Genomic DNA, 114,212 nt, shown 5'->3' with positions numbered 1-114,212 from the left:
GGGCATCCTTGAGGTTCACCCCCATGGAACGTAGCACCTTCGCAGCCACACCGGTGCCTTCACCAATCAATCCGAGGAGAATTTGTTCGGTACCGACAAAGTTGTGGCCGAGGCGGCGAGCCTCTTCCTGTGCCAGCATGATGACTTTAATGGCTTTTTCTGTAAACCGTTCAAACATGACCCTTCCCCTAATGGCTCCTGCGTGCTGGTAACACTCATCTTAACACGTCCACTTTGGCGTGTTTTTGTATGCCAATTTACAGCCCTCTTCCCAAAAGATGGAACAGACCCAGAACCGTCAAATCCACTCTTAAACAGGATCAACGTCCCTTGACGTACCCTATAGCTTAGATAAAGGGCTGTACTCCTACTGTAGATGTTGACTCATTTTTTTGCAGGTGTGGTTGCCCGTATTTTAATTGAGATTTTGGGGGCTAGCCTGCGGCAAAATTCCATTGATCGATTGGCCAGCCTCTTTAGTCTCAAAAGACGATAGACTACACTTGCTGATGCCCAAATTTTTCGCCAATGGCTAATTTTTCCCAGTTTCTTGCCGTTGAACCCTCGCAGCGTGCCCTGATTTTTGATATGGATGGGGTCATCTGCCATACCATGCCCTACCACCTTGAAGCTTGGCGGGTCTATGTCGATCGCACCCCTGAACTGCGGCAGCAGATCAATCTGGAACAGTTGCGGCAAATGGGGGGCAAACGCAATGCCGAACTCCTGCCAGAACTCTTGGGGCGATCGGTCACTGAAGCGGAAGTCGAACGCTGGGGCGCCGGCAAAGAGGCTGTCTTTCGGGAATTGCTGGCACCCAATTTGGAACTGTTGCCGGGGCTGTTGCCCTTTCTCAAAAGTGCTAAAGAAAAGGGCTATCGCTTGGGCCTAGGCACCTCGGCCTGTGCTGCCAATGTGGAATTGGTGCTCTCCTGTGAGGGGGTGGGCAACTTTTTCGATACGGTGGTGATGGAGCAGGATGTGCAGCGGGGCAAGCCCGATCCAGAATGCTATCTCCTAGTGGCGGAGCGGTTGCAGGTGTTGCCGCAGCATTGTCTTGTCTTTGAGGATGCCGTGGCAGGGGTGATGGCAGCGGTGCGGGCAGGGATGCTCTGCTGGGGAGTGTTAACAACGCAATCGGAAACGGCACTGCAAGCCGCAGGAGCAGAGGTCTGCATTGAGGACTTTACGGATCCACGCCTGCAATGGCTATTGTCCTAGGGCATTTTCGGCGATCATGGGTACTGGCGCGTTAGGAATCCACCACCTTGGGCGTTGATCTGCGCAGTTATGTCTATCTCGACTCGATTCAACCGCAACACGCGGCCTACTTGGGAACCGTGGCTCAAGGGTTTTTGCCTTTGCCGGGGGATTGCTCCCTCTGGGTGGAGATTTCACCGGGGATTGATGTCAATCGCCTTTTGGATATTGCCTTGAAGTCTGCGGTGGTGCGGCCGGGAGTTTTGTTTATCGAGCGACTCTACGGACTATTGGAGGTGCATTCGGGCAATCAGGGGGAAGTACGCGCAGCAGGGCAAGCAATTTTAGATGCCATTGGCGCTCGGGTACAGGATTGCTTGCGGCCACGGGTGATTTCGAGTCAGGTGATTCGCAATATTGATGCCCACCACACCCAACTAATTAACCGCTCGCGGCGGGGCAATATGATTTTGGCGGGGCAAACCCTCTATGTGTTTGAAGTAGAACCTGCCGCCTATGCTGCACTGGCCGCCAATGAAGCGGAAAAGGCAGCACTCATTAATATCTTGCAGATTTCAGCCGTGGGCAGTTTTGGCCGACTCTTTTTGGGGGGCGCGGAGCGGGATATTCTGGCAGCAGAACGGGCCGTCTTGGCAGCCATGGAACGCTTGCCGGGGCGTGATAGCCTTAGCGATCGCCGCGAGTAGCTTTGGCATATTTCTTTAGCTTCTGCTCTAGGGCAGCTAAGAAAGGACAAGGGTCACTGTCTTGCAGTTGATAAAACCCTCGCCAGTCAAAGCTCTGCCAGTTAAAGGGGGCTTGGTGGGCGGCGGCGAGCCACAGTAAACGCTTAGCACGGGTCATGGCCACGTAAAGCAGGCGGTATTCCTCAGTAACTTTGGCCTCTTTGGCTTTTTGATAGGCGGTTTGCCAGTCAGGAAGGGGTTGCTGATGGCCGTAGGCCCGCAGTTGCGATCGCACCACATCCGTAAAATCCACCTCTGGACTGAGGAACTTGGCATTGGCCGCCACCCAGCTCTCACCGGGGAGGGTTCTTGCCTCTAAGAAGGGAACAAAAACGGCATCCCAATCCAGACCCTTGGCGCGATGCATCGTCATAATCGTCACTTGCCCTGATCGCACCAAGCGGCTATGGAGGTCTTCCATCTCAACAGCGTCAAAGCGATCCGTCGCCACCAACTCCTGCCAACGGGGATGGATACGCTCCCACAGTTGCGTTGGTTCCTGCTGTGCCAAGTGGCAGATCAGGCGATCGCTGGTGGCCAATTCAGCGGCATCATAGCCCAATTCCTGAGCGCAGTACGTGATCAAAGGAAATAGAGATAGCTCTAGGCGGGCTTTGAGGAGACGTTGACAGTAGTGCCGTGCCTTGAGTACCGGTTCCTCGGCAGGGGGGTCTAAAGGACCAGGGTAGAGAAACACCTCTGGCTGGGCGGCTAAGCGATCCAAATTTTGGACAGAAATGCGTTTGCGCTCCTGAAGAACAGTCAGGGCTGCTTTGACCGCTTCGGGAGAATAGGGACAGTGGAGAAAATAAAGAATGTCCAGCAATTCCTTGGGCACCTGCGATCGCCGTTCAATGCCCGATACATCGAGAATCGGAATCCCCTGAGCGGCAAGGTCGGTATTAATGCTGAAGCTAGCGGGCGATCGCAACAGATCCGCGACAAATTCCCCTTGGCGGTTGGTACGCACCAGTACCGCAATTGAGGCCTCAGGATACTCTACTAAAACCTCAGAAATACGTGCTGCTAGCTCGCGCACGGTCTCGAAAACGGTTGCTGGTCGGGCAATTTCTACCCCTTCTCCCCAGGGGGGTGGGTTCGCCCCCGGTTGCGGATCTGTCGGTGAGACGGGCTGAATTGCTTGGGATCGAAAGGGCAGTTCTTGGCCTTTGAGGGCATGATTGACCCAGTTCACTAAAAAGTTGGCCGATCGAATGACCAATGGGGTGGATCGCCCCGCTTGGGTCATTTTATAGAAGGCCTGCTGCTGGGCACATTGGTCACAGAATTCATTAAAAAAGAGAGGGTCTGCCGCCGTAAATGTGGAGTTAATGGCTTGATTGGGATCCCCCACCCGCACAAAATTCACTTGCCCTGTGGTGTTGTCCTCGGCGAGAAGTCGCAGTAACCGCGATTGCAAGGGGGTCGAGTCCTGCGCCTCATCTTCAAAGACGGCATACACCCGCTGTTGCCATTCTTGGCGGCACTGGCGATCGCCCTCTAGGAGTTGTACCGCTGCCAAAATCATCTCATCATAGTCAATTTGCTCTCGCTGCGCTAAATGGTGCTGGTATAGTTCCAAAAGGTCGGCACCAATTTCTAAAAAGGGGTAGGGTTCTGCCGCGGCTGCACTTTGGGAGCGCAACTGCTGGGACAACTGCCGCAGATCATGGGGCGTCAACGCCATACTGCGGGCACTGCTAATAACGGTTTGTGCCAACTTCACCAAGATGTCAGTCAAAAGCGCACTTCTGCGACCATCGTGTTCAACGTCACTCAGGGGACTGGTATCGCAGCCTTGGATCAGTTGCTCGAGAATGTCGGGGTGCGATCGCGCCCATTCCTTAACACAGGTAACACACAGGCGTCGCTGCTCATGCTCACTCATTAAATTCTCGCCACTCCAACGCAGACCCGCTGTGGGGTGACTGGTGGCAATTTTCAAGGCCAAACTGTGGAGCGTCTGCACACTAAAACCATTGCGGGGCAAGCCCATTTCCCGCAGGTACTGGCGAATCCGCACCTTGATATTGGCCGCTGCCGAACGACTATAGGTGACTACGACCAGTTGCCGCTGCTGATGGAGTTTTTCGCGAGCGATGGCGATCGCGGCTCCTACGGCCATGCCATGGGATTTGCCTGCTCCGGGCACTGCCGATACCGCCAAGAGACCCCCTTGCCATTCACTAATTTCCCGTTGACCCGGACGCAACGTCCTTAGAAGGTGACTGGCATTGGCGGGGAGTGACAACACGTTCATAGGAGGACTGTGGGAGGGCTAAAGATTTGTTAAAAAAACCGGCTTCTACCCAATGAAGATCGAAAAATCGTATAATAGAATACAGAAAGTTAAAAGCAAGTTGTTTCCTAACGCAGACCACCTAAAGCTTGATAACGAGTCAATAGTATTCACCTAGAAGCCTTGATTTAATTATGCAAGTAATCTATCGCGGCGTTAAATACGAAACTTCTGAGCAGCACATTCCCCTTGTTGAATCGGGCGCCAAGGGTCTCTACCGGGGGGCGCAATGGGTAGGGCACAAAGCGGCTGAACCGGTTCCTCAACCCAATCATGTCCTCTGCTGGCGGGGGGTGACCTACCAAACGAACGGTACACCAGTTACCACAAGCGCTCCGACGACGAGTACTGCCCCTTCAGTACTTCCCCAGCGTAAGCGTGACTCCTTGGCCGAAGCCCATCGCCATGCAATTCTGAAAACTCTTGAGCGGCGGCTGCAAGTGGCTCGGAGTCAGGGCAATGAAGATCTCATCAGTCTGCTGGAAGAAGAGTGGCAGCAATTTGCCTAAGGTTGGATCACCGAAACCCAAACTGCGGTGCCGTTGCTAACAGCGGCACTTTTTTTATTTTCTATTGGTGATTGCCCCTTTCTTGGCGAAAAGCTGTTGCTTGGGCAAAGGCCGCCGCCGCCCGCTCGCGATCGCCCAAGGTTTCATAGGCACGCCCTAGTTGTTCGGCTGCAATCTCCCGCACATAGCCCAAGGGAAAAATCATCTGCTTGCTGTAGCCATTGGTGCGCCCCAGTTCAAGGCAATACTCAAAGTAGGCCGTTGCTCCCAAGGGGAATCCTAAAGCCATCAGCCAGCGCCCGGCCAAATCATTGAGGGGAGGATAGGTGGGAAACCACACCAGACTTTGCTGACAGAGGAGTTGCAATGTTTCGTGATCCCCCATAGCCAGCAGACGCCGCCCCAGTTGATTCAGAATTTCGGGCAGGGCGCCAGGGGCATTCTCAGGCAGTTGGCTGATGAGGAGATGGGGCAAAAGCCGCTCAAAAAGTTCTTGGTAGCAGTCATCCGCAGCCGTGGGGTTATTCACAGCGTGGTACATCTCCGCCAAGGCAAAGAGGAGATTCAAAGGCAGACCTTCACTAGCGCGGATGCGTTCCAAAATCGGGATGTTGCGATCGCGCATCTTGGCTTGAATTTGTGCGGGTTGATAGCCATAGTGGTCAATGCGCAGCGTTTCCAGAGTACCAATGGTCAGCGGTTCTGCGGCTGTCGAAACCAACTGCTCATGGAAGCGTCCCTGATAGCGCAGCGTCGGCAGGTTGCGAAAGAGTCGCACAATGGCAAAGTCAGAAAATTGCTGCCCCGTGCCGATTTCCCGCCGTAGGAGTTGGTAGGCAGTGAGGGTGCTGCCCTCCAGTTGTTGTCCGAGGGGCACAGGTGGCTCCTGTAAGCTCACGAGCACCTCATCGGCATCTATCACCAAAATCCAATCGCCCGTGGCCTGCTCTAGGGAGTAATTGCGGGCAGCGGCAAAATCATCCTGCCAAGGGAAGGTAAAGATGCGCTCTGTAAACTGGCGGGCGATCGCGATCGTCTCATCCGTTGACCCGGTATCTACCACAACGATCTCATCTACCCAAGGCTGAACACTGCCCAGACAGCGTGCCAAATGGGCTGCCTCATTTTTGACAATTAGACAGGCACAGACCCGCACCATCTACAGCAGCTTTTCAAATTGTTGGCGCAACTGATTCAGTTCACTTTCGGAGAACTCACTCTCAGCAGCGGGGGGCACGCGATTTTCTAGTTCCCAGTCGGTTTCTTCGACATTGCGTTCGGGAGGCGCCAAGAAGAGACGCTCAGCATCGTTTGTCGGCACAAATCCTTCGGGCACCAAGTGACAGGTGTAGCCTGAGGATTCGCAGAATTCTTCGATTTCCTTGGCATCAATGGGGACAACGCTGGGGGGATGAAAATCCTGTGCCTCTAAAAGCATGGCGTAGCGACTGGCATCGTCTTCGCTTTCAAACATCAGAATCAGGTTGCGATCGCCCAGTTGCAGAGAATGAATGCCCTCATTTTCAGTCCCCGGGTTGTAGAGCAACACGTAAACGCGCATGATGCCTCGCTAATGAAATCTCAACAGCGATTATAACGATTTTGGTTCCCCCTACCCGTAGGATTTTCTCCTTCAAAACTGTCAAAGGGGCAAAAATAGCTTGAGTTAGAACAATGTTTTTTCAGGTTCCCCTTTGATCCGCTGCTCTAGCCATGCTTGACGATAGGTGAGTTCTAATTCATTGCCAGTGCGGCGAAAAATTTGTGCCTGCTGCAAGAGAAACGCTTGAAAGAGCCGCTGAAAGGCAAGGGCAATGATCGCCACCACCAGACCAGAGGCAGTACTAATCAAGGCCTCACTAATCCCGAGACCCACGCCCATGGTGGCCGGTGTGCCAATATCCCCCAAGCGAATAGAACTGAGGGCACTAATCAGACCTAACACCGTTCCCAACAAACCCAGTAGAGGTGCCATCGTAATCGTTGCCTCTAAGACCTTTTCTCCCCGCCGCATGGCACTCAGCTCCTCATCAGCCGCAGCTTCTAGGGCTAGGCGAAAGATTTCTGGGTTGGTGTCAATCAATTGTAAAGGGGTATAAAGGAAGCGACCAATCGGTTGGTCACAGGCATTGGCTGCTAATTCAATGGCTTCTTGCCAATCGTGGCGAGCGGCATCCAGAATCTGCTCGGCCAGTTTCGTCTCTCCTTGGAGAACAATGCTCCAAAACCAAAGCCGCTCAAAAATGGTGCCTAAGGTCAAGATCGAGAGAATCAGTAGTGGCCACATGGCCAAGCCACCACGGTTAAAAATTTCAGCGATATTCACGATCGGTTCCCTGTCAGAGCATCCGACGTTTAGTATAGTCCAGCCAGTAGCCGCAATTGTTTACCAAATTCTAGCGAACCGTGGTGCCAAGGGTCTTGAACCGCTCTTTTCGATGCCCCGTCTAAATAGATGATTACGTTAATGGAGTGATACCTCGCATGAGTGTATCTTTACCCCTATCAGCGGCAACGGCATCAACGGCTATCGTGACCCGACCCCAAGTGATCGATCCCGATCGGCGGATTATTGAGCAGTGCCTTTCCGGACATCCAAATGGGTTTCGGGAACTCTATCAACGGCATCAGCAACGGGTGCGATCGCTCCTGTTTCAGTTGTGCGGTGCGGTTGCCCTTGACGATTTGGTGCAGGAGGTGTTCTTGCGGGCATGGAAGGGGCTAAAGGGTCTCAAGCATGAGGCAAAGTTTTCGACATGGCTCTACCGGATTGCTTGGAATGTGGCTTGCGACTATCGCCGTCAACTGGCAACGCGCAAATCGCGACATCAGCAATACCTGTCTCAAAGTGAGCCACTCACCCCTGGACTGGATCTACGGCAATTGCATTACGAAGATTTAGTTCAGCGCGGTTTAGCCACACTGCCCTTGGAGTACCGCAGTGTTTTGGTCATGCATGATCTCCAAGGCTTGCCCCAAAAGGAAATTGCTGAAATTCTGCGGATTCCGGTGGGTACAGTGAAATCCCGCCTCTTTCGTGCCCGAGGCACATTGCGGACTTACTTTACCGAAGCTGGAGTCAGCCTATGAAACGAGAACCCCCACCTGTGGAGGATACACCCTTGGTTAAGTTTTTACAAACCTATGCGGGGACGCCCCCGCCCCCCCACCCCCATTTGGAGCAGCGCATTGTCCAAGCGGCTCTGCATCAACACCAACTGAGTAAGCGACGCTGGCAAGTCGTGTCTCTTTTGGGGGCTGGCGCGATCGCCACCGCCACCAGTGTGTGGTTCCTCAAACCTTCAACTCAAGTGGCAAAGCAGACGTCCCCGGATGCAGTGGCTATCTTCATCACCACCAATTGGCAAGCAATGTTTCAGGACGCAGAACCCACCATCTTCGACTAAATTCTGTCCACCCTACTTTTACTCTTTGTTGAGTTTTGACAAGTTGAGTTTTGACAAAGGAGAACACAGCTATGTTGAAAAAATCTTTAGCCACGCTTCTTATATGTGGTAGCCTCAGCCCCCTACTGGCGATCGCTCCTCCGAGTGTCGCTGACCCCGGTTATGGCGGACCTCGCTGGGGAGCCAATCTGGACAACCTAAACCTCACACCTGAACAGCGGCAACGTTTGAAAGCCGTGCGGCAACAATACCAAGGCCAAATGGAACAAACCCGCAACCAACTGCGTACCGCCCGGGAAGAACTGCGGCAGATGATGAGTGGCAATGCCTCGGAGGATCAAATCCGCAGCAAGCACCAACAGGTGCGCCAACTGGAAAACCAACTCGCCTCTCTCCGCTTTGAAAGCATGCTGGCCATGCGGGGCATTCTCACACCGCAACAACGGCAAGCCTTGGCCGCCCAAATGCAGCAGCGGCGGCCGGGCAATCGCCCCATGAAACCCCAGCAGTAACCCATTAAACTTGGCAACGCTCTAAAGCTCTAAAGGAGTTCATGACTTCCCTAAGTGTGGGACAGCGGATCCTGCACTTTTTTGTTGCTCAGCAGATCTAAAATCTCTGTGGCGGCGCGATCGACCACGCCGGGAGTCCCCATCGCAGCTCGCATTTTGGCATAGCCTGCCTGCATGGCTAGGCGTTTTTCAGGATGATCCAATAGCGCAAGGGCAGCAGCGGTAATGTTGGCAACAGTGGCTCGTTCCTGCAGGAGTTCGGGGACGATGTCTCTATTCACGAGTAAATTGGGGGGAGAGACAAATTTGAGGTCAAACTTCAGGAAACGCCGATAAAGCCACAAACTCAGGGGATGAACGCGGTAGATCACGACTTGAGGCACATTCAACAGCGCGGTTTCTAAATTCACCGTGCCGGATTTGGCGATCGCCAGATCTGCGGCCGCTAGGACTTGCAGGGAGTCTTCCGCCAATGTGACGCGAATGGGATATTCCTTGAGAACTGCTTCAATGGCTGGGCGATACTGCCGCAGCGAAAGGGGTAACCAAAAGCGGGCTTCAGGATAGGCTTTCGCGATATTCGTGGCAGCCCCTAAAATTAGAGGCAAGAGGGATTTGATTTCCTGTTTGCGGGACAAGGGCAACAGGGCGATCGCCAGCTCATCGGCAGCAATGCCTAAACTTTGGCGTGCCACTTCACGACTGGGAGCGGCAGCAATGCGATCCAACAGGGGATGTCCCACCCAAACGACATTGGCACCATGACGGCGGTAATAGGTGGCTTCTTCTGGAAAAATGGCAAGCAGGCGATCGCTGAGGGCAACAATTTGCCGAGTGGCCTTCAAACTATGGGACCAGACCCACTCTTGGGGAGCGATGTAGTAAACCATGGGAATAGAAAAATGTTTGCGGATAAACCGCCCCATGGCGACATTGCCACCAATGTAGTCAATTAAAACCACTAAATCAGGGGGATGCTGCCGTAAATAGCGGCGAGCCTTGAGTTGGAGCGCGATCGTTGGCTTGATCAATGGCAGGGCTTCTAGTAGCCCCACGGAGCCAATTCCTCCGGTGTTAAAGAGTAGCTTTGCCCCCGCAGCAGCCATGCGATCGCCCCCAAGGGCAGAAATTTCTAGGGGAATCCCCCGCTCTGCTGCGAGGCGATAGAGTGCCTTGACCAACAGGGCGCCCTGCAAATCCCCAGAGACTTCGCCGGTGCTAATGAACAAATGCGCCATGCCTAGCCCCGCACTGCCGCCACTGGTTGACAGAGTTGATCGGCAAATTCCTGTTCGCTAGCGGCCATTTCCTGTACGGCGGTGGCCATAATCTCAGGGATCGATTGCCCCGCTGCATATTGAGCCAGCCATTGCTGAGCGGTGTTCCCCTGGCGCAGGATTTTCTTGATCGGTGCCAGAAAGCAGCTAAAGCCCTGTGCTTTGGCGATCGGCCAAACCTCTTCGTAGAGTTCGGCTATCCAAGCGGCTGCCGTTAGTTGCCGGCGATCGCGCCAATGGGTCAGCACGGCCTCTAGGCTGTTTTTTGCAGCAATCTGCTCGTTTTCATCGGCTAGTTGTGCCAGCATCTCGCCATCGCCCCAGCGGAGCGGGTCAAGGTCAGGGGTGTCGAGCAATTGTAGGAGTCGCGCTTCCAAGAGAGCCGTAATCGCCAGTAGGGCAATGGCATCCGTAACTAGATCACAAATTCGCAGTTCAAGGCGGTTGAGATCATAGGGTCGGCGATCGCCATTGGGGCGCACAGCACTCCAGAGATGCCGCACATTTTGCATCGTGCCCAGTTGAAGTTGTGCCTCTGTCCACTCAATGAAGTGGGCATGGCTGGTAAATAGGGGCACTTGGGGTGGGGTCTTCGGAAAGATTGCCCAACGGGTGGAGTGATAGCCCGTTACCTTGCCATCGAGAAACGGCGACGCAGCACTGAGAGCCAGAAACAGGGACGCCTCTAGCCGCACTAGCCGACAGGCACGGATCAACTCTTCTGGATCCCGCAGGCCAATGTTGATGTGGACACTAGCGGTGACAACCCTTGTGCCATAGGTTTGCTCAATGTAGGTGTGATAGGGGTTCTGGGGGTCAGAGCGATAAAAGCGTTGACTGTCCCCTAGACTCAGGGTGCTACCGGGGACAAGGGTTAAATCCCCTAGGGATTGCAAATAAGCGCGCAGCCGAAAGCGGGGGCGCAGCAGGTCACAGAAGGCTTGATCATAGAGATACACAGGGGGCGTTGTGAATTCAACATTGCGACTATCGGGTTCGCGCACAAACCCCGGCAAGTCCCTCACAATGCGATCCGACAGTCCCACAATCTCGCCCGTGGGCTTACCCGTGTAGAGTTCAACCTCAAAGCCCTTTGACAACATGGCATCCCTTTGGCTAACTTGGGTCAGCAAGCCCCCTCGCAGAGAGTGGGAGTTTTTAGCTACTTAGCCACAATACCATGCGCGCGTCCCTGCTGCACATATGAACATTCGTGAAACCCTTCCTGTGGCGATCAAAACTCGATCAGTTAACCTGTATTATCAATTACACAAATCACCCCTATAGTGAGAATCTCAAGATGTTTGGTCAGCGGCGAGTCGAAGCAGATGTCCGTGTCAGTCGCATTTTGGATCGCCTGGGAATCCGCTATCAAGTGGATGAGGATGGTGATTACCGCGTTGTCTTTGAGCTATCTAACGGTCGAACGCAACAGGCCTTTATTGACTCCAAAACCCAGCAGCTAGGAAGCTATGAAATTCGGGATGTCTGGTCTGTGGGCTACAGTTGCGAGGGCTTTCTTGACCAAGAGATAGCCAATTATCTGTTAATTGAAAATGCCAATAAGAAAATTGGCGCTTGGGAGTTGCGTCCCCTTGCTGACAATAGGTATATCGCTGTATTTTGTACGAAGGTTGCTGCTGACTGTGACCCCGAAGCCCTTTACACCAGTATCCGCGTGGTTCTTGAGGTGGCAGACGAACTTGAAAAAGTTCTTGAGGCGGGCGATCGCTTCTAGGTTAGTTTGCAGTGAGTCCCCTTAAAATCAGGGCTTGAGGCCAGTGGGGAGCTTCTGAATGCCCCGCCCCTAGGTAGGGATTCTCATTTGCATCTGAAATACTAGAAAATGCTCAAACCCGCTTCCTGAGAAACGCTAAGGGATTCAACGAAAGCATCAGGGTTGGAGGCAACTTGGCAGATCTCTCGGAAGCAAGACCCAAATGTTTCAATTCTTATAGCTAGTACAAAAAACTGTTAAATATTACAAAAGAATTTTTATTTTGCTTCCACTGCATATCCCAACTCACGACACTGGATAAAACATTAGCTGCGATCGCCCAAGGCGCATTGCTAGGTGTTCGCAGTGGAGTCAATTGTTCTAGGAAGCCCATCTATGTACTACGAACGCAAACTCTTTGCCCTCCTCCACGACCCCTACCTCAAGGCGTTGTACCGCAACAAAGCTCTCAAAGGCCCATGGCAACAGGTGTCTTGCCTGAATCAACATGCCCAGGATTTGCAAAATTGGTGGAATCATCACGGCGGTGTTACGGCAGACCATATTGCTTCGGCCAGCGATCGCCTGAGCTTTCAGCGCGGCATGAGCACCCCCCCAACAACCACTGCAAATATCACCCAAGTGGAAATTCGCCACCCGATTACTGGTGCCAAAAGTAATTTGAACTTTGCCTTTGCAGGGAGTCTCAGCGATGAGAATTTAGCTGAAATTGAGGCGCAGTCCATCTGGAGCGAGATTCGCCAAGAAACCGATGCTGAAAAGGTCTTCTGGTGGTTTTGGCGATTTTATGGCGAAGCCATTGCTGGCGATCGCGGCATCAAAGGCCAAGCAGTCTATGCCAAAGATATCTTGCTGTTACCCTCAGACACACGCATTCCCGACTGCCCCCTCGAAGCCCACACCTCGATTACCGCTGCCCTTGCCGGCACCCTCTTTCCCCGAAACGCCAGCAATGGGGATAAACCGCAGCACCCATGGCTGTTGATGTTTTCCTTTTCACCGGTGCAGGAATTCATTAAATCTTCACGCAAGCTGCTGGACTTTTGGTCAGGCTCCTATCTACTCCATTACCTAAGTGCCAAGGCCTGCTGGTTCCTTGCCGAACGCTATGGCCCTGATGTTGTGATTACCCCCAATCTCTACAACCAAACGATCATTGATGCGTTTCTGCTGCAAAAATACCCAGACTTTGAACCCTACTTTGAGGAATTTGGTATCCCCAAACCAGTTGAGGCACAAGGGCAGCCGTCCTCCAGCTTGGTGACAGCGGGTTTTCCCAACGTGATTACGGCACTCATTCCTGAACAAGACAAAGACACGATTGGCAAAGAGCTTCAAGACCATTTGCGGGAAACATGGCTCAACCTTGGCAAAAATGTGCGCGAAGCCATCAAAACCAAGGTACGGAGTGGCTATGAAGATTGTCACTGGATTGCTCACATTGAAGCGTGGATTGATACACAGTTTCCTGCGGCAGAGCAAGAGGAGCTAAAGAAAGAGTTTCTCAGTTGGCAGCAGGGAGGACGCTGGGAGTGGAATGCCCTTTGGCAAGCCCAACTGGAAAACTTTTGGGAAAGCTACTGGATCGCTTTGCCCCTTGGGGAGCCAACCCAACCTCTAACCTACCAGCGTGGAGCATCCACCTACTCAACCTACTCAATTTGGAAAACCGCCCAAAACATGTTAGCAAAAGCCGAGGCTCCCCTGCCCACTCAGGTTGAGGAAAACGTGTATGCCACGATTAACGTGGGTACATGGTGGCCATTGCTGCAACAGCGCCTTGGTGCGGCTCTCTCCGCTGTCAAAAACACTCGCAACTGGCAGTTTCCCGCTTCACCGGGTGAGCGCTCCTCGATTTCTGGGGCCTACAGTGCCCTGCACCCGAATTTGCTGTACCGCGATCCCTTTCGCGAGGGGCATGGCCTGCCGGCGAGTTCCCTGCGCCTGTTTTGGTATGTGATGAGCCAAGCCTTTCCGGGGCTATTTAATGGCAGTGAGCGCTTGAATGCGATTGAGGTCACCAAGCGAATGGCGTGGAAGCATGGCGGTGTCGCTGAGTCCTTGGGGGTTGCGTGCCCTGAGGAGGACTATGAAAACTTGGTGCGCTTTCCCAATGCCAGCAGTATCGCTGCCGCTCGCATTATGGTGAGGTATCCCAATCAGGTCAAGCGGTATTGGCGAGAATTGAACCATGAATTTACTGCCGATCTGGATTTACAGCCCTATCGCGATCGCTTTGGCAGCACCACTGGCCGCCCAACCCAGATTCCCCAAGTAGATGCCAAGCTAGGGGATTACAACGGTGTCATGTTCTCGGCCAAGTGGTTGGCAGAAGCCTTAGGTCTTGACAGTAAACAGGAGTTGGCCGAACTTCGGAGGGCGGTGAATCAGACACAAAAACGAGTGGGTTGGGGCGATCGCTCCCCTGCTGACTGGTGGTGTATTCTCTTGGCCGATGGCGACAGCATGGGCAACTACGTCCGCGGTCGCAACCTGAAGAAGTATCGTGAGTATGTTGCTACGAACATTATTCAAGACATTCAGCAAAGAAAGAGCTACATCAAAAACCCTGATGAGTGGCAAACACTGCTCAACCAGACCCCCAAACGCATGGGACCTGCCACCCATGTGGGACTCAACCGTGCCCTGCTAGATTTCTCGAATCGTCTGGTGCCCTACTTGGTGGAGCAACGTCACTGTGGCCGTGTGGTCTATAGCGGTGGCGATGATGTCATGGCCGTCTTGCCCCTAGAGGATGCCCTCTCGGTGATTCATCTCCTACGCCAAGCATGGTGCGGCGGTACGGATCCAGCCGGGGAGTTTGAACCCCACGGGGACTACTGGCAAACCGTTCAGGACAGTACAGCGGCTGAGGTCTTGGGCATGCGTCGCCTGTTTACGATGGGCAAAGGGGCAACAATGAGTATGGGTGTGGTCATTGCCTACAAGAGTGTTCCTCTGCCCACGGTTCTAGAAAACCTCTGGCAAGCCGAAAAGGAACGGGCGAAAAAACTCCCCGGCAAAGATGGCCTCTGTTTCCGGGTGCTCTACGGCTCCGGCAATGTCCTCGAAGCAGTGTTGAAAGGTGAACTGCTAGCGGCCTGGGGCAGATTACTTGAGCAAGCAAATGACGATGTGAGTCCGCTGCTGTACCGACTCGTGACAGAGTTGCCCCAACACTGTTGGTTGACCAAAGAGCGGGTCATTGAGAAGGCGATCGCCAGCATTGCCAATCGCCGTGAAAAAGACATCCCTTCAGAACTGATTGAGCAGCTTTGTCAGTGTTGCAATCAATGGGAAGACTGGGCGCTCCAGCATGAAGGTCAGCTAGGAACGGATCTGCAAGACCTGCTCAACCTGTTGCGGCTCATGGCCTTCTTCATTGATAAACGGTTTGTACCCCCAGGGAGTAATCAGGATGGCATCGATGAAAGCAGAGGGTTCTAAAACTCATTTGGGCAAAACTATTCTGCTTCAAGGATAACGAAAGACACATGAGGTTGATTATCATGACTGAATTAAGTTGGTATCGTCTAGATCCCCTAGATGTTCTCCTTTTTCGTGACTCCCGACCCTTTCAACCGGGAGAAGGCTCTTGGGCAAAAAGTCTCTTTCCGCCCTTGCCGATTACGGTCTTTCAAGCCTTACGCTCCCTGTGTGATCCCTACACACAAAATCTGGAGTTTCTTGGGCCTTTCCTCATTGATGCCAAAAACCAAGTCTGGGTAGACACGCCCAAGGATTTGGTATGCATTGGCAACAAAAGCAACGAGGAAGCCGACATCAATGATCGTGCCGACCTCAGTAAAGTCAAGGGCTTTGCCCGCACTCAACCCGCTGCCACCGACGACCCTGCTTGGAAAGATGTCCGCCATCCGTTGCCGGGAAAGTTACGCCCTATTGTGGAACCGACCCTCAGGGAGAATGAGCAAACCCAAGGCCGACCGGCTCCCCTGATGCGCTTGGATGCTCTTGTCCTCTATCTCCAAGGAAAGCTGGATCAGCTCAACGCCAAAGAGCACTTCCATGATTTGCCGTGGTCAACCCAAGTCCTCCCCCACATCAAAATGCAAACGACGAGTCGCACAGTGGAAGAGGAGGCTGGCTACTTTACCGAGGTGGCCAACCGATTGCATCCGGGCTGGGGCTTTGTGGCCGGCATCAGTGTTGCCAATCGAGAGGGAGTCGTGCGCATTGGGGGGGAGGGGCATCAGGCACAGGTGCATGCCCTAAAGAAACATCTCTTTGCAGACCTAGAGCGGTTTCAAGGCACCGGTCAGGAAACCCTAGCCTATGTACTGACTCCCGGCTTGGCGCCCGTGGTGGCTGACGTACCTGTTTATGGACTGTATCCCCATGATTGGCAAGAGCATCTGATTGGTGTGGTGGGCGATCGCCCCCTCCTAGCCGGTGGCCTCAGTACCTTCACCCGTCGCAACGGGCAGCTCCAATTGGGCTATTCCGCACAGCGTGCCTATGTCAGGCCGGGAACTATCTATCGCTTTGCTCAGCCTCCCTCTCCCCAGCCCCAACAACTCCTCGGCGGTGTAGCCCCCAAAGCTCGCACCACGTTTGAAAAACTTCACTACGGCCAATTGCTCTGGGGCACTGCATAACCACCCGAATACGAATGGATAAATAGGTGAGCACCGATACACGTTGACCTCAAAGAGACTGGATGATCAACAATGTTTAACCTTGCCTACCTCTACCTTCTCTCCCCCCTGCACACGGGTGGCACCACCCAAGAGGGCAACCTTCTCGGCATTGCGCGGGAGTCCCACACAGAGTTGCCCTACATTCCCTCCAGCACGATTCGGGGTCGCTTGCGTGCCAGTACCCCCCCCAAAGACCGCAACCGCCTTTGGGGCAACACCATTGAAGATGTCATGGGCGGCGAAAACACCAACCTTACCCAAGGGCAAGTGTGGGTCGGCGATGGTTCACTCCTGTGGGTACCAGTTCCCTCCCTCAGCCATGGCGTGATCTGGATTAGCTGCCCCATGCTGCTGCATCGTTGGCAACGCCTCACTGGTCAGTCCTCAGGAACAGTCGCTGCCTACAGCACCAGTTTAGACACCAGCAAACCTGTTTATCTCAAGGACGCGATTCTCAAAGGCGATCAGCTCAAGCCTTGGGAGGAATGGCAAAAGTGGATTCCGATCCGCGAGCAAACCCAAATTCTTCAAAAGGTCTTGGTTCTACCCGATCAGCACTGCAAAACCCTCATTGAAACCAGCCTGTGGCGACAGGTGAAGGTGAAACTCGATCAACATAAAACCGTTGAAGGCGGTTTTCGCTACGAGGAAGCCATTCCCCCCGATACATTGATGTACTTCCCGTGGGGGACGGTTGCCCAGCTCAATGGCGCCGCAGAAAAAGTGAAAAGCGATCTGCGGGATGTTTTCGATAGCCACCCAATTCTCCAAATTGGTGGTCAAGAAAGCCTTGGTCGCGGCTTTGTCCAACTTGTCCCTTGGGAGGTTAATTATGGCCTTTGATCCACGCACAATGGCACAGCCAGTCTATGAAGCCTTGAGTCAACTGCGGAATGATACAAAAGACGACACTCGGCTGCGGGAGCAAAAAAGCCAAGCCGTTGAACTCTACACCTACTTGGCCACTTGGGGACTGATGCGCCTAAAAGCGGAAGAAGCTGCTCTCAGTCAAGAGGGGAAGAAGGAGGTTGTCAAAGCTTTTTTCCGTGTCCTTGAGGAAACGGCGGATGTTCAAAATTTGGCCAATGGCAAAGGTTTAGAAACCCTGAAGAACCTTGATACAGAGTCCTACCTTGGCTTAACCGGCTTAGGGTTACAAATTGCCCGTGAATTTAGCTTCTGGACAACTGCCCTGTACGTTGGCATTGGAAATGCAGACTAGGAGGAGTACAACATGACAAATAACCCTGCATTACAGCGACCTCAAACGCATAAAGCAACACAGCGCCCCAACTCAGGAAACGCTGGCCATGGCAGTAGTGGTAAAGGTGGCAGAGGCAATAGTGGTGGTTCCCAAAAGGGCGGGAACACTCCACCCCGTCCTTCCCCATGGCTCGAACATCCCCTTGATCCAAATCCCAAGCCCGATCAAACTGCAGGGTTTGTCGAGTATCTGCGCTGGATGCGATCGCCCGCTAGCCCCGCCAAAGATGGTACGAAAGTGGAACTAGTGACAATGGCAGAGCAGCGTGGTAACTACAGCCAACGTTTGCAGGTCTTAACAGAGCGCACCCGCCAAATTGCCGGCAAAGACAATTGTTTTGAAGTCACCTGCCCATGGCGCATCCGTGTTGGTGGCCACCGTGGTCCTGAAAGTATCCTTCTGCCTGCCTTTGATAACCTAGGCATTCCCTATATTCCCTCCAGTACCTTACGAGGTGTTGCTCGTGCCCAAGCCATTCGGGAGGTGATGGCAAACGAAGGTGTACCTTGGGCTGAAGCAGACAAACTCGTCGGCCAGCGTTACTTTGGTTATCTCGACAGCAGGGACTCTAGCGAAAAAGCTGGCAAAATTATTTTCCTCGATGCCTACCCCTTGCCTGAAAAAGAGAACGGGGGACTAGCAGTGGACATGGCCAATAATCTCTGGTCATGGGATAATGGCAACCTCAAGTATGCTGCCAACCCAAACGTGTTCTTTTCCCTGCGAAGAGTTTCATTTCTTATTGGTATTAAACCTACCAATCATTGCTCTCCTCAAATGCTTAAACAGGTCAAGGAGTGGTTGATTCGCGGCCTGACCCAAGGAATTGGTTCGCAAGTGAATGCAGGCTACGGCATTTTAGTCGAATCCCTAAAACAGGTGGGGCGTGGTTTCTTTAGCGTTGATTTTACCGTTCAAGGCCAACTCATCCACGGTTGCCAAAAGTGTACGTCTACGTCATGGCAATGGAACGCTAGAAATCAAGCGTGGCAAATGCGCGGTCAACCAGAGGCCGAGGTGCGAGCCACAGCCTTTAAGTCCCTGCTGCGATACTGGTTTCGTGCCTTTGCGCGGGGGGTGTTGCCCACAGCAGAAGTCCAACGCCTTGAAGGAGTGATTTTTGGCGCAATTCAGCCGCAACCCAAACATGGCTACCTGCGGGTACGGGTGATTAATGGGAGGGTGACCCAACCTGAGGCACGCCCTAATCAGCAAGGTAAAAACGATCCCTGTGGAGAAGAACAGGGGACACTGGTATTAGACTTTTCTTCTGAAGTTCCTGATGACCACCAAAAATCTTCTGAAGTTCCTGATGACCACCAAAAAACCCTAGCAGAGCTGGCAAGCAACTTGACGTGGCTCATGTTTCACTTGGGTGGCATTGGTCAAGGGGCACGTCGCCCTTGCTACTCTCGTAAAACCCGTAACCAAGCACCCTGGTGGCGTGGTTCTAATCTGATTCCTGAAAACGATGGTCCCTTTTGGAAACTCCCCGGCAGTGCCAAGGAATTCAAAGAAATTTTTCAACAGCGACTTCGAAACTTTTACACAGCTTTAGGGCAGCTTGGTAATTGCTCAATCAACCCGACTCAACTATTATCCGTTGGCACCGTCACCCCTGGGCAGTGGGCAGAAGCAATTGATGCAAACTGCTGTATCGTCCTTTGCAGTGGTAATTCCAGCGGAGGAAAGCCCTACGGCCTTGCCCTTCTTCATGACCCTAGCCTTAAGGTGAATGGTAACTACGACAAAAACCTCTGTGGTTCCACTGGCAAACCCTCGCCAGTTTGGGTGGCTGACTTAGGGAACTATCAAGTCATCACGATTTTTGGGGTCACCCAAAATCCACGACTCAAGTTTCTGAACCACTTGAAGACGTCTAGAGGATATTTGCAACTATTTCCTTGAATAAATACCTAAGAAACCATGACCGACTACTACGACATTCTTGGCTTGCAGCCGGGTGCTTCCAAAGAGCAGATCAAAGCAGCCTATCGCCGCCTCTGCCAAGAGTGCCATCCTGATAAACTGCCTCCTGAGACCCCCAAAAAGGCGCGGCAAATCGTCGAGGAGCACTTCAAGCAAATCAACGAAGCCTATGCCTACCTCATGGAGCAGGGCGATCGCCCGCCCCCACCTACCCAACCAGCAACAGATGTTAGAACTGCCCGCTCCATTTTCGATCCCGCTCGTATGGAAGCCGTAGCTCGGAAACTGGAGACAGAGCGGCAGACCATTCAACGGCAGTATCAGCAATCAATCAATGCTATTGACCAACAACAGCGGCAAAAGCTAGCTTGCCACGGCCTCAGGATTGACGATTTGGATACAGTCGATCCAGCAACAAAATGGGGCAACGTTATTCAGGGGGGGGATTCTCTTGTTGGTTGGCCTATTGGTAGGGAGTGTAGGCGGTCTTTTGGGCTTTCTGGGATACCTGTGGGCTTTCTTCTGCTTTTGGGGAACCTTGGGGGCAATGCTGACAAAAACAGTGAGTCCCCGAAAATACAAAATTCTATGTGAGATTAAAAAGGAAACCGAAGCAGCAAAGGCCGCTGCTGCGCAGAAAAAAGAACGACGATTACAGGAGCAATCTAGTTACATTCGTCGTCACATTGACTATTTCAAAACTCTACCCTTGGAAATGCTTTCAGAATCCTTTGTTCAAAATTTAAGTGATGAAGATCAGTTTTTCCTGCTCTTGGCCATCAAAGAAAAAGAGGATGATAAGCAGTGGGCGCGCACAGTTGCAGCCGGTGTAGAGATTGCTGCAGCAGCGGGTGTGGTTCTACTGCTGTCGCAACTCTTTCTGGGTGAGCCATTCTAATCTGAGCGCAATCAAGAAAAACAGGAAGGGAGGAACGATCGCCCCCCCTATCGCAGGGGTTTTGCTGAAACGCATTCTACCCCTACCCTTAGAGAAATAAAATGTGATAGCATAACTAGTCTGGCATTATACCTAGTGTTTACCTATGCCCAAAGTGCTGGTTTCCGATCCCATTGAACAGGTGGGGCTTGATTTACTTGCCCAAGTGGCACAAGTCGATGTCAAACTTGGCCTCTCAGAGGCAGAACTGATCAAAATCATTCCCGAGTACGATGCCCTGATGATTCGATCGGGAACCAAGGTCACTAAGGCGGTCATTGAGGCCGCCAACCAACTGAAGATTATTGGTCGGGCGGGGGTTGGTGTAGATAACATCGATGTGCCTGCGGCCACCCGTAAAGGGATCATGGTGGTCAACTCCCCAGAGGGCAACACCATTGCTGCTGCGGAGCACACCTTGGCGATGATGCTCTCCCTTGCTCGGCATATTCCGGATGCGAATGCTGCGGTGAAAGCAGGTCAATGGGATCGCAAACGTTTTACGGGTGTAGAGATTTATAAGAAAACCTTGGGCATTATTGGCCTAGGAAAAATCGGCTCCCACGTGGCCACCGTTGCCCGTGCTATGGGCATGAAGCTTCTTGCTTACGATCCCTATCTATCTACGGAACGCGCCGAACAACTGGGCTGCCGTCTTGTGGAGTTGGATGTTCTCTTTGCTGAGTCCGACTTTATTACACTGCACCTGCCAAAAACTCCGGAAACCCAGCATCTGATTAACGCCAAAACCATTGCCAAGATGAAGCCCACAGCCCGCATCATTAACTGTGCGCGGGGCGGCATTATTGATGAGGCAGCGCTTGTGGAGGCGCTCAAGACAGGTAAGTTGGCGGGAGCTGCCCTCGATGTCTTTGAAACTGAACCCCTTGAGGCGGAGTCTCCGCTGCGTGCCTTGGGGATGGAAGCCATCTTGACTCCCCACTTGGGGGCTTCCACGGAAGAAGCACAGGTAAATGTGGCCATTGACGTTGCCGAACAGATTCGGGATGTGCTCCTAGGGTTGCCGGCGCGATCGGCGGTGAATATTCCCGGTCTGCGTCCCGATGTTCTTGAGAAATTGGCGCCCTACATGCAGTTGGCAGAAACCCTAGGTAACTTGGTGGGGCAGTTGGCGGGCGGTCGGGTCGAGTCTCTGGAAGTCCGTTTGCAAGGGGAACTAGCCACCAATGACAGTCAACCCATTGTGATTGCCGCTTTGAAGGGGCTACTCTCACCAGCGCTGCGGGAGCGGGTCAACTATGTAAATGCTGGGTTAGAGGCCAAAGAACGGGGAATTCGCGTTGTCGAAACCCGCGATGAATCGCAACGGGATTATGCGGGGTCGCTGACATTGATTGCCAAGAGTCCCTCGGAAACCCGCTCGGTGTCTGGTGCCTTGCTGGCTCACAGTGAATTGCGCATCACCAGCATTGATGACTTTCCCATTAGTGTGGCGCCAACCCGTTATATGTTGCTGACGCTGCACCGCGATATGCCCGGCATCATTGGTAAAATTGGCACCCAGTTGGGGAGCTTCAATGTCAACATTGCCAGTATGCAGGTGGGACGTAAGATGGTACGTGGCAATGCGGTGATGGTGATTAGCTTGGACGATCCCCTACCCGAAGGCCTCTTGGAGGAAATCTTGAAAGTCCCCGGTATTCGTGATGCCTATATCGTGAATCTGTAGGCACGGCTGTGGTACAACGTTGGTGGGAAATTACCGTCACTTGTCAAGCTGAAGCGGAAGAGCTGGTCTATTGGCGCCTTCAATCCTTTGGCTGTCAAGGTACAGCAACCCAGCAACAGCAGGGGCGGGTGTTGATCCAAGGCTATGTGCCGCAGCAGCAGGTGACACTACTGGACATTGCTGCCCTAGGGGTTTGGATTGAGCAAGATGTGGTGGCGCAGGGCTACCTCTCGCCAAAACTCCACTGGCAGTTGGTGAATGAACAGGATTGGGCCCATAGTTGGCAAGCCTATTGGCATCCAATACCGGTGGGCGATCGCCTGCTGATTTGTCCGGCTTGGGAAACCCCACCCCTCGGCAACACCCGCTTAGTGATCAAACTCGATCCTGGCATGGCCTTTGGCACCGGCACCCATGAAACCACCCAGCTTTGCCTTGAGGCTCTAGAGATGCAATTGGATCAAACCTTTGAGCCGCTGCCACCCACGGTGATGGCTGATATTGGCTGTGGTAGCGGCATTCTGGCGATCGCCAGCCTCTTGCTAGGGGCACAAAAAGCCTATGCTGTGGATACCTCGGATCTTGCGGTCACTGCCACCCAACGCAATGCAGAACTCAATGGCATCAGAGCCGACCAGTTGATTGTCAAGCAAGGGAGTTGGGAGCAAGTCCTCGAACTGGTGGATGGCCTTGTCTGCAACATTTTGGCACCGGTGATTATCGAGATTCTGCCCCACTTGCCGGCAATTGTGAAACCCAAAGGTTGGGGCATCTTTAGTGGCATTCTTTTGGATCAAGCGGATCGCGTAGCGGCGCAACTGGAACAACAGGGCTGGAGCCTAGGCAGTGTCTGGCGACGGCAGGAGTGGTGTTGTCTCAATGCTCGCTTTGAGCGTTTGCCAGATTAGAGAGAGCTAGCTTTTCACCTTAGCCGCCGGGCGCGCCAAAGAATACGAAGCCATTAGTTCTTGGTAGCAGGCTTCGAGGCGATCCAAGTTGTGACTGAGGCTATAGTGCTCAAGCACCCGTTTGCGGGCTTTGTCCCCCAGCAGGCGAATCATTTCCGGATGCTGATAAAAAATAGGCAAGAGCGTTTGCAACTGGGTTTTCACATACTGGGGATTCAAGACAATCCCTGCTCCAGTGAGCACTTCACCATCAGCACCGACATCGGTGGCCAAGCAGGCCAAGCCACAGGCCATTGCCTCTAGGAGCGACAGGGATAACCCCTCAATTTGCGAGGGCAAAATGAACACATCACAGCCGCGTAAAATTTGCAGCCGCTCTTGATCATTAACGATTGAGCCAAGCCAGAGAATATTTTGATCCGGACCATAGTTGGCCATCAAGGAGGGCATCAGGGCACCGCCACCCACCATTAGCAACTTACAATCCGCCGGCATTTCCGCTGCACACCAAGAGCGCAGCAGCGCTTCAACATTTTTTTCAATAGCCATCCGGCCTTGATAGATATAGAGGTAGCGTGCCTTAAAGTCCTCTTTGGCCGTAGAAGGTCCCGGTGTATATTTGCGCGTATCGACGCCATTGGGAATCACTCGCAGCGTCTCAGCACCGACCCCAAGACGAATTAGTAGTTCCTTTTGCGATTGGGAAAAGACAATCACGCGGTCATAGCGAGCCAAAAAGGGGGCATACAGTTGGTAAGTCATCAAGGCGGTGCCCGTCGTTAGGGTACGATACTTTTCGCTGTAGGCAGGATGAAATGTGGCGACTAGGGGGATGTTTAACTCTTCGCAGATGTCCGGCAGAAAGAAATCGAGGGGAGACAGAGTCAATGAGGCGTGGACAATATCGGGTTTGAGCTTCTTGAGGGATTCAACCAGAACTTTGTTGGCTCGCAGGGAGGGCAGGGTATAGACTTGCGATTTATAGAGGCAAGGGAGCGTCACATCTGGCATCTCCCCTTCGTTCTCAGCGTCCTGTTCATCCTCTTGGGCAAAATGCAGAAAGCTCACTTGGTACCCGCGATCCAATAGCCCATTGGTAATTTCACGACTATAGGTGACATTGCCGCAGGGGGGAGATTTTTTGCCAAGCCATGCGATGTGTAAAGCCACGATTATTGATTCCTTATTTATTACGTTATTTATAGAGCAGCGGTACCCACTTGATCAATGATCCGAATCGGACCGTTGACATCACCGCTGAGAAACTGCCGCAGGTAGGGATTATCGGTCGTGCGGGCTTCGGCATGGGTGCCCTGCCAACAAATGCGGCCTTGGTAGAGGAGAATCAGGCGATCGCCCGTGCGCTCAATTGTGCTGTTTTGATGAGTCACAACAACGTAAGCATGACCCGTCTTTTCCCGTAATTCGCGAATCAAATCCTCAATCACTGTTGAGGCAATGGGATCTAGCCCTGCCGTTGGCTCATCGTAAAGCAGGAGATAGGGATCATCATCGGGGTCTTCGGGATTATCCACAATGGCGCGGGCAAAGCTGACTCGCTTGCGCATCCCCCCAGACAACTGGGCTGGGTAGAGGTCTTCCATGCCAGAGAGGCCGACCATCGCCAGTTTTTCACTGACAATTTCGCGAATGCGGGCTTCGGGCAAACGGGTGTGCTGGTATAAATAAAAGCCGACATTCTCAGCAACCGTGAGGGAGTCAAAGAGGGCAGATTGCTGAAAGACCATGCTCATCCGCAACCGGCACAGGCCATCTTGGCGCAACCCTTGACGCCGTTCACCGGCCACATAAACTTCGCCCTTATCGGGAGCGAGTAACCCAGCAATAATGCGCAGAATTGTTGACTTGCCCGTGCCAGAGGGGCCGAGAATCACAAGGGCATCTTGGGGATAGATGACTAAATCCACATCATTGAGGACATGCTTATTGCCAAAGGATTTGCAGACACCGCGCAGCTCTACCAGTGGTTTGGCCATCTGAGGCATCCCCTAGCCAAAGGCTTCTAGTTGCAGGTCTTCGATCGCTTGCAGTCCCCGTGCATCCCCCAGCTTGAACAGCGCTGCTTTGGCATCTTCTTGGACACCCATATCACTGTCCCGCAGGGCAGCAATGAGTTGATCAATGGCTTGGGTGTAAAGAGGCCCAAGGGGAATTTTGCGACAGGCATGACCTAAGGCCCAAGCACAGTTACTACGCACAGCGGCGATCGCGTCCTGAGCCAAGGCAAGGGCAAGGGCAGGAATGGCAACCGTCGCCGCCTCTTCACTAGCTTCTGCCACCTGACCCAAGGAACTCGCTGCCCACAGACGCACGGCAGAAATATCCGTTTGCAGGGCACGAATCAAGGGATCAAGGGTGCGCCGATAAATTTCTGGCAAGGGAAAGCGGACGCCACAGTTACCCAGCGCCCAAACAATGCCTTTGCGGACATAGCCATTCCAGTCCTGCTCCAATTGCTGAATGAGGGCATCCACCGCTGCCAAACTGGGGTTACGGCCAAGGGCATAGGCGGCACTGACACGGACAAGGGGACAGGGTTCTTGCAGGAGATTGATGAGATAGGGTGTGGCGCGTTCATCCTGCAATTCGCAAAAGGCGCGAGCCGCCAACATCCGCTCCGTCACATCGGCGGAGGTCAGCAGGGGCAACATGGCTTCGGGATCGGGGCGATCGCTCTCCTCACTCGGCAGCGCCGCTAGTGCATCTTCTGAAGTGTCGAGAAGGGGGAAATCATTGTCATCCATACTGTTTAATCTACAGGATGCTTGGAATCCCGACTAGAGCGCACCGTTGACTTCGCCGCGAAAGCCATAGATTTGGCGACTGCCACCAAAGGCCACCAGTTGCACCACCCGCTCATCCCCCGGCTCAAAACGAATGGCGGTGCCAGCGGGAATATCTAAGCGCATTCCTCGTGCCTGTTCATGATCAAATTGGAGGGCTGGATTGACTTCGTAAAAGTGGTAGTGAGATGCCACCTGAATTGGGCGATCGCCCGTATTGGCCACCGTTAACGTCACCGTTGGCCGGCCAGCATTGAGTTCAATGGTTCCCTCTGCGGGGATAAGTTCACCAGGAATCATGGGCATCTCAGCCAATCTCTAAAGGTATCCCTATCCTAGGGGTAGAGGCGCACCCGCTGCCAGTGGTCTCCTTGGCGCCGATAGCACAGGCGATCGTGGAGGCGATTGGGTCGCCCTTGCCAAAATTCAATCAGCGTCGGTAGAACGCGATAGCCCCCCCAATGCTCTGGCCGGGGAACATTTTCACCGTAGCGGGCTTCCACTTCGGCAAGGCGGGCTTCCAAATCGGCGTAGGATTCTAAAACCTCACTCTGCTGGGATGCCCATGCCCCCCAACGGCTACCCAAAGGACGACTCTGGAAGTAGGCATCGGACTCCGCTGCACTAATTTGCTCAACAGTGCCTTCAATGCGCACCTGCCGTTCTAGCTCTGCCCACCAAAAGACAAGGGCGGCCTTGGGATGGGCGGCTAATTCTAGACCTTTGCGACTGCGATAGTTCGTGAAAAAGACAAACCCGCGATCGTCCACATCTTTGAGCAACACCACTCGCGCAGCGGGCATCCCATCTAAGCCAATGGTGGCCAGTGTCATCGCATTGGGTTCCGGTAATTCAGCGTTGACCGCATCCGTAAACCAGAGGCGAAACTGTTCGATCGCATCCTCAGCCGCCTCACTTTCGAGGAGACGTTGACGACGGTAATCACGGCGCAGATCAGCAATGCGGGTCATGGGGTTTCTTCGGACTCGTTGCTTGGGGTTTCTTCACTGATCCTAGAGGATTCCACGGGCGATCGCCGCCACAGGGCGCGGAAAAAATAGCTCAGCAGCAAAAAAATCAAACCAAACCCCATAAACAGGAGTACTCGCCACACCGGCGCAAGATGGATGAGATCAACGAAGAAAAGCCGCACCAAAGTAATGATCAGGGTGATTAAAGCCACCGTGCGCACCGCTGAGGTGTCCCGTCGCAACCCATAGATCAGCAGTCCAACGCCAAAGAGTCCCCAGACAAGGGTGGCTGCCCCGGTGCCAAAGGGCGCCAGTTCGTGCTGCATCCAGATCATCGTCACCCCATCGCCCAATATCCAGTAGAGGGGGCGGGTGGGTGGGGGCAAAAAACGGATACTGACTGTTGCGGCGCCAAGCACCACCAAATGGGAGAAAAAAGCGACATTCAACAGCGGGGGGCGATCGGCAGCGGTAAAGAGCAGTTGCCCAACAAAACCAAGGCCGAGTAGTCCCCACCAAAGATGGGCAATAACCCGCAGGGTACGCGAGGCATAGTGTTGGCTCAGATAATGCAAAATCAACCCCTCGATCGCCAGCGGTGCGAGGATAAAGCGATTGCTGTTGTAACGCACAACGATTCCAAAGGCAATTAGCACTAACCCCGTCAAGCTATAGACCCAACGCCAAGGCTGGGGAATGCGTCGCCACAGTACACTAGTCACTAGGTAAAGGCCGCCAAATAGGATCAAGACCCGACCCGTTAGCGTTGCCGACCAATCCCAGAGGAAGGCACTTAAGCCCAAAGCAATCAGCGGATTAAAGAGGGCGATCGTCTGACCATAGGACGGTGGGGAAGTCTCCTGAGGGCGATACAGCTCCCCTGCCCTGTCGTGATTGCGCCCCTGATACCAAGGGGGTAATACCGTAAAGCCCAGCCAAGTCAACGCCAGAATGGTCTGTAATGCCACGACCCGATCAAGCCGTTGAGCAGTAATAGACACCGTTAACATCAGCCATCCCAACCAAAAAGCTGACAGCAGCAGCGATCGCCAGCCCTTCACTGCGTAAATTGCCCAACTGCCCAAGAGAATTAAAAAGGTATAACTGGCCAAGGCCAAAGGACGACTCATCTCTGTGTTGTAGAGCAGCAAAGGGGTTGCTAAGCCGCCAACCACGCCAATCACTGCAAAAATGGCTCGATTTTGGCGCAACGAGATGAAAAATGCCCCTAGGGTCACTAACACCATCACCGGGAAGGCCACACCCCAAGGCATGACGGACAAAAACTGATAGGCCGCAAAGATCGTCAGGTAATAGGTCGCAAGGCCGCCCCCCTGCAAAAACTGGCTAAAGATGGCTCGCCGCTGCAACCGCCAGCCCAACCCCATCAGCCCCGTACCAATGACAAAGCCCATGGCCACAAGAACCGCATCGGTAATCCAGCCCAATTCAACGGCGTACCGAAAGAGGAAGCCAATCCCCAACAGCAGCAGGCCGATGCCGAGACGGTTGAGCCACAGTTCCCAATTTTGTAGCCAGTCAGCTTGGGAAGGCCTCACTGGGCGTAACGGTGGCACCGCTGGAGATTCAGGCGCTGGGGGTTGCGGTTCAGCAGCAGGGGCAGGAGCGATCGCCGTCGGTTCCTCAGGTGGCGTTGATGGTGTTGCAGGTTCTGGGACGCCAGAAGAGGAGAGGTCTTCACGGAGAATGGCTCTTTGCAGAATCTCGAGCGATCGCTGCAGGGCAGCCACAGCGGCTTCTAAGTTTTCAAGACGACGCCGCAAGTCATCCCTGTCTTCCATGGTTCGGCTCCCTACGGACTATATCCCCGTTTTATGCGCTAGAGGAGAGAGCCATTCCTTGGGCAATGCACTTTATGAAGTGGCTAGAGGCGCATCCCAACAGGGGTAAAACGGGAAACAAAATTGGGTGAGAAATCGTCCTATGGCACACAGAAAAGGTCACAAAAAGCAAATTTTCTCTTTTAGATAAATTTTTATTTTCGGTGATCTGAGTCACAGAAATCTTCAGAAATTAAAAACGATTTGTTAAAAGTTTATAAAATTTTCTTATTTTCTTTCGCCAACCGTAAATTCCGTTAATATGCCAGTCTGCGTAGGTTTCACCGCCTTCAGCGCTTTTTTATTCTTTTTCAAAATGTTTGTAATGAACAAAATGCCCCTGATGCTTGATTCTAGGCCTTCGTGGTAGGTTGAAACAGTTCCGCGATGAGAGCGAACACGGCACCAGTAGGGGTAGCCCCTGTGTGATGTTGGTGCCCTACTGTCCAGCCGTATGGATGCCCTTTTTAACGGACGCCTATGAAAAAAACGCTTTATGTGGGTCTGACAACAACCACCTTGGCTGTGTTGGGAATCCTTTCCAGTAGCCGTGCAACCACAACCACACCAGCCATAGAGTCAGGTTCAGCCCCCTCTTCCCCCGTCGTTGCCACAAAAGTCGGGGAACGCCAATCCACCGCCCCCACCACCACACGGGCGATCGCCAGTCTCCATCGTCACCAACAGCAAGGCCGCGAAGCCGTAACCGTCTATTTGCGGGGGATTCCCGTACTCACCTTCTTGGGTCAACGGGTAGCAGCTACAGAGGGCGTCAAAGTCGCTGCCGCCAACGGCGCCGGGATACCAGAGCAAACCACCCTCTCAGAAGCAGCCCAACAGGCAACCCTTCTCACCGCTCGCCTCAATCAGCTCCACGAACAGGGCTTTGATGCCAACCTTGTGCGCGTGGGTTGGGATGCCCAACAACAGAACTATCGCATCTACGCTGACAAAGAACCTCTCCTGACTCTGAACCATCAAGTCACGCTTCCCAATAGTTCACAACGCAATGATGAAAACGCCCTGCGCATTACTAACCTGATCCGCCGCCAACTGGGGAATGCCCCTGCCCTAACCAGCGTAGAGGGTAGCCCAAATACCGTTGTGGCCATGGGACCAATTCGGATGCAGTTGACGGGTATTGCCTCGTGGTATGGCCCCGGCTTCCATGGTGCCCGCACTGCCAATGGCGAGCGATTTGATCAGGATGCCCTGACGGCGGCTCATCGCACACTGCCCTTTGGGACACGGGTACGGGTGACCAATCTCCAGAATGGCCGCTCAGTAGTGGTGCGCATTAACGATCGCGGGCCTTTTACGGGGGGACGGGAAATTGACCTCTCGCGGGGCGCTGCGGCTGCCATTGGCCTCATTGGTGCCGGTGTCGGGCCTGTACGCATTGACGTTTTAGACTGATCCCCACCCCCCCAAGGGCAAAGTGGTAGAATGAACGACATGCTAGGGGTGTCTGCGGTCAGAGCAGGCTGAGAGCAAACCCTTAGAACCTGAACCAGATCATGCTGGCGCAGGGAAGCTGTCTAGAGAGGATTCTATCAATGGTGCGTAGCGAATGGATTGCTGCCCGTAAGGGGCACGACAATGTCACCCAAATGCATTATGCCCGCCAAGGGATTATCACCGAAGAAATGCACTATGTGGCACGGCGGGAAAACCTACCTGCGGAATTGATTCGCGATGAGGTCGCCCGTGGGCGGATGATTATTCCCGCCAATATCAATCACCCCAACCTCGAGCCGATGGCGATCGGGATTGCTGCCAAGTGCAAAGTCAATGCCAACATTGGTGCCTCTCCTAACTCCTCAAACCTCGAGGAAGAATTGGCCAAACTGCGTCTCGCAGTGAAGTATGGTGCCGATACGGTGATGGATCTCTCCACCGGGGGGGGTGACCTTGATGCCATTCGCACTGCCATTATTAATGCCTCACCCGTGCCCATTGGAACGGTGCCCGTCTATCAAGCCCTTGAAAGCGTCCACGGTAGCGTTGAGCGGCTTACCCCCGATGACTTTCTCCATGTCATTGAAAAGCACGCCCAGCAGGGGGTGGACTACATGACGATCCATGCGGGGATTCTCATTGAATATCTGCCCTTGGTGAAAAACCGCATCACGGGAATTGTGTCGCGCGGCGGCGGCATTCTCGCCAAGTGGATGCTGTATCACCACAAGCAAAATCCCCTCTACACCCACTTCCGCGACATTATTGAGATCTTCAAAAAATACGATGTTTCCTTCTCCTTAGGGGACTCGTTGCGGCCGGGGTGTCTCCATGATGCCTCTGATGAAGCTCAATTGGCGGAATTGAAAACCCTCGGTCAACTCACCCGCAAGGCTTGGGAACACGATGTCCAAGTGATGGTGGAAGGCCCCGGCCACGTGCCCATGGATCAAATTGAATTCAATGTGCGCAAGCAGATGGAAGAATGCTCTGAAGCTCCTTTCTATGTCCTTGGGCCCTTGGTCACGGATATTGCCCCCGGCTATGACCACATTACCAGTGCCATTGGCGCGGCGATGGCGGGTTGGTATGGCACGGCCATGCTTTGCTATGTGACCCCCAAAGAGCACCTTGGCTTACCCAATGCTGAAGATGTGCGCAATGGCTTGATTGCCTACAAAATTGCGGCTCACGCAGCGGATATTGCCCGTCATCGTCCGGGGGCGCGCGATCGCGATGATGAACTGTCGCGGGCACGGTATAACTTTGACTGGAACCGCCAATTTGAACTGGCTCTCGATCCGGATCGGGCACGGGAATACCACGACGAAACCCTACCGGCAGATATCTATAAAACGGCTGAGTTTTGCTCCATGTGCGGGCCGAAGTTCTGCCCCATGCAAACGAAGGTAGATGCCGACGCCCTTGCCGAACTGGAGAAATTCCTCGCCAAGGACAAAGATCAAGTGAGTGCCTCTGCCTAGGGCATGGCCATTGATTTCAAGGGGGGGTTGATTGCGATCGCCCTCCTTTTTGATGTCACCAATGGCTTCCATGATGCCGCCAATGCCATTGCAACGGTGGTGGCCACCCGTGCCCTTTCCCTGCGCTCGGCGCTCATCTTTGCTGCTGTCGCTAATTTTGGTGGTGCCTTCTTGAGTACGCGGGTGGCGCTAACAATTGAAGCCGGCATTCTCAACAGCAGTGCCTTGGGTGCCCATTGGTTTGGCGTCATTAGTGCCGCACTCCTCGGCGCGATGGGCTGGAATTTGCTCACTTGGTATTGGGGTTTACCCAGTAGTTCTTCCCATGCCCTCATTGGTGGCTTGGTGGGGGCAGCCCTCTTTCAAGTGTCACCCCAAATCATCTATTGGCAGGGGATTGTTGAGGCGGTGGTGATTCCCATGGTCGTGTCCCCCTTGGTGGCGATCGCCATTGGCCTGAGTTTCATGACGCTTGTCGAGAAATGGCGGCAATCCCAAGACATTCCCCCAGAGCACTGGCAACGGTTGCAGATTCTCTCCGGAACATTGATGGCCGTTGCCCACGGTGCCAACGATGCCCAGAAAACAATGGGGGTGATCACCCTTGCCCTTGTGAGTTGGGGACAACTGTCACCGGATGCGGGTGTGCCCTTCTGGGTGATGGCTGCCTGTGCCCTGGCGATCGCGATCGGTACCTATGGCGGCGGCGAACGCATTATCCGCACCACGGGGGAGAAAATTACACCCCTTGACCCTGTGAGTGGCTGCTTAGCGAATCTCAGTGCCGCCTTGACCGTGGGAGCCGCAAGTCTGGTGGGCTTTCCCGTCAGTACGACACAAGTCGTGGTGGGTGCGATTACGGGTGCTGGCTATCGCCATCAAGGGGAAGTGAACTGGCAAGTGTGGGCGCAAATTTTCATGGCATGGGTACTCACGTTTCCCGGTGCAGCCCTGCTGGCGATCGCGATCTCTTTTGGTCTATCCCAACTTTGAGTCAACCTCAGGAAACCTGTGTGGGCTGCATCTGTTGGGCATATTCACGAAAGCGTTCGAGATCTGCTTGCAATGTACTTTCAACTACGCGGCCAAGGAAAAGGCGATCCATCATTTGTCCCAAAATTCCCGGAATGGCATAGGAGACCGACAGCTTGACAATGGTGCTGTCTTGGCGATCGTAAAAGCGAATTGCACCCCGATTAGGCAGCCCATCCACGGACTCCCACTGAATCATTTGGTGCTTCACTTGGCGGCAAATGCGCGATCGCCAGCTAAAGTGCCAGTTGCCCGTGGCCAATGTCCAGCGCGATAGGGTAGGGTCTTCTTCAGTGATGACCACAGATTCAATCCACTTCATCCACAGGGGCATTTTCTCCAGATCCGACCACAGTGCCCAGACGCGATCGACATCGGCTGCCACTTCAATCTGAACCGTATGCTCTAACCAACTCATCCATGACCTCCTGCCAAAATCGCTTGGGCGGCTTGTCGTCCGGACATTGTCGCGCCCTCCATACTGTCAATGTAGTCCTGTTGCGTATAGCTGCCCGCCAAGTAAAAGTTAGGAACGGGTGTTTTTTGGGGCGGACGATAGGGATCCATGCCGGGGGCTTCGCGATAGAGGGACTGCGCTAATTTGACGACACTGTACCATGTCATGTTCAGATGGCGCGACGAGGGGAAAAGTTCATGGACTTGGCGCAGCACATGTTGGGCAATTTCTTCATTGCTGGCTTTGATGAAGGGATCACCGGGAGTAAGCACCACTTGCAGTAAGGAGCCTTGACCTTCGCGATAGTAGTCCGCTGGACTAGTGAGGGCCAGATCCGCAAAGCAGGAAAAGTCAGCATCGGCAGTGTAGAGCAGGTTATCAATACCCGTTGCCGCCACCTGTTTTTGCTTACTGGGGTCTTGCAGTTCCGTAACCCAGCCATCAAATCGCAGTTGTACCGTGGCCACAGGCACGGCCTCGAGCTTAAAGATGTTGTCAAAGGTCGGGTGCGATCGCCATGCTTCTGGAATCAGGCGTTGAATCCCCGGCACATCACAGGCACATAGATAGGCATCCGCTGTAACTGTTTCTAGTTCTTCGCCTAGGGGAATCACCAACCCTTCCACCTGCCAAGTGCTAGGATCCTCGCCGCGAAAGAGAATTTCCTTCACCCGTCGCCGCAGATGAATCTTAGCCCCCCGTGCTTCAATGTAGTTCACCAAGGGTTTGAGCAGGTATTCTGCCGGTGATCCCTTGAGCATATTGAGCCGTGAGGCAGTTGTTTTGGCGGCAAACATCATAAAGATCGTCAGCATACAGCGAGCGGACATGTGCTCGGTATCAATAAAGCCCAAGGCGTAGGAAATGGGATTCCAAAGGCGCTTGAGGCTATTTTCTGAACCGCCCTGCCGCCGAAACCACTCCGCAAAACTGACCTGATCTAAGGCGCGGATTTGGCGCATTGCCCCCTCGTAGTCCACCAGACCCCGCACCACAGGACTCGTGCCAAGGGCAATGGCATTAAAGAATTTATCGGCAGCAGAGAGTTGACTGGTGGTGAAGAAGGCCTTGAGACCGTTGAAGGGGGCACCCAAGGGAAAGCGAAAATCCAGTTCTCCCACCTGACCACCGCGATTAATAAAGGTGTGGGTATGTTCCTTGGGCAGTAGGTTGGCGATCGCCCCCACCTTGGTCATCAGTTCAAAGAGATTGGCGTAGTTGTAAAAGAAAACATGCAGCCCCATCTCAATGTGGTTTCCATCGGCATCTTGCCAACTGCTGACTTTGCCCCCCACAAAGGGACGGGATTCATAGATTTCAACACTGTGACCGGCATCCACCAAATCCACTGCGGCGGCTAAGCCGGCTAACCCTGCACCAACAATGACAACCCGCATCAGTGATCCCAGAAAACTTTACAGATTTTAACATTTTTCGCCCCTCGGACGGTTTCTCGCGCGTTAAGAAACTTGGCAGAGACCCTTGCCCCCCAGAACCCTCGTCTATGATCAAGGTAAGTTGAAGTTTTTGAATCGCTCACGCTCACGGTGTGCTTATGGCTACGCGTCGTGTCCTCGCCTTTCCTCTGTGGCAGTATTTGAACCAACGGCTATTTAGTCCGGGCTTTACCCTCAATCCCAAACGGTTCTGGCGGCAGTATTACGATGCTTACCTCGAACGCTGCTGGCAAAAGGACTGTGCCTCCAAGGAAGAACCCTCCTGTTAATCGTTCCACAGGTTCGCTAAAATGAGATAGCTCACTTTCCCGATCAAGATTAGGGACTTTTGGCTGTCGTCATTTTAGTTACTTTCACCTGCTGGAAAAAAGAACACTATGGTTGCTTCGCCCCCCTCTGCTGATGCTGCCCTGAAACGCTCAAAAATTGAGGCTCTCAAGGAACGGAGCCAACATCTGCGAGAACCCCTAGCCACAGAACTGCTAAAACCAACCAATCATTTTAGCGAAGCGGGGGTGCAGATCCTCAAGTTCCACGGCTCCTATCAGCAGGACAACCGCGATAACCGCGTCAAAGGGCAGGAAAAAGACTACCAGTTCATGCTGCGCACCCGCAGTCCAGGAGGGTATATTCCGCCGCAGCTCTATTTAACCTTGGATCGCTTGGCGGATGAGTATGGCAACCACACCCTGCGGGCAACAACGCGGCAAGGATTCCAGTTGCACGGCATTCTCAAGAAGAATCTGAAAGCAGCGATCGCCGCCATTGTCCGCAGCATGGGATCCACATTGGGCGCCTGCGGTGATTTGAACCGCAATGTCATGGCGCCACCCGCCCCCTTTCGCGATCGCCCGGAATATGCCCTTGCCTATGAGTATGCCCACCGCATTGCCGATCTGCTGACCCCACAAACCGGTGCCTACTACGAGATTTGGCTCGATGGTGAAAAGGTGATCTCCGCCGAAGAGCACCCCGATGTAAAGGCGGCACGGCAGCGCAATGGCAATGGCACGATCTTCGCCAATAACGAAGAGCCAATCTATGGCGATCACTATATGCCCCGCAAATTTAAGTGCTGTGTCACGGTGCCGGGGGATAACTCCGTAGATCTCTTCTCCCAAGATTTGACACTGGTGGTGATTACAGATGCCCAAGGCCATCTTGAGGGCTTCAATATCTATGCTGGTGGTGGTTTGGGGCGCACCCACAACAAAGAAGAAACCTTTGCCCGCATGGCTGATGAAATTGGCTTTGTCCGCGCGGCAGATGTCTATGAGGCGGTGAAGGCGATCGTGGCCACCCAGCGGGACTATGGCGATCGCTATAATCGGCGCCACGCCCGTTTGAAATACCTGATCCACGATTGGGGAGTCGAAAAATTCAAGGCCAAGGTGGAAGAATACTTTGGCAAGCCCCTCGAACCCTTTCGCCCGCTGCCGCCGTGGCGCTATCAGGACTTTTTGGGCTGGCACCCCCAAGGAGATGGCAAATTCTTCTATGGCCTCTCCATTGCCAATGGCCGCATCCTTGATCAGGGGAACTTCAAACTCAAGTCGGCCCTCAAGAAAATCGTCAAGGACTTTCAGCTCCCCCTGCGGGTCACGCCTCACCAAAATCTGCTCCTGTGTGATGTCTCTCCCGATCAACAGGATGCAATTCAGCACATCCTTGAGCAGCACGGGGTGCGTGATGTCAATGCCATTGATCCCCTCGAACGCTATAGCATGGCCTGCCCGGCGTTGCCTACCTGTGGCTTAGCCATTACTGAATCGGAACGGGCAATTCCGGGGGTACTGGAGCGGATTCGTCGCCTCATGGATCGGCTGGGACTCCAAGAGGAGCACTTTGTGATTCGGATGACGGGGTGCCCCAATGGCTGTGCCCGCCCCTACTTAGCGGAATTGGGCTTTGTTGGCATTGTCCCCGGCGCCTATCAGACTTGGTTGGGGGGGAGTCCCGATCAAACCCGCTTAGCGGAGGTCTATATTGAGCGGTTACCGATTGCCGAACTGGAAACAGCCCTAGAGCCATTGCTAGTTTTTTATCGCGATCGCCGACAGCAGGGAGAATCCTTTGGTGATTTTTGCCATCGGGTTGGTTTTGCGGCCTTGCGAGAATTTGCCGCGAATTACGTTCCCACAGCCACAACGAAGCGCTATCGTGTGGATGTGCGGGCTGATCAATACCAGCAACTCAAGGAATTAGCAGCAGCCAAGGGCATGTCTCTGGCGGCAGTGACCCGGGAAGCGATTCAGCGTTACCTTGAGCAATCTGGTCAGTAAGCTAAAACAATCAAGGATGGGAAGAGCGCTATCGGCTATAATGAGAAATCGCCAAATAGGGCGGCATAGCCAAGTGGTAAGGCAGAGGTCTGCAAAACCTTTATCCCCCGGTTCGAATCCGGGTGCCGCCTTTATACTTTCGTGGGTTATCTAGGTTGCTGCCCTAGCCAATCCAAGAGCCGATGGATGCCCCAGCAGTAGTCGGGATCGCCCCAGAGGCGTTGACACTTGCGATCGCTGGTAAAACCGACATGGCCGCCCTGTTCTGTCATCAGCAGGGTGAGGGCAGGATTGCTCTCGGCAATCGCTAGGAGTTCTGGCACCAGACAGGGATCAAATAGGGGATCATCGGCGGCATAGAGAATCCATACGGGTATTGTCAGTTGCGGCAACAGTGGCAAGGGACTACTGGCAGCGTAATACTCGGCCACACTGCCAAAGCCAAGGCGGTCAATGACGAGGGCGGCATCAAAACCGGCAATGGTGTCAATCTGGGCAACGGTGTTGAGATCAAACATCTGAGGATGAAGGCGATGCAGGTGGCGAGCCAAGTGTCGGAGTTGACGGCTGATGGCGCGTTCAAATTGCTGTCCCCAAAAAGTCGTGCCGAGGTGGGCAAGGGAGCGGTTGGAGTCAAGGTTGGGGCAAATCACAGCCGCCCCCCCAATCTCTTTTGTCCCTTGCTGTTGAGCATACCACGCCCCCCAAAGGGCTAACTGACCCCCCAAGGAATAGCCAACAAACCAGTAGGGAGGGGTATAGCCCAGTTCTTGACACTGTTGGGCGATCGCCACAAAGTCTTGGCCTTCGTAAAGCCCATCACTGGTCAACGCCGGAGAAAGTTCAGCACTGCGGCCATGGGCACGCCAGTCGAAAAGCACCACATCAAAGCGGCGGGCGATCGCCCAATGGGCAAGGGTATGCAAGTACCATTGATTCTTGAGATCACCCGTAATGCCGTAGGTGGCAATGATGGTTCCACGTGCTTGGCCAACCCGATACCCCTCACCGTACAGGGGCACGCCCTCCGCCCCATGGAAAACATGGCTGGTTTGCGGTTGCCAAGGGTAGAGGCACCCCCAGCGTTGGACATAGGCAGTAAAGACCGTGTGGATCACGCCAGAGTGCAGCGGCAGTGGTGGCCAATAGGATAGGGATTGCATAGAATTTAGTCATCCATCGTAAACAAAATAGGCAAGGTTGGGCGTTTTTGGTGATCATTGTGAGGCATGGGTGATGACACGGAGCGATGATCCGCAGAGGACAGACCCCTATACCATGGAAACCTGTCTGACAGATGTCCAAGCCAATCGCTTGCTGGATGAAGTCTTTGCCGCTGTGGAGGCCGACCTCAATGAGCCAGAATCCCTAGCAGCGGTCTTAGAACCGGAACCTTCCCTCCTTGTCCCTTTTGAAGCAACGACACCTCCTCCCCCTCCACCGCCGGCGGAACCTTCTCGCTGGCTGCACCGATCTCAACCGCAGCAGGCCTTTTCTTGGGGCGATCGCTTTTTGATGGGGGTTGGCATTGCCTCCTTTGTCCTAGGAGTTGGCCTCTGGATCAGCCTGAATCGCCAACCGGTCGCAGTTGCCCCTGAGGGTGCGGTGACCACAACCACCAGCCCTGCCGATATGGCCTTCGCTGAGTATCTGCAAACCTCCCTTCAACTCCTCAGTCAACAGGCCGCCACCCCAACCCCTTCGCCGCCGGCGATCGCCAGCAATTCGGTTCCCACCCCCTCAACCCCCACCCCGACGGTTGAACGCATTTACGTTCCCGTCTACCAAGCCCCCAGCGCGCCAACGGTGACCCTGCCCAATTTACCTACAGTCACAGCCCCTAGCCCTGCCCCCACACCCACCCCGCCATCCCCTGCACCCGCACCGCCGCAGCATACCTTGGTGGGCATCTTAGAACTGGGCGATCGCTCAGTGGCTCTTTTTCAAAGCAATGGCCAAACACTGCGCTTGAGTGTGGGCGATACAATTGGCAACGACGGCTGGCAACTGGTACAGATTCAAAATCAGCGGGCGGTGCTACGGCGTCAAGGGGAAGTGCGCTCCCTCACCGTTGGCCAAAGTTTTTAAAAAAAGGGGCACTCATGAGCTTTTTCCGCGACTTGAATGCATTCCTAGAGCAAAAACTCGAGGACTTTATTCGTGCCAATCCGCAGCTTGAACTCAATCTACTGCTCCTTGAGCTAGAGGATCAAGAACGGGAAACCCAAGAGCGATTACTGCGGTTGCAACAGGAAGTCAATACCTGCGAACAGCAAATTTTAGGCCTTGTTTCCGAGATTCGCCGCTGGCGCGATCGCATCCAAACGGCGATGGCAGCTCAACGCCCCGACCTTGTGGAATTGGCACAGCAACGGGAGGCCGAATTACGCCGACGCGGCGAGCAACTGTGGACTCAGCGCCTCAATGCCCTCAATCAAATTCCCGTTACCCAGCAGCTGCTGCAAAAGATTCGCGATCGCCGCCGGGAAGTCATGAACCGTGTGCCTAGTGCCAGTGCGCCGCCCCCACCGCCCCCACCACCACCGCGCATGACCAGTGACCTGAATGACCCAATTGAAGCTGAGTTTCGCCGCTTGGAACTGCAAACTGCCCTTGAGGAACTGAAGCGCTCAATGGAGCTATAGCGCAACAGACGTGGGACAATCGAGAACGCGGTTTTATCCAGATGTCCCATGGCGGTGATTCAGATTACATCCGACGACACTTGGCAAATTCAGGCCGATGGCCATCCCCTGCAGGGCACCCTCCAGGTACCGGGAGATAAATCCATTTCCCACCGTGCCCTGATGTTGGGGGCAATGGCAGAGGGCACTACCCATATTGAAGGCCTGCTCGTGGGTGAAGATACCTGTAGTACCGCCGCCTGTTTTCGTGCCCTTGGTGCCGAGATTTCAGATCTCAATGCCACAGCAGTCACGGTTCAAGGCTTGGGAATTGGCCATCTCCAAGAACCCGTGGATGTCCTGAATGCCGGCAATTCTGGTACAACGATGCGGTTGTTGTTGGGGGTATTGGCAGCGCAAACAGGTTGCTTTTTTACGATGACTGGGGATGCCTCATTGCGATCGCGCCCCATGGCACGGGTCGTCACACCCTTGATGCAGATGGGTGCCCAGATTTGGGGGCGTCAACACCACAGCCGTGCCCCCTTGGCCGTTTTGGGGCAGCCCTTAGAGCCAATCACCTACTCCAGTCCCATTGCCTCCGCTCAGGTGAAATCAGCGCTATTGCTCGCCGCCCTCCACACCGAAGGCACCACCATTATTCGCGAACCCCACCGCTCACGAGATCACAGTGAACGTATGCTTCAGGCCTTTGGTGCCTGTTTGAGCGTGGATGAGGCCACCTGTACGGTGAGTCTTGAAGGACCTGCGGTCTTAAAGGGTCAGAAGGTGATTGTGCCCGGCGACATCAGTTCAGCCGCCTTTTGGTTGGTGGCAGCCTCCATTACCCCTGATTCAGAATTAGTGCTGACCAATGTGGGAGTTAACCCCACCCGCACCGGCATTCTCGATGTGCTTTGGGCAATGGGAGCCGAGATTACCCTTGAAAATGAGCGGCTCGTCACAGGCGAACCAGTGGCAGATCTGCGGGTGCGATCGGCGAGGCTGCAGGGAACCCGTATTGGCGGTGAATTGATTCCTCGCTTGATTGATGAGATTCCGATTTTGGCTGTGGCTGCTGCCTTTGCTGAAGGGATCACCGAAATTCGCGATGCAGCAGAACTACGGGTGAAGGAGAGCGATCGCCTCAAGGCCGTGGCCACAGAATTGCAAAAAATGGGCGCTAAGGTCACTGAACTCAGTGATGGCCTCGATATTCAGGGGGGCGTACCCCTGCAAGGCACCCATGTGGAAACCTACGGCGATCATCGCATGGCCATGAGTCTGGCGATCGCTGCCCTCAATGCCACAGGAACCAGCCACATTCACAACGCCAGTGCGGCAGCCGTCTCCTATCCTGAATTTGTAACAATTCTGCAACAAATTGCTTGACAACACAAAAATCCCAGTAATTTTTGGGACAACTTCCCTCAACACCAAACGCTGTATGCTAGCATCAAATAAATTGTTTTGGTGTCACAATGCAGCTTCGCGTTGCGTTGAATTCTCTGTAGCCTTGTAATATTCAGGTGTTTACTTTCCTTGATAATTGTAAGACTACATGAGACCCAAAATGATACAGAACCAAAAAAATACGATAATATAGTTTCACTCCTGCTCTAGGGGCGCCCTTGCGCTCTATCTGGGACAGGGAAATTCCTCTCTAACTGACTTCTTTGTTTTTTCGTTCAAAAAAGGCTGTGTTTGTTCATCATGGCAACAATTCAAGATTTCATCCACGTTCAGGATCAATGGTCATTAGATGAGTTGGTGGAAATCGCCAACGAACTCTTACCCCAGCACCTCCCCCAGGAGGATTCCAAAAACCGTGTTTTGGAAGAGGTCAACCCGCGTCTGGTGCGCCATTACACCTCCTGCAAATTGATTGACCGTCCCGCTCGCATTGGCCGCGAAGGGCGCTACGGCTATCGCCACCTGGTGCAATTGCTGGTGGTGCGGCGGCTGTTGATGGAGGGCTATACCGCAGGTGCCATTTACAAGCTGGTGTATCGCATGAGCACCCCAGAACTGCGGGCACTCCTTGAGCAAGGGGTTCATCTGCAATTGAATCCACCCCCGATCAACCCAGCTTTGGCCTTTTTGCAACAGGTACAAGACCGCTCCGAGCATCGCTATGGGGAACCCATGCGCGTCAGTCCCAGTGTCAGCCGCCGCGAGGTACCGCCCCCGAGCCATTCACCGCAACCAGAATCTTGGAAGCGCATTGAGGTGGTGCCGGGCTTTGAGGTTCATATTCGCGATGACTTTAACTTTCCCCAGATCAATCGCGATCAGGAAGCCCTTGTGAAGCAACTGGTGCAATTGCTCTCTAGCTATACCCAGCGCTAACTGAGACTGACTATCCGGTGTCGCGGTCAGCCCGCTGGCGATCGCTATAATAGCGCCATGGAAGGATGCCTCAACGATACGGATATTTACACGCTGTGCCAAACCCTTGCCCTTGGCCAGCGCACCGGGGAACTCTACCTCGAAGATGATGCCGGTCAGACGTGGCTTCTCTTTTTGACTCATGGCCACTTAGTGTATATTGCCGATCGCCACAGCCACAGTTTAGAGCGGTTGCAGGATCTGCTCTATGGGCAGGGCATTCCTTGGCCGAGTCCCGATAGCTTCATCGAAAGCAAAGCTGGTGCCAGTTGGGTGGAATACGAATGCCTGTGGTGGCTCCTCGATCACTGCAAGCTCAATCAAATCCATAGCGTGTGGCGGGCGCTGCTGCGGGAGAGTCTCTTTGACGTTGTTAGCCTCAATCGCGCTTGGTTCAAGTTTTATAGTGCGAGTCCCCTCACCCCCCAATGGCACAATCTCTCCCTGACAATGCTGCTCAATGACAGCCTGAGTCATCTGCGGGAATGGAAAAAACTGCATCCAGAGTTGCGTTCCCTTGATCAATCCCTCGAACTGACGGATATTAAACCCACAGGCAACGATCCAGCGGATCAGTGGTTTCGCCAACTGGAACCCTTCGTGCGCGAGCGGATCACCTTGCGCCGTCTGAGTCGGCAACTGGGACGAGATGGCGTGACGGTGGGCAAACTCCTGCTGCCCTATCTCCATCAAGGGTACTTACAAGTCAGTTCTTGGGGAACCAATGGCCACACCCGTACCTTTCCCCCCCTCTCTTGGCGGCGATCGCCCCGGGTCGTGTGTGTGGATGATGCCGCCACCGTCCGTCAAGTGGTTGAATCCACCCTACAAGCCGCAGGGTATGAAGCCACGGCGATCGCCCACCCCTTAACGGCCTTGAGTCTCATTTTCCAACTCAACCCCGACCTGATTTTCCTCGATATTGCCATGCCCGAATTGGATGGCTACGAATTTTGCACCCTTCTGCGACACACCCCTCGCTTCCGTTATACGCCGATTATTATGCTGACTAGCCTCGTGGGTTGGAGCGATCGCCTGCGCGCCAAAGTGGCCGGTGCCACTGATTACCTCAGCAAGCCCTTTTCAACTCAAGAATTGTTAACAATTACGCACCATTACATTGGTGCAGCCCCACCTGTGACCTCCTTAACAGACGAGTCCTTTGGCGACGTGCTAGAACCAAAATCAGGCCTTGAGACGCCCCGTTAGCAGGTTAGCTATCATCAACCTGTCAACCTCTTAGGCTTTTAGAATATAAAGTAAACCCTTAATTCTACGTGTAACCCCCTATGAGTAAAGTCTTAGTTGTCGAAGATAGTCCACCCCAGCGGGAAATGATCAGCGAATTGCTGGCGAAAACAGGCTTTGAAGTAACCGTTGCCACCGATGGTGTCGAGGCAATGGAGCAATTGCAGCAGAGCACGCCCGATGTGGTTGTCCTCGACATTGTCATGCCCCGCATGAATGGGTATGAAGTCTGTCGCCAAATTAAGTCCGACCCCCGCACCCAATCCATTCCCGTGGTGATCTGTAGCTCCAAAGGTGAGGAGTTTGATCGCTATTGGGGCATGAAACAGGGGGCTGATGCGTACATTACGAAGCCCTTTGACCCCAAAGAACTGGTTGGCACCATTAAGCAACTCTTGCGAGGCTAAAAAAATGTTTAGTAGCTCAGACTTACTCGCAACCAATGCCCCCATCGAAAGTGGCAATATCGATGACCTCAGAACCCCAGAGGGGGATTTACATATCCTCTTTACCATCCCTAGCGGTGATACCCTAGCCCTACCGGCTATTGGGGTACGCGAAGTTGTGGCCGTGACTCCCGATCGCATTACGCCAGTGCCCAATACCTCCAATCTGCTACTGGGGATTTTGAACTTGCGGGGGCAGGTGATTTGGGTCGCGGATACCGGTAAGTTTCTTGGCGATGACACCCCCTTGAATACCGATCGCTCTGAGCTATCGATTATTGCCATTGAAGATGATGAGTTAATGGTAGGGCTAGCAGTTCATCAAGTCCGAGGCATGGAGTGGCTCAACAATGACACCATTAAGCCCGCGACCCATGTCAGCGATCAGATGGCTCCCTTTGTCCGTGGCGAATGGGTTTTTGATGCCGAGCAACAGGACATTGTTAAGCTTTTGGATCCCCTCGCCATTTTACGCAGTGCTCGTTGGGGACTCTAAACTAGAAAAAGTAGAATCTCAATGGACACTCGTGCTCAAGTGTCACCATGGAACTCATCAACACCAGTCACTTTAGGAAAATTAACACCCCCGTGCTATCTTTCCCAAGGATTGGCGCATACTTTGTAATTAAAGCTTCCTTGATGTAGTCCTTAAGAATTCTTTGCCCCTTGTCATCATCCATTCTGGGAGTAAGCCCATGGCATCCAGCAGCACCCAACACACCCAAGAATATCAAAAAGCGGTTGCCGCTTATGTGCAAGGCAACTATGAAGAGGCGGCCAAAATCACTGACCAATTGGTGGGCACCCGACCGGGCGATCCCAACCTACGGCTGCTGCGGGGGCACATTTACTGCTGTCAACAACGCTACAGCGAGGCTCAAGAGCAGTACCATGCGGTTCTCAATGCCACAACGGATCCAGAATTGATCAACTTGGCCAACGAGAGCCTTGCCAAGATTAAAGATTTGATTCCCGCTGCTGAACCTGCCAAGAACGGGGGCGAAGAATACCATACCACCCTGCAAGGAGATCACACCCAACTTCAGGGGGACAATACCTTTTTGCAAACCACGCCACCCATTGTGGAACCCCAAGCCGCAAACCCTTCAGAGGAATTGAGTCTTGATCACTTTGATGACTTTGGTAGCGATTTAGGGACAAGTAACCCCTTTGACGATCTTGAGGTGGGCGGCATTGAGGAAGAATTTGGCGCCAGTTTAGAACAGGGTGCCTTTAATCCCTTCGACGAAGAGGCGGCGGTTCAGGATCCCTTTGCCTTTTCGGCCAATTCTTTGGAGGAGCCAGTCGCGGACATTCCAGAAATTCCCATTGGCGAATCCGTGCAGCTCCTAGGTACAGAGTCCATCAGTGATGATGATGTCACAATGCTCATGGGAAGTTCTCCTTTGACCCCGTCCGAACCCGCCAGCCCTGTTTTTGATGGTGAGACATCAGAAAGTACTGCGGCTCCGTTGCAAGAAATGATGTCCCCCTCCCTCGAAACATTTGATGATCCCTTTGCTGCTGAAGTAGCCGTATCTGAAGAGACTCTCTTTGGCGGGCTTACAGAATCGGGAGAAGCCAACGCTTCTGAAGAGAGCCTTTTTCCCGGTCTTGAGGAATCCCCAGCGGCAAATATGTCGGCAGAAAGTCTCTTTGGCGATATTGAGGAAGCCCCAGCAGCCAGCATTTCTGAAGAGAGCCTCTTGCCAAATCTGACGGAATCCGTTGAGACCAATGTTCCTGAAGTCTCTACCTCTGCCGCTGGTATCAGTGATTTGTTGACCAATGAGGCGGCAGATGCCATTGAATTGTTGCCGCAGCCCGAATTCGGTTCTTCTGATGCAGCCGAGGAGGAAGACGATCTCTTTGGTGACTTCTCAGCTTCCCCTGAGGCTTTTGAAGCCCCAGATATTGTGGCAGAACCCCTGTCTCCTGAGGCCTTTGACCCCGCTACTTTTGAGGATGAGCAGACGATCGCCATGTCTGAGTTTCCCGCAGGTGAAACCGTTAGGGAGCCAGAGGCACCAGCGATCGCGCAAGGGGAAGCGAGCTCTGGTGGTGCTGAACCCTTTGAATCCATTGCCGACTTTGACCTAGAGGATCTCTCCTTTGGCAATGCAGATCTCTCCGGTGCGGGATTTGATGATGAAATGACCATTGCCAATCCTCAAGTACATGGCATGGGGGCTGTTGGCTCAGATGCCACCGTGATGGCCGATGCCGGCACCGAGACCTTTGCAGTTTTACCGGATGAATTTGATCTCAGCCAGCAAAGTCTTGAGGACTTGGCCGATTTTAGCCTCAGCCTGAGCCAAAGCACCGCTAGCCGCGCTGAAACCCCACCCCCTCCAGCAAGTCAGGATCTGTCAGCCTTTACCGAGCAAGTACCCGTTGCAGCACCAGCGGCTACTGCGCCAACACCTTCCCGTAGTCCTCGTCCTGTGGCTAGAACAGTCCCAGCAACCTCAACGGCCACGAGTTCCTTTGGCCAGCAAAACATTACCTCAGCCGTAACCAGCGGTGTCCTTTCCGCCTTGGCTGCGGGTGCCGTTAGTTTAGGCTTTAGTGCCCCCGGCCCTGCGCCTTTAGTGAGTGGTACTGCTGCTGGTCTCACCGCCGGGGTGGCCGTCTATGCCATGGGGCAGCGCAGTGTCAGCCGCATCAAGCGCTTCTGTACAGATTTGCAGGCACAGTGTAATGCCGTGATTGCCGGTGATATGACGGCGCGGGTGCCGGTCACCAGTAACGATGAACTGGGACTCTTGGCACAAAGCTTTAACCAAATGACGGATACCATCCAGCAAATTACTGCTGATGCCCAGAAAAAAGCAGAGGAAAACGAACGGCAGCGGGATGATTTACAGCGCCAAGTGATCCGACTCCTCGATGATGTGGAGGGTGCCGCCCGCGGTGACCTGACCGTACAAGCGGAAGTGACAGCGGACGTGCTCGGCGCAGTGGCCGACTCCTTTAACCTGACAATTCACAACCTGCGGACGATTGTGCAACAGGTGAAAATTGCCGCCCAGCAGGTGAGTCGCGGTGCCGCAGAAAACGAAACCTTTGCCCGTAGTCTCTCAGCAGATGCTCTGCGGCAAGCGGAGGAGCTAGCGGTCACCCTGAACTCGGTGCAGATGATGACCAATGCGATTCAGCGGGTGGCCGAAAGTGCCCAAGAAGCTAATGAGGTGGCACGCAATGCTTCAGAAACAGCCCTCCGTGGTGGTGAGGCGGTGGAACGCACAGTGGCGGGTATTTTGCAGATTCGGGAAACGGTGGCCGAGACTACCCGCAAGGTGAAGCGCCTAGCGGAATCTTCCCAAGAGATTGCCAAGATTGTCGGTGTGATCTCGTCGATCGCCAACCGCACGAACCTGTTGGCCTTGAACGCCAGTATTGAGGCCGCACGAGCTGGGGAAGCAGGTCGGGGTTTTGCGGTGGTCGCCGATGAGGTGCGGCAACTAGCAGACCGCGCAGCCAAAGCCTCGAAAGAAATTGAGCAGATTGTGTTGCAAATTCAAAGTGAAACCGGCGCGGTGATGACCGCCATGGAAGAAGGGACACAGCAGGTGATTGAGGGGACGAAGCGGGCTGAACAGGCCAAGCACTCCCTTGAGGACATCATCCAAGTGTCGTCGCAAATTGATACCCTTGTGCGCTCGATTACCAACGCTACGGTCGAGCAAACAGAATCGGCGCGAGCCATGGCTCAGGTGATGCAATCTATTGAGTTGACAGCGCAGGCCACCTCTCAGGAGGCACAGCGGGTGTCTGACTCGTTGCAAGGTCTAGTGAGTGTGGCGCGCAACTTGCAGGCATCGGTGGAACGGTTCCGCGTTGAAAATACTGAAGATCAAGCCTAAGCAATCCGGGAGGGGGCTATGCAAAGCGATCAACAAAAGCGCATTCTTGGCTACTTCATTGAGGAGGCGCAGGAACACCTGACCACCATTGAAGACAGTTTGATGAATCTCCAGCAGGTGGTCAATGACCCCGAGGCGATGAGTGAAATGTTTCGGGCAGCCCACTCCGTCAAAGGGGGAGCGGCTATGCTCGGACTCCATAGCATTCAACACACCGCCCACAAGCTGGAGGACTACTTCAAAATTCTGCGGGAACACCCCGTAACGGTAGATGAAACCCTAGAGCAACTCTTTTTGCAAGCCTTTGATGCGCTGCGGGAACTCCTCGATGAATTGCAAGGCCCCTTTGGTTTGACGGAGGAGACAGCAACGGCAACGCTGAATCGGGTGGAGCCAGTCTTCAATCAACTGCAAGCCCACTTGAGCCACCTGACCCAAGGAGCAGAGGTGGCGCCCCCTGTAGCTGCGCCTTCTCCCCCTGTGGCCGAACCCGTTAAGCCGCCGGTACAACCCGTTGTTGATTCCAGCTACCGCTTAGTCTTTCAAACGGAGGTGCCCGATCGCCTGCGGGCAATGTTACAACTCTTTAAGCAGCCCGATTCGCCCCAAGTGCGGCAAGAATTGGCGGCGGCCTGTTCTAATTTGGGTCAATTGGGGGAAACCTTTGCGCTGCCCCAGTGGGTTGAATTGCTGGCGATCGCCCAACAGGCGGTGAGTAACACAGCTCAGCCCCTCACGGCCTTGGCACCCGTGGTGATTAAAGAGATTATGGCGGCTCGCGACTTGGTGCTCAATGGTCAAGGCAGTGCGATTCGTCCCAGTGACAGTTTAGTGGCGCTTCAGCCCCCTGTGATTGAGGAAGCGCCGGCTGTTGTTCCAGAAGCGCCAGAGCCTGCGGTCTTAGAATCAGCTCCCGTCACCCTTGAGGAACCACTGCAACCCCTTGAAATGGCCTCTGAGGTTGCTCCGCTAGAGGTGAGGGTGCCCGAAGAAGAGATTTCCGAGCCAATGGAGCCAATGAGCAGCGGTGGCGATGGTGTCACTGTTTTTGGCGAGGAGAGTGGGACTGATTTCCAAGAATTGAGTGACATCTTTAGTGATGCCACAGCGCTGCCGACGGACTGGCTGGAGGACACCCTTGAGGAGGATTTGGCCAGTTTAGGGCTGGGGGATGAAGCGGCCTTTGATGAGGAGATTTCCGACTTTTTGAACATGACCGCTGCTGAGGAGTTGCCTGAGGCAGAACCCAGCCTTGATGCCATCCTCGATGAAATTGAAGAACTCTCGGGTGAGCTGGTCTCTGCGGAGGTGGAGGAAGCATCCCTCGATGACCTCACGCCGCCAGCGATCGCCGAAAGTATGGCTGAGGCCCTTGAGGCGCCCTTGACACTTGACCGTCCTCTTGAGGAGAGTGCAGCCGCAGAACCCGTCGAACTTGGTCTGGATGCATTCCTTGAACAATTCACCGAGGAAGCCCCCTCAGAGATGGCCGCTCTTGATGAGGCAGTTGCTTCCCTAGAAGACTTTTTGGGTGAGGTGGAAACCACTGAGGCTCCCGATCTGCTTCCCCTAGAAGAGGACTTTGAGATCCCTGCTCTCAGTGATGTTGCTGAGGATGTGGCTGAGTTCCTCGAAGAGGTGCCGGGTCTCAACGATGCCCTAGAAAACTTGGTCGTAGATAATGCGGCGGAAGAAGCCCTCGCGGAATTTATTGCCCCGCCAAGCCCTGATGATCCTTGGGCAGAAACGCCATCCGAGGCGACGGCGATCGCTGAGCCAAGTATGCCTGAAGTCACAGCGGCAAATATTGCTGAACCCGAAGCACTAGTGGAGGAGATTGTACCCGCTCCTGAAACTGCTAGCCTTGCCGAGCTAGAATCCCTCATGGAAGCCTCCCTAACCTCTCCTGAGGCTGCGACCGTTGCTGAATCTGAAGCCCTGGCCGAGGAATCTCTCGCCTCTCCTGAAGCTGCGGGCATGACGGAACCTGAAAGGTTGGTGGAGGACTCTATCCTCTCCCCTGAAGCAGCCAGCATGGCAGAACTGGAAGCACTGGTGAATGATGCCACTGTGCCTGCTAGCCCCGAAAGCGTCCTAGAGGAATTGGAGGGGTTGATTGAGCAAAGTGCAACGAGTACAACTCCAGCCGAGGCTGCCACATTCAATGAATTGGATCAGCTTTTAGAGACGGCGGCACCACCTACAGCGGCCTTTGAGGATCTCGAGCAACTCTTGGGGCAACCCACCCCAGCCCCTGCCACCGCTGATGATAGTTTTGCCGATTTAGAGAAATTAATTCCCCAACCCGCAGGGAGTAGTGCGAAGGCGGCCACCCCTCGCCGAGCCGGGGCAGGGCCAAAAGGTGGCTCCTTGGTGGAGCAAACCATGCGGGTACCTGTACGCCACCTCGATACCTTGAGTAACCTCGTTGGGGAGTTGGTGGTCAACCGCAATAGCCTCGAAGACACCCAAGAACGCCTGCGGCAGTTTCTTGATAACTTGCTCTACCAAGTCCAACAACTGGGGGATGTCAGCCAACAAATGCAAGACCTCTACGAGCGATCGCTCCTTGAGAGTTCACTGTTGGGCGTCACGACAGCACGGGCAGCCAATGGCCAAGGGGAACGGGGAACCCACGCCACAGGGGTCGAGTTTGATGCCTTGGAAATGGATCGCTTTACCGGCTTCCACACCCTCTCGCAGGAGGTGATTGAGCGAATTGTGCGGGTGCGGGAGGCCGCCGATGACATCCAATATGTCGTTGATGAAGTGGAGCAGGTGGCACGGCAGTTTCGTCAAGTCACTACCCAAGTTCAAGAGGGGTTGAGCCGCTCCCGAATGGTGCCCTTCCGTGAAATGTCTGTCCGCTTGCCGGGTGCCGTGCGCCGCGTTGCCAGTACCATTGGCAAACAGGTGGAACTGAAGATTGAAGGGGAAGATACCCTCATTGACAAGGGCATCCTCGAAAAGCTCTTTGACCCGATGACCCACCTGATTAATAACGCCGTCTATCACGGTATTGAACCCCCCGAAGAGCGGCGGCGATTGGGCAAACCTGAAAAAGGCTTGATTCGCGTGCGGGCGTTCTATCAGGGAAGTCAAGCGATTATCTCCGTCAGTGACGATGGGGCGGGGATTGACCCAGAACGGGTAAAACGCAAGGCGATCGAGAAGGGTCTCCTGAAGGAGGCGGATGCCCCCAACCTATCGCGCCAAGAGGTCTATGCCTTCCTCTTCCAGTCGGGATTTAGCACCAAAGATCAAGCCGATGCCCTTGCCGGTCGCGGTGTGGGGATGGATGTGGTGCGCAAAAATCTGGAGGACATTCGCGGCACGATTAACATTGACTCTACGGTGGGCAAAGGCACCACCTTTACGATCCGCTTGCCGCTGACGCTGAGTATTACCAAAGCCCTCTGCTGCATTGATAACCACTGCCGCATTGCCTTCCCCATTGACGGTGTGGAGGATATGCTGGATATTCCCCAAGAGCGCATCCAAAATCTAGAAGATGGTCAGCGTGTCCTCTCGTGGCACGATCGCCTGCTGCCGGTGCGTAAACTTGGGGACTTGCTCAAGTACAGCCGCAATATTAGCCGCAGCAATGTCTATGGCGGGAGCAGTCAAGACGATGGCATGGTCTCAATTGTTGTGCTGCGCAGCGGCGATGATCTCGTGGCCATGGAGGTGGATCAGGTCATCGGCGAACAGGAAATCGTGATTAAGCAGTTGTCTGGACCGGTGCCGAAGCCGGTGGGGGTAGCGGGAGTCACAGTTCAAGGGGATGGTCGCGCGATGGCGATCGCCGACGTGCTGGAAATTATTGACCTGTCCCTAGGACGCATGGATCGCGACTGGCGTGGCTTTGGTCACACCATGGATGTTGCGGAACCCGAGGAAGCCTCCGAACCCTTGGTGCTGATTATCGACGACTCGATTACGGTGCGGGAGTTGCTCTCAATGACCTTTACGCGGGCAGGCTACCGCGTCGAGCAGGCACGGGATGGTCAAGATGCGTGGGAAAAACTGCGCTCGGGCTTGCCCTGTGACTTGGTCTTCTGTGACATTGAGATGCCACGCATGGATGGCTTGGAGTTGCTCTCCCGCATTCAAAAGGATCCCAAACTCAACCATCTGCCGATCGCCATGCTGACCTCACGGGGCGCCGATCGCCACCGCAAGATGGCCGCACAACTGGGGGCACGGGGCTACTTTACGAAGCCCTATCTCGAGGAGCAATTACTGGATGCGGCGGCACGGCTCCTCAGGGGTGAAGTTCTGGTGCAGCAGGAGCCGACACCTACCCCATGAGTGAGCGATCGCCGGCCCTAGCAGACTTCCTTGCCCAACTCCCCTTTGAACTGGATGCCTTTCAAGAAGCGGCGATCGCTGCCCTTGATGCCGGTCGCTCTGTGGTGGTCTGTGCTCCTACGGGGTCAGGTAAAACCCTCATTGGTGAGTATGCAATTCATCGCGCCCTGACGCGGCAGCAGCGGGTTTTTTACACCACCCCCCTCAAGGCACTCTCAAACCAGAAGTGGCGTGACTTTCAGCAGCAGTTTGGCGCGGAGCAGGTCGGCCTCTTGACCGGGGATGTCTCGATTAACCGCGATGCCCCGATTCTGGTGATGACGACGGAAATTTTCCGCAATATGCTCTACGGCACCCCCATTGGCGAAGTGGGTACCTCCCTTGCGGGGGTTGAAGTGGTGGTGCTCGATGAATGCCACTACATGAACGATCGCCAGCGGGGCACCGTTTGGGAAGAATCGATCATCTACTGCCCCAAGGAAATTCAACTGGTGGCCCTCTCCGCCACGATCGCCAACGGCGAGCAACTCACCGACTGGATTCAATCCGTCCATGGGGATGCTGAACTGATCTACTCCGACTGGCGACCGATACCGCTGCACTTTTACTTTTGCAATGGCAAGGGACTCTTCCCCCTCTTGGACGGCCAACGCAAACGCCTCAACCCGAAGCTCCACGGCCAGCCCGAACTGCGGCGACGCGGCGGCAAGCGGGACTTTTTGAACATCCGCTACGTGGTCAGCCAACTGCAACAGCGGGAGATGCTGCCGGCCATTTACTTTATCTTTAGCCGGCGCGGCTGTGACCAAGCGGTTCAAGAGGTCCTGGGCATGAATCTCCTCACCAAGGCAGAACAGCAAGCACTAGCGGCGCGGGTCGAGGCCTTTTTGGCACAACATCAGGACATTGTTGCCCCGGAAATGATTGCCCCCCTCTACCAAGGGATTGCCGCTCACCATGCCGGGGTGCTACCCGTGGTGAAAACCCTTGTGGAAACCCTCTTTCAAGAAGGCCTAATCAAACTCGTCTTTGCTACGGAAACGCTGGCCGCAGGGATCAATATGCCTGCGCGCACCACCGTCATTTCCACCCTCTCGAAGCGCACCGACAGCGGTCATCGGCTCTTGACAGCCTCTGAATTTTTGCAAATGGCAGGACGAGCCGGCCGCCGCGGCATGGATACCGTGGGTCATGTGGTCACCTTGCAAACCCCCTTTGAGGGCGCCCATGAAGCGGCATTTTTGGCCACCGCCGCCCCCGATCCCCTCATTAGCCAATTTACCCCCAGCTATGGCATGGTCTTGAACCTGCTCCAACGCCACACCCTCGAAGAAGCGCGGGAATTGGTGGAGTGCAGTTTTGGGCAGTATTTGGCCACATTGCAACTGACCCCGCAGCGGCAGGCGATCGCCCAACTGGAAACGGAATTGCAAACCGTGCAACAACGCCTCACAGGCATTGATCGGCAGCAACTAGCACAGTATCAGAAGCTGCGGGAACGGCTGCGGCAGGATCAACGCCTCCTGAAAATCCTCGAACAGCAGGCGGAGCAGGAACGTGCCCAAGAACTCCTCCCCTTTATGATGGCAGTGCCGCCGGGGACATGGCTCCATATCAAATCCCCCCTGCGGGATCATCCCCCCTTAGCCGCCATCCTCTGTCAGCCCGTTGCTGGTTCCGGGCAGTTGCCCCACTGGCTGTGTCTTGCGGCCGATGGTCGCTTTCGGGTCGTTGACATTGATGATATTTTGGCTGTCTATCCCGATCGCCCCCCCTGTAGCAATCTCCCCCCGCCCCCAGAGGCAATGAAACTGCGTCTAGGGGAAAGTTATCCCTGCAATGAGGCGAATCACTACCTCGGTACCCTCCCGGATCTGCCACCTGTCTTAGCCGCGCCAGAAGTGGCTGCCCAAGCTGCTAAAATCGCTGACCTTGAGGCCAAACTCACGCAACTCCAAGCCAGTCTGCCGCAAAATGTCCATTCGCTGCTGCGCTTAGTTCGTCGCGAAGAACGGCTACAAACGGAACTGCGCGATCGCCAGCACAAGCTCCAGCAACAGTCCCAACGCCACTGGGAGCAATTTCTTGCCCTCATTGCTGCCCTGCAGGACTTTGGTGGCCTCAACGACCTAACCCCCACCCCCCTTGGGGAAATGGCCGCTGCCCTGCGGGGCGAAAATGAACTGTGGTTGGCCCTAGCCTTAGCCTCTGGCGAATTCGATGACTTGCCCCCCCATCTCTTGGCGGCAGCGATCGCAGCTCTAGTGACTGAAACCCCCCGTTCCGACTGTTGGTGCAACTACCCCATTGCCAGTGAGGTGGAAGAACGCTTGGCCGCCCTCAGCCCCATTCGCCGTCGGCTGTTTCAGGTGCAGCGTCGCCATCACATCATCTTTCCCCTCTGGTACGAGTGGGATCTCATTGGCTTGGTAGAGCAGTGGGCCTTGGGCACGCCGTGGAATGAATTGTGCACTGAAACCAATCTCGATGCCGGCGATATTGTGCGATTGCTGCGGCGCACCCTCGATTTTCTTTCCCAGATTCCCCATGCGCCCCACACCAGTCCCCAACTACGCCAAAGCGCCCAGCAGGCACGCTACCTCCTCGATCGCTTCCCCGTGAATGACTTGCTAGAAGAAGTCGAGCTAGAGGCAGCAACCGTATAGTTTGAATCGTCATAGGGAGTGGCTCAGGCGGGATTTGAACCTGCGACCTTGGGCTTATGAGTCCCCTGCTCTAACCACTGAGCTACTGAGCCGAAATTTTTGCATAATTCTCATTATAACGCGAATGTCCCAAAACTCAAGGCTCCGCCCGCAGATTCCAGTCGAGTTCGCCGTACAATAAAGGGTGGATCCATTAGAGGAAAGATAGGCGTTGAGCAAAGCAGAACGCACGGCGCTTGACAACAAGCTATCGCAGCGATTTATTCATCTCGATCCGGCAGGGTATTTCATTATCTACATTGACCCTGAGCAAGAACTGATCTGGATGAAACACTATCCCAATGACATCAATGAGAAGGGCTTAGCGGTGGATCCCGATACGGGGGAACCCATTCCCACCAAAGGGAAAGTAACGCGGGAACCCGATCTAGTACTCAGCGGTCGAACAGCCAAGGAGTTGTGTATTGAACTCTTTGAAAAGGATCGCCAACTGGTGACGATGTTTGACCATGCGGCCTATCTCGGTCGTGAATTGATGCGGGCACAGTTTTGTTTGGATGAAGGGCTTGAGTATATCCAAGATTAGACAACACTGGCGCTGGGGGGTAGGGGCAGTTCTTTTGATGCTCTGTGCCCTAGTGGGTACAGCCTTAGCAGCGATCGCCACCCCAGACTTGAGCGGTACCGTCGATGTTTTGCCCTTGAATGCCCAGTTGGGAGCGCAAATCTATCTACGGCGCTGTGGCAGTTGTCATCTCGCAGTCCCCCCGGAAACATTGCCCACTCAGGCATGGCAGGTACTGATTCAAGATACCAATCACTACGGCGCAACCCTCGAACCCATTCCCCGTCCAGAGTTGGTTCCCCTGTGGAACTATTTGCGCACCTATTCTCGACCCCTGCCCAACGATGCCCAAATTCCCTTTCGCGTCGGGCGATCGCCCTTCTTTCGTATCCTCCATCCCCGTGTTGCGGTGCCGCAGCCCGTCACCCTCGATGGTTGTGCCCAGTGTCATCCCAAGGCCACCCTCTTTAACTTTCGTGAGCTAAGTCCGCAGTGGCAGGATTCCCCCTAGAATGTTTAGGGATGGCGAATTTTCCACCGCCCCATGTTTTCTAGCGCCTCCAATCGCTATTCTCCGCGTGTCCAACGCATGATGATGCGCCGTCGCTGGCTACAGCAAGAGTGGTGGACGGTTGTGGCACTCCTCCTCTGGGGAATGTTGTTTCTCCGATATTGGTTGCAGGGGCGACTGGGGTTACTGATTCACCCCAACTACTTTGGACTGGCGATCGCCGCTGGGTTTCTTTTAGTTACTGTGAGTGGTTGGCAAGGGTGGCGGTTGTGGCGGGGGCGAGTGACACCTGTGCAGCATGTTGCGCTCTTACCGGCTCGTTGGACGCTCAGTATTCTGATTGTTGCGGCAGTGGTGGGGTTGGTGATTACGCCTCGTCCTTTCAATAGTGCCACCGCCATTCATCGCGGTCTCGAGGATGGCTTGACAGTGACCCGCAATAGTCCAGTGGCCTTTCGCCTCAATCAACGGCCTGAGGAGCGCACGCTCATTGACTGGATTCGCACCCTTGATGTCTATCCCGAACCCGATGCCTATAGGGGGTTGCCCGCTCGCGTTGAGGGATTTGCGGTCCATAGTCCCCAACTGCCAGAGACTTATCTCACGCTCACCCGTTTTGTCATTACCTGTTGTGCAGCGGATGCCTATCCTGTGGGACTGCCCGTGAAATTGGGGCGATCGCGCCAAGCCTATCCCCAGGATCAGTGGTTTCGCGTTGAAGGTCGGATGACCACAGAAACCCTCAACGACCGCCGCCAATTGGTATTGGTTGCTGAGACGATAACGCCGATTCCTGAGCCTGAAAATCCCTTTATGTACTAAGGCAATGCTGTTTCACTTGATTCACACTCCCTACTGGATTGTCTTGGGCATGGGGGTCTTGCTCTTTTTGACGGTGATCCTTGGCGATGTGGGCGCTGAAGAGGTCGACCTAGAGGGAGATGCCGATCCCTTGGAAGTGGAGGTCGATCTAGAGGAGGGCATCTCATTTCTGACAATTTTGCATTGGTTGGGGGTGGGGAGAGCGCCCCTCATTCTCTTGCTCGCCTTAGACTTTAGCCTTTTGGGCGTGCTGGGCTGGTTTTTTAATGTTCTCTTTTACACCCTGAGTGGCAGTTGGCCGGGGGTGGTGTGGTCTGGGGTGATTGCGATCGCGGCACTGCTGTTGGCGCTAACAATTGGGGGGCTGTGTTCACGGCCTTTGGGGCAAATTTTTGCGCAGTTTAGTGAAGATACCAGTCGCGATCGCCTGCTGGGGTGCAGTGGCCACGTCAGTTCTGCCCATATTCCCCGCAGTGGTACTGGTATTGGCCAAGTGAGTGTTTTGGATGCCAATCGCAATCGGCTGATTCTGCCGGCAGTGCTCCCCCCTTGGGCAACGGTCACCCCCCAGCATGGTCAGGAGATTTTAATTATCGATCGCCAAGAGAATGAGTACATCGTCGTGGCCAAAGACAGCTTGGATGAAGCCACATGGTTACGCCAGCAGCGGCAATCTCAGATTAAAGATAGCGAAGAGTCTTAGGGAATCCTTGATGGGCGGTGAGGGACTCGAACCCCCGACAGCCTCGGTGTAAACGAGATACTCTACCAACTGAGTTAACCGCCCAAGTTCCAGAATATCTATCATAGCAAAGGTATAGCCCATTTATAAAATAACGGTACACAAAGCGGATAGGAGCTTGTGCTACAGAAGTTTGAACCTTTCAAGCCCGTTCAATCTCCATGAAAAGCGCTGTACGTCAACATGGGTCAACTCTTGCGAAGAAAATCCGCTAGGATCAACGTGTTGAGACGTGCAAGGAATGCCCTATGGGAGCAGCAACGGCAGCCAGTGGTCAACGGTTACGGAATTTTGTGATTGCTGTTGTCGCCATTCTCATTAGTCTTGCCCTATTGGCGGGTCTGCGCAGTAGCAATCAACCCCTCACCCTCGCCGAGCAAGCCCGCCAAGCCACCCCTTGGGAGGAGGCTCAAGTCAATGGCAAGCCGACACTTTTGGAGTTTTACGCCAACTGGTGTAGCACCTGTCGTTCGATGGCCAAGGATTTGGGGGAATTAAAGGCGCAATATCGCGATCGCCTGAACTTCGTCATGCTGAATGTGGACAACACTAAGTGGCTACCGGAAATTGAGCAATTTAATGTGGATGGCATTCCCCATTTTGTCTTTCTGAATCGGCAATTGGAACCCCAAGCAGTGGCGATCGGCCTCCAACCCAAGGAAGTGATGGCCAAAAATCTTGAAGCCCTCAGCAATAACCTCCCCTTGCCCTACGGTCAACTGACGGGTGAAATGTCCCAACTCACGAGTTCCCTCGCCCGCCAACGCAGTGATGATCCCCGCAGTCATGGGGGCTAGGTTGTGGAACCCCAAGATGAGGTGCGTCAGGTTTATGAAGAGACGCAAACACGGATGGCAGAGCTTTACCGTGAGTATGAGCAGATCAAAGCCACCCAAGCACGGTTAAAAGGACGTAATCAGGCTGCCCTAGATCAAGAGCGCGATCGCCTGCAACAGGAACTGCGGCAACTAGAGGCGGAGTTTGGCCTCACACTGCTTTTTCATCTGGGGGAGGCGGCACGGGAACGCTGGCAGGACATTCTGGCTCAAGAAAACTTTTGGCAGTTTGTGCGCTTTGCCGGTTTGGGGTTTGTTCTTGGCATCTTGGTTAAGACCCTGACGGGTTAGACCCCTGCCTAAGGTTCAAGGCCGTTTGCCAAAGTCCGGGCCGCGAATTGGAAATCGGCATGGCACCAACGGTCTTCGCATAAAAGTCTTCTGAGGAAACCCAGCCAATCACGGCATAGGCATAGCCCGCTGCCTGCATCTGAGCCAAGGTTAACTGCAACAGCAGGCGACCAATCCCCCGCCCGCGATGGGGTTCGGCCACAGCCATTGGCCCAAAGAGTCCTAGGGCGGCTGCATCATAGCAGGCAAAGCCTAGAAGTTCGCCATTTTCAACTGCAATCAGTCCGCGGGGCGGTCTCTGGCTCAAGGCAAGAGCCACTTCACTGCGCCAACCGGCACTAAAGCGATCGCCCACCCACTGGACAATCCAGTCTACTTCTGACCCCAAAGGCTGGCGGTAGTGAATTCCCTGCTGCTGATGCGCCATGACGGCGGGCCAATCCACCGCTAGCTCGTAGAGCTTGACCAGCATATCGGTCATCTCGGCAGCCTATCGACTGAGACTCACAAGGGGACGTTGCAAGGCCTGCATCAACTCATCAAACTGATCCGGCGTGAGGGATTGGGCACCATCGGAGAGCGCTTTTGCTGGGTTGGGGTGTACCTCAATCATCAGCGCATCGGCGCCTGCGGCCACGGCGGCTTTGGCCATCGGCGGAACAAATTCTGCCCAGCCGGTGCCATGACTGGGGTCAATCATAATCGGCAGATGGGTGAGCTTGCGCAGCACCGGAATCGCTGCTAAATCCAAGGTATTGCGGGTATATTCACGGTCAAAGGTGCGAATGCCCCGTTCACAGAGAATCACATTGGGGTTCCCTGCCGCCAAAATGTACTCCGCCGCCATCAGCCATTCCTCGATGGTGGCAGACATCCCCCGTTTCAGGAGCACAGGTTTGGGCTGGGCACCCACCCGCTTGAGAAGCGAAAAGTTTTGCATATTACGGGCACCAATTTGCAGCACATCGGCTACTTCGGCAATTTTGTCTAGATCCGCTGCGTCCATGACTTCGGTAATGATGCCCAAGCCCGTTTTTTCTTTTGCTGCTGCCAACAGATCAAGGGCACTTTCACCATGGCCTTGGAAGGCATAGGGGGAGGTACGGGGTTTATAGGCGCCACCGCGGAGAAACTTGGCACCCGCCGCTTTCACCCGCTGAGCTGTTTCAAGGATCATCGCTTCATTTTCAACGGAGCAAGGCCCTGCCACCACCACCACATCATGACCTTCGCCGAAAATAACTTCGCCGTTGGGCGTTGGCACCACCACTTCACTGGGTTCACCGTGGCGATACTCGCGACTGGCTCGCTTGAAGGGCTGCTCAACTCGCAGAACGTGTTCAATCCAAGGGCTAATTTCTTGAATTCGCAGGGGATCGAGTTCCGCAGTTTCGCCGACAAGACCAATAACGACTTTGTGCTTGCCCACAATTTTTTCGGGGGTGAGTCCCCAAGTGCGCATCTCAGCGCTGACCCGCTCAATCTCTTCACCGGGGGTGCCACTTTTTAGAACGATAATCATCCGCTTGCTGATCCCAAATTTTCGGCTTAGGGTTTGATTGTATTGTGCCAAATTGGTTCCGTTCTGCCTATGCTGCATCGTTTCCGAGGCCTGCGGTGGATGATTTCGCTGGCGATCGCTACTGTGGTTGTGCTGTCCCTGTGGAGTGTGATGATTGGCTCTATCCCCAGTGGCGATCGCCCCCTTGATTTGAGTCAAGCGGTCTCCATTGATGATCCCCAATTTGATCCGCCAACGGACTCATCGCCCTCACCCCCGCTGCCAGAGAATACCCTGCTGCCTCTACAACGCAGTGATGGCGCCGCCTATGAACGCCTTTTTGCTCAAGTCCGCCAAGTTCATAAACAGTGTTTATTTACGCCCCCTTGGTACAGTGTCCCCATCGACCGCACCAATTTTGGCGATCGCTACCGTACCGATATGCGGGGTCAAGTGGTGACATACCCGCCCCTGATTGTTCTCCATGAAACCGTGGCCTCTGCCCAAGCCACCCTCAACTTTTTCCAAACCCCCCATCCCCGCGATGAAGATCAAGCCAGCTACCATGAATTGATCACCCTGCAGGGGTGGCTGCTGCACTTAGTGCCTTGGTCAAAGCGTGCTTATGGTGCGGGCAACTCTGTCTTTGGCAGGGAAACGGTGCAGACCAATCCTCGCCTTGCCCCTTCGGTGAACAATTTTGCCCTCCACTTTTCCTTGGAAACACCGCCCCAAGGTCGCCACGATCGTCCCCAGCACGCAGGCTATACCGATGCCCAATACCGCGCCTTGGCTTGGCTAGTGTCCCAAACCGGCATTGATCTCCAACGGGTAACCACCCATGCGGCGGTGGATCGCTCTGGGGAGCGCATGGATCCGCGTAGTTTTGACTGGGCAACGTTTAATCGCTATTGGCAGGCCTATCGCGATCGCCCCTGTGGGGATATCCCCAGCTAGAAGTAGCGATCCAAGAAGGTCTCTAGGGATTCAAAGGAAAGTTGGAAATAGGTTTGGGCACGGGCAATTTCACTGGCAGGACAGAGACTTTCATAGGCCAACAGCGTCCGCAGGGTTCCCAGACTGGCCTCAAGATCCCGATTCATCACTCCCAAAAACTGACGAGCGCCGTCAATCACGCCTAGGGGAACCGTCATGACAAAGGGGCGTTTATTGAAAAAGCGACCAAGGCGATCGGCAATCTCCTGGCGGGTTAAAACCTCTGGATGTGCCAAGCTAAAAATGGCCGGTTGGCTGGCTTGACTAGCCATGAGAATACAGCGGGCTAAATCCTCGGGACTGAGCAGTTGCAGGCGGTGCTGGGGATCTCCAAGGACAATGTAAACCCCCGTCTGCTGAAAGCGCTCCGCAAGGGGCAGCAAACTAGACATAAGGGTGGGACAGCGAAAAATGGTGTAGTTGAGGCCACTGCTGATGAGCACCTGCTCGACTTCGTACTTGGCCTTGAGAAAGGGGGACTGCTGGCGATCGCCCGTCACCGCCAAAGGAGAAATCAAGGTTACGTGGCGCACCCCCTGTTCCTGAGCCGCCTGAATCACATCCAACGTGGCACGGTAATCAATGGCCTGAATGGCACGGCTGAGTAACTGACTACCATGGCAGCAAATCACCGCCTCCACGCCCGCCATGGCAGCCTGAATATCGCGGGGCTGTTGCAGATCGCCAATGAAAATCTCGGCACCCCATTCCTTGAGGAGATCGTATTGGCTCGTTAGGCGCACAAAGGCTCGTACGGGTAGCCCCAACGTGATACAGCGGCGCACCACCCGCAAACCCAATTGTCCTGTGGCACCCGTGACCAGATACATGAAGCGGAACTATTAAGGGATTCTTGTCTCAGCGTGCCCTAGGCAGAGCCACAATGCAAGACTCTTGAAGGATATGCAGGGGGGAATGCGCTAACCTAAGGAATACCCTTGAGAATCTTCACAACAACTCTGCACCGCATGACCCTTGACTTTTCTGCTGCTCAGCACCTGAGCCATGAGCTGTTTGCTGCCCTGAAACCGACAGAGGCGCTTTTCGTTGAAATTGCCAGTGAATCTAGCCAGTTTATCCGCTTCAATCGGGCGCGGGTGCGGCAAATTGGCACCGTAGAAGATACGGTGGTGACCCTGCGGTTGCAATCGCAGCAACGGACGGCTAGCACCTCGTTTCCCTATACGGGAACGGCAGATCTAGCGGCTGCCCTAGATCACTTGGCGCAATTGCGTTCCGAAACCGTGCAACTTCCTCTGGATCCTTACCTTGTGCCACCAACGGATACCGGTTCCATTCAGGATACCTACCTTGGTCGCTTACCTGATCCTGAGGCCGTCGTAGAAACGATTCTGACACCTGTCCAGGGCCTTGATTTTGTCGGCATTTACAGTGGCGGCACGATCGCGCGTGGCAGCTTTAACTCCGCTGGACAGGAACACTGGTTTGCCACAGAAACCTTTTGCTTGGACTACTCCCTCTTTACGGCGGCGGGTAAGGCGGTGAAAAATAGCTACGCCAGTACCCATTGGGACACTGCCACTTATCAAGCCCAAATTGAGGGCGATCGCCAGCAACTAGCACGATTAGAACAGCCTCCCCGTCAGTTAGCAGCGGGACGCTATCGCACCTACTTTGCCCCAGCAGCGGTGGCTGAACTGGTGGGCATGCTCTCTTGGGGAGCAGTCAGTGAGGCGGCCTATCGTCAAGGCGGCAGTGCCCTCGCCAAATTACGGGAAGGGGCAACCCTCTCTCCCCTCTTTAGTTTGCAGGAGGACTTTACCACAGGAACGGTGCCCCGCTTTAATGCCGATGGCGATATTGCGCCCCCTTGCTTGTCTTTGATTGATCGCGGGAAATTGCAAACGTTACTCATTAGTCGGCGCACCGCTCAAGAATACAACCTCGTGGCCAATGGTGCCAACCGCCAAGAAACCCTGCGATCGCCCCTCCTCTTGCCGGGCACGCTACCAGAGCAGGAGGTGCTGGCTGCCCTCGATACGGGTCTCTATGTGGGCAATTTACACTACCTCAACTGGAGCGATCGCCCCAATGGCCGCATGACCGGCATGACCCGCTATGCCTGCTTTTGGGTAGAGCAGGGCAAAATTGTTGCACCCATTACAGACCTGCGCTTTGATGACAGTCTCTATGAGTTTTGGGGAGACAACCTCGAAGCCCTGACGGACACCCCCGTTTGGGTTGCCAACACCGACACCTATGAACGTCGTTCCCTTGGGGGTATGACTGTGCCGGGGATGCTGGTCAAGGCCTTTAACTTTACGCTCTAGGCTACTCGGCAGTGGCCAACTCGGTGCTGCCGCGCTGTTTGCGACGGGTGAGGGTATTAAAGAGCAACTGGCCAATGGCTCTGATGAGGTTGCCCTCCAGTTCTTGGAAGATCTTCATATTCATCCCAAAGGCGGCATTGGCCTCATCCACAATCTGCTGCGCCGTTGCTTCATCTACGGCCAGCTCATCCAAGCGTTGGCGATAGAGTTGCTTAAAGGCCTTTTCGTCACTAATGGCCTCAAAGCGATAAAACGCCGTACCTTCGCCATCTTGGAGATTCATGGCACGCTCAGCAATCCCCTTGAGGATTTGGCCGCCGGAAAGATCGCCAAGGTAACGGGTGTAGGAGTGCGCCACCAACAGTTCGGGGGCAGTATTGGCCACTTCGTGGATGCGGGCAACATAGGCTTGAGTCGCGGGCGAGGGGGTAATTTCTTCCCGCCAATTGGAACCAAAGTAGTAGGTGAGATCTCGCTCAAGGCTGTTTTTGCGGTTCAGCTCCGGAAAGTAAATCTTGCCCACAATGGGATGGTCCTTGAGCCGTTCCATCTCCTGTTCCATAGCACTGTAAACGTGATAGAGGCTGGCAACGAGTTTGCGGTAGGAGCTTTTTTCCACGGTGCCTTTGAGGAAGCAACGCACAAAGCCAACGTTCTCGGCCATGGTGTGAGCTTTTTTGGTGCCTTCGCGCAATTTCGTCGCTAGAGACGTCGTCATCACGAGATCCTTCTTAAAAATTTGCAACGTTTTGTTTCTAAAAGCGACCGTAAGTACAGTCTATTTCTCAGGCTAAGGGCAAATGACACCATTTTTCATTAAAAATCATTAAGGCGATCGCGGGCAGCAGCAAGGGCTTGGCGCACCTGATCAAACCCTGTGCCCCCATAGCTATTGCGGGCAGCCACCACCTGTCGCGGTGCAATGCGTTCATAAATATCCGCTGCAAAGGCGGGGTGTAGGGCTTGCCATTCTTCAAGGCTGAGGTCTTTGAGGAATTTCCCTTGAGCAAGACAGGTTTTCACCACCTGCCCCACCAAGTTATAGGCCTCACGGAAGGGCACCCCCTTACTGGCCAAGTAATCGGCGACATCCGTGGCATTGGCAAAATCACTCTCCACCGCCGCCGCCAAGCGTTGCGGTTGAAACACCACCCCCTCCGCCATCAGGATCGTCATTGCCTCTAGGCAGGCACGGACGGTATCCACAGCATCAAAAAGCGCCTCTTTATCCTCTTGCAAGTCTTTGTTGTAGGCCAAGGGCAGCCCCTTCATAATCACCAAGAGGGCTTGCAAATGGCCAAACACCCGTCCTGTTTTGCCCCGCACCAGCTCCGGCACATCGGGATTTTTCTTTTGGGGCATGATGCTAGAACCCGTGGCACAGGTGTCGGTGAGCTTGACAAAGGCAAATTCCTCAGAGGCCCACAGAATAATCTCCTCCGAGAGCCGCGATAGATGCACCATGATCAAGCTAGCGGCACAGAGAAATTCAATGGCAAAATCGCGATCGCTGACGGCATCGAGGCTATTGCGATAGGGTTCGCGAAAACCCAACAATGCTGCTGTGTAGTGGCGATCGATGGGAAACGTTGTGCCCGCCAGTGCCCCAGCTCCTAAGGGAGAGACATTCACCCGCTCACGAATTTGCCGCAGTCGCTCGCTGTCGCGCTCGGCCATTTCCACATAGGCCAGCAGATGGTGAGCCAAGCTCAGGGGTTGTGCCCGTTGCAGGTGAGTGTAGCCGGGAATCAAGGTTTCAATGTGGGACTCTGCGAGATCCAGAAGTGTGCGCTGCCACTGTCGCAGTTGTCGAAGAATATGGTCAATTTCTGAGCGCAGGTAAAGGCGAATATCGGTGCCCACCTGATCGTTGCGCGATCGCGCCGTATGCAGTTTCTTACCCACCTCCCCCACCAGTTCTGTGAGGCGGCGTTCAACGGCAAAGTGCACATCCTCCGCTTCAATACCGGGGGTAAACTGGCCATCTCGATATTCTTGGCGAATTTGCTCTAGGCCTTGAATCAGTGTTTCTGCTTCCTCAGGGGAAATAATCCCCGTTTTTGCCAGCATGCGGGCATGGGCCTGGGAGCCGGTGAGGTCGTATTCAATGAGGCGAATGTCAAAACCAATACTGGCATTAAAGCGGGCGATCGCCGGGTGGAGGGCTTGTTCAAAGCGCTGGCTCCAAGGCTGAGGTTGGGCAGTCACAGGCGATTCTCAGGGCTAAAAATTCAGGAGCTTGCCAAAGATCCAGCCAATGGCCAGACCAATGATCAGTGCCCACAGTTGACCCGAATCGACAAAGTTTGCCCACGCCTTAGAAACGTCTTCCCCCAACGTGTCTTTGAATTTTTGTGCCACGATAATTTGCGGCTCAATCGTCATTTGGCTGGCAATAAAGTAGTTCGGTGCAGTATTCATAGCCATTGGCGGAAACGCAACTCAAGTTTATCCTAGCGGAGGCGGGGGCGATCGCCAACCAGTATCGCAGCACTGAGAATTAGAAGACACATTTTGTGACCACTCAAGCAGAATACAGCGATCGCGCCCCTGTTGCTTGGCCTGATAAAGGGCGGCATCAGCAATGGCAAAAATCTCCGTTAAGGTGCCCTCACTTGCCTTGGCAGGAACAAAGCATAACCCAGCACTGACGGTTATGTAGGGATGGTGCGCCCTCTCCCCTTGGGGGATTTTCATCTCTCGAACATGATGGAGTATTCGTTCAACAATGTGTAGAGCCGTATCAGCAGAAACATGGGAGAGCACAAGGGCAAACTCCTCACCGCCGTAGCGAGCAATGATATCGTTGGAGCGCAGATGGGCTTTAAGGGTTTGAGCCACCTGTTGCAGCACGCGATCGCCCGCTAAGTGACCCCAACAATCGTTATAGGCCTTGAAATCATCAACATCAATTAACGCTAGTGTCAAGGCATGGCTTTGGACTTGTGCCTCCTGCCAAAGACGATTCAACGCTGCATCCAGAAAACGACGATTACCTAACCCCGTTAAGGGATCCCGTTCTGCAAGGATCTGTAAATGCTGTTTTTCTTGCTCTAGGGTTTGTTGGCGTTGTTGCAATTCCCTCACAAGGACGATTTGCTGAGCCAGTTCGGCCTGTAGTTGTTGCAACTGGGCAGCGAGTAACTGCTGATTGTGGCAAAAGCTAGGAACAATCCGCGTCAAAATCGCAGGTTCATCATCCAGATTGACGCCAATGCCTTCAATAACCCACTGATCCGTTTCAGGCTTGGGAATCGGAAAATGGGCAGCCAACATCTGGGCATTGCTTTGACAGAGCTTTAACCATGCCTCTACCTGATCTTGCGATTGTTGGAGCAGCGCTGCGAGGGATTTACCAATTAAGGCTTCTGCATCCTGTTGCCAAAAGAGCGAGGCACCATCGTTGATTGCTAGAATTTCACCGCTACTATTCACGATCGCGATCGGCTCAGGGAAAAGGCAAATATATTCAGCAAGTGTCCCCCTCATTTGTTTCGTTTGAGCCTATCAAAGGAATGGTTGTACTAATAAGAAATATTTCAGGAATACACCGAAAAATTAAAAGTTAGTTGTCAAAGTAAAATTTTTCTAATTGTTAGGCTATACTAAAAGATAGATAATTAGAGAGAAAAATTAATCCGAGGGGGATTGACAACTATAGTAATCAGGGAAAACAACGTAAAGAGGCTTTTCAAGAATCGTTGCTATTTCCTTCTCAATCATTGCCGAGCGGGAGCGGCCACGAATCACTGCCGATACACAGTGACGGGAAACCCCTAGCTTTTGGCCAATTTTGGCGCCATTCCAGCCCCGTTTTCGCAATTCTGCCTTAATGTCCTCAGGATGCATAGTGCTGTTATCAATCTGTGCCCAACAATTCAATGTTAATTGCGGGCAATAAGGTTGTCAAGCGACAACTTTTGACAAGGTAGTGGGGGTATTCATTGATGAGGTTGACATGTAAAGTTATTGAAAGACGCAGTGCCCTTTCCAAGGGTCTATTTAGGTTCCGCATGGTTAGTCCACTCTCTCGAAAACAACTCTCTAGGCTGCTACGCCAAAAACGGGGGATACGCAGTCAACGTACCTTTGCCGCCGAGCTGGGAATCTCCTATACCTGCTTGCAAAAATGGGAAAATATGGCCTCATTTCCAAATACTGAAAATCTATTAAAGTTGTGTCGTGTTTTTGGCTTTGAGGATTTAGAAAGTTTTATCGCCTACCTCAACCAAACGGATGTCACCAACCGCGAAGAAGAACAACTGGTGACTGAGATTCTTGCCAAATTGCGTCACTTACCTCCGGCGACAGCAGTTCGGGTGCTAGAAACAGCGTTAGGGTTGTTAAAGGCTGCTGCTAACAATGAAGGGGACATTTGAGTATTTTTTAGGTTCCAAAAGAATTATAGCAAATCTCTTGGGGGGCGATCGCCTGCCGCAGCTTGCCGCTTCTATGGCATCCTGAAAGGGAGAAGTTGCGCAATTTGGCCACTTACATCCTATGCAAACGCTGCCGAGTCCTGTTCAAGCTACTCCGACAGAAACCGCCATTGTCCGTCGCAAAACCCGTCCTGTGCCCGTTGGCTCTGTCATCATTGGGGGCGGTCATCCTGTGGCGGTGCAATCGATGATCAATGAAGACACGCTAGATATTGAAGGCTCAGTAGCCGCCATTCGTCGTCTCCATGAAATTGGCTGTGAAATTGTGCGGGTGACAGTGCCTAGCCTTGCCCATGCTAAAGCCATGGAAGAGATTCGCGATCGCCTCTACAAAACCTACAAACCTGTGCCCTTGGTTGCCGATGTCCACCACAACGGCATGAAAATTGCCCTCGAAGTCGCCAAGTATGTGGACAATGTACGCATCAATCCGGGGCTATACGTCTTTGAGAAACCCAAGCCCGATCGCACTGAATACACCCAAGCCGAGTTTGAGGAAATTGGTGCCAAAATTCGCGAAACCCTTGAGCCACTGGTGATCTCGCTGCGGGATCAGGGCAAATCCATGCGCATTGGCGTCAATCACGGTTCTCTTGCTGAGCGGATGCTCTTTACGTATGGGGACACCCCAGAAGGCATGGTGGAATCGGCTCTAGAATTTATCCGCATCTGCGAGTCTTTGAATTTCTACAATCTTGAAATTTCCCTCAAGGCCTCACGGGTACCCGTGATGATTGCCGCCAACCGCCTTATGGTCAAGCGCATGGACGAACTGGGCATGGACTACCCCCTCCACTTGGGAGTCACTGAAGCCGGCGATGGCGAGTATGGCCGCATCAAATCCACTGCTGGCATTGCCACCCTCCTTGCCGAAGGTATTGGCGATACGATTCGTGTCTCCCTCACCGAAGCCCCCGAAAAAGAAATTCCTGTCTGCTACGGCATTTTACAAGCCTTGGGTCTGCGGCGAACCATGGTGGAGTATGTGGCCTGTCCCTCCTGTGGGCGCACGCTCTTTAACCTTGAGGAAGTCCTGCACAAAGTCCGCGAAGCCACCAAACACCTCACGGGTCTGAATATTGCTGTCATGGGCTGCATTGTCAATGGGCCAGGGGAAATGGCCGACGCCGACTATGGCTATGTGGGCAAACAACCTGGCTACATCTCGCTCTATCGCGGTCGTGAGGAAGTGAAAAAGGTGCCGGAATCTGAAGGGGTGGCTGCCCTTGTGGAATTAATCAAAGCCGATGGCCGCTGGGTGGATCCCTAAACCATTAGACCTCTGTGAGGAGTGAAACCATGACCACGGAAACCATTTTTAGCCGCATCATTCGCCGCGAGATTCCAGCGGATATTGTTCACGAGGATGAGCTGTGTCTGGCCTTTCGTGACATCAACCCCCAAGCCCCCGTGCATATTCTGGTCATCCCCAAAAAGCCGATTCCCCAACTCAGCTTGGCAGAACCGGAAGATCACCGTGTGCTGGGGCACCTGCTGCTGACGGCGAAACGCATTGCTGAGGCAGAGGGTTTAACCAATGGCTATCGGATTGTCATTAACAATGGCCCCGATGGCGGTCAAACCGTCTATCATCTGCACCTGCACCTGTTGGGCGGGCGAGCCATGCAGTGGCCACCGGGTTGAAGTTGCGTAGCAGTCAATACACTTTTTTACAAAAGGTAATTAGCCGTGGGGAGCGATCGCTGAAACCTTGTAGCCTAGGATACAGTTTGCGCCAATAACGTCCTCTGAACCTATGGGGGATTATTGCTTATTACGAGACAGCAAGCCCCCACTGCTCAACAATTTGGACTCGGACGACCGAAATTTTTGGTGTATGGCTCAGGTTCCACCCCATGGGCGGAGATCTCAGCGGCGGGCAGCAGCAACAGTTGGCGATCGCCCGCGCCCTAATGGGCGAACCCAAGCTTCTCCTATTGGATGAACCCACCGAGGGAATTCAACCCTCGATTATCTTTGAGATTGAGGCGGCAGTTCGTCGCATTATTGCCGTCCGAGGCATTTCTGTCCTCCTAGTGGAGCAGCACCTCCACTTTGTCCGTGAGGCAGACTGGTACTATGCCATGCAAAAGGGGGCATTGTTGCCTCTGGCCCCACCCGTGATCTCAGTCAAGAGGTGATTCAGCGGTTCCTCGCGGTCTAACCTCTAAATCGGGCGATCGCCCCCATCCAAGGAACTCGGCTGCTCCACTAGCGTTACCCGTCGAGGTTGTGCCAGTTGCCGTAGCACCGGTTGCAGATTCCCCAGCGTGTGGTTGAGGCTATCGAGGAGCAGTTGCAGATTACCCGTATCGGCGAGGGCTTGCAGGGCTTGGTTGAGGGTTTCTAACAGTTGTAACCGCTGTTGCAGGGTGCGATCGCTCTCGGCCAAGAGTTGAGCAATGTACTGACTCTGTTGCCGCAGTTCTTGGGCAATGGCGGTCTGTTCCCGATTGACGTGCGCCAGTAGTTCCCCTTGGCTGTGCTGAATCTGGGTCACGAGGCGCTCAAACTGCTCAATGGACTGTTGCTGGCGCTCCTCCAGTGTGGCCACAAATTGCTGCCGATCCCTGACCACGGCACGGGCCAGTTGATTTAAGTTGTCCAAGAGTTGTTGCAGCCGTTCCTGCGTGGGCAGCTCCGTGCGAATTGTTTCCTGAATCACTTCTTGGAGAGTGTTGCGATCTACCCCTGCGGACGTATGCGTAACGGGGAGGCGAGGCAGCAGTTGATCGTTAATGTAGGTGTCAATTTGCAGCAGCAGCTTATTCTCCCAGCGTTCAACGATCACCATCGGAATCATCACCAGCACACTCAGCACTAAGGCCACGAGGGTCGTATCAAAGGCCACTGCTAGCCCCGTCGTTACACCGCCAATCCCCTCCTTGATTTGGTTCACGTCCTGAGCCGTCTCCAAAAAGCTGGAAAAGCCACTGACCGCTTGGCTAATGCCCACAACCGTACCAATAAAGCCCAGCAGGGGAATCGCCCACACGAGGACACGGGGAATTGTATAGGAGGCATCGGTGGCGGCTGCGGCACTGCCACTCTCTTCTGCGGCGGCTTCAACAGCAATCTCTCGCTGGCCACTGCTGAGAAACGCGCCTAAAACACGGGCACAGCGATTGGGCAGCAGCGTCCGCCGTTGGGCAAGGGTTTGCTGCAGTTGCAAAATATCCCGCATCGAGGTGAAGGGGTAGTTGGCGGGAATCCAGATTTGCCGCAGGCTGGGTGCTTGTTGAACGAGGGCGATCGCCTTCAAAATCGTAAACACCAAAACTGTCCACGCAAAAAAGACAGCCACGGGTTGCGTCCAGCCACGATTGAGGAGCAGTTGGCCAAGGTAGGTGCCCTGAAGGGGCAAAAAGAAAATGTAAAGGATCACCGTAGCAACGGCAGCGATCGCCAGCGCTAACCACAGCGGCACAGTCAGATCCCGGCGGGGTACCGCCACCGGTGTTAGGGAAGGGGCAGTTGTTGTCGAAACGGAAGAAGAAGCTGTCATGACAATACTCAGGGCGCAAACATTTTTCAATCTATCGTGAAGGCGCCTCAAATTTTGGCAACTGCTGCTGCTCCCTGCTGCCGATCGGGGAATGAACCAGCCCCGAAATCCACAGGGTACTGCCGTGAGAGGATTCGCACCAGTTCCCAGTCAATGAGTCTCCTACTACCACGGTCCTCTGCTCTCCTGAGGGATGGTATTCATGGACAGGCCACTCCAGACTTGGCGGACATCCTTGCTAGGATGGGGATGACTGGTCACGGAGACGGGAATCATGCCTGCACAGGTGGAGGAAAAGTCGATTGTTCCGACAGTAATTGTTGGCGTGGGAGGTACAGGCATTGAGGTGCTATCGCGGGTGCGGCGACTGGTGGAAGAAACCTACGGCAGCCTGAAGCAGTTTCCCGTGATTAGCTTCCTCGCCATTGACACCGATCGCGACTACAAAGTGACCAATCCCCTCGCCGCTGGCTCTCCCCTCAAGGACAACGAAAAGCACTGGGCCAGTGTCAGTGGCAAAAACGTGCAGCAAATCATTCAAAACCTCGACAACTACCCGTGGATTGCCTCTTGGTTTCCCAAGGAACTGGAGCGCAACATTACCGCCCTAGAGGCTGGGGCAGGTCAAATCCGTGCCTGTGGTCGGTTTGCCTTCTTTTGCAACTACCATGCGATTCAACAAAAGTTCCAAGCGGCCAGCGATCGCGTTAAAGGCCACGAAAGTTATATGCAAAGCCGCTATGGCCTCAAGGTCAACAATAGTAGCCTCAATGTCTTTATTACAGGTTCCCTCTCTGGGGGCACCGGTAGCGGTATGCTCATTGACTTGGGCTATTGTGTGCGCCATTGGCTCAAGGGGCAGTCGAGTCCTCTCGTCACGGCAATTGTGCCCATGCCCAATGCCTTTGCAGCCATTAGTGTCGGCGATCGCGTGCTGGCCAATGGCTATGCCGCCCTCATGGAACTCAGTTACTTTGCCGACTACCGCACCGAGTACGTGGCGCAATTTAGTAGCAGCCTCAGCGACGAAGTGCGCTACAACTGTCCTCCCTTTGACTTTACCTACCTCGTGGGCACTAAAAATGGCGAGAATGAATTCAAGCTCGATGAGATCCGTGAGATGATTGCCCAAAATATCTTTTTGGATCTCACTTCTGACTTTGCGCCCCACAAACGCTCGATTCGCGACAACATTAAGGCGGCTTGGGCCTCTCAGGATGCCGGGGGGCGGGGCTATCCCAAGAGCTTTATGGCCTTTGGCCTCTCCAGTGTCGAAATTCCCATTGCCCAAATTCGCGCCTCCTTGACCTATCGCCTTTGCCAAGACTTTATTCACTGGTGGCTGAACGAATCGGTGCAATTGCCACCCCAGCTTTTAGAGGTGACCCAGAGTCTCCTGAAACCCATGAACTTGCTGGATGTGGATTTGGTACTGGCCTTAGCAGCAGCGGGCGATCGCCCCTACATGCAGGAAATTTCCCGCTGGGTGAATGATCTACGCAATCAAATTAGCCGTGAAAACCGCCTTGAATGTACCCAACAGGGGGTAGGGGGCATGATTGGTGCCGAAAGAGGCAAAATTTTGCAATTTGTGCCTTGGCTGAGTGAACAGGTGGACAATTACCGTGCTGCCCACTTGCGCGAACTTAGCCCCGATGAGCGTCTCCACGGTGACTTTTTGCAGCGCATGTACGACAACCGCAATCAAATTATCCAGCAGGCTCGCCAAAGTCTTGAGGAGGAGTTCTACCGCATTGTTGAAGATCGCAATCGCGGACCCAAGTTTGCCAATGCCTTTCTGCTGCAAATTCGCCAAATTTTTGTCAGTCAGAAGGAAAAATATGACCGCGAAATTCAGCAAACTTGGCAACCCAATATCACCAATCGTCAGCGGCAATACGAAAATGCCCTGCAGGATATCCAGCACTTTAGCACTCTCTTTGGCATCTCCAAGCAAGCGAAAATGGAGGAATTCTGCCAGCAGGCTCTAGAAGGCATTGAGGGCAGTTTCAATGCCATCATTCAAGCTAAAGCCCGCTTTCTGGCCAAGGAGGTGATGGACAAACTAGAGGAATGGCTGCAAGGGATGGAGGCACGTCTTGCCAAGCTCAACCAGCGGCTCCTCAATTTACGGGATAGTTTCAAGGCGATGGCCGATAGTCAAGCGGATAGTGCCGATGCCCTGCGAATCAATGGGGTGAAGCTTTACGATCGCCAAGAACTCAATGGCCTCTATCAAGACTTGGTGGAACGCTATGCGGGTGCCAATACCGGGGTGCAGTCCACATTTGCCATTGGTCTAAACCAACTCTGTACCACAACGGCAGCAACGGTGTTGCAGGAGGCGAGTCCCCTCTGGAAGGAAACCCGCGCCGCCAATGAAGTGATGCGCCTATTGGATTTGGCACAACTAGCGGATGTCCAAGAAAGTGACCTGCGGGAGATTATCCAAGAAACCGTACGGCGCACCGTGCAAAATGCCCCAGAAGAGAGCCGCCTTGTGCGGGATCTCACCGCCTGCGATCGCCTGTTGCAGTTCTATCGCAATGATGAAGCGGAGATCCTCAATGCCCTGCGCATGGCTTACCAAAAATCAAAGCCACTGCTATTGCTCTCCCAAGCGGTCATGAGTGGTCGTGATGCTGGCTTTACTCCTTCAGTGAATACCAATATCGCCATTGTTGGCGGTGAAAATACTACCGATTTGGCTGCCAAAAAACTGATTCCCCTGCTCAAGAACCTCGTCAAACCGAATGGCCAGAGCATTACCAGTGATGACATTAAGCCCTTGGGCGATCGCGAACGCCACCGCATTGTCTTTGTCCAAGAGATGGGGGGCTTTTCCCTACGCTGTATTGAGGGCATGCCCGAACTGCGCCAGTCCTACCAAGATTGGCGAGGCCAAATGATTACCGCCAAACGCGCCCGCCTGCGGGGAGAAAACCGCGATTTGCCCATCCCCGTACATCTGCAAAAGGATCCCCCCTTCTGGGATGTCTTTCCAGAAAACCCCCAAATTCTAAAACTGGTGGTGATTGCTCGCGCCCTTGATGTCCTCAAACAAGCAGAAAACCGCGCCACCCGCGAAGCCACCATCCGCTACACCCGCCATACCGCCGTTGGTCTTGAAGATGTGGACATTGCCGCCAACTGGGAGGAGGTGACCCAAGTCCTAGAGGTGTTGGCCTGCCGTCCCGACTTAGAGGAAATTCAGCGCCAAGTGACCGTTATTCTCAAAGCAGCCGAAACCCCAGAACAAAAGCAAGCCCTCTATGAGCATCTACTGAACTACTTGAAGCGACGCGAGGAAGAACTCCACAAAGCTGGGGGACGCGACAGCCTTGAATATAAGCGAGAAGCCGCCATTCTCCAAGAGGTGATCCAAACCTATCAATTGGCTCAAGGCACACCAGCCCCTAGCCCCACACCAACGTTCCCTGCTCCTGAACCACCTCCATCCCAACCCGAACCAACACCTGAAACCAGTGCTTCGGCGAGTTCCTCTGGCTTAGAGCAACTGCAACAACTGATGACCATGTATCAGCAGGGACTACTCTCAGAAGCGGAGTTCCAAGCGGCCAAGAAAAAACTACTGGGGCTATAGGGGAGCTGCCTGTAATTTTACAGAGACCCGTGGGAACACTTGAGAGTGAAGACGAGTCTAACCCGAGAGCTGCCCTATGTCTCCTTACCGTCTTAATTTGCCTTGGTTCTACCGATCGCTCATCCTCTCGAAAGGCTTTACCCTGATTGAACTGCTCGTCGTTGTCATTATTATTGCGATTTTGGCCGCGATCGCCCTCCCCTCCATGTTAAATCAGGCTACAAAAGCCCGCGAATCCCAAGCCAAAACAAACGTTGGTGCGGTCAACCGTGCGCAACAGGCCTACCGTTTGGCCAATCCCACATTCACCACTGACATTGCAAGTTTACAAATCGGCTTTAGTGATACGCCCGACTATAATTACGCAATCACCGCTGCGAATAGTAACTATGCTGAATTCCAAGCCACCCCTGAGCGTTCAGAATTGAAAGCATTTACGGGCTGCACCTATGCTACGTTTACAACACTAACCACAACCCAAATTTTAGAAGCTGCCCCCGCTGGTTCAGGAATTGCCTCACCCTCATCTTGCCCCGTTCCCACTCCCTGAAGTGTCTGATGCGTCTTCATCTAAGTGTTCTGCGACCGCCTCATAAAGAGCGAGGACATGGTGATCTAGCAATTGATAAAAGATATGCCGCCCTTGGCGACGAAACTTGACCAGTCGCATGGCCTTAAGCATCCGCAATTGGTGGGAGACGGCAGACTCGCTCATTTCCAGTGCCACGGCAATATCGCCAACACAAAACTCCCCTTGGGCGAGCAAGGCTACAATCCGCAGTCGGTTGGCATCGGCTAGCAGGCCAAAAAATTGCGCCATCCGTTGGGCTTTTTCTGTAGAGAGCAGGCGATCGCTGGCTCGTGCCAAAGCCTCTGGATGATGAGGATGAGAAGGAGCAAAAATTTTAGTATTCATACTTCCATCATAGGCGTTGATCAGGTGCTAACTAATTGACGTTTGAACAACTGTTCAGATATATTAAAGGAGAGGTGAAGCATACCTCCCTTGTGTCACCCATTTGGAGAAAAAGCCATGACAACCGTTACCCAAATGAAATGTGCCTGCCCCCACTGCCTCTGCATTGTCTCCCTCAGCGAGGCCATCATGGTTGAGGGCAAACCCTACTGCTCCGAAGCCTGTGCCAACGGTACCTGCAAAGAAAGCGGTGGCTGTGGCCATACAGGCTGTGGCTGTAGCTAAGGTTCGCAATTTTTAGCTGAATGGGCGGGGAACTCCGCCCTTTGCCACCTTAGAACCTGAAAAAGTTAGAGTTTATTTAGAGGGAAAACGCAAATTAAGCGGCATATTTTAGCAGCAAGTTTAGGAGCAGTAACACCATTTTGTTCTTGCTCTGCCGTGCCTTTATTTATCGGTTTTGTTAAAGCTGGGTTGCTTATTTATTTAATGCTATCTCAGCCTAACAGATCCTTAGCCTGCTGTCGCTGTTGCCGATGGCGTCTATGCTTAAGGAACCCAAGAAAACTTCTGGGACACAAATAAAGGACAAGAAGGATTAGGAGCAACTCATAGCACCCACTGCGCCATGTGAGGCGAAGAAGAGTTTTCGTATCCAATATCTCTGCATTAATTTTGGTGTTTATCAATGTGGCTATGGCAATTCGGCGAAAACAGGCCTTAATCCCTCGGCGGTGGTGGTAAGGAGTTTGCTGAGAGTGTAACAACTCTACTAAAAAGGGTAATGAAGCAGGGAGTGCAGCTTGAGGGAGTTTACTGCAGCGATTCTCTGCATCTTGGTTATAGATAACAGTAACTATTGCTGCATGAGCCACAGGGTATTGGTACCCCAAGTGCCACCAAGCGATGTAGTCCTCATTTAGTTTGACACCCACGGGGAAGCCCCCAACAGAAAGTAGCGCCTCCTTGCAAACACAAGCAGTTGAGGAATTAACAATGCTTAGTCCTTGGGCATGGGCTTCAAAGAACCGCTCCACCATGCCTCGCCAGCCGTATGGCAACCCGCTTGGCGGCAAATAGTAGTCCCCATGTTGCCGAATTAGACAAAATGTACTCCACAAAGCGGCTTGCGGAAACTCCGTGATTAATGCTTGAAGAGTACTCAAGTGCTCGGGCAGCCACTCATCATCAGCATCTAAAAATGCGACGTAGGGATAACTGGCTTCCTGTAATCCGCGATTACGGGCGGCGCTCACCCCTTGGTTTGGCTGTTGAATCAAACGCACACCCTGATCCAAAAAGCCGCGAACAATTTCAGCGCTAGCATCAGTTGACCCATCATCAACCACAAGAATCTCAGCTGCTGGGCTGGTTTGCTGCAAAACGCTCCTCAGCGTATGAGCAATATGCCTAGCTTTGTTATACAAAGGAATTACCACAGAAATTTTGATCTCTGTTGTTGAATGCGGGGCCAACATCTGATAATCCGATAAAAGAGTAGCAAGGTTTGGACAAGGAGGGAGTGTCCTAAACGAACTTGAACCCGATACAGCTCAACAATCGATCCCAAAAGATCGCTACCACTGGTTCCATGGGGATGGAAACGCCCAGCAATAAAATCTCTCCTAGCAACCCTTGCCCCTGCACGAATTGCTTGCATAACAAAAAGCTGATCCGCTAGGAGAGGAAAATGGCGAGAGTATTGACCAACCCTTTGATGTAATGTGCGTCGAATTGCCAAGCCAACAGCATGACCAGTTACGTGAGCCTGCATGCCCTTCAACCATTCCCATGTTGGCTGCCAAACAGACGCTATGTCACGCTCTCCTATGTAATAGTTAGCAGTAACAAAATCCGCCTCTGTTTCCTCGCAAGCGATCTTGTATTGGGCAACTGCCTCAGGAAAGAGCTCGTCATCTGCACCCATCACCAGATAATAGTCTCCTGAGGCTAGGCGAATAGCACGGTTGAGGGCATCATAGATCCCAAAGTCGGGTCGCGAGTCGACAACGACTGCCTTGAGTTCAGCTGTTGCTGCTTCTATTAGCTCTAAAGTGCGATCTGTAGAGCCGCCATCGGCAACGACCCACTCAAAGTCTTGATCGGTTTGAGCAATCAACGACGCAATCAACCGTGGCAGGTGTCCCTCAGCATTATAGGTCGCAGTAATAATACTTAGAGTTGGTTGAGTGGGTTTCATGGGTTCAAGGTCGCTGCAATCGCACCATCTCGGCCTGAATACGCTGACTCAAGGCGCTGTCCTGCTGTGCTCGCAGTGTAATCGCATTGAATTGCTCTAAAGACATATTATATTTCCTCAGCACCTGCATTGCCTCACGCACATAGTTAGCACAGATGGTCTCCAAGCCACTGGGGATATTTTGGGGATTCATGCCAAAGCAAGAATTGCGGGGCACTTGACCTTGGAAAGCCACCTGAGCTTGACGGTAGTATTTTTGACGAATGGGTTCAATTTCCAGAACCACGCGGGCATAGTTCATGATCTCCCACGGAGCGATCGCATCTGTGCGCGGGGAAGTTTGAGCCAAGGAATGAGGTGAAGGCACAGGCACCAGCAGTAGGCCTGCACTACACACAGCAAGGGGCAACCACTTCCAAGACATTGACCACCACACACAACGCATCCGACTACACTGTACTTGGAATCCCTAGAACCCTTTCAAGTTCCGCAACCTAGGCAAGCGCCACGGATTAAATGACTAAGATTGACCCCACAGTAGGTAAATTTACCAGACTTTACAAAAAAGTTACATTCTTTGAAGTTTGCTCATCCACCCCGCCCAGCAATCAACCACTGCGGTATCCTAAATCTCGGTATTTATCTCCAGACTGCCCTTATTGTCGTAGCTTAGGGGCTTCCTGAGTTGGCGGCAGGGCATCCACCTGTCATCCTGATCGTTTTAGGAGCGGTTACCACATGGCTCACACTGTCAAAATCTACGATACCTGCATTGGCTGCACCCAGTGTGTGCGGGCCTGCCCCACCGATGTGCTGGAAATGGTGCCTTGGGATGGTTGCAAAGCGGGTCAAATTGCCTCTTCCCCCCGCACAGAAGATTGCGTTGGCTGCAAACGCTGCGAAACGGCCTGTCCGACGGACTTTTTGAGCATTCGTGTCTATTTGGGTGCCGAAACCACCCGCAGCATGGGTCTAGCCTACTAGTCCCCTATTTTCGTGAAACCTTCGGTAAATCCTTGATTGGGCTTGAGGCAATATCCCTACGTCTCAAGTCTTTTATTTGTTTTAGCAGCCGTACTCTACCTACCGCTCAAGGCTGATCCTCGTTGCTGAGGCGGTTTTGCAGGTCATCCACCGCTTCATTAATTTGGGCAATTTTGGCCTCTAGCTCTAGGCGCATCGACTCCATTAAGTTGTCATCACTGCCGTTGAGAGGAGTGGCTTTATCCCCCCGCAGCCGTCTGGATTCACCTGTAGCTGCTTGCCGCAGTCTGTCCTTGACTAAAAGCGTGACAAGGGAACCCGCAATGCCACCAAAGAGGGCACCTGCTAGAAATCCCCAGCCAAAGCCATTGCCACGGTTATTCATAAAGAGACTGATCAGGCTTGATAACTATAGACTAGCCTACTGCACACCATGCGAAGATACCACAGGAGCCAGCTACCGCAAATTTAGCAGATTGGGAATGACGCCTACCGAGGGCACTCCAGTAGTAGCAGGAAAAAATCGGAAACTTTTTGGAAGGGGTGTTAATTTTGCTGCAGGGGGTGGGTATGTTATGCCTAGAGGCGAATATGTCTTGACCTAAGGAGTCTCAAAAATATGAAAACCGAACTGAAAGCAAAATTCCTCCAGCACCTGCTGGCCAAGAAAAAAGCCAACGAAGGGTTCACCCTCATTGAGCTGCTGGTGGTGGTGATCATCATCGGTATCTTGGCCGCCATTGCCCTGCCCTCCATGCTCAACCAGGCCGCTAAAGCTCGTCTCGCCAGTGCTAAAAACGCTGTGGGTGCGGTCAACCGTGCTCAGCAAGCCTACCGCTTGGAAACCACTTCATTTGCCAACGACCTTGGTACGCTCAAAATTGGTGTCAGCCAGCCTGATGGTTACAGTGCGCTGACACTGAAAAACATTGGTGTGAATACTGCTGATGTGACTACAGACTCTAATGACACCGCAGGTACAGGTGTGCGTGGCTGTGTCACAGTTGCTAATGGTGTAACGACTGCTAGTGTTAAGGAAGGAAGTAACCAAAGTGCTCCAGGTAGCTGCTAAGTGCAGCTAAATTCAAGTAGCCAAGAGACTTAAGTGGTCTCAAATGTACATAAGCTTAAAGCCAAGGAACAATTCTTGGCTTTTTTTAATCAAAAAATATCGTACTAAGAGAAAATTATATTAATTGGTAGTCCTCTTGCGATGCGGATTCTTTTTGTTGATCGGATTCGTTGGCAGTACACACTCAACACACCCTATGAAGCTCCCTTAGGGGGATCACAATCAGCACTCTGTTATCTAGCGGAGCAGTTGCAGCGGCGGGGGCATGAAGTTTGGCTTTTCAACAGTACACAGCACATTGAATCTATTCGCCATGTTCCCCACCTACCCTTGTCTTGGCTAAGAGTAGAATTCCTTGAACAACTGCGTCCCGATGTTGCTGTTCTGCTCAACCGTGCCCTACCGATGGATCCGCTGCGCTCTGTCCTGCCACCCCAGACTCCTCTACTACTATGGACACAACACGCTGCCGATCAACCTGCCGTTGAATTTTTGCAATCCCCTGAACATCAACAGGTCTATCAACGGATTATCTTAATTAGTCAATGGCAGCAAGAGCAATATATTGAAGTATTCAAAATTCCTGTTGAGAAAACCGCTGTCCTGCGTAATGCCATTGCCCCTTGTTTTGAAAACCTTTTTGATCCTACAGAATCTATCCTTAAGGCAAAGGCGCAACCTTTGACACTGGCCTATACGAGTACCCCCTTTCGCGGTTTGAATCTACTTCTTGATCTCATGCCTTCGCTGCAGGCGAGCCATCCCTCAGTACGTCTCAATGTTTATTCCAGCATGAAGGTCTATCAAGCCAGCGAGGCTGAGGATCAACAGCGGTATGGAAACCTCTACCAACGCTGCCATGACTTGGCCAATGTCAATTATATTGGGTCACTCCCCCAACCAGAACTAGCTCAAGCCCTCAAATCCACTGCCATTTGGGCCTATACGAATACCTTTGCTGAAACCTCCTGCATTGCCGCAATGGAGGCTATGGCCAGCGGTTGCTACGTCATTACTAGTGAACTGGGTGCCCTCCCTGAAACAACAGCGGGCTTTGCTGACCTCATCCCTCTTCCCCACGAGGACTATCTGGCTGCCTATGGCCGCGTGCTTGATCGGGTGATTCAACGGTTTAAAGACCCTCAAGCCCATGCCGCCCTCGATGCCCATCTCCGTGCTCAAGTGGACTACATCAATCGCCACTGCACATGGTCAGTTCGTGCCCGCGAATGGGAAGCATTCCTAGAACAGGTTTTGATACAGGTGGCTGTTGTTCCCAATGTAATTGCTTGGACATCCTATTTACGTCATAACCTGAAACACCAGCGCTATGAAAAAGTCCTCAGCACCTGTGAGAGGCTCAGCCAAACTCACCCCAGCGCCCAATGGATAGGCTACCAAGGAGGAGCCTATCTACTTCAGGGGGAAGAATCCGCTGCTCAACTGTTGTGGTCTGTCTATCTGAGTGAGTTTCCTGAAGATACTACTGCAACCCACACATGGGCAAAGATTCTAGCTGAAACTGCCTCTTTTTCCGATGTAGATTTGACTCATCGCTTTATTCTGCTGACCTATGCCTATGAATTTGAGGCTAAAGTTTCTTGGGGATTCCAGTTGTTAGCACTGTTACTAGAACTGCGGGTGGAACCAAGCGAGGTTGATTCTCTACTGGAGCAGTTGTCTTCCTCGCTACAGGAGGAGGGTTTTGAAGATAGCAATCAGGCTGACGATGCTCTAAAAATCGCTCGCTACTTAATTACCTATTACCTAGACCTACCCTCGCTCCCCAATTTTCTAAAAGCTCTGAGCCAGTGTTCTACTCTCAGTAATTCGCTTCAGGATTTAATTTTTAATGAACTCAGTAATGCTCCAGCACAGCGGGCAAAAGTTCTCGCTCCCTTATATCTAGAGCTAGCTAACGAGCAATGGGGTCTCTACGAGTTTTTGGCACGCATGGCTTGCTTGGGCGGGCTACCTGAGTTAGCACTAGCCTGTGCTCAACGACTAGCCGAGGATTCGTTGACACCCCTTGGTGGAGATTTGACTCTGACCACTCAGCTCCATGTATATCAAACCTTTAAGTATGATCTGCGCTACGACCAAACATTAGCTAGGCTATTTCAACAATGGCAGGAGCAGCTTTCCAGTTGCCATACCTATCTTCAAGAGCATTTAGATGGTGCAGCGGTAGGTTTTGGCGCTTTTTTCTACGCCAGTTCTTCTTACTTTCACTGGTGTCACTACATTGATGAGCCAAAGTTATTAAAGCCAATCTACAACCAGCGCAATCAGCTTTTTTATAATCATTCCCATAATTACTTGAAAAACATAGGGAAATACTGTCACATCTTGAAAAGAGAGTCTGAAAAAATTCGGGTTGGCTTGATCGGAATGTGCTTTCAGGAGCATCCCGTTGCTCACCAAATCCGTGGCTTCATTCACTGCTTTAATCGTGAAGAATTTGAGGTCTTTGGCTATAGTCCATGGTCAGAGTCAATCAAGCAAGACAACATTGCGCGTTGGTTTCAATCTCACTTGAGCCATGTTCGTCAAGGGGGCAAAAGTGCTACTGAAATTGCTCAGCAGATTTATGATGATCAGATTGATCTTCTCATTGACTTAGATAGCTGTACCAGTGACCTTACCTATCAAGTTCTCACCCTCAAGCCAGCGCCTATACAAGCGACATGGGTGGGCTTTGATGCCATTGGCTTGCCAACAGTAGATTACTTTATTGTTGACCCTTACATTCTGCCTGAGGGAGCGCAGGCATGGTACACAGAAACCCTGTGGCGGCTGCCGGATTGTTATCTCTCCCTTGATGGCTATGAGGTGGCCAACAGAACAGGAATTCGCGATCAATTGGGGCTGAGTGCCGATACGGTAATCTTTCTGTGTGCCCAGCGAGCCAGTAAAATTCAACCCGAAATGCTCAAGCTGCAATTTGCCATTGTTGAAGCGGTGCCAAATGCTGTACTCATTGTGAAGTATCACCATAGTAGCTCGATTTTTGAGGAGTGGTGCCGCAGTGTGGCGGAAGCTGAGGGATTTGATTTAAACAAACTCTATTTCTTGACATCAAATCCGCCAGAGATTCACCGTGCCAATCTTTACGATGTAGATGTAGTACTCGATACCTATCCCTATGTGGGGGGGGCAATGAGCCTAGAGGCGCTATGGATGGAGGTGCCAATTGTGACGAAGGTGGGTCAGCAGTTTGTGGCACGGCACACCTACACTTTCCTCAAAAATGTTGGCGTTGAGGAGGGGATTGCCTTCAATGATGAGGAGTATGTGAATTGGGGAATTCGTTTCGGGACGGAGCCAGACCTGCGGCAGCAGGTCAGCTGGAAACTGCGGCAAGCTAAACGCTATGCCCCCCTGTGGAATCCCCAACGCTTTAGCCGTGAGATGGAGCAAGCCCTAACGGCCATGGTGAATCGGTATCGGACAGGGGAGTTGGTTGTGCCCCCGCGCCATCGAGTCGGAGAATAGAGCCAGTCATCGAGTTTGCTTAATTTTCTCCATAGAGTTCAATGTCTATAAGTATTTCAGATACCTTGGAAGCCTTAGATTACGAAAACGATACAAGGAGGGGTTTGCAGTTGCCAATCAAGGCTGAGGTTTTCCCCTAGTATCTAAATTGGAGCGTGATGGCTCCCTGCCTTTTCCATATAAGAGAGGACAAGATTCATGGCAACCTACAAAGTAACGCTTGTGCGTCCTGATGGAAGCGAAACAACCATTGATGTGCCCGAAGATGAGTACATTCTGGATGTGGCTGAAGAGCAAGGCCTAGACCTGCCCTTCTCCTGCCGTGCTGGTGCTTGCTCGACCTGTGCTGGCAAGCTGCTGGAAGGGGAAGTGGATCAGTCGGATCAATCCTTCTTGGATGATGACCAAATCGAGAAGGGCTTTGTGCTCACCTGTGTCGCCTATCCCCGCTCTGATTGTAAAATCCTCACCAACCAAGAGGAAGAACTTTACTAAGGCGATTTTGCACAATTTATCTTGCTGGGGCGGTTGTCGTGGGGCAGCGCCCCTTTATTTTGGTGACGGAGTCCTTAAGATGGAAGTAGTGATTGGTGCCGGCTGATGGTTTCCGACTTGCCCTCCACTGGTGATTTGATTATCCGTCCCTTGGCCTATCGGGATGTGGAGGTGGTGGAACAGCGGCTGTGCCATGAAGGGGTACATGATCAACCCTTTGGTCTGCCGTCCTTGGCGGGTGGCCTGATGACCTCACCGCTGCATCTATTGCAGTGGCTAACGGGGATGAGCAAGCTGCGGATTTATGTCGCGGAGCGGGACAACCAAGTGTTAGGCGTTGTGCAAGTGGCTCCCTTTAATGAAAGTCGCACCACATGGCAGGTGCAGCAATTGGCCGCCCAAGAGTTTACGGAGGTGGGGACACAACTCCTGCGCCACTGTTTTAGTACCCTTGTGGAAGCCCGTACTTGGATGGTTGAAATCAATATTGACCACCGTGAAGCACTAGACCTCTACCGCCAAAATGGCTTTCAACCCTTGGCGCATCTCACCTACTGGCAAATTTCAGCGGATCAGTTGGCAGAACTGGCACAGGGCACGCCTTGCTTGCCTAATTTGCTGAAGGTCACGAATGCTGATGCACGGTTGCTGCATGAGTTGGATACGATGTCGATGCCGGCACTGGTGCGCCAAGTCTTTAATCGCCACTATCGGGACTTTCAAACGAGTCTTTTGGATTGGCTACACCACGGTTTGGCCAGTTGGTCGCAACAGGTACAAGTGCATCGTGCTTATGTGTTTGAACCACAGCGGAAGGTGGCGATCGCCTCCTATACACTCCATACCAGCCAAGATGGACACACGCCCCACTGGCTAGACTTAACAGTACATCCTGCCTATACAAATCTGTATCCAGGGGTACTGACCCACATTGCTCGCTTGGTGCAGGCCTATCCGCCCGTACCTCTACTGCTGTCTTCGACGGATTACCAAGGGGAGCGAGAAGCCTACCTTGAAAGCTGGGCTGAACCTATCCGCCGCAGTTTAATGATGTCGCGCTCGGTGTGGCACAAGGTGCGGGAAGTGCGATCGCCCCTGCCGGAAGGCCTGACCTTATCAGAAGTGCTGCAAGGCCTGCAAACCCATCGCCGCCCTCAACCCGGTCAGATTCATACCAAAGAGGGAGCACAGGCCTACTACCGCGAGCACCCACCCGAAAACACATCGCCCCCAGAAGCCCAATCCTAATCTTGGGAGAGGGAAATTTCCGAGGTTTCAGTGTAGCCTTGGAGAGCTTGTAAAAGGCGTTGGATTGCGGTTTCATTGTCGAGGGGTAACCGTTCAGGTTCAGCAACAGCCGTGTGCTGGGTGAGCTGCGGTAGAGTTTCGAGGGGTTGACCGTAGGTATTGCCCTTGGTGGCCAGCGGTGTGCTTCGGGGCAGCGGGTTGAGGAAGCTAATTTGCTCAGGCAAGTAGAAGATGGGTTGCAGGTGCTCTAGGGGAAAGGTGCCATAGCCTTGGGCATCCGCTGGATGGTGTTGCCAGTAGTCAAGAAGGGTCTGGCGATCGCAAAAACCCAGCATCTGTGCCTGACGGCGATCGCGATCCAAACCAACAGCAACCGCCAAATCGGCGTTGATCACCCCCAAAAATGTCGGGCAATGAATCCGCACAGACTCTCCCGCCTCGACAGGATAGATAGATAACTGCACCCCTTCCAAGTTGAGATCCGCAATGTCCACAAGGTCAAGAACCTCTGGCCGCTCACACCAAGTGGTACTCAAGGTCAGATCATCGGGCAGATCGTCCAGATCATCCTGCTTACTGGGAACACCCTCATTTTCCCACCAGTCTATGAACGAGTAGAGGGCAACCAAATAGGGCAGAACCTGCCGTTGCCGACTGGGACGACATCCCTGAAGCACCCCATGGGCGGCATCCAATATCAGGGAACGAATGGGAACAGTCGGTGCCAAAAAGGAAGTCATAGCCGTCGTCATCCAAACCAAGTACGAAAAAGCGAGGCTGCCTAGGGAAGGTAGTAAATATCGTTATGCTCACACCACTGCGCAAGTTTGGCCTCTATTTGCTCATCAATTTGTTTTGCGGTGCAGAGGCCACGGGCATAGTCAGGGTGAATTTCACGGCGGGTTTGCCGTCGTTGATGGGGGCTGGGGATTGATTGGGTTTCATACCATCGCCTCATCCATTGCGGAATCTGGGGATCTTGAAAGAATTTACGGTAGAGCCACAGGCGATATTCACGACCGAGGCAGCGAGAAATCGTGGGCTGGCTGACAAAGAGTTCACGGGCAATTTCCGCTTGGGTACGGCGACGCTCACACCAATCCCTGACCCATGTCGGCGTCTGCGGATCATTGAGAAACTCCACCATGGACTCCACCCCTTGGCCATTGCTGGTTGGCAGTGTGCGGGTATCGGGATAGTTGTCAATCCATTCTTGGTTGCTGTCGGTGGAGCAAATGTTCAGAGAGCGAGTGGACTGCACATAACGTCCAAGAATACGCCGTACCTGTTGATGAATGTCGCGGGTGTACTCGATCGTCCAGCCCAAGAGTTGGGCAATGTGCTGGCGCAAGCGAGCCGTCGAAGCACGGATACGGGGATCGGTAATTTCCGTTTGGACAATCTTAATCAACTGAGCGCAGGCTTTGGGATCAATCTCCCGTTGTACCTCAGGGGGTGCTGCTTGATAACGATCTTGAAAGACTTGCAGGGCGCGGTTGTCATAGAAGAGCAGTTCATCGGCCTCGCGCTTGAGGAGTTTGCGTTTTTCATCCGCCAGTTTATTGCTGATGACCGTGCGCACCCATGCTTCAAAGGTGGGACGACCATGACCAGTGGCACCAAAGGGCTTGAGGGGGTCAAAGGACTTCATTGCTTCCCAGAGCCAGCCCGTGAGGTTACTTTGGCATTGCTCGGGATCAGAGCTACCCAGACAGACCGTGCGCAGGAGATCGCGGTACTCTTGGCGAAACTGGGGGGATAGGAGAACCGTTGCACCGAGTTCTTGACGTAGGCACTGGATAAAGAAGGCGAGGAAACACTCGGCCTCTGTCAGTTCGGGGGAGGGATTGCGGTTGGCTAGGACTGGGCGACTAAAGGCAAGCACCAGTTGCTTCAGGGGTTGATTGTACTGGCCACGATTGAGGCGATCGTACTCATCCTGAATGATGGTGGCAGGAATTTGCACTATGCGCAGCACAGTTTTGTGAACAGCCTGCTGCTGCAGTTGTTCGCGACTGAGATGTTCTAAGCAGCGGGGAAAAAGGCGAAAATAGGCTTCCACTAAGCGTTGGAGATACCCCCCTCGTTGGCTGAGATGGCTATCAATGTTGCGCTCTAGAACCGCTTGCAGGACTTGAGAGAGGGGCTTGATGACGGCGGGCGATCGCTCCCCGGCTAAATAACGAGACCGAGCTGCCTGCAATAACTGCGGCAGTTGTTCCACCTCAAGATCAGGACTGCGGGTCGAGAGACTCATCCGAAATCGGCAACGTGAAAATAATTTAATTACTCAACATAGTAGCGGTTTTTGCCGATGTCCTTGGGGCAATTGTTAGGATCGCTTAAGATAGCTCTTCCTCATGGGATAAAGGGGTTTTCATCGCCTCAGGAATCACGGTTCCAAGTTGCGATGGCAAGCGAGCGATCGCCTGCTGCACAAAGGAGCGAATAAATTCATCGCGGCGATTGAGTTCAAATTGCTGTTGAACTACTTCGCTGATGCCACCATCGCCCCAGTCTTGGTTGTGGCGAAAATACTCAATAAAACTTTTACCAGCAATGCGAGTGAGGTAGGCAGCTGTAATCCCTTGGACGGCTTTGCCCACCACCAGCCCCCCCATGCTCAATTGCAAGGCCGTACCGACGAGATTCATGGCTCCCTTAACAATGCCCAAGCTGACCAGGGTTTTGCCCAAGGAAAGGGCTAATTCGCGGGCGCGATCGCGATTCAGGTCACAGCCATAGACCTTGCCAATTTCCATCACCATTTGCGCATTCACGGCGGCGGCAGCCAGTAGATCTACGCCGGGAATCGGCGTGACACAGACCACACCCGCACTGATCCACTGGTAGCGCTCCACCACCTTATCGGCTTGGCGGCGCCGTTGCTGATCAATGATTTTGCGAGCCTGCTCCCCTAGGCGTTGAGACTGCAAGAGGATATTATCTGCCACGAGGTCATCCCCTTCCTCGCGGAGAATGGCACTCAGCCGCCGAATCAATGGCCAAATATGGGGTTCGGGTTCTAACCACTCTCCTGTGTCGAGGCGAATCGGTTGGGGACGGGCGGCAATACCCACGACATCTTGGGGCGGAATCAACCCCTTAACTCGCTGCCGTAGATGGCGCAAAAGAGCCAGTTGATCGGCCTCGGAGCGCAAGTCAATTTTATTGAGGACCAAGAGCGATCGCTTGCCCATTTCCACCAAGTTGACCAAGGGCAGATATTCCGACTGGCGCAGGTCATCATCGAGCACAAAAAGCAGCAGATCTGCTTCTGCGGCCAGTTGTCGCGCTAATTGTTCCCGGTAGGTTCCAGCCACACCCGCCTCCAAAATGCCGGGGGTATCGGTAATCAGAATTTCCCGCTCTGTATTAGGTAGCCAAAAACGATAGGTTTGCCCCACTGCGGTGGTGCCCATTGTTGGTGCCACTTCCCCCACCATTTCACCAAGGAGGGCATTGACGAGAGAGGTTTTACCCGCTGAACCGGTGCCAAAGACCACAATGCGCAATTCTTGGCGGTAAAAATCCTCCTCCAGCTCCCGTGCCCGTGCCAACAGTGCTTGCCGTGCCACCTCATCTTCAATTTGACTCAGTTGCTGCCGTAGGGCTTTGAGGTTTTCGGCGGCGGCTTCCGTTTTATCAAGGGGGGCTTGGGGCGTAGCGGTAGCGGGCTTGGGCTTGCCCTTGCGCTCAAGTAAGTACAGGTAACGAAAGAAGGTATAGAGCAGCCCCCCCAATAGACCAATGAAAATCAGCACCAAGAGATTGGCCAAAAAGGGGGCAGTAAAGGCCACCTGCACATAGAGCCACGTGAGTGCCGATATCAACCAGAGGATGAGCACCAGAATGGCGCTGAATCCTAACAGGGGCCAAAACCAACGCCTGGGGGTCATGGCAGGTATTTCATCAGACGCTGCAAGACGGGCAATTTCAGCGATCGCCCCCGCCATAGGCGCACCATTAGCCCCAAGTTCACCAAAAAGTAGGCGGATCCCCAGAGACTATTGAGAAAGAGTAATAGGCCATGATGCAGAGACTGGGCTTCACTCACGCTGACCGCCCCATTCAGCAGGCCATAGCCCAACAGCCAAATGAGACCAATGAGAAGAGCAAGACGACTGACTTGACGGGTCTGGCGATCGCTCCCCCGGCGACTCAACTGCCACAGTGCTGGAATCATGCCAAAAATGGGCAGCAAATAGACAAAGAACCACAATCGCTGCAACGTGGGATTGCTAAAGGCTTCCCGATCCACGGGGTCGAGCGGTTCCATCGAATACTCCCCAAGGGCATGGGCACCGTCGTCACGGCTTCTTGATTCCTAATATATCGCTGATTGATTAGGAGACAGCGCCGTGCCAAAGCGCTGCATCTGGGGCGATAAATGATCAGCCACATTGCTAAACTTAAGATTGGCCTGTTTGCGGCCATGCCCGCGATCGCCAGTGTTGCATTGTCACTAGGGAATCTGCATTTATGTCAGTGATTCAGGAGCTCCACCGTCAACTCGTTCGCAAAGAACGCTCCGCCACTGAAATTACCCAGGCTTACTTAGATCGCATTGCCCAAGTGGAGCCAACGCTCCATAGCTTCTTAACCGTGACGGGCGATCGCGCCCTTGCCCAAGCGGCCGCCGTGGATGAGCGCATTGCTGCCGGTGAAGAGATTGGTGTGCTCACAGGGATTCCCTTGGCCATCAAGGATAACCTTTGCACCTACGGTGTGCGCACCACCTGTGCTTCTAAGATGCTGGAGCACTTTGTCCCCCCCTACGAATCCACTGTGACCCAAAAATTGCAGGCCGCTGGCGCGATTATGGTGGGCAAAACCAATCTCGATGAATTTGCCATGGGCAGCTCTACTGAAAATTCTGCCTTTGGTTTCACCGCCAATCCTTGGCATCCAGAGCGGGTCTCTGGGGGGTCTTCTGGGGGGTCTGCTGCCGCCGTGGCTGCCGGAGAATGTGCTGCTGCCCTTGGTTCCGATACGGGCGGTTCCATTCGTCAACCCGCCGCCTTTTGTGGGGTGGTCGGCCTCAAACCTACCTATGGTTTGGTGTCGCGCTATGGCCTTGTTGCCTATGCGTCGTCATTGGATCAAATTGGGCCTTTGGCACCGACGGTTACCGATGCTGCGATTCTTTTGGGAGCGATCGCGGGGCATGATCCCAAGGATGCCACCAGTCTCAGCGTGTCGATTCCCGACTACACCCAAGCCCTCAAACCCGATCTCAAAGGCATACGCCTTGGCGTCATTCAAGAAACTCTAGCAGAAGGCGTGCAACCAGAGGTGAAATCCGCCCTTGAAGCCGCCCTAAAAACCCTTCAGGAATTGGGGGCCACGATTGTTGAACTCTCCTGTCCCCGCTTTGCCTACGGCCTGCCCACCTACTATATCATTGCCCCCTCGGAAGCCTCGGCAAACCTAGCCCGCTATGATGGCGTGAACTTTGGTTTTCGCGCTGAAGGAGCCAGCGATCTCCTTGAAATGTACATGAAAACCCGCGCCCAAGGCTTTGGGGCTGAGGTGAAGCGGCGGATCATGATTGGCACCTACGCCCTTTCCGCTGGCTACTATGATGCCTACTACCTACGGGCACAAAAGGTACGCACCCTGATCAAAGAAGACTTTGCCCAAGCCTTTGCACAGGTGGATGTCTTGGTTTGCCCCACCACCCCCACCACTGCCTTCAAAGTTGGGGAAAAAACCGCCGACCCCCTGAGTATGTACCTGTCAGATCTGATGACCATTCCCGTCAACCTTGCCGGGCTACCAAGCTTGAGCCTCCCCTGTGGCTTTGATCAGGAAGGGCTGCCCATTGGTCTGCAATTGATTGGCAACGTCCTAGGGGAAGAGACCCTCTTTCACGTGGCCTATGCCTATGAACAGGCGACCCCTTGGCACCAGCAGCAGCCGCAGCTTTAGGCTTTAACCAAAGCGGCCACTGACATAATCCATCGTGGCTTGCTCTTTGGGGTTATTGAAGACGACGCTAGTGTAATCATACTCAACAAGGTAGCCCACCCGGTTGCCCCGTTCAGTGGCCTCGGCATTAAAGAAGGCGGTGCGATCGCTGACTCGAGTTGCCTGCTGCATATTGTGGGTCACGATGATAATTGTGTAGTTCTGCTTCAATTCATGGATTAGTTCTTCCACCTTGAGGGTAGAAATGGGGTCAAGGGCAGAACAGGGCTCATCCATGAGGATGACCTCAGGCTTGGTGGCGATCGCCCGCGCAATACATAGCCGTTGCTGTTGTCCGCCAGAGAGCGATAGACCACTTTCTTTGAGCTTGTCCTTCACCTCATCCCAAAGAGCCGCCTGCCGTAGCGCCGTTTCCACTAGCTCACCCAAATCCCCCTTATACTTATTGACCCGCGCTCCAAAGGCCACATTGTCATAAATTGATTTCGGAAAGGGATTGGGCTTTTGGAACACCATGCCAATACGCCGCCGCACTTCTACTGGATCCACCTCCTTGGCGTAGAGATCCTTGCCGTGGTAGGTAATCTTGCCCTCTACCCGAGCACCTGGCACTAGGTCATTCATGCGGTTAAAACAGCGCAGTAGTGTGCTTTTACCACAACCCGATGGGCCAATGAGAGCCGTCACTTCATTGGCATAGATGTCCATCGTTACATCCCGCACTGCCCGAAATGAGCCATAAAAAATCGAGGCATTTTGGACTTGGAGAACGACTTTGGGAGTGGGTTTAGGATGAGTCGTCATAGAACAGTTACCTTTTAAGTCCTTAGTAGCGTTTCTTACGGGTAAGCAGACGCGAGACAATACTGACGAGCAAGATGATGCTCAGCAACACCAACGCGCCTGCCCATGCCAGTTCCTGCTGGGGTTTGTAGGGAATGATGGCAAAGAAATAAACCTGTACCGAAAGCGTGGAAATGGGGCGAAACAAATCCGTTGACCAGAAGTTATTATTCAGTGCTGTAAAGAGGAGAGGAGCCGCCTCACCCCCCGCCCGTGCCACCGCTAGAGTCACCGCAGTAGCAATAGAGGGTAGCGCCGCAGGAAGCACCACTCGACTGACGGTTTCAAAACGAGTCGCCCCCAACCCCAATGCCGCCAGACGAACCTCTTCAGGAACGAGGACTAACCCCTCCTCTGTGGTTCGCATCACAATGGGCAGCATGACCACTGCAAGGGCAACCCCACCGGCAAAAGCACTAAAGGTGCCCATGGTCATGACCACAATCGTGTAGGAAAATAAACCCGCGATAATAGCGGGCACCCCGCTGAGAACGTTCGCCGAAAACCGCACCCAATAGGCAATTTTGCTGCCGCGCCCGAATTCCGACAGCCAGACGGCTCCCAAAACCCCAATGGGAACACTAATCGCCATGGCAACAGCAAGCACAATTAACGTACCAACGATGGCATTACCTAAGCCCCCCCCACCCAGACCCGGTGGCGGTGGGAGTTTTGTAAACAGATCTAAGTTGATCCGAAGCAGTCCTTGGGACGCCACATTGATGACAATGGCTGCCAAGGGAATCACCGCAATGACAGCAAACAGTCCCGTCACACCTGTCATCAACAGACCAAAGAGGTTTCGTGCCGAAGTCCAGACCTTGCCTAGTTGAATCTCTGCGGCAGAAGGGCGGTTACTGATCTCTGTCATGGTGCAACCTATCGCTCAACGTTTTGAAACTTCTTAATAATGATTTCCGCCAAGATATTGACCAGCAGCGTCAGGATCATGAGCACCAAACCAGCATACAGCAGTGCAGCCACTTGCTCTCGCCCTGCTTCACCAAACTGGGAGGCAATCAATGACGCTATCGTCGAACCCGGCTCAAGGATTGAGAGGCTAATGCGGTTGGCATTTCCCACTAGCATCGCTGCGGCCATTGTTTCGCCCATGGCTCGCCCCAAAGCCAACATCACTGAACCGACAATCCCAGAAAAGCCAGCCGGAATGAGAACCCGCAAAATGGTTTCCCAACGGGTGGCTCCCAGAGCCATTGCTCCTTGGCGTAAGTAAGGGGGCAAAGAAACCAGCGTTTGCCGTGAAATGGAGCTAATCAAGGGCAAAATCATGAAGGCCAGCACTAAACCTAGGGTGAGGAGGTTGTTACCACGGGGACTGGTACCAAAAAAGGGAATCCAGCCAAAGTGCTGATGCAAAAAACTGTAAACGGGTTGCAAAAAGGGAATGAGAACAAAAATCCCCCACAGACCAATCACCACACTGGGAATCGCTGCCAATAACTCAATAGAAAAGGCGATGGGGGTACTTAGGTATGTCGGTAGAAAGTCCTCACTTAAAAAGACTGCAATACCGATTCCTAGGGGAACTGCCACCAGTAGGGCAATGAGGGCACTCACAAGGGTACCGTAGATTTGGGGTAGGATGCCGTAGATATTTTGCACCGGGTCCCATGTGGTGCTAGCCAGAAAGCGCAGGCCAAATCGTGTAATTGCAGGTATAGCCGCAAGGCCAATTTGAATCACAATCCAGAGCAGGGCAACAGCCACCGCTAGGGCAAAGACCATTGTCAGATAGTAGAAGGATTGATCGAGGTAGTAGCGTAGGTTTTTCCGTGCCTCAATCGCAGCCAAATCCGGTAATTCAGGGGGGGTGCTGGTAACAGCCATAGGTTTCACGGGTAATATTGATCAATTGCCATAACTGACTCTTTTTCATCCTAGGGGATTGCGAGGGGGAAACACTCCCCCTGCAGTTAAATGATTTAGCCTTTAACTTTCACCTTATCGAGGGTTGCCTTGACTCGCTCGACGATGTCGTCAGGCATGGGAACATAGTCCAGTTGTTCGGCAATGCTTTTGCCCTCATTGCCCAGTGCCCAAAGCAGCACATTTTTAAGGGCTTGCCATTTTCTGCCATCTTGGTACTCAGGATACACCAAGATCCATGTCAAGCCAGCGATGGGAAAGGCTTCGGGATTTTCGGGATCCGGCACTAACAATGCAAAATCTTCGGGAACGTCAGCGCCCTCAAAGGCTTTGGAGGCAGCTTCCGGGGAAGGATAGACGAAGTTACCTGCCTTGTTTTCCAGTAGGGCGCGGGGCAAGTTGTTGAGTTTGGCATAGGCATACTCGACGTAGCCAATGGTGCCTTCGTTTTGCTGAATTTGGGCAGCCACGCCTTCATTGCCTTGGCCACCAACACCCACAGGCCAATTGACGGAGGTGCCAACCCCTGCCGGCCAGCCGGGACACACGGTGTTGATGTGGTTTGTGAAAATAAATGTGGTGCCACTGCCGTCAGAGCGGTGGGCAAAGGTAATTGGTTTATCGGGAAGCGTTTTACCCTCATTTGCGGCAACCAGCTTGGGATCATTCCAGCGGGTAATTTTGCCCATGACGATGTCGCAATAGACCGCCCGCGGTAATTTCAGCTCATCCACACCGGGCAGGTTATAGGCAAAGACAACGGCACCCCCCGCCATGGGCACTTGAATTGGATCTACCTTGTATTTTTCTTGGAAGGATTTTAGGCGATCGCCGGCTATTGGGGCATCGGAACCAGCAAAATCCACTGTACCGTTAATGTATTGCTCGAGGCCTGCTCCACTGCCAACGGATTGATAACTGACTTGGACGTTGGGATCAACCTGCTGGGCGTAGGTTTTGAACCAGTTTTGGTAAAGGGGGGCTGGAAAAGTGGCGCCGGCACCATTAATGTTTATCGGCTCGCCCGCTTGATTTGGGCCACCCCCTCCCTGAGGGCCACAGGCAACAACAATGCCAGCGGTGAGGATGGCGCAAACAGCAATGAGAATTCGAGATTTTCTGAGTTTGAAGATCATAAGCGCGATCGCAAGTAAGAACAATGAACAAATGCATTGATGCATCAGTGTTTACAGCCCCTCTCGTGAGGATTGAGACTGCTCAAAGTAGTTAGAACTACTGTGCACTGACAGCAGGCACGAGGATCTCATCCCCGTTCATGTACTCCATAAGTTTTCAGAACAAGGGCTGCATGACAGCTTGCTCGATAGCAACGACAAATCTATCGCAACTCAAAGACAAGCTAGGGCGATAATACGCGAACGATGTAAAGGTTAGGTTAAGAATGACTCTATCTGTTAATTAAGTTTTTTTATTATTGTGCAGTCTCTGTCGATCTGAACCAAAGCTTGGGTAGGGCAGTCTAACTTTAGTTTTCCGCTGGGTGTAGTGAGGAATACTTTCAAGGAAGCAATTTATAAAAATTTTCTTAATCTCTAGGTTCCTGAGACCAAAGGCAGCCTAAGATTATCGCTAGGGTGTTCTCAACAATACTTTCTCTAGGGAGAAGGGCTAACGAAATGCCTTAAGATAAGACTTTTTAAGTCTCAATTCTTTGAATTCAAGTTACTAACTTTAGAAGGATTTATATTAATAACTCATCTTTGAAGTTTTATTTATAAATAGTTTTGGCAAGTTATTCATCGTTTTTAGTGATTTTGTTTTAGTGGGGAAATAGTTGAATTCACCAATTTTCTAATTGATGCAATATCCGTCATTTTTAGAGTGAGGCTTGAGTTATGAAGTTTCAGCAATTGAGACGTGGCGTCTTACCCCTTTTGGCCATCACCCTTGTGGGCTGCACCATGGAGGCGGCATCTAATGATCCGATGCTGAAGGTGATTCGGGTGGATGGCTCGAGTACGGTTTATCCGATTTCCAGGGCGATCGCCGAAGAGTTTAAGACCACGCCCAATGGTCAAGAGGCCGATATTGCTGTTGCTTTTTCAGGGACATCTGCTGGCTTTCGCGCCTTTTGTAGCGGCAAAACGGATATTAGTGACGCCTCTCGCCCGATCCTCATTACCGAAATGAATGAGTGCATTGCCAATGGTGTCCCCTTTATTGAATTGCCCATTGCCTTTGACGCGCTGACGATCGCCGTCCATCCCCAAAATACTTGGCTCAAGGAAATTTCTGTGGCTGAGCTGAAAAAACTCTGGGAAAAAGCGGCGGAGAAAAAGCTCACTCGCTGGAACCAATTACGTCCCGACTTTCCCAATGCACCCATTGTGCTCTGGGGACCGGGTCAAGATTCAGGCACCTTTGATTATTTCAACGAGGCGATTCTTGGCAATCAGCGCGGCTCTCGCACCGACTACAAAGCCAGCGAAGACGATAACGAAATCGTAGGGGGTATTGCCGGGGATGTGAATGCCCTTGGTTACCTTCCCTATGCTTACTACATGGCCAACCAGAATCGGCTGCGGGCTGTGCCGGTCAGTGATGACCGAGGCGCCATTCTACCTTCAGTGGAAACGGTGCAAAACAGTACCTATCAGCCCCTCTCGCGCCCCCTCTTCCTCTATGTCAATGCCAAATATGCCCAAGACAAGCCCCTGCTGCGACAGTTTGTCGAGTATTACATCCAGCAGGCACCGACGGTCGTTCCCAAGGTTGGGTATGTCCCCCTTACGCCCGAAGGCTATCGCTTGGCAGGCATTCAGTTTATTCGCCTAGAGGTGGGGACTGCCTTCAAGGGGGTGCCTGAACCTGATGTAACAATTGAAGAGGTGCTGCGGCGTCAGGTGATCTTCCAAGAGGCCCATGCCAATAATCCGACCCCCTAGAATAGGGGCATGGAAATTATCGAGAAGTCTCAGCAGCGGCTGATTTTGCGCAGTCGCCCTTGGGGGGTGTGGCTGGCAGGTCTGATATTCTGTGTTGGTGCTGCTGTACCGATTTGGTTTGCAGCCCGCTATGAGCTGGTGTGCCGCCATGAGGTTCGCGTTATTGATAGTCGCTGTCGCTGGGTGCGCTCTGGGGCAACGGGGGTACAGATCACCCAAATTCCCCTGAATCGGCTCCAAGGGGTGGGCATTATCGAGCAGTGGCGCTCTAGTCGCGGACAACGCTACCGTGTCTATCAGGTGCACCTACAAACCACCGCGGGTTCTATTGCCTTTGGTGAATTTACCCGCGATCGCCAGAATCGGGAAGCCGTTGCCGAACGCATCCGTCGCTTTTTGCAGCAGCCGCAACATCCCCCTTTGACATTAGTGGAAGACAACCACTGGTGGGGATTTTTGATCTTAGCTGTTGGCTGGGGCCTAGGCTTACCCCTGATCTTTATCGGAGCCAAGGTGCTGGTGCTGGTTTTTGATAAAAGTGCAGGGGTGGTATCGCTGCAATATAGCAGTCTTCTCAGGACAGAAAAGAAAACCTTCCCTTGGCATGACCTCAAGGATGTCGTCGTACAGCTCTCCCGTGGTCAGAAGGGTAGACTATCAGCTCGTTTGGCCTTGGAGTTGCAGAATGGGCAGGTAATTCCCCTGCGGTTTTATTACAGCAGTGATGTCAGGGGCACTCAGGCACTGCAAGCCACGATTCGGGCGTTTCGTGATCGTTCGTGATCAAACGTAACGGGTACGGCGGAACGGCGATAAATTAGCTAGGCTAGAAGCAAGAAATTTCCCTCAGCAGGGATAGAAATTTTATCTGAGAACAGCAAATTAGAATTTGTTAGCGGTTGTTGACGCGAGCGATCGCTAGCCCTGAATTCCCGAAAAATTTATCCCTCTGCTGTGGGCGATTTCTGTTAGAAAGGCTACAATCAATGAGGTTTTAGTTAAAATTAGTCAAAAGATTCCTGCACAGTCTCAACCGCTCGCTACTGCCTGCTCCCTGACCCCGTGGGTCACACAGGAAATTTTTCAAGATGATCCAGCGGCAGAGATCCTGAGGATGTGGAATCTAGAGCCTATGCCCCCGTCCAACCGCTTTCCTTGGCTACATTCCATGATTGAAATGTGGCTGACGATTCTAGCGTCACCAAAGGCAACGGTTGTCGACAACACACTGACAATACACATTTAGGGAGATTTTACGAGGACAACGGCATGACCCAAGTGAATGTACTTGACGTTTACGACCCCGCAACAGCCCCCCTTGAAGACGAGGTGGCTCTGCTCAGTGATTATGGCCTTGATGGTGTAGAGGCTGTAGAGATCGAGGAAGAGGAGAGCGAAGACTTTGAGGAGGTCAGCGATGATCTTGACGGCAAGCCCACAAAAGGTCGTGCCAGCCGACGACGGACACAAGTCAAGAAGAAACATTACACTGAGGACTCGATTCGCCTCTATTTGCAAGAAATTGGCCGCATTCGTCTGTTGCGTGCTGATGAGGAAATTGAACTGGCGCGCAAAATTGCTGATCTCCTAGAAATGGAGCGAGTGCGCGATCGCCTGTGCGAACAACTGGGCTGTACCCCTGAAGAACTAGAGCGCAATCCCGAACCTTGGGCCACAGAACTAGGGATGACGGTGCAGGCATTTCGGCATCGTCTCTTTGTCGGTCGCAAAGCCAAGGAAAAAATGGTGCAGTCAAACCTGCGACTGGTGGTGTCGATCGCCAAAAAATACATGAACCGGGGGCTATCCTTTCAGGACTTGATTCAAGAGGGCAGCCTAGGGCTCATCCGTGCTGCCGAGAAATTTGATCACGAAAAGGGCTATAAATTTTCCACCTACGCCACCTGGTGGATTCGCCAAGCGATTACCCGCGCCATTGCCGATCAATCCCGCACCATTCGTCTACCTGTGCACCTGTACGAAACCATTTCGCGGATCAAGAAAACCACCAAGCTCCTCTCACAGGAAATGGGGCGCAAACCCACTGAGGAAGAAATTGCCGATCGCATGGAAATGACCATTGAAAAGCTGCGCTTCATTGCCAAATCGGCTCAACTTCCCATTTCCCTAGAAACCCCCATCGGTAAAGAAGAGGATTCCCGTCTGGGGGACTTCATCGAGTCCGACGGTGAAACCCCTGAAGATCAAGTGTCCAAGCACCTGCTGCGCGAAGATTTAGAAACGGTATTGTGTACCCTTAGCCCCCGCGAGCGAGATGTGTTAAAACTGCGGTATGGCTTGGACGATGGTCGCATGAAAACGTTGGAGGAAATTGGTCAACTCTTTAATGTCACCCGTGAGCGCATTCGCCAAATTGAGGCCAAGGCCCTGCGGAAACTGCGCCATCCCAACCGCAACAGTGTCCTCAAAGAATACATTCGTTAAGGAGTCGTTTATGTTGCGTCCCCTCATTGCCCTGACTGTTGGTCTGTCTGCCACTCTGGTGGCAATGCCGCAACCCAGTTCTGCCCAAGCCTGTGCCTATGCCAAAGGGTTAAGTCAAAGTCTGAGTAATTCCTCATTTTTCGATAGCAGCAAGCTGCCGATCGCCCTTGGACTGGGTGCAGGTGCAATTACAGCAGCGGCAGTGGGGGTGACCCTCTGGCAACGGCAGCAGCAAACGGATGCCCCGACCCCTGCTTCTGATGCTACCTCTTTGGAACTGCCGGTGGTCTTGCCGGAGTCTGAAGGTGCAGAGCGTTCTGAAGATGTGACACCCATTGCCTAGTTATCGATTTGTCAAATTACTCCCCCTCATGGGGGCGATCGGGGTATTCCTAGGCTGTAGTCCCATTGCGCAGTCGGATACCCCGTTACCTTTATCAACCGCTGAACCCCTGTTAGAATCGCAGCCACCACCAACACTGGCGGTACGCATTGAAACCGTTGTTGAAGGGTTAGAGCATCCTTGGGCAGTAACTTGGCTGCCGGATGGCAGTGCGTTGATTACTGAGCGTCCCGGACGATTGCGGCGATTTCACCAAGGGCGTTTGGGTTCACCTATTCGTGGCGTGCCGCCGGTCTTTGCCCAAGGCCAAGGGGGCTTATTGGATGTCGCCCTTCACCCCCGCTTTGCTGAAAACAATTGGGTTTATCTTACCTATGCCCATGGCACAGCATCCGCGAATCGTACTCGCCTAGCACGGGGGCGTCTGGTGGGCGATCGCCTTGAAGAGGTGACAGTTCTCTTTGAAGTCTCGCAAGCGAAAACTGGGGGACAGCATTTTGGCTCCCGCTTGGCTTGGCTCCCCGACGGCACATTGCTCATGGCCATTGGCGATGGCGGCAATCCCCCAATTGAACTGGAGGGCAAATTAATTCGCGAGCAAGCCCAAAACCGCCGCAGTCATTTGGGCAAAATTATTCGCCTGCGGGACGATGGCACTGTGCCAAAGGACAATCCCTTTGTCGGCGACGCCACAGCCACCCCCGAACTCTGGAGCTACGGCCACCGCAATATTCAAGGACTGGTGGTTGATCCAGTCACAGAAGCGGTGTGGTCAACGGAGCACGGCTCCCTCGGTGGCGATGAACTCAATCGCATTCAGGGCGGTGCCAACTACGGTTGGCCAGTGGTCACCTATAGCCGTGAGTATTGGGGCGCAGAAATTACCCCAGAGCGGCGCCGGCCGGGGATGGTGGATCCTTTGGTGGTGTGGACACCGGCCATTGCGCCTTCGGGGCTAGCAGTTTATCGGGGCGATCGCGCTCCCCAGTGGCAAGGTGCCCTCTTCGCTGGTGGCCTAGTTTCCCAAGATGTGCGCAAAATTCGAGTGAATACCAATACTGCTGTTGCAAGCCAAGGGCGCATCCCCATCGGTCAGCGGGTACGGGATGTGCGCCAAGGCCCTGATGGCTACCTATATGTTCTCACGGATGACCCCCAAAATGGCCGACTGTTGCGGCTGATTCCTTAACGTTGAGCTAAGCAGTTCTTTATCGCTCCTTAAATGCAAACCAATATCTTTATCAAGGCGGTCGCACATCATCGGCTACCGCCAGTTTAGGTGTTGAGGAGTGTATATGCGTTCTTGGGGGAAGCTTCTAGGAAGCTGCCTAGTTGGCTTGGGCGTCATTTTGGGATTGAACAATGCAGCCGTTAGCCAGTCATCAGCAGAGGAAATGTTAGGGCCTCGAATCCAGCCCCGTGGAACGATTCGCTTCAATAGTGAAGGCGCTGGTTTTGATAACTACCTCAGTGCAGAAACATTTATTCCGTTCTTTCAACAGCAGGGTGCTAGCGTCGGCTTCTTTGAAGGCAAACTCCTCATGGCCACGCCCAATACAGCCTTGGGGTACAATTTGACCCTTGGCTACCGTGCCCTGACAGGCAATCAGAAATTTGCCCTTGGTGGCTACCTATCCTACGATTTTCGCAACACGGGAGATGCAGGTTTTAACCAGCTTGGGCTTGGTCTGGAACTCTTGGGAGATGTTGATGTCCGTATAAACGGCTATATCCCCCTAGGGACTCGACAAGTCCTTCTCAATCAAGCAGTGGGTTCAATCGGCACCATTCAAAACAACCAGATTCTCCTTGATCGCGATCGCCTTTTCCAAGAAGCGCTGACGGGTTTTGACTTTGAAGTAGGAACCCGATTGGTTCCATTAGGTAAAGACTATCTGCGGGGTTACGCAGGTTTATACTACTACAGCGGTGAGAGTATTGCTGATTTTGTGGGCGTCCGTGCCCGTTTAGCTACCCGCCCTATTGAGTACCTCAGCCTCAGTGCAACAGTGCAAAATGATGATCGCTTTGGCACGAAAGCTTGGTTTGGAATTGGGGTTTCTTTTCCCGGTGTCGCAGGTAGTCGCCGCCGTACTCCAGAACAGGGTCAAAATGTAGCAGCCCGTCTAGGCGAATCCCCCGAGCGCCTTAGCTTTATTACCGTTGATAACGAACTTGTTGAGGATCAAATTGCGGCAATTAACCCTGCTACAGGTCAGCCTTATCGCGTTTTCACAGTTGATACCGGCGCTGGCAGCGCGGCTCGTATTAATGATTTACCCCTCACTCAAAACGATATTGTCTTAGTTGGCGTTGCTGACACCGATGGCAATACCGCAGGTCAGGGCACAATTAATCTCCGAGATGGCGTCCAACTCCTCTCGACAACTGTCAATCGGCAACTACCAAGTACAGTAGGAACCATTACGATTCCTGCGCTCACACCGAGTAACCAACAGCCTATTATAGCTGCCACTATTGTTTTAGCTAGGAATAATACAATTGATGGCTTCAATATTACACCGCCTGCCGGCCAACCTGCGATTATTGGTAATAACGTCAATCCACCGCGTATTCTCAACAATCAAATTACAACCATCAATGCCAACGGCATCAGTATAACGAATAGTACTGGTGTACAAATTACCAATAACCAAATTACGAGTACCAATGGCAGTGGCATCATTTTAGTCAATGCTGAATCCCCTGTGGTTCGCAATAATAATGTTACAATTACGAGCACAACTGCCCCTGCCTTTAACCGCCGTGGCATCAGTATTACTGAAAGCACCAACGCAACGATTGAAAATAACACTGTTGATGGGGGGATTGGTGAGGGAATTGGCCTAGATAATGCCCTTGGAAATGTAACTATTCGCGGCAACACTGTCCGTAATGTTGGCCAAACAGCAACAGATACTAACCTTGAAGCTAGCATCTTCATTCGCAACAATCGTGGCAACGCCAACATCACCATCGAAGATAACGTGACTGAAAACAACCTGACGGCAGGTAATCGTGTGGATGGAATTGAATTCAACCTCTGCCGTGGCGATAGCTTTGCTGTGGCTGACCGTTTCAGTGACAATCAGTTTGCCAATTGTGCTGCCCCTGCAAGTGCAACGGTGACTGTTCGGAACAATCAGATTCGCAACATTGGTACAGGGACTGATGGCAGTGATGGTATTGACTTCAATATTGGCGATGGTGCCAACCTCACAGCCGTTCTAGAAAATAACGTGGTTAACAATATTTCTGATGCGGGGATGACGTTTGATATTGTCAGCAGTGCGGCTCCAATTGCACCTCCCAGCGCAAACATTACAATTCGCAACAATGAGATACGCAATATCCTGAATGATGATGCCATCACCCTAGAGTCGAATAGTGCGGGACAAGTGGTACTAAACATTGAAAATAATGTGATCCAAAATATTGGCAATAATAATGACGGCATTGACATCGAGTTCACAACAACGGCTGCAAGTCCAACCCCTGCACAAGTCAGAATTGTGGGGAATCAACTGAATAACATTAGCGATCGCGGGATTGAAGTGGACACCACTAATAATGCTCGCTTAGCAATTGAAATCAGCAACAACACCTTAACCAATACAGGCGAAGCAATTCGCTTACGTGGTCAAAATAACTCTGTATTGACGCCTACGGTTAACAACAATACCATCACCGTTACAAATGCCGCAGGTATTATCTTGCAAAATGTACAATCCCCTGTGGTTCGCAATAATACCGTTACAATTACGAGCACAACTGCCCCTGCCTTTAACCGCCGTGGCATCAGCATTACTGAAAGCACCAACGCAACGATTGAAAATAACACTGTTGATGGGGGGATTGGTGAGGGAATTGGCCTAGATAATGCCGTTGGAAATGTAACTATTCGTGGCAACACTGTCCGTAATGTTGGCCAAACAGCAACAGATACTAACCTTGAAGCTAGCATCTTCATTCGCAACAATCGTGGCAACGCCAACATCACCATCGAAGACAACGTGACTGAAAACAACTTGACGCCAGGTAATCGTGTGGATGGAATTGAATTCAACCTCTGCCGTGGCGATAGCTTTGCTGTGGCTGACCGTTTCAGTGACAATCAGTTTGCCAATTGTACTGCCCCTGCAAGTGCAACGGTGACTGTTCGGAACAATCAGATTCGCAACATTGGTACAGGGACTGATGGCAGTGATGGTATTGACTTCAATATTGGCGATGGTGCCAACCTCACAGCCGTTCTAGAAAATAACGTGGTTAACAATATTTCTGATGCGGGGATGACGTTTGATATTGTCAGCAGTGCGGCTCCAATTGCACCTCCCAGCGCAAACATTACAATTCGCAACAATAAGATACGCAATATCCTGAATGATGATGCCATCACCCTAGAGTCGAATAGTGCGGGACAGGTGGTACTAAACATTGAAAATAATGTGATCCAAAATATTGGCAATAATAATGACGGCATTGACATCGAGTTCACAACAACGGCTGCAAGTCCAACACCGGCACGGGTCAGAATTGTTGGCAATCAGCTTTCTGGTGTCAGCGATCGCGGGATAGAAATCGATACCACTAACAATGCTAGCTTGCAACTTGAGGTTAGCAATAACAGTATCCAAGCAACAGCTGGTGGTGAAGCAGTGCGACTGCGTGCTCAGAATACTTCTCGCCTCAATGCCACAGTCAACAATAACACCCTCACTCAAGGGAATTCTGCCACGAAAAGTTTACAGCTGCGGGCTGTTAGTAGTGCAACCCTGTGTGCAAACGTATTTAGTAATGTCCAAACAAGTGGTGCAGGTTTCGACTTAGTACGTGGTGGTAGTAGTAGCAGCCTCCGTATTGTTGATCTTCCTAATCTCAGCCCGAACAATGGTGGTGTGGCCATCAACACAACTGGAACAGTTACCAATATCACGCCTGCCATATTCAGTGCTGCACCACCTGCGGGTTGTACGTTCCCCTAGGACTCAGCAGGATTGTGATACTCACTCAAGGTGGTCAAAGAGCACTGCCAACAGTGTTCGAGCCAATTGATCAAGGTCTCGCGAGGGGCAGAGACTTGGCGTACCACTGACCACACCTGTAAGGCAGCTAGGGGGGAGTTGACCTCGACCCTCAGGGGTTGATAGGGAGCATAGTCACAGGGCACCTCTAGATCGATCAACCGTTGGTAGATCGGCCAGCGTAATTGCCACTGAACTGCAATAAGGTGGGGGTTTATAGACATTCAAGAAGCACTCCACTATTGAAAATGTACAGAAAGGTAGTTTAGGATCGGGCTGTCAGAGCTAAGTTAGTTAGCTCACTAGTGTCCGCAAAGGAGCATCGTGCTATGACGACCAGTGCATTGCCGCGCCAAGCGTTTGGCGAGATGAAAGATACAGTTGTACTGCTGGAGAAGGCCACCACCACGCCCATCTGTGAGGGGATGAATCGCCTCTTGGCCAGTTTTCAAGCCCTGTATTTGCAGTACCAAAAGCATCATTTTGTGGTTGAGGGGGCAGAATTTTATCCACTGCATCAGTTTTTCCAAAATTGCTACGAACAGGTGCAAGGTCACGTCCATGACTTGGGTGAGCGTCTGAATGGGCTGGGGGGTGTTCCCGCCGCCGGTTTTCAACAGTTGGCCACGCTCTGCTGCTTTACCCCTGAACCGGAGGGGGCTTTTAACTGCCGCCAAATGCTCACTAATGATTTGCAGGCCGAACAGGCAATCATTAGTGTTCTGCGGCAACAGGCTACCCAAGCAGAGAGTTTGGGCGATCGCGCCACTGCCTACCTCTATGACCAAATCCTGCTGCAAACGGAGGAGCGAGCCTACCACATTGGTCATTTCTTGGCCAACGACAGCCTGAAGTTGTAGCTTTTCGCGATGTTGGTTAACGAACCTTAATGCAAGATCACGGTTGTCCATAAAACGCCCCCACCCAAGGGGGTTTTTTAATGCAGATTTTTCCTATTGCTTAGCCTAGCTTAGTTGCGATTAAATTGCAATAAATTTATCCGAGGGGGTTTGTTGCAGGACGCTGGCGGGGATACTGTTGCATCAGGGCACGCACCTGCTCGGCATGGTAGGAACTGCGGGTGAGGGGAGAGGAGACCACCTGCAAAAAGCCCATGGATTCGCCAAGCTGTCGCCATGCTTCAAATTGCTCTGGTGGAATAAAAGCCTGCACGGGTAAGTGCTTCGGACTCGGTTGCAGATACTGGCCAATCGTGAGAATATCACAGCCCACTTGACGCAGATCCGCCATCACCGCTGCCACTTCCTCAGGGGTTTCTCCCAAGCCCACCATGATGCCAGACTTTGAGTAGATCCAAGGGGCGCGATCGCGCACCCGTTGCAGCAGTTCCAGACTGCGCTGATAGTTGCCTTGGGGACGCACCCGCCGATAGAGACGGGGCACGGTTTCGGTGTTGTGGTTCAGCACTTCGGGACTGGCGGCGAGAATTTGATCTAAGGCCTGCCAATTGCCACAGAGATCGGGAATGAGCACTTCAATGGTTGTTTGGGGCGATCGCGCCCGCACAGCCTGAATCGTGGCCACAAACTGAGAGGCACCACCATCAGCCAAGTCATCCCGATTTACCGAGGTAATGACAACATGATTGAGCTGCATTCGCACCACTGCTTCCGCCAGTCGCTGGGGTTCAGTGGCATCCAAGGGCAGTGGCTTTTTCGCAAAATCAATATCGCAGTAAGGACAAGCGCGGGTGCAAGCTGGCCCCATCATTAAAAATGTCGCCGTTCCCTCATGAAAACATTCACCAATATTGGGGCAAGAGGCCTCTTCGCAAACGGTATTGAGGTTTAAGTCCCGCAACAGTTCCTTGACGGAACCGACCCGCTGCCACTGGGGTGCTTTGACCCGTAACCACTCTGGCTTAACAACCACGGCTAACTCCACTGCAAATTCAAAAACAAACAAAGGGAAAACGTCAATTGTGCCACCAACAGAAAGAGGTAAATTAGAGCACGGGGGCGAAAAATCGTCAGCAGTAATCCCAGCCCCTTGAGATCCACCATCGGTCCGAGGACAAGAAAAGCAAGAATTGACCCCGGCGTAAACGTGGCAGCAAAGGCAAGGGCAAAAAAGGCATCAACCGTCGAGCAAATGGAAATCACTGTGCCCAAGATCATCATTGCCACAATCGAGATCACCGGCCCTTGGCCAAGGCTGAGAATGAGTTCGCGGGGGGCGGCCACCTGAATAATAGTCGCCACTAGGCTACCGAGGACTAAAATTCCCCCCAGTTCACGAAATTCCTGCACCACATTCTCTAGGACTTGGGGCAGACGCTGCTGCCAAGGCATCGTTGCAGTCGGTGGCGCAAGCGTGAGAGTTTCCATGGCAAGGGGTTGGCCGGGGGTTCCCAACAGGTAGGTGCCTGACTGGAGCAAGGCCGGTATAGTGGCTGCCTGAGGCTGGGGACGACGCATGAGACTGGTGACGGTGGGCTGCAAAAAGGGGGTTAGATCCTTTTGGAAACTAAAGACCCAGCCAATAATGGTGGCGATCGCCAGTGAGAAGAGGACGCGAAAGACGACAATCTCCGGTTGATCACGAAAGGCCGTCCACGTTGCCCAAATCACAATCGGGTTGATTGTCGGTGCCGCCAACAAAAAACCAATGGCCACGGATGTAGGCAGTCCTTGCACCAATAATCGCCGCGCCACCGGCACATTACCACACTCGCACACGGGAAAAAGAAAACCAATGCAACTGCCCACCAAGGCCCCCAAGAGGGGCGATCGCGGCAAGCGACGAATCAGTGCCTGCTCATCGACAAACAGCAGCAGTGCGCTAGAGAGCAAAATGCCCAGCAGCAGAAACGGCACTGCCTCCACCAGTAGGCTCAGAAAAAGGGTAAAACCGCTTTGCAACTGATTCGCAAATGCCATGGGTGTATAGCGGGGTCTAGGACACAATCTCCTTCAACTCGAGGGGACTCGGCTGAATATCCGTTTGCCGTGAATCGGTAATCAACCAATCAAGGGCAGCGGCCTTCAGATCAATCGTTGTCCCTGTTTTATCAACACAGTAGCGGCCAAAGACCAGCTTATCCACAAGACGAACGTCAGAGCCAAGGCGAGAATACTCAAAAATCACACAGTTATCGACGACCGCACCGCTACAAATGTGGCAATTGGGGCCAATCATCGTCGGCCCAATAATCGTTGCCCCATCTTCAATCTTGGTCATGCCGCCAATGTACACGGGGCCTTGAATTGTGACTTTATTCCAGTTGACCGCCACATTCAGCCCGGTATAAATGCCGGGGGACTGCTCATGGCCGGGAATCGAGACATTTTTAATTGTGCCCTCAAGAACGCCACGCACCGCTTGCCAGTAGTCGGGGACTTTACCAATATCAATCCATTCAAAGTCCATCGCTAGGCCATAGAAGGGGGCACCCATTTCCACCAATTTAGGGAACAGCTGGCTGCCAATGTCGTATTCTTGATTGGAGGGAATGTAGTCGAGAATTTCTGGCTCAAAAATATAAATCCCCGTGTTGATATTGTTGCTTAGAGCCTCTTCGACACTAGGTTTTTCTTGGAAGGCAACAATGCGATCGCTCTCATCGGTGACAACAACGCCATAGCTCGAGACATCTTCTTTGGGCACTGTCTTCATAATGACGGTAGCGATCGCCCCCTTTTGGCGGTGCCAAGCCACGGCTGCTGTCAAATCCAAGTCAATCAGGGCATCCCCACACAGCACCACAAAGGTGTCATCAAAAAAGGGGTGAAAATCTTGAATCCGCTTGATCCCCCCCGCAGAGCCTAGGGCTTTACCGACGAGTTCGCCATCCTTGATATAGCCCTCAAAGGAGTAGGCAATCTCCACCCCAAACCGCTGCCCATCCTGAAAGTAGCTTTCAATTTCATGGGCGAGGTGGCTCACATTCACCATAATCTGGTTAAACCCATGCTGCCGCAAAAGTTCCACCAAAAACTCCATCACCGGTTTTTGCAGAATTGGGATCATTGGCTTCGGAATGGTGTATGTAATCGGGCGTACCCGCGTGCCTTTTCCAGCCGCCAAGATCATTGCTTTCATATCGGTTTTACCCAATCTACCAACACTGCAAGGGAGACATCCCCGCTTATGATTATCCCCCCTAGCTTACCTCAATCCAGGGCATACACCCGCCCATGGTAAAGCAAGCGGGTAATCCCTTTTGACTGAAGATAGCTGCGCACTTTCCGCAACATTTCGCCGTCAGGCACCTTAACAACGGTCTTGCGCCATTGGACATCACTGGCCTTATAGAGGCGTTGATTTTGCTGGGAATAGCGTAAAGCCACGGGGCGGCTATCGAAAATCGGTAGAGTACTTTGTTGCGCTTCTTCACTGGAAAGGGCACCTAAACCGCGAAAGGCTTCTAGGGGACGGGTGAGCAGTTCCGCCCGCCGATCCACCACAACATAACAGGGACGGGGCAGCACCGCTTCGGCAAGGGGAATGACCTCCACCGACTGCACCACTTCTACATCGGCGAGATCCGGTAAGGGAATGTCCCCCTCAAGTTCCTCGTCATCGTCATCTTCGAGATCGTCATCCTCTGCATCACTGTAGTCATCCTCATCGAGGACAACGGCCTCTGCCGTCTCTACATCTTCTAGATCCTCTTCCTCTGGCATGTCATCCGTTGTAGCCATGGCCAATAGGGGAGCTTCAGGGGCAGCCGCTTCTTCTTCCATTTGTTTGATCACACGCCGAATGGTGTTTTCACTCACACCAAATTCTGCAGCCAGAGCTTTGATGGTTTGTCCGACAGTGTACTGTTGAAAGACACGCTGGCGTTCGCTGTCACTGAGTCGCTTGTAGGTCATGGATCCAGATTAAGAAGCAGGTGGCCAGATCTATTATCTGGGGTGACGGTGCCAGAATGTTGATTTTGGCCAAAGCCCTGTTCAAGGGGCGATCGCTAGCGCAGGCGCACAAACCCTGCTTTTTCAATGGCCGCTTGCCCTTGATCCGTGAGCAAGAGTGCAGCGTAGGCACGTCCTGCTTGGGCATCGAGGCTATTGTCCTCCTTGGTAATGACAAATAGGCGGCGGGTGATGGGATACGTCCCCTCTCGAAATGCCTGGTGATTCAGTTGATTGCGCTCTTGGGGACAGCGTTCCGGAGGAACGTAGGGTTCCTGATAGGGAGGCACGTATTGATTGGCTTGGCGGCCAAGGGGAAGTGGGTGGATGCTGCACTGACCCACCACCTCTGGGGCAGAAGCATAGTAAATCCCCCCCAGTGTCGCGGCGACCCGCCGTAGGCCATCGGTGGTATCGCGAACCATGACCACATTGCGACCAAAGGGCTGCTTCCCTAGCACTTCCTGAATAAAGTATTCAACGGTACCACCATCTTCCGGGCGGCGAGAGAAGGGGGTAATCTTTTGGTTGGGGCCGCCCACCTGCTGCCAATTGGTCACTTTGCCGGTGTAAATATCCACCACTTGTTGCACCGTCAGTCCGGCAATCTCTAGCCTCGGATTGACAGCGATCGCTAGCCCATCAATGGCAACAGGAATGGCAGTTAATTTAATACCCTGAGCCGCCGCCTTGGCTAACTCCTCGTCTTTGAGGGGACGGGAAGATTGGGAGAAAGACAGTTGATTATTCAATAACATGCGGATCCCACTGCCCGACCCCGGCGTTCCTGTGGGCGGATCCACATAGCGCAGTTGAAAATTGGGCCAAGCCGCTTGCAGCAGCGGATCCACATCGCGGCGAATGGGTGCCCAAGTGGTGCTACCGCCATAATTAAAAAGGCCACTGGGGACATTCTTGACTTGGCTAAACGTAGATCGACCCTCGGTTCCGAGATTGAGACCGCCATTGCCAATGATTTCGCCGTTATTGACGAGGCGAAGCACCAGCCCTGCACCAACGCCCAAAAGGCCGAGGGTAGCCAGCAGGGAAAGGAGTAGAGGCAGGAGAGAATTGCTTTTCCCTTGGAACATACAAAATAATTGCTGTCATTTTTTCTAGCCTAGCCCAAACCAAGGGATGTTGTGGATACTCTCTTCAGTGACGCTGCCTCAGCCCCTCATGCCCCCGTTAGCGAAGGATCGGGAATTCCGCGACAATGATGAAGAAGCGTTCATTGAGTTCAACATGCGCTACCGTCGCTTTGGTCGTACCCAATTACCGATGCCTGTCTTTTCCTGTGGCGGCATGCGCTATCAGTTTTCATGGCAGGATGTCAGTCCGAGTACGATTCCAGAAGAGAATCAACGCAATTTAGAGGCGACGATTTGCCGAGCCGTGGAGCTAGGCATTAATCATATTGAAACCGCCCGGGGCTATGGCACCTCAGAAGTGCAGTTGGGCAAAATTCTGCCGCGGCTGCCTCGCGAAAAGCTGATTGTGCAAACCAAAGTGGGGCCGCGACCCACCGCCAAGGAGTTTCGGGCAACCTTGGAAACCTCGCTGCGCAATCTGCGGCTGGACTACATCGATTTGCTGGCGATTCATGGCCTTAATTTGCCAGAGCATCTGGAACAGGTGCTGCGACCGGGGGGCTGCCTAGAGGTGGCACGGGACTGGCAAGCGGCAGGAAAGATTCGCTTCATTGGCTTTTCTACCCACGGCAGCCTAGAGGTGATTCGGCAGGCGATCGCCAGCGATGTGTTTGACTATGTCAACCTACATTGGTACTACATCAATCAGCAGAATTGGCCGGCGATTCTCGATGCCCAAGCCCGTGATATGGGCGTCTTCATCATTAGCCCTGCGGATAAGGGGGGGATGCTCTACAAACCACCCCAACGCCTTGTGGAACTGTGTGCCCCCCTCAGCCCGCTGGTCTTTAACGATCTGTTTTGCCTCTCCCATCCCCAAGTGCATACCCTGAGTGTCGGTGCTGCTTGCCCCAGTGATTTTGATGAGCATCTCAAGGTGCTCGATCTGTTGGATCGGGCCGATGAAATTTTGCCGCCGATCTTGGTACGGCTGGAGCAAGCCGCCATTGAGCGTTTGGGGGAAGACTGGTACCACACTTGGCATCAGGGACTGCCAGACTATCGCCACACCCCCGGTGAGGTGAATATCCCCACCATTCTCTGGCTGTGGAATCTGGTGCAGGCCTACGATTTGCTTGAGTACGCCCGTATGCGCTATAACTTGCTTGGCAACGGTGGCCACTGGTTTCCGGGGGCGAATGCAGCACAGGTCAAGCACTTGGATTTAGACCCCTGTTTGCAAAAGAGTCCCCATCGGCAGAAGATTCCAAGGATTTTGCAGGCAGCCCATGATCTGCTCAGTGGTACTCCGCAGCAGCGCTTATCTCAATCCTAAGGATAGGGGAGTTTTCCCCAGTAAATCGCGGACAATTCCCCTAGGGGATCGCTCTAGGTGCCACCGACAATAAAAGTATCAAGGGTAAGAGGTCAACACCATGGATTTCATCTATCACCTCAGCAATGCCAGCCTTACCCTGCGGGTTGTGCAATTCTTGCATGAATACGCCAAGCTACCAATACAGTTTGTTACAGTCATTCATCAAGTGGATGGGTGGGTGATTCGCATTAAAATGCATTCGCCCCTCTCCGACGAACAAGCAGGGAATTTCCGCGCCTTCTTGAACGAATTGGGATTCCCCTACACACCAGGGATTTCGCTGAAAATGGCACTGTGGGCACTGGAAACCGGACAGTCAATGGTGGATGTGATGCGCCGTTATCAAGTGGCGATTGTCTCCCATGGCTACCCCAACTACGACGACATTGAAGCGTTTCGCAAGCAGTTCATTCAAGGCTTGGGCTACTGTCCCGAAACCTTGGCCTAGGGCATCGTGTCCCTTTGGCCTTGCTCTTGGCGATGCTGCAAGATTCGTTCTGCAAGGGGGAGATCGCTGGGAGTGGTTATCTTGAGATTGGTTTCTTCGCCTAGAACAATGTGCACGGCATAGCCTAGGCGTTCAAAGAGGGCAGCATCGTCTGTGACTTCCCAGCCTCTGGCCACCGCCATTTCATGGGCAATACGCAAGGGTTCGACGCGAAAGCCTTGGGGAGTTTGAGCCGCCCACAGGGAGTCCCGCTCTGGGGTTTGGACGACAACCCCTTCACGGTTGACGATTTTAATCGTATCTTTGACCGGCACGGCGGCAATGAGTCCGGCATAGGTCTCTAGGGCTTGGGCACAGCGGTTGATCAGATCGGGGGTGGCAAGGCAGCGGGCACCATCGTGGATCAGCACCTGCTCAGCCCTTTCGGGAAGTGCCTGTAACCCATTAAAAACGGAGGCTTGACGGGTCTCACCCCCTTGGATAAGCTGGACGGGCTGCCGTAGGTTCAAGTCCCCAAGGAGTGCTTCCCAAGTGGGAAAATCCTCTGGCTGGCCAATAACGCCAATCCATTCAATCGCTTCCGCGGCAGCCACCGCTGCCAATGTCCATGCCAAAAGGGGTTTACCCAAGAGTTGCAAGCGCAGTTTATTGTGGCCTGCCCCCATGCGTTTACCCATGCCGGCGGCGGGAATGAGGATGTGCATTCATACCCCTTTTAAGACTGTTTTTATCTTGGCATAGGAAGGCTCTGGGCATTATGGCTCTGTGGGACGGCTGGCCAAGTTAATGCGATCGCTGAGTTGTCGCAGCAGGCTGCCCATTTCTGGATCGGTACGCTGCAATTCGGCCACCTTGTCACAGCTATACATGACGGTGGTGTGATCCTTGCCGCCAAACTCTTCACCAATTTTCGGCAAGCTGAGGCCAGTATATTGGCGCATCAGGTACATGCCAATTTGACGCGCCATACTAATTTCGCGACGGCGGGAGTTGCCCTTGAGATCACTAATGGACACATTCAGGGCTTCAGAGACCACATTCAGAATCACCTCTGGGGAGGTCTCAATTTTGCGGATGGCTGGACTCAGAACGGGGGCAATATTTTCCACCGTCATCGGCAACCCAGAAATGGAAATGTAGGCCACCGCTCGAATCAGTGCCCCCTCTAGTTCCCGAATATTGGAAGTGTAGCTGGCGGCAATATACTCAATCACATCGCGGGGCAGGCGGATATTTTCGTACTCCGCTTTTTTCTGGAGAATGGCCATGCGCGTTTCGAGATCGGGGGGTTGAATATCGGCAATCAGACCCATGGAAAAGCGGGAGCAGAGGCGCTCTTGCAGGCGGGGAATTTGACTGGGGGGGCGATCGCTGGCCAAAACCACCTGCTTACCGGCCTCGTGCAGTGTATTGAAGGTGTGAAAAAACTCCTCTTGGGTGTATTCCTTGCCCTCAATAAATTGAATATCATCCACGAGCATGACATCCACCGCCCGATAGTGCTCGCGAAAGCTCTGCATACTGTCTTTGCGGATGGCGGCAATCAAGTCATTCGTAAACTGCTCGGTCGAGACATAGAAAATCTTGGCATTGGGGTCAATTTCCAAGCGATAGTGACCGATCGCCTGCATCAGATGGGTCTTGCCCAAGCCAACACCGCCACAGAGAAAGAGGGGATTAAACTCCCGCCCCGGTGATTCTGCCACTGCCAAGCAGGCCGCATGGGCCATGCGATTATTGGGGCCAACGACATAGCGGGAAAAGACATACTTGGGATTCAGTTCACTGCCGCGATGACGAGCGGGCGGGGTGGTGGCCTCTACTTCAGCACGACTGGTGGGGCGAATACTGGTGTCATGCTCTGCCCCTTGGGCGATCGCCAGCTCAATCTCCACCGCCTCACCGACAATTTCCCGTGCCACATCGGCAATGGTTTTCAAATAGTACTTTTGCAGCCAATTGCGGGCAAAGGGATTGGGGGTGCAAATCGTAAGGGTCTGGCCATCAAAGGACTGCACCGTTGCTGTCTTAATCCAAGTTTCAAACGTCGGGCGACTGAGCAACAGTTGCAACCGCTCCAAAATTTGGTGCCAGAGATCTTCGGCAGAGCTAATCAC

107 protein-coding genes, 3 tRNA genes, 2 pseudogenes and 1 riboswitch (1 of these 113 running past the window's edge) are annotated in these 114,212 nt (G+C 53.2%); of the genes and pseudogenes, 64 read left to right on the top strand and 48 right to left on the bottom strand.

Annotated features, from left to right (window positions below; all coding sequences use genetic code 11):
• On the bottom strand, positions 1–178 hold the 5' portion of the coding sequence (locus M0646_RS00555; RefSeq protein ID WP_149817189.1) for an ATP-dependent Clp protease ATP-binding subunit. The gene continues 2,297 nt to the left of window position 1, outside the view; the window shows 178 of its 2,475 coding nt (coding positions 1–178); it begins with the start codon at positions 176–178; its stop codon lies beyond the left edge, outside the window.
• Positions 179–528: 350 nt separating this feature from the next.
• Here M0646_RS00555 and M0646_RS00550 point away from each other — a divergent pair, with 350 nt between their 5' ends.
• Together M0646_RS00550 and M0646_RS00545 are read left to right on the top strand one after the other, a co-directional pair.
• Positions 529–1,221: an HAD family phosphatase gene (locus M0646_RS00550; RefSeq protein ID WP_149817186.1), complete on the top strand. Its 693-nt coding sequence runs from the start codon at positions 529–531 to the stop codon at positions 1,219–1,221.
• 47 nt (positions 1,222–1,268) lie between these two features.
• Entirely contained in the window at positions 1,269–1,907 is a 639-nt protein-coding gene (locus M0646_RS00545; RefSeq protein WP_149817184.1) for a hypothetical protein, read from the top strand.
• Here M0646_RS00545 and M0646_RS00540 read toward each other — a convergent pair.
• The gene (locus M0646_RS00540) at positions 1,888–4,206 is read right to left on the bottom strand and encodes an ATP-dependent helicase (RefSeq protein ID WP_286626130.1); all 2,319 of its coding nucleotides are present in this window, start codon (positions 4,204–4,206) and stop codon (positions 1,888–1,890) included. The genes M0646_RS00545 and M0646_RS00540 overlap by 20 nt on opposite strands.
• Before the next feature lie 173 nt (positions 4,207–4,379).
• Here M0646_RS00540 and M0646_RS00535 point away from each other — a divergent pair, with 173 nt between their 5' ends.
• On the top strand, positions 4,380–4,754 hold the full coding sequence (locus M0646_RS00535; RefSeq protein ID WP_286626129.1) for a DUF4278 domain-containing protein: 375 nt from the start codon (positions 4,380–4,382) through the stop codon (positions 4,752–4,754).
• Positions 4,755–4,815: 61 nt separating this feature from the next.
• Here the strand turns inward: M0646_RS00535 and M0646_RS00530 are convergent, their stop codons facing one another.
• The 3 genes from M0646_RS00530 to M0646_RS00520 form a co-directional block, all read right to left on the bottom strand.
• Positions 4,816–5,913, bottom strand: a complete 1,098-nt coding sequence (locus M0646_RS00530; RefSeq protein WP_286626128.1) for a glycosyltransferase family 2 protein — start codon at positions 5,911–5,913, stop codon at positions 4,816–4,818.
• Positions 5,914–6,315 carry a DUF3110 domain-containing protein gene (locus M0646_RS00525; protein ID WP_149817176.1) on the bottom strand — a complete coding sequence of 134 codons (402 nt, stop codon included), beginning with the start codon at positions 6,313–6,315 and terminating at the stop codon, positions 5,914–5,916.
• A gap of 105 nt (positions 6,316–6,420) precedes the next feature.
• Positions 6,421–7,080, bottom strand: coding sequence for a MotA/TolQ/ExbB proton channel family protein (locus M0646_RS00520; RefSeq protein ID WP_190278133.1), 660 nt, complete (start codon positions 7,078–7,080; stop codon positions 6,421–6,423).
• A gap of 158 nt (positions 7,081–7,238) precedes the next feature.
• Between M0646_RS00520 and M0646_RS00515 the strand changes: the two genes are divergently transcribed.
• From M0646_RS00515 to M0646_RS00505, 3 genes are all read left to right on the top strand, one after another.
• Positions 7,239–7,844, top strand: a complete 606-nt coding sequence (locus M0646_RS00515) for a sigma-70 family RNA polymerase sigma factor (protein ID WP_286626125.1) — start codon at positions 7,239–7,241, stop codon at positions 7,842–7,844.
• On the top strand, positions 7,841–8,161 hold the full coding sequence (locus tag M0646_RS00510) for a hypothetical protein (RefSeq protein ID WP_286626124.1): 321 nt from the start codon (positions 7,841–7,843) through the stop codon (positions 8,159–8,161). The genes M0646_RS00515 and M0646_RS00510 overlap by 4 nt, the downstream gene beginning before the upstream one ends.
• A gap of 71 nt (positions 8,162–8,232) precedes the next feature.
• The gene (locus tag M0646_RS00505; protein ID WP_286649760.1) at positions 8,233–8,673 is read left to right on the top strand and encodes a Spy/CpxP family protein refolding chaperone; all 441 of its coding nucleotides are present in this window, start codon (positions 8,233–8,235) and stop codon (positions 8,671–8,673) included.
• Positions 8,674–8,723: 50 nt separating this feature from the next.
• On the opposite strand, the gene lpxB is transcribed toward M0646_RS00505, so the two are convergent.
• Both lpxB and gshA read right to left on the bottom strand, forming a co-directional pair.
• Positions 8,724–9,911, bottom strand: a complete 1,188-nt coding sequence (gene lpxB / locus M0646_RS00500; protein ID WP_149817168.1) for a lipid-A-disaccharide synthase — start codon at positions 9,909–9,911, stop codon at positions 8,724–8,726.
• Positions 9,912–9,913: 2 nt separating this feature from the next.
• Positions 9,914–11,053, bottom strand: a complete 1,140-nt coding sequence (gene gshA, locus M0646_RS00495) for a glutamate--cysteine ligase (RefSeq protein WP_286627145.1) — start codon at positions 11,051–11,053, stop codon at positions 9,914–9,916.
• Between the two features lie 110 nt (positions 11,054–11,163).
• Here gshA and M0646_RS00490 point away from each other — a divergent pair, with 110 nt between their 5' ends.
• The 10 genes from M0646_RS00490 to prmA all read left to right on the top strand — a co-directional run bounded on the left by M0646_RS00490 (position 11,164) and on the right by prmA (position 23,074).
• Positions 11,164–11,688: a hypothetical protein gene (locus M0646_RS00490; protein ID WP_286626119.1), complete on the top strand. Its 525-nt coding sequence runs from the start codon at positions 11,164–11,166 to the stop codon at positions 11,686–11,688.
• 375 nt (positions 11,689–12,063) lie between these two features.
• Entirely contained in the window at positions 12,064–15,135 is a 3,072-nt protein-coding gene (gene cas10, locus M0646_RS00485; RefSeq protein ID WP_286626118.1) for a type III-B CRISPR-associated protein Cas10/Cmr2, read from the top strand.
• Positions 15,136–15,197: 62 nt separating this feature from the next.
• Positions 15,198–16,304 (top strand): type III-B CRISPR module-associated Cmr3 family protein, encoded by a 1,107-nt coding sequence (locus M0646_RS00480; protein ID WP_286626117.1) that lies wholly within the window; start codon positions 15,198–15,200, stop codon positions 16,302–16,304.
• A 72-nt stretch (positions 16,305–16,376) separates the two neighbouring features.
• Positions 16,377–17,189: a type III-B CRISPR module RAMP protein Cmr4 gene (gene cmr4 / locus M0646_RS00475; protein ID WP_286626116.1), complete on the top strand. Its 813-nt coding sequence runs from the start codon at positions 16,377–16,379 to the stop codon at positions 17,187–17,189.
• Positions 17,179–17,568 carry a hypothetical protein gene (locus tag M0646_RS00470; protein ID WP_286626114.1) on the top strand — a complete coding sequence of 130 codons (390 nt, stop codon included), beginning with the start codon at positions 17,179–17,181 and terminating at the stop codon, positions 17,566–17,568. Before cmr4 ends, M0646_RS00470 begins: the two co-directional genes overlap by 11 nt.
• Positions 17,569–17,580: 12 nt before the next feature.
• On the top strand, positions 17,581–19,518 hold the full coding sequence (locus M0646_RS00465) for an RAMP superfamily CRISPR-associated protein (protein WP_286626113.1): 1,938 nt from the start codon (positions 17,581–17,583) through the stop codon (positions 19,516–19,518).
• Between the two features lie 18 nt (positions 19,519–19,536).
• On the top strand, positions 19,537–20,133 hold the full coding sequence (locus tag M0646_RS00460) for a J domain-containing protein (protein ID WP_286626112.1): 597 nt from the start codon (positions 19,537–19,539) through the stop codon (positions 20,131–20,133).
• On the top strand, positions 20,087–20,437 hold the full coding sequence (locus tag M0646_RS00455) for a hypothetical protein (RefSeq protein WP_286626111.1): 351 nt from the start codon (positions 20,087–20,089) through the stop codon (positions 20,435–20,437). Before M0646_RS00460 ends, M0646_RS00455 begins: the two co-directional genes overlap by 47 nt.
• A gap of 145 nt (positions 20,438–20,582) precedes the next feature.
• Positions 20,583–22,166, top strand: coding sequence for a phosphoglycerate dehydrogenase (gene serA, locus M0646_RS00450; protein WP_149817151.1), 1,584 nt, complete (start codon positions 20,583–20,585; stop codon positions 22,164–22,166).
• An 8-nt stretch (positions 22,167–22,174) separates the two neighbouring features.
• On the top strand, positions 22,175–23,074 hold the full coding sequence (gene prmA / locus M0646_RS00445) for a 50S ribosomal protein L11 methyltransferase (protein ID WP_149817149.1): 900 nt from the start codon (positions 22,175–22,177) through the stop codon (positions 23,072–23,074).
• Between the two features lie 6 nt (positions 23,075–23,080).
• Here the strand turns inward: prmA and M0646_RS00440 are convergent, their stop codons facing one another.
• Genes M0646_RS00440 through M0646_RS00415 form a run of 6 tightly spaced genes read right to left on the bottom strand, consistent with a single transcriptional unit; the run spans position 23,081 to position 28,651 of the window.
• Entirely contained in the window at positions 23,081–24,244 is a 1,164-nt protein-coding gene (locus tag M0646_RS00440) for a glycosyltransferase family 4 protein (RefSeq protein ID WP_286649759.1), read from the bottom strand.
• A gap of 29 nt (positions 24,245–24,273) precedes the next feature.
• Complete coding sequence (locus M0646_RS00435) at positions 24,274–25,071, bottom strand: ABC transporter ATP-binding protein (RefSeq protein WP_190278129.1); 798 nt, start codon at positions 25,069–25,071, stop codon at positions 24,274–24,276.
• A 12-nt stretch (positions 25,072–25,083) separates the two neighbouring features.
• Positions 25,084–25,839, bottom strand: coding sequence for a HEAT repeat domain-containing protein (locus M0646_RS00430; RefSeq protein ID WP_149817142.1), 756 nt, complete (start codon positions 25,837–25,839; stop codon positions 25,084–25,086).
• A gap of 33 nt (positions 25,840–25,872) precedes the next feature.
• A complete protein-coding gene (locus M0646_RS00425; protein WP_286627144.1) occupies positions 25,873–26,178 on the bottom strand; it encodes an urease subunit beta in 306 nt (101 codons plus the stop codon).
• A gap of 35 nt (positions 26,179–26,213) precedes the next feature.
• Positions 26,214–26,849 (bottom strand): pyridoxamine 5'-phosphate oxidase, encoded by a 636-nt coding sequence (pdxH, locus tag M0646_RS00420; protein WP_149817140.1) that lies wholly within the window; start codon positions 26,847–26,849, stop codon positions 26,214–26,216.
• Positions 26,846–28,651, bottom strand: coding sequence for a DUF2339 domain-containing protein (locus tag M0646_RS00415; RefSeq protein WP_286649758.1), 1,806 nt, complete (start codon positions 28,649–28,651; stop codon positions 26,846–26,848). The genes pdxH and M0646_RS00415 overlap by 4 nt, the downstream gene beginning before the upstream one ends.
• Positions 28,652–29,170: 519 nt before the next feature.
• Here M0646_RS00415 and M0646_RS00410 point away from each other — a divergent pair.
• From M0646_RS00410 to M0646_RS00400, 3 genes are all read left to right on the top strand, one after another.
• Complete coding sequence (locus tag M0646_RS00410; RefSeq protein WP_286626103.1) at positions 29,171–30,106, top strand: septal ring lytic transglycosylase RlpA family protein; 936 nt, start codon at positions 29,171–29,173, stop codon at positions 30,104–30,106.
• A 34-nt stretch (positions 30,107–30,140) separates the two neighbouring features.
• Positions 30,141–30,239: riboswitch (TPP riboswitch) on the top strand.
• 10 nt (positions 30,240–30,249) lie between these two features.
• Positions 30,250–31,632 (top strand): phosphomethylpyrimidine synthase, encoded by a 1,383-nt coding sequence (thiC, locus tag M0646_RS00405; protein WP_190278284.1) that lies wholly within the window; start codon positions 30,250–30,252, stop codon positions 31,630–31,632.
• A 3-nt stretch (positions 31,633–31,635) separates the two neighbouring features.
• Positions 31,636–32,625, top strand: coding sequence for an inorganic phosphate transporter (locus tag M0646_RS00400; protein ID WP_149817131.1), 990 nt, complete (start codon positions 31,636–31,638; stop codon positions 32,623–32,625).
• Between the two features lie 7 nt (positions 32,626–32,632).
• On the opposite strand, the gene M0646_RS00395 is transcribed toward M0646_RS00400, so the two are convergent.
• A complete protein-coding gene (locus M0646_RS00395) occupies positions 32,633–33,082 on the bottom strand; it encodes an SRPBCC family protein (RefSeq protein WP_149817129.1) in 450 nt (149 codons plus the stop codon).
• Entirely contained in the window at positions 33,079–34,518 is a 1,440-nt protein-coding gene (zds, locus tag M0646_RS00390; protein WP_286626101.1) for a 9,9'-di-cis-zeta-carotene desaturase, read from the bottom strand. The genes M0646_RS00395 and zds overlap by 4 nt, the downstream gene beginning before the upstream one ends.
• Positions 34,519–34,676: 158 nt before the next feature.
• On the opposite strand from zds, the gene M0646_RS00385 reads away from it, so the two are divergent.
• The 3 genes from M0646_RS00385 (at position 34,677) to M0646_RS00375 (ending at position 36,991) form a co-directional block, all read left to right on the top strand.
• A complete protein-coding gene (locus M0646_RS00385; RefSeq protein ID WP_190278128.1) occupies positions 34,677–34,847 on the top strand; it encodes a hypothetical protein in 171 nt (56 codons plus the stop codon).
• Between the two features lie 108 nt (positions 34,848–34,955).
• Positions 34,956–36,860, top strand: coding sequence for a sulfite reductase, ferredoxin dependent (gene sir / locus M0646_RS00380; protein WP_286626099.1), 1,905 nt, complete (start codon positions 34,956–34,958; stop codon positions 36,858–36,860).
• A 59-nt stretch (positions 36,861–36,919) separates the two neighbouring features.
• Positions 36,920–36,991: transfer RNA gene (locus M0646_RS00375), tRNA-Cys, on the top strand.
• A gap of 15 nt (positions 36,992–37,006) precedes the next feature.
• Here the strand turns inward: M0646_RS00375 and M0646_RS00370 are convergent.
• Positions 37,007–38,023: a YheT family hydrolase gene (locus tag M0646_RS00370; protein ID WP_286649757.1), complete on the bottom strand. Its 1,017-nt coding sequence runs from the start codon at positions 38,021–38,023 to the stop codon at positions 37,007–37,009.
• Between the two features lie 73 nt (positions 38,024–38,096).
• Here M0646_RS00370 and M0646_RS00365 point away from each other — a divergent pair, with 73 nt between their 5' ends.
• From M0646_RS00365 to M0646_RS00320, 10 genes are all read left to right on the top strand, one after another.
• On the top strand, positions 38,097–38,948 hold the full coding sequence (locus M0646_RS00365) for a hypothetical protein (RefSeq protein ID WP_149817119.1): 852 nt from the start codon (positions 38,097–38,099) through the stop codon (positions 38,946–38,948).
• 14 nt (positions 38,949–38,962) lie between these two features.
• The gene (locus M0646_RS00360) at positions 38,963–39,505 is read left to right on the top strand and encodes a TIGR04376 family protein (protein WP_286649756.1); all 543 of its coding nucleotides are present in this window, start codon (positions 38,963–38,965) and stop codon (positions 39,503–39,505) included.
• 48 nt (positions 39,506–39,553) lie between these two features.
• Positions 39,554–40,876 carry a 3-phosphoshikimate 1-carboxyvinyltransferase gene (gene aroA / locus M0646_RS00355; RefSeq protein WP_286649755.1) on the top strand — a complete coding sequence of 441 codons (1,323 nt, stop codon included), beginning with the start codon at positions 39,554–39,556 and terminating at the stop codon, positions 40,874–40,876.
• A gap of 321 nt (positions 40,877–41,197) precedes the next feature.
• Entirely contained in the window at positions 41,198–41,833 is a 636-nt protein-coding gene (locus tag M0646_RS00350; protein ID WP_149817113.1) for a MerR family transcriptional regulator, read from the top strand.
• A 57-nt stretch (positions 41,834–41,890) separates the two neighbouring features.
• Positions 41,891–43,081 (top strand): response regulator, encoded by a 1,191-nt coding sequence (locus M0646_RS00345; RefSeq protein WP_149817111.1) that lies wholly within the window; start codon positions 41,891–41,893, stop codon positions 43,079–43,081.
• 80 nt (positions 43,082–43,161) lie between these two features.
• Positions 43,162–43,527: a response regulator transcription factor gene (locus M0646_RS00340; protein WP_149817109.1), complete on the top strand. Its 366-nt coding sequence runs from the start codon at positions 43,162–43,164 to the stop codon at positions 43,525–43,527.
• Positions 43,528–43,531: 4 nt separating this feature from the next.
• Entirely contained in the window at positions 43,532–44,062 is a 531-nt protein-coding gene (locus M0646_RS00335) for a chemotaxis protein CheW (RefSeq protein ID WP_149817107.1), read from the top strand.
• A gap of 199 nt (positions 44,063–44,261) precedes the next feature.
• Positions 44,262–47,432, top strand: a complete 3,171-nt coding sequence (locus tag M0646_RS00330) for a methyl-accepting chemotaxis protein (RefSeq protein ID WP_286626095.1) — start codon at positions 44,262–44,264, stop codon at positions 47,430–47,432.
• Positions 47,433–47,450: 18 nt separating this feature from the next.
• Complete coding sequence (locus M0646_RS00325) at positions 47,451–51,743, top strand: response regulator (RefSeq protein ID WP_286626094.1); 4,293 nt, start codon at positions 47,451–47,453, stop codon at positions 51,741–51,743.
• On the top strand, positions 51,740–54,409 hold the full coding sequence (locus M0646_RS00320) for an RNA helicase (RefSeq protein WP_149817101.1): 2,670 nt from the start codon (positions 51,740–51,742) through the stop codon (positions 54,407–54,409). Before M0646_RS00325 ends, M0646_RS00320 begins: the two co-directional genes overlap by 4 nt.
• 19 nt (positions 54,410–54,428) lie before the next feature.
• Here the strand turns inward: M0646_RS00320 and M0646_RS00315 are convergent.
• A tRNA-Met gene (locus M0646_RS00315) sits at positions 54,429–54,501 on the bottom strand.
• 119 nt (positions 54,502–54,620) lie between these two features.
• On the opposite strand from M0646_RS00315, the gene M0646_RS00310 reads away from it, so the two are divergent.
• The 4 genes from M0646_RS00310 to M0646_RS00295 are packed head-to-tail and all read left to right on the top strand — an operon-like array spanning position 54,621 to position 57,010.
• Positions 54,621–54,995 carry a DUF4346 domain-containing protein gene (locus M0646_RS00310; protein ID WP_286626093.1) on the top strand — a complete coding sequence of 125 codons (375 nt, stop codon included), beginning with the start codon at positions 54,621–54,623 and terminating at the stop codon, positions 54,993–54,995.
• Positions 54,996–55,032: 37 nt separating this feature from the next.
• Positions 55,033–55,485: a diheme cytochrome c gene (locus M0646_RS00305; protein ID WP_226971977.1), complete on the top strand. Its 453-nt coding sequence runs from the start codon at positions 55,033–55,035 to the stop codon at positions 55,483–55,485.
• Between the two features lie 33 nt (positions 55,486–55,518).
• Complete coding sequence (locus tag M0646_RS00300) at positions 55,519–56,307, top strand: TIGR03943 family putative permease subunit (RefSeq protein ID WP_149817094.1); 789 nt, start codon at positions 55,519–55,521, stop codon at positions 56,305–56,307.
• 4 nt (positions 56,308–56,311) lie between these two features.
• Positions 56,312–57,010, top strand: coding sequence for an OB-fold-containig protein (locus M0646_RS00295; RefSeq protein WP_149817092.1), 699 nt, complete (start codon positions 56,312–56,314; stop codon positions 57,008–57,010).
• A gap of 11 nt (positions 57,011–57,021) precedes the next feature.
• Here the strand turns inward: M0646_RS00295 and M0646_RS00290 are convergent.
• Positions 57,022–57,094 (bottom strand) — tRNA-Val (locus M0646_RS00290).
• A gap of 203 nt (positions 57,095–57,297) precedes the next feature.
• Between M0646_RS00290 and M0646_RS00285 the strand changes: the two genes are divergently transcribed.
• Positions 57,298–57,846: a thioredoxin family protein gene (locus M0646_RS00285; RefSeq protein ID WP_149817090.1), complete on the top strand. Its 549-nt coding sequence runs from the start codon at positions 57,298–57,300 to the stop codon at positions 57,844–57,846.
• Between the two features lie 3 nt (positions 57,847–57,849).
• Positions 57,850–58,176: a hypothetical protein gene (locus tag M0646_RS00280; RefSeq protein ID WP_286626088.1), complete on the top strand. Its 327-nt coding sequence runs from the start codon at positions 57,850–57,852 to the stop codon at positions 58,174–58,176.
• On the opposite strand, the gene M0646_RS00275 is transcribed toward M0646_RS00280, so the two are convergent.
• Both M0646_RS00275 and aroF read right to left on the bottom strand, forming a co-directional pair.
• Entirely contained in the window at positions 58,157–58,657 is a 501-nt protein-coding gene (locus tag M0646_RS00275; RefSeq protein WP_286626087.1) for a GNAT family N-acetyltransferase, read from the bottom strand. The genes M0646_RS00280 and M0646_RS00275 overlap by 20 nt on opposite strands.
• Positions 58,658–58,666: 9 nt before the next feature.
• Complete coding sequence (gene aroF / locus M0646_RS00270; protein WP_286649754.1) at positions 58,667–59,698, bottom strand: 3-deoxy-7-phosphoheptulonate synthase; 1,032 nt, start codon at positions 59,696–59,698, stop codon at positions 58,667–58,669.
• A 44-nt stretch (positions 59,699–59,742) separates the two neighbouring features.
• Here aroF and M0646_RS00265 point away from each other — a divergent pair, with 44 nt between their 5' ends.
• Together M0646_RS00265 and M0646_RS00260 are read left to right on the top strand one after the other, a co-directional pair.
• Positions 59,743–59,886 (top strand): hypothetical protein, encoded by a 144-nt coding sequence (locus M0646_RS00265; protein ID WP_286649753.1) that lies wholly within the window; start codon positions 59,743–59,745, stop codon positions 59,884–59,886.
• Positions 59,849–60,634, top strand: a complete 786-nt coding sequence (locus M0646_RS00260) for a peptidoglycan recognition family protein (protein WP_286649752.1) — start codon at positions 59,849–59,851, stop codon at positions 60,632–60,634. Before M0646_RS00265 ends, M0646_RS00260 begins: the two co-directional genes overlap by 38 nt.
• Here M0646_RS00260 and M0646_RS00255 read toward each other — a convergent pair.
• A complete protein-coding gene (locus M0646_RS00255; RefSeq protein WP_286626084.1) occupies positions 60,631–61,503 on the bottom strand; it encodes an SDR family oxidoreductase in 873 nt (290 codons plus the stop codon). The genes M0646_RS00260 and M0646_RS00255 overlap by 4 nt on opposite strands.
• A 138-nt stretch (positions 61,504–61,641) precedes the next feature.
• Between M0646_RS00255 and M0646_RS00250 the strand changes: the two genes are divergently transcribed.
• The gene (locus M0646_RS00250) at positions 61,642–62,964 is read left to right on the top strand and encodes a TldD/PmbA family protein (RefSeq protein WP_286626083.1); all 1,323 of its coding nucleotides are present in this window, start codon (positions 61,642–61,644) and stop codon (positions 62,962–62,964) included.
• Position 62,965: 1 nt separating this feature from the next.
• Here the strand turns inward: M0646_RS00250 and M0646_RS00245 are convergent, their stop codons facing one another.
• The 5 genes from M0646_RS00245 to M0646_RS00225 form a co-directional block, all read right to left on the bottom strand.
• Entirely contained in the window at positions 62,966–63,682 is a 717-nt protein-coding gene (locus tag M0646_RS00245; RefSeq protein WP_286626082.1) for a heme oxygenase (biliverdin-producing), read from the bottom strand.
• Positions 63,683–63,780: 98 nt separating this feature from the next.
• On the bottom strand, positions 63,781–65,172 hold the full coding sequence (gene argH / locus M0646_RS00240) for an argininosuccinate lyase (RefSeq protein ID WP_286626081.1): 1,392 nt from the start codon (positions 65,170–65,172) through the stop codon (positions 63,781–63,783).
• A gap of 15 nt (positions 65,173–65,187) precedes the next feature.
• The gene (locus M0646_RS00235; RefSeq protein ID WP_225901602.1) at positions 65,188–65,385 is read right to left on the bottom strand and encodes a hypothetical protein; all 198 of its coding nucleotides are present in this window, start codon (positions 65,383–65,385) and stop codon (positions 65,188–65,190) included.
• 27 nt (positions 65,386–65,412) lie between these two features.
• On the bottom strand, positions 65,413–66,453 hold the full coding sequence (locus M0646_RS00230; RefSeq protein ID WP_286649750.1) for a GGDEF domain-containing protein: 1,041 nt from the start codon (positions 66,451–66,453) through the stop codon (positions 65,413–65,415).
• A 144-nt stretch (positions 66,454–66,597) separates the two neighbouring features.
• A complete protein-coding gene (locus tag M0646_RS00225; protein WP_149817070.1) occupies positions 66,598–66,813 on the bottom strand; it encodes a helix-turn-helix domain-containing protein in 216 nt (71 codons plus the stop codon).
• A gap of 164 nt (positions 66,814–66,977) precedes the next feature.
• On the opposite strand from M0646_RS00225, the gene M0646_RS00220 reads away from it, so the two are divergent.
• The 4 genes and pseudogenes from M0646_RS00220 to M0646_RS00205 form a co-directional block, all read left to right on the top strand.
• Complete coding sequence (locus M0646_RS00220; protein ID WP_286649749.1) at positions 66,978–67,343, top strand: helix-turn-helix domain-containing protein; 366 nt, start codon at positions 66,978–66,980, stop codon at positions 67,341–67,343.
• A 121-nt stretch (positions 67,344–67,464) separates the two neighbouring features.
• Complete coding sequence (ispG, locus tag M0646_RS00215) at positions 67,465–68,673, top strand: (E)-4-hydroxy-3-methylbut-2-enyl-diphosphate synthase (protein ID WP_149817066.1); 1,209 nt, start codon at positions 67,465–67,467, stop codon at positions 68,671–68,673.
• Between the two features lie 29 nt (positions 68,674–68,702).
• Positions 68,703–69,047, top strand: a complete 345-nt coding sequence (locus tag M0646_RS00210; RefSeq protein ID WP_149817064.1) for a histidine triad nucleotide-binding protein — start codon at positions 68,703–68,705, stop codon at positions 69,045–69,047.
• 212 nt (positions 69,048–69,259) lie between these two features.
• Positions 69,260–69,567: pseudogene (locus tag M0646_RS00205) on the top strand (ATP-binding cassette domain-containing protein); the annotation flags it as partial.
• A 3-nt stretch (positions 69,568–69,570) separates the two neighbouring features.
• Here the strand turns inward: M0646_RS00205 and M0646_RS00200 are convergent.
• Positions 69,571–70,908: a MotA/TolQ/ExbB proton channel family protein gene (locus tag M0646_RS00200; protein WP_286649748.1), complete on the bottom strand. Its 1,338-nt coding sequence runs from the start codon at positions 70,906–70,908 to the stop codon at positions 69,571–69,573.
• A gap of 274 nt (positions 70,909–71,182) precedes the next feature.
• Here M0646_RS00200 and M0646_RS00195 point away from each other — a divergent pair, with 274 nt between their 5' ends.
• Complete coding sequence (locus M0646_RS00195) at positions 71,183–74,512, top strand: tubulin-like doman-containing protein (RefSeq protein WP_286649747.1); 3,330 nt, start codon at positions 71,183–71,185, stop codon at positions 74,510–74,512.
• Positions 74,513–74,588: 76 nt separating this feature from the next.
• Positions 74,589–75,062, top strand: coding sequence for a type IV pilin-like G/H family protein (locus M0646_RS00190; protein ID WP_286649746.1), 474 nt, complete (start codon positions 74,589–74,591; stop codon positions 75,060–75,062).
• Here the strand turns inward: M0646_RS00190 and M0646_RS00185 are convergent.
• Positions 75,036–75,428, bottom strand: a complete 393-nt coding sequence (locus M0646_RS00185) for a helix-turn-helix transcriptional regulator (RefSeq protein WP_286626074.1) — start codon at positions 75,426–75,428, stop codon at positions 75,036–75,038. The genes M0646_RS00190 and M0646_RS00185 overlap by 27 nt on opposite strands.
• Before the next feature lie 117 nt (positions 75,429–75,545).
• On the opposite strand from M0646_RS00185, the gene M0646_RS00180 reads away from it, so the two are divergent.
• On the top strand, positions 75,546–75,713 hold the full coding sequence (locus tag M0646_RS00180) for a metallothionein (RefSeq protein WP_206200560.1): 168 nt from the start codon (positions 75,546–75,548) through the stop codon (positions 75,711–75,713).
• 55 nt (positions 75,714–75,768) lie between these two features.
• Positions 75,769–75,905, top strand: a pseudogene (locus tag M0646_RS13095) (permease); the annotation flags it as partial.
• A gap of 20 nt (positions 75,906–75,925) precedes the next feature.
• Here the strand turns inward: M0646_RS13095 and M0646_RS00175 are convergent.
• The 3 genes from M0646_RS00175 to M0646_RS00165 are packed head-to-tail and all read right to left on the bottom strand — an operon-like array spanning position 75,926 to position 78,052.
• Complete coding sequence (locus M0646_RS00175) at positions 75,926–76,906, bottom strand: glycosyltransferase family A protein (protein ID WP_286626072.1); 981 nt, start codon at positions 76,904–76,906, stop codon at positions 75,926–75,928.
• Positions 76,861–77,628, bottom strand: a complete 768-nt coding sequence (locus tag M0646_RS00170) for a glycosyltransferase (protein WP_286626071.1) — start codon at positions 77,626–77,628, stop codon at positions 76,861–76,863. Before M0646_RS00170 ends, M0646_RS00175 begins: the two co-directional genes overlap by 46 nt.
• Before the next feature lie 4 nt (positions 77,629–77,632).
• Positions 77,633–78,052, bottom strand: a complete 420-nt coding sequence (locus M0646_RS00165; RefSeq protein WP_206200556.1) for a DUF4168 domain-containing protein — start codon at positions 78,050–78,052, stop codon at positions 77,633–77,635.
• Between the two features lie 314 nt (positions 78,053–78,366).
• Between M0646_RS00165 and psaC the strand changes: the two genes are divergently transcribed.
• A complete protein-coding gene (gene psaC, locus M0646_RS00160; RefSeq protein WP_011056855.1) occupies positions 78,367–78,612 on the top strand; it encodes a photosystem I iron-sulfur center protein PsaC in 246 nt (81 codons plus the stop codon).
• Positions 78,613–78,718: 106 nt separating this feature from the next.
• On the opposite strand, the gene M0646_RS00155 is transcribed toward psaC, so the two are convergent.
• On the bottom strand, positions 78,719–78,997 hold the full coding sequence (locus M0646_RS00155) for a hypothetical protein (protein ID WP_149817044.1): 279 nt from the start codon (positions 78,995–78,997) through the stop codon (positions 78,719–78,721).
• Positions 78,998–79,231: 234 nt separating this feature from the next.
• Here M0646_RS00155 and M0646_RS00150 point away from each other — a divergent pair, with 234 nt between their 5' ends.
• From M0646_RS00150 to M0646_RS00135, 4 genes are all read left to right on the top strand, one after another.
• Entirely contained in the window at positions 79,232–79,684 is a 453-nt protein-coding gene (locus tag M0646_RS00150; protein ID WP_286649745.1) for a type IV pilin protein, read from the top strand.
• A gap of 141 nt (positions 79,685–79,825) precedes the next feature.
• Entirely contained in the window at positions 79,826–83,179 is a 3,354-nt protein-coding gene (locus M0646_RS00145; RefSeq protein WP_286649744.1) for a glycosyltransferase, read from the top strand.
• A gap of 198 nt (positions 83,180–83,377) precedes the next feature.
• Positions 83,378–83,674, top strand: a complete 297-nt coding sequence (petF1, locus tag M0646_RS00140; RefSeq protein ID WP_011056851.1) for a ferredoxin PetF1 — start codon at positions 83,378–83,380, stop codon at positions 83,672–83,674.
• 105 nt (positions 83,675–83,779) lie between these two features.
• Entirely contained in the window at positions 83,780–84,922 is a 1,143-nt protein-coding gene (locus M0646_RS00135; RefSeq protein ID WP_286626056.1) for a GNAT family N-acetyltransferase, read from the top strand.
• On the opposite strand, the gene M0646_RS00130 is transcribed toward M0646_RS00135, so the two are convergent.
• The 4 genes from M0646_RS00130 to M0646_RS00115 form a co-directional block, all read right to left on the bottom strand.
• On the bottom strand, positions 84,919–85,674 hold the full coding sequence (locus tag M0646_RS00130; RefSeq protein ID WP_149817036.1) for a hypothetical protein: 756 nt from the start codon (positions 85,672–85,674) through the stop codon (positions 84,919–84,921). The genes M0646_RS00135 and M0646_RS00130 overlap by 4 nt on opposite strands.
• Positions 85,675–85,703: 29 nt before the next feature.
• Positions 85,704–87,179 (bottom strand): hypothetical protein, encoded by a 1,476-nt coding sequence (locus M0646_RS00125; protein ID WP_286649743.1) that lies wholly within the window; start codon positions 87,177–87,179, stop codon positions 85,704–85,706.
• An 85-nt stretch (positions 87,180–87,264) separates the two neighbouring features.
• The gene (locus tag M0646_RS00120) at positions 87,265–88,821 is read right to left on the bottom strand and encodes a DUF697 domain-containing protein (protein WP_286626050.1); all 1,557 of its coding nucleotides are present in this window, start codon (positions 88,819–88,821) and stop codon (positions 87,265–87,267) included.
• Positions 88,818–89,201, bottom strand: coding sequence for a hypothetical protein (locus tag M0646_RS00115; RefSeq protein WP_286626049.1), 384 nt, complete (start codon positions 89,199–89,201; stop codon positions 88,818–88,820). Before M0646_RS00115 ends, M0646_RS00120 begins: the two co-directional genes overlap by 4 nt.
• 203 nt (positions 89,202–89,404) lie before the next feature.
• On the opposite strand from M0646_RS00115, the gene gatA reads away from it, so the two are divergent.
• A complete protein-coding gene (gene gatA, locus M0646_RS00110) occupies positions 89,405–90,853 on the top strand; it encodes an Asp-tRNA(Asn)/Glu-tRNA(Gln) amidotransferase subunit GatA (RefSeq protein WP_286626048.1) in 1,449 nt (482 codons plus the stop codon).
• A gap of 3 nt (positions 90,854–90,856) precedes the next feature.
• On the opposite strand, the gene pstB is transcribed toward gatA, so the two are convergent.
• From pstB to pstS, 4 genes are all read right to left on the bottom strand, one after another.
• Positions 90,857–91,657 carry a phosphate ABC transporter ATP-binding protein PstB gene (pstB, locus tag M0646_RS00105; protein ID WP_149817027.1) on the bottom strand — a complete coding sequence of 267 codons (801 nt, stop codon included), beginning with the start codon at positions 91,655–91,657 and terminating at the stop codon, positions 90,857–90,859.
• Positions 91,658–91,679: 22 nt separating this feature from the next.
• On the bottom strand, positions 91,680–92,567 hold the full coding sequence (pstA, locus tag M0646_RS00100; RefSeq protein WP_149817025.1) for a phosphate ABC transporter permease PstA: 888 nt from the start codon (positions 92,565–92,567) through the stop codon (positions 91,680–91,682).
• An 8-nt stretch (positions 92,568–92,575) separates the two neighbouring features.
• Positions 92,576–93,544, bottom strand: a complete 969-nt coding sequence (gene pstC / locus M0646_RS00095) for a phosphate ABC transporter permease subunit PstC (RefSeq protein WP_149817023.1) — start codon at positions 93,542–93,544, stop codon at positions 92,576–92,578.
• Between the two features lie 95 nt (positions 93,545–93,639).
• Positions 93,640–94,719, bottom strand: coding sequence for a phosphate ABC transporter substrate-binding protein PstS (gene pstS, locus M0646_RS00090; protein WP_149817021.1), 1,080 nt, complete (start codon positions 94,717–94,719; stop codon positions 93,640–93,642).
• A gap of 720 nt (positions 94,720–95,439) precedes the next feature.
• On the opposite strand from pstS, the gene M0646_RS00085 reads away from it, so the two are divergent.
• From M0646_RS00085 to M0646_RS00060, 6 genes are all read left to right on the top strand, one after another.
• Complete coding sequence (locus tag M0646_RS00085; RefSeq protein ID WP_286649742.1) at positions 95,440–96,489, top strand: PstS family phosphate ABC transporter substrate-binding protein; 1,050 nt, start codon at positions 95,440–95,442, stop codon at positions 96,487–96,489.
• A gap of 9 nt (positions 96,490–96,498) precedes the next feature.
• Positions 96,499–97,272 (top strand): hypothetical protein, encoded by a 774-nt coding sequence (locus tag M0646_RS00080; protein WP_190278123.1) that lies wholly within the window; start codon positions 96,499–96,501, stop codon positions 97,270–97,272.
• Positions 97,273–97,758: 486 nt separating this feature from the next.
• Entirely contained in the window at positions 97,759–98,934 is a 1,176-nt protein-coding gene (gene rpoD, locus M0646_RS00075; RefSeq protein WP_286626043.1) for an RNA polymerase sigma factor RpoD, read from the top strand.
• Between the two features lie 10 nt (positions 98,935–98,944).
• Positions 98,945–99,277 carry a hypothetical protein gene (locus M0646_RS00070; protein WP_286626042.1) on the top strand — a complete coding sequence of 111 codons (333 nt, stop codon included), beginning with the start codon at positions 98,945–98,947 and terminating at the stop codon, positions 99,275–99,277.
• Positions 99,278–99,305: 28 nt separating this feature from the next.
• On the top strand, positions 99,306–100,466 hold the full coding sequence (locus M0646_RS00065) for a PQQ-dependent sugar dehydrogenase (protein ID WP_399374400.1): 1,161 nt from the start codon (positions 99,306–99,308) through the stop codon (positions 100,464–100,466).
• A 148-nt stretch (positions 100,467–100,614) separates the two neighbouring features.
• Positions 100,615–104,262 carry a right-handed parallel beta-helix repeat-containing protein gene (locus M0646_RS00060; protein ID WP_286626040.1) on the top strand — a complete coding sequence of 1,216 codons (3,648 nt, stop codon included), beginning with the start codon at positions 100,615–100,617 and terminating at the stop codon, positions 104,260–104,262.
• On the opposite strand, the gene M0646_RS00055 is transcribed toward M0646_RS00060, so the two are convergent.
• A complete protein-coding gene (locus tag M0646_RS00055) occupies positions 104,259–104,525 on the bottom strand; it encodes an Asr1405/Asl0597 family protein (RefSeq protein ID WP_149817010.1) in 267 nt (88 codons plus the stop codon). The genes M0646_RS00060 and M0646_RS00055 overlap by 4 nt on opposite strands.
• Before the next feature lie 105 nt (positions 104,526–104,630).
• On the opposite strand from M0646_RS00055, the gene M0646_RS00050 reads away from it, so the two are divergent.
• Positions 104,631–105,161, top strand: coding sequence for a Dps family protein (locus M0646_RS00050; protein WP_286626039.1), 531 nt, complete (start codon positions 104,631–104,633; stop codon positions 105,159–105,161).
• A 136-nt stretch (positions 105,162–105,297) separates the two neighbouring features.
• Here the strand turns inward: M0646_RS00050 and lipA are convergent, their stop codons facing one another.
• The 5 genes from lipA to M0646_RS00025 all read right to left on the bottom strand — a co-directional run bounded on the left by lipA (position 105,298) and on the right by M0646_RS00025 (position 110,269).
• Positions 105,298–106,194, bottom strand: a complete 897-nt coding sequence (lipA, locus tag M0646_RS00045; protein WP_286626038.1) for a lipoyl synthase — start codon at positions 106,192–106,194, stop codon at positions 105,298–105,300.
• 2 nt (positions 106,195–106,196) lie between these two features.
• The gene (locus M0646_RS00040; RefSeq protein WP_286626037.1) at positions 106,197–107,201 is read right to left on the bottom strand and encodes a permease; all 1,005 of its coding nucleotides are present in this window, start codon (positions 107,199–107,201) and stop codon (positions 106,197–106,199) included.
• A 16-nt stretch (positions 107,202–107,217) separates the two neighbouring features.
• On the bottom strand, positions 107,218–108,363 hold the full coding sequence (locus M0646_RS00035; RefSeq protein WP_286626036.1) for an NDP-sugar synthase: 1,146 nt from the start codon (positions 108,361–108,363) through the stop codon (positions 107,218–107,220).
• A 71-nt stretch (positions 108,364–108,434) separates the two neighbouring features.
• Complete coding sequence (locus M0646_RS00030; protein WP_286626035.1) at positions 108,435–109,139, bottom strand: helix-turn-helix domain-containing protein; 705 nt, start codon at positions 109,137–109,139, stop codon at positions 108,435–108,437.
• 95 nt (positions 109,140–109,234) lie between these two features.
• On the bottom strand, positions 109,235–110,269 hold the full coding sequence (locus M0646_RS00025) for a PstS family phosphate ABC transporter substrate-binding protein (RefSeq protein ID WP_286626034.1): 1,035 nt from the start codon (positions 110,267–110,269) through the stop codon (positions 109,235–109,237).
• 154 nt (positions 110,270–110,423) lie between these two features.
• On the opposite strand from M0646_RS00025, the gene M0646_RS00020 reads away from it, so the two are divergent.
• Together M0646_RS00020 and M0646_RS00015 are read left to right on the top strand one after the other, a co-directional pair.
• Complete coding sequence (locus M0646_RS00020; protein WP_190278282.1) at positions 110,424–111,605, top strand: aldo/keto reductase; 1,182 nt, start codon at positions 110,424–110,426, stop codon at positions 111,603–111,605.
• Between the two features lie 100 nt (positions 111,606–111,705).
• A complete protein-coding gene (locus tag M0646_RS00015) occupies positions 111,706–112,095 on the top strand; it encodes a hypothetical protein (protein ID WP_149816995.1) in 390 nt (129 codons plus the stop codon).
• Here M0646_RS00015 and ispD read toward each other — a convergent pair.
• Both ispD and dnaA read right to left on the bottom strand, forming a co-directional pair.
• Entirely contained in the window at positions 112,092–112,799 is a 708-nt protein-coding gene (gene ispD / locus M0646_RS00010; protein WP_149816993.1) for a 2-C-methyl-D-erythritol 4-phosphate cytidylyltransferase, read from the bottom strand. The genes M0646_RS00015 and ispD overlap by 4 nt on opposite strands.
• Positions 112,800–112,850: 51 nt before the next feature.
• Positions 112,851–114,212 (bottom strand): chromosomal replication initiator protein DnaA, encoded by a 1,362-nt coding sequence (gene dnaA / locus M0646_RS00005; RefSeq protein ID WP_149816991.1) that lies wholly within the window; start codon positions 114,210–114,212, stop codon positions 112,851–112,853.

This window comes from Thermosynechococcus sp. B3 (assembly GCF_030323045.1).
In the GTDB taxonomy this organism is placed as follows: Bacteria; Cyanobacteriota; Cyanobacteriia; order Thermosynechococcales; family Thermosynechococcaceae; genus Thermosynechococcus.
Note: the sequence above shows the minus strand (reverse complement) of the source record. Positions and strands in the feature narration are given on the sequence as shown.

What these genes read in the sequence shown, in the direction of transcription:
- M0646_RS00550 (WP_149817186.1), top strand. Translation starts at nt 529, where the DNA reads ATGGCTAATTTTTCCCAGTTTCTTGCCGTTGAACCCTCGCAGCGTGCC.
- M0646_RS00540 (WP_286626130.1), bottom strand. Translation starts at nt 4,206, where the DNA reads ATGAACGTGTTGTCACTCCCCGCCAATGCCAGTCACCTTCTAAGGACG.
- M0646_RS00535 (WP_286626129.1), top strand. Translation starts at nt 4,380, where the DNA reads ATGCAAGTAATCTATCGCGGCGTTAAATACGAAACTTCTGAGCAGCAC.
- M0646_RS00530 (WP_286626128.1), bottom strand. Translation starts at nt 5,913, where the DNA reads ATGGTGCGGGTCTGTGCCTGTCTAATTGTCAAAAATGAGGCAGCCCAT.
- M0646_RS00525 (WP_149817176.1), bottom strand. Translation starts at nt 6,315, where the DNA reads ATGCGCGTTTACGTGTTGCTCTACAACCCGGGGACTGAAAATGAGGGC.
- M0646_RS00515 (WP_286626125.1), top strand. Translation starts at nt 7,239, where the DNA reads ATGAGTGTATCTTTACCCCTATCAGCGGCAACGGCATCAACGGCTATC.
- M0646_RS00510 (WP_286626124.1), top strand. Translation starts at nt 7,841, where the DNA reads ATGAAACGAGAACCCCCACCTGTGGAGGATACACCCTTGGTTAAGTTT.
- M0646_RS00505 (WP_286649760.1), top strand. Translation starts at nt 8,233, where the DNA reads ATGTTGAAAAAATCTTTAGCCACGCTTCTTATATGTGGTAGCCTCAGC.
- lpxB (WP_149817168.1), bottom strand. Translation starts at nt 9,911, where the DNA reads ATGGCGCATTTGTTCATTAGCACCGGCGAAGTCTCTGGGGATTTGCAG.
- gshA (WP_286627145.1), bottom strand. Translation starts at nt 11,053, where the DNA reads ATGTTGTCAAAGGGCTTTGAGGTTGAACTCTACACGGGTAAGCCCACG.
- cas10 (WP_286626118.1), top strand. Translation starts at nt 12,064, where the DNA reads ATGTACTACGAACGCAAACTCTTTGCCCTCCTCCACGACCCCTACCTC.
- M0646_RS00480 (WP_286626117.1), top strand. Translation starts at nt 15,198, where the DNA reads ATGACTGAATTAAGTTGGTATCGTCTAGATCCCCTAGATGTTCTCCTT.
- cmr4 (WP_286626116.1), top strand. Translation starts at nt 16,377, where the DNA reads ATGTTTAACCTTGCCTACCTCTACCTTCTCTCCCCCCTGCACACGGGT.
- M0646_RS00470 (WP_286626114.1), top strand. Translation starts at nt 17,179, where the DNA reads ATGGCCTTTGATCCACGCACAATGGCACAGCCAGTCTATGAAGCCTTG.
- M0646_RS00465 (WP_286626113.1), top strand. Translation starts at nt 17,581, where the DNA reads ATGACAAATAACCCTGCATTACAGCGACCTCAAACGCATAAAGCAACA.
- M0646_RS00460 (WP_286626112.1), top strand. Translation starts at nt 19,537, where the DNA reads ATGACCGACTACTACGACATTCTTGGCTTGCAGCCGGGTGCTTCCAAA.
- M0646_RS00455 (WP_286626111.1), top strand. Translation starts at nt 20,087, where the DNA reads ATGCTGACAAAAACAGTGAGTCCCCGAAAATACAAAATTCTATGTGAG.
- serA (WP_149817151.1), top strand. Translation starts at nt 20,583, where the DNA reads ATGCCCAAAGTGCTGGTTTCCGATCCCATTGAACAGGTGGGGCTTGAT.
- M0646_RS00435 (WP_190278129.1), bottom strand. Translation starts at nt 25,071, where the DNA reads ATGGCCAAACCACTGGTAGAGCTGCGCGGTGTCTGCAAATCCTTTGGC.
- M0646_RS00430 (WP_149817142.1), bottom strand. Translation starts at nt 25,839, where the DNA reads ATGGATGACAATGATTTCCCCCTTCTCGACACTTCAGAAGATGCACTA.
- M0646_RS00425 (WP_286627144.1), bottom strand. Translation starts at nt 26,178, where the DNA reads ATGATTCCTGGTGAACTTATCCCCGCAGAGGGAACCATTGAACTCAAT.
- pdxH (WP_149817140.1), bottom strand. Translation starts at nt 26,849, where the DNA reads ATGACCCGCATTGCTGATCTGCGCCGTGATTACCGTCGTCAACGTCTC.
- M0646_RS00415 (WP_286649758.1), bottom strand. Translation starts at nt 28,651, where the DNA reads ATGGAAGACAGGGATGACTTGCGGCGTCGTCTTGAAAACTTAGAAGCC.
- M0646_RS00410 (WP_286626103.1), top strand. Translation starts at nt 29,171, where the DNA reads ATGAAAAAAACGCTTTATGTGGGTCTGACAACAACCACCTTGGCTGTG.
- M0646_RS00400 (WP_149817131.1), top strand. Translation starts at nt 31,636, where the DNA reads ATGGCCATTGATTTCAAGGGGGGGTTGATTGCGATCGCCCTCCTTTTT.
- M0646_RS00395 (WP_149817129.1), bottom strand. Translation starts at nt 33,082, where the DNA reads ATGAGTTGGTTAGAGCATACGGTTCAGATTGAAGTGGCAGCCGATGTC.
- zds (WP_286626101.1), bottom strand. Translation starts at nt 34,518, where the DNA reads ATGCGGGTTGTCATTGTTGGTGCAGGGTTAGCCGGCTTAGCCGCCGCA.
- M0646_RS00385 (WP_190278128.1), top strand. Translation starts at nt 34,677, where the DNA reads ATGGCTACGCGTCGTGTCCTCGCCTTTCCTCTGTGGCAGTATTTGAAC.
- sir (WP_286626099.1), top strand. Translation starts at nt 34,956, where the DNA reads ATGGTTGCTTCGCCCCCCTCTGCTGATGCTGCCCTGAAACGCTCAAAA.
- M0646_RS00370 (WP_286649757.1), bottom strand. Translation starts at nt 38,023, where the DNA reads ATGCAATCCCTATCCTATTGGCCACCACTGCCGCTGCACTCTGGCGTG.
- M0646_RS00365 (WP_149817119.1), top strand. Translation starts at nt 38,097, where the DNA reads ATGACACGGAGCGATGATCCGCAGAGGACAGACCCCTATACCATGGAA.
- M0646_RS00360 (WP_286649756.1), top strand. Translation starts at nt 38,963, where the DNA reads ATGAGCTTTTTCCGCGACTTGAATGCATTCCTAGAGCAAAAACTCGAG.
- aroA (WP_286649755.1), top strand. Translation starts at nt 39,554, where the DNA reads ATGGCGGTGATTCAGATTACATCCGACGACACTTGGCAAATTCAGGCC.
- M0646_RS00350 (WP_149817113.1), top strand. Translation starts at nt 41,198, where the DNA reads ATGGCAACAATTCAAGATTTCATCCACGTTCAGGATCAATGGTCATTA.
- M0646_RS00345 (WP_149817111.1), top strand. Translation starts at nt 41,891, where the DNA reads ATGGAAGGATGCCTCAACGATACGGATATTTACACGCTGTGCCAAACC.
- M0646_RS00340 (WP_149817109.1), top strand. Translation starts at nt 43,162, where the DNA reads ATGAGTAAAGTCTTAGTTGTCGAAGATAGTCCACCCCAGCGGGAAATG.
- M0646_RS00335 (WP_149817107.1), top strand. Translation starts at nt 43,532, where the DNA reads ATGTTTAGTAGCTCAGACTTACTCGCAACCAATGCCCCCATCGAAAGT.
- M0646_RS00330 (WP_286626095.1), top strand. Translation starts at nt 44,262, where the DNA reads ATGGCATCCAGCAGCACCCAACACACCCAAGAATATCAAAAAGCGGTT.
- M0646_RS00325 (WP_286626094.1), top strand. Translation starts at nt 47,451, where the DNA reads ATGCAAAGCGATCAACAAAAGCGCATTCTTGGCTACTTCATTGAGGAG.
- M0646_RS00320 (WP_149817101.1), top strand. Translation starts at nt 51,740, where the DNA reads ATGAGTGAGCGATCGCCGGCCCTAGCAGACTTCCTTGCCCAACTCCCC.
- M0646_RS00305 (WP_226971977.1), top strand. Translation starts at nt 55,033, where the DNA reads ATGCTCTGTGCCCTAGTGGGTACAGCCTTAGCAGCGATCGCCACCCCA.
- M0646_RS00300 (WP_149817094.1), top strand. Translation starts at nt 55,519, where the DNA reads ATGTTTTCTAGCGCCTCCAATCGCTATTCTCCGCGTGTCCAACGCATG.
- M0646_RS00295 (WP_149817092.1), top strand. Translation starts at nt 56,312, where the DNA reads ATGCTGTTTCACTTGATTCACACTCCCTACTGGATTGTCTTGGGCATG.
- M0646_RS00285 (WP_149817090.1), top strand. Translation starts at nt 57,298, where the DNA reads ATGGGAGCAGCAACGGCAGCCAGTGGTCAACGGTTACGGAATTTTGTG.
- M0646_RS00275 (WP_286626087.1), bottom strand. Translation starts at nt 58,657, where the DNA reads ATGACCGATATGCTGGTCAAGCTCTACGAGCTAGCGGTGGATTGGCCC.
- aroF (WP_286649754.1), bottom strand. Translation starts at nt 59,698, where the DNA reads ATGATTATCGTTCTAAAAAGTGGCACCCCCGGTGAAGAGATTGAGCGG.
- M0646_RS00260 (WP_286649752.1), top strand. Translation starts at nt 59,849, where the DNA reads ATGATTGGCTCTATCCCCAGTGGCGATCGCCCCCTTGATTTGAGTCAA.
- M0646_RS00255 (WP_286626084.1), bottom strand. Translation starts at nt 61,503, where the DNA reads ATGTATCTGGTCACGGGTGCCACAGGACAATTGGGTTTGCGGGTGGTG.
- M0646_RS00250 (WP_286626083.1), top strand. Translation starts at nt 61,642, where the DNA reads ATGACCCTTGACTTTTCTGCTGCTCAGCACCTGAGCCATGAGCTGTTT.
- M0646_RS00245 (WP_286626082.1), bottom strand. Translation starts at nt 63,682, where the DNA reads ATGACGACGTCTCTAGCGACGAAATTGCGCGAAGGCACCAAAAAAGCT.
- M0646_RS00235 (WP_225901602.1), bottom strand. Translation starts at nt 65,385, where the DNA reads ATGAATACTGCACCGAACTACTTTATTGCCAGCCAAATGACGATTGAG.
- M0646_RS00230 (WP_286649750.1), bottom strand. Translation starts at nt 66,453, where the DNA reads ATGAGGGGGACACTTGCTGAATATATTTGCCTTTTCCCTGAGCCGATC.
- M0646_RS00225 (WP_149817070.1), bottom strand. Translation starts at nt 66,813, where the DNA reads ATGCATCCTGAGGACATTAAGGCAGAATTGCGAAAACGGGGCTGGAAT.
- M0646_RS00220 (WP_286649749.1), top strand. Translation starts at nt 66,978, where the DNA reads ATGGTTAGTCCACTCTCTCGAAAACAACTCTCTAGGCTGCTACGCCAA.
- ispG (WP_149817066.1), top strand. Translation starts at nt 67,465, where the DNA reads ATGCAAACGCTGCCGAGTCCTGTTCAAGCTACTCCGACAGAAACCGCC.
- M0646_RS00210 (WP_149817064.1), top strand. Translation starts at nt 68,703, where the DNA reads ATGACCACGGAAACCATTTTTAGCCGCATCATTCGCCGCGAGATTCCA.
- M0646_RS00200 (WP_286649748.1), bottom strand. Translation starts at nt 70,908, where the DNA reads ATGACAGCTTCTTCTTCCGTTTCGACAACAACTGCCCCTTCCCTAACA.
- M0646_RS00195 (WP_286649747.1), top strand. Translation starts at nt 71,183, where the DNA reads ATGCCTGCACAGGTGGAGGAAAAGTCGATTGTTCCGACAGTAATTGTT.
- M0646_RS00190 (WP_286649746.1), top strand. Translation starts at nt 74,589, where the DNA reads ATGTCTCCTTACCGTCTTAATTTGCCTTGGTTCTACCGATCGCTCATC.
- M0646_RS00185 (WP_286626074.1), bottom strand. Translation starts at nt 75,428, where the DNA reads ATGAATACTAAAATTTTTGCTCCTTCTCATCCTCATCATCCAGAGGCT.
- M0646_RS00180 (WP_206200560.1), top strand. Translation starts at nt 75,546, where the DNA reads ATGACAACCGTTACCCAAATGAAATGTGCCTGCCCCCACTGCCTCTGC.
- M0646_RS00175 (WP_286626072.1), bottom strand. Translation starts at nt 76,906, where the DNA reads ATGTTGGCCCCGCATTCAACAACAGAGATCAAAATTTCTGTGGTAATT.
- M0646_RS00170 (WP_286626071.1), bottom strand. Translation starts at nt 77,628, where the DNA reads ATGAAACCCACTCAACCAACTCTAAGTATTATTACTGCGACCTATAAT.
- M0646_RS00165 (WP_206200556.1), bottom strand. Translation starts at nt 78,052, where the DNA reads ATGTCTTGGAAGTGGTTGCCCCTTGCTGTGTGTAGTGCAGGCCTACTG.
- psaC (WP_011056855.1), top strand. Translation starts at nt 78,367, where the DNA reads ATGGCTCACACTGTCAAAATCTACGATACCTGCATTGGCTGCACCCAG.
- M0646_RS00155 (WP_149817044.1), bottom strand. Translation starts at nt 78,997, where the DNA reads ATGAATAACCGTGGCAATGGCTTTGGCTGGGGATTTCTAGCAGGTGCC.
- M0646_RS00150 (WP_286649745.1), top strand. Translation starts at nt 79,232, where the DNA reads ATGAAAACCGAACTGAAAGCAAAATTCCTCCAGCACCTGCTGGCCAAG.
- M0646_RS00145 (WP_286649744.1), top strand. Translation starts at nt 79,826, where the DNA reads ATGCGGATTCTTTTTGTTGATCGGATTCGTTGGCAGTACACACTCAAC.
- petF1 (WP_011056851.1), top strand. Translation starts at nt 83,378, where the DNA reads ATGGCAACCTACAAAGTAACGCTTGTGCGTCCTGATGGAAGCGAAACA.
- M0646_RS00135 (WP_286626056.1), top strand. Translation starts at nt 83,780, where the DNA reads ATGGTTTCCGACTTGCCCTCCACTGGTGATTTGATTATCCGTCCCTTG.
- M0646_RS00130 (WP_149817036.1), bottom strand. Translation starts at nt 85,674, where the DNA reads ATGACGACGGCTATGACTTCCTTTTTGGCACCGACTGTTCCCATTCGT.
- M0646_RS00125 (WP_286649743.1), bottom strand. Translation starts at nt 87,179, where the DNA reads ATGAGTCTCTCGACCCGCAGTCCTGATCTTGAGGTGGAACAACTGCCG.
- M0646_RS00120 (WP_286626050.1), bottom strand. Translation starts at nt 88,821, where the DNA reads ATGACCCCCAGGCGTTGGTTTTGGCCCCTGTTAGGATTCAGCGCCATT.
- M0646_RS00115 (WP_286626049.1), bottom strand. Translation starts at nt 89,201, where the DNA reads ATGGAACCGCTCGACCCCGTGGATCGGGAAGCCTTTAGCAATCCCACG.
- gatA (WP_286626048.1), top strand. Translation starts at nt 89,405, where the DNA reads ATGTCAGTGATTCAGGAGCTCCACCGTCAACTCGTTCGCAAAGAACGC.
- pstB (WP_149817027.1), bottom strand. Translation starts at nt 91,657, where the DNA reads ATGACGACTCATCCTAAACCCACTCCCAAAGTCGTTCTCCAAGTCCAA.
- pstA (WP_149817025.1), bottom strand. Translation starts at nt 92,567, where the DNA reads ATGACAGAGATCAGTAACCGCCCTTCTGCCGCAGAGATTCAACTAGGC.
- pstC (WP_149817023.1), bottom strand. Translation starts at nt 93,544, where the DNA reads ATGGCTGTTACCAGCACCCCCCCTGAATTACCGGATTTGGCTGCGATT.
- pstS (WP_149817021.1), bottom strand. Translation starts at nt 94,719, where the DNA reads ATGATCTTCAAACTCAGAAAATCTCGAATTCTCATTGCTGTTTGCGCC.
- M0646_RS00085 (WP_286649742.1), top strand. Translation starts at nt 95,440, where the DNA reads ATGAAGTTTCAGCAATTGAGACGTGGCGTCTTACCCCTTTTGGCCATC.
- M0646_RS00080 (WP_190278123.1), top strand. Translation starts at nt 96,499, where the DNA reads ATGGAAATTATCGAGAAGTCTCAGCAGCGGCTGATTTTGCGCAGTCGC.
- rpoD (WP_286626043.1), top strand. Translation starts at nt 97,759, where the DNA reads ATGACCCAAGTGAATGTACTTGACGTTTACGACCCCGCAACAGCCCCC.
- M0646_RS00070 (WP_286626042.1), top strand. Translation starts at nt 98,945, where the DNA reads ATGTTGCGTCCCCTCATTGCCCTGACTGTTGGTCTGTCTGCCACTCTG.
- M0646_RS00065 (WP_399374400.1), top strand. Translation starts at nt 99,306, where the DNA reads ATGGGGGCGATCGGGGTATTCCTAGGCTGTAGTCCCATTGCGCAGTCG.
- M0646_RS00055 (WP_149817010.1), bottom strand. Translation starts at nt 104,525, where the DNA reads ATGTCTATAAACCCCCACCTTATTGCAGTTCAGTGGCAATTACGCTGG.
- M0646_RS00050 (WP_286626039.1), top strand. Translation starts at nt 104,631, where the DNA reads ATGACGACCAGTGCATTGCCGCGCCAAGCGTTTGGCGAGATGAAAGAT.
- M0646_RS00040 (WP_286626037.1), bottom strand. Translation starts at nt 107,201, where the DNA reads ATGGCATTTGCGAATCAGTTGCAAAGCGGTTTTACCCTTTTTCTGAGC.
- M0646_RS00035 (WP_286626036.1), bottom strand. Translation starts at nt 108,363, where the DNA reads ATGAAAGCAATGATCTTGGCGGCTGGAAAAGGCACGCGGGTACGCCCG.
- M0646_RS00030 (WP_286626035.1), bottom strand. Translation starts at nt 109,139, where the DNA reads ATGACCTACAAGCGACTCAGTGACAGCGAACGCCAGCGTGTCTTTCAA.
- M0646_RS00025 (WP_286626034.1), bottom strand. Translation starts at nt 110,269, where the DNA reads ATGTTCCAAGGGAAAAGCAATTCTCTCCTGCCTCTACTCCTTTCCCTG.
- M0646_RS00020 (WP_190278282.1), top strand. Translation starts at nt 110,424, where the DNA reads ATGCGCTACCGTCGCTTTGGTCGTACCCAATTACCGATGCCTGTCTTT.
- M0646_RS00015 (WP_149816995.1), top strand. Translation starts at nt 111,706, where the DNA reads ATGGATTTCATCTATCACCTCAGCAATGCCAGCCTTACCCTGCGGGTT.
- ispD (WP_149816993.1), bottom strand. Translation starts at nt 112,799, where the DNA reads ATGCACATCCTCATTCCCGCCGCCGGCATGGGTAAACGCATGGGGGCA.